The organism is Neobacillus sp. FW104-15D2, from assembly GCF_058790155.1.
In genome coordinates this window covers 1-107564 of sequence record NZ_JBYTCJ010000019.1, presented here as the reverse complement: position 1 = coordinate 107564, position 107564 = coordinate 1, and the positions used below count along the sequence as shown (strand labels likewise).

100 protein-coding genes, 3 pseudogenes, 1 riboswitch and 1 other annotated feature are annotated in these 107564 nt (G+C 38.1%); of the genes and pseudogenes, 31 read left to right on the top strand and 72 right to left on the bottom strand.

Features of this window, described 5'->3' with window-relative positions:
* Positions 1-914 (top strand): IS66 family transposase (gene tnpC / locus AC3WR0_RS15815; RefSeq protein ID WP_492553215.1); only part of this gene is annotated, 914 nt, incomplete at its 5' end.
* A gap of 376 nt (positions 915-1290) precedes the next feature.
* Here the strand turns inward: tnpC and AC3WR0_RS15810 are convergent.
* The 9 genes from AC3WR0_RS15810 to AC3WR0_RS15770 form a co-directional block, all read right to left on the bottom strand.
* Positions 1291-2895: a M20/M25/M40 family metallo-hydrolase gene (locus AC3WR0_RS15810; RefSeq protein WP_492553214.1), complete on the bottom strand. Its 1605-nt coding sequence runs from the start codon at positions 2893-2895 to the stop codon at positions 1291-1293.
* A gap of 87 nt (positions 2896-2982) precedes the next feature.
* Positions 2983-3636, bottom strand: coding sequence for an amino acid ABC transporter permease (locus AC3WR0_RS15805; RefSeq protein ID WP_492553218.1), 654 nt, complete (start codon positions 3634-3636; stop codon positions 2983-2985).
* A gap of 56 nt (positions 3637-3692) precedes the next feature.
* The gene (locus tag AC3WR0_RS15800; protein ID WP_492553213.1) at positions 3693-4484 is read right to left on the bottom strand and encodes a transporter substrate-binding domain-containing protein; all 792 of its coding nucleotides are present in this window, start codon (positions 4482-4484) and stop codon (positions 3693-3695) included.
* 18 nt (positions 4485-4502) lie between these two features.
* Complete coding sequence (locus tag AC3WR0_RS15795; RefSeq protein WP_492553212.1) at positions 4503-5225, bottom strand: amino acid ABC transporter ATP-binding protein; 723 nt, start codon at positions 5223-5225, stop codon at positions 4503-4505.
* Positions 5226-5402: 177 nt separating this feature from the next.
* The gene (locus AC3WR0_RS15790) at positions 5403-6323 is read right to left on the bottom strand and encodes a ketopantoate reductase family protein (protein ID WP_492553211.1); all 921 of its coding nucleotides are present in this window, start codon (positions 6321-6323) and stop codon (positions 5403-5405) included.
* A 51-nt stretch (positions 6324-6374) separates the two neighbouring features.
* Positions 6375-6797, bottom strand: coding sequence for a hypothetical protein (locus tag AC3WR0_RS15785; protein WP_492553210.1), 423 nt, complete (start codon positions 6795-6797; stop codon positions 6375-6377).
* 339 nt (positions 6798-7136) lie between these two features.
* Positions 7137-7658, bottom strand: coding sequence for a hypothetical protein (locus tag AC3WR0_RS15780; RefSeq protein ID WP_492553209.1), 522 nt, complete (start codon positions 7656-7658; stop codon positions 7137-7139).
* A gap of 212 nt (positions 7659-7870) precedes the next feature.
* Positions 7871-9316: a zf-HC2 domain-containing protein gene (locus AC3WR0_RS15775; RefSeq protein ID WP_492553208.1), complete on the bottom strand. Its 1446-nt coding sequence runs from the start codon at positions 9314-9316 to the stop codon at positions 7871-7873.
* Entirely contained in the window at positions 9313-9801 is a 489-nt protein-coding gene (locus tag AC3WR0_RS15770) for an RNA polymerase sigma factor (protein WP_492553207.1), read from the bottom strand. The genes AC3WR0_RS15775 and AC3WR0_RS15770 overlap by 4 nt, the downstream gene beginning before the upstream one ends.
* Positions 9802-10030: 229 nt before the next feature.
* On the opposite strand from AC3WR0_RS15770, the gene AC3WR0_RS15765 reads away from it, so the two are divergent.
* On the top strand, positions 10031-10741 hold the full coding sequence (locus AC3WR0_RS15765; RefSeq protein ID WP_492553206.1) for an SDR family NAD(P)-dependent oxidoreductase: 711 nt from the start codon (positions 10031-10033) through the stop codon (positions 10739-10741).
* Positions 10742-10870: 129 nt separating this feature from the next.
* Here the strand turns inward: AC3WR0_RS15765 and AC3WR0_RS15760 are convergent, their stop codons facing one another.
* A complete protein-coding gene (locus AC3WR0_RS15760; protein WP_492553205.1) occupies positions 10871-11443 on the bottom strand; it encodes a hypothetical protein in 573 nt (190 codons plus the stop codon).
* A 316-nt stretch (positions 11444-11759) separates the two neighbouring features.
* Here AC3WR0_RS15760 and AC3WR0_RS15755 point away from each other — a divergent pair, with 316 nt between their 5' ends.
* Together AC3WR0_RS15755 and AC3WR0_RS15750 are read left to right on the top strand one after the other, a co-directional pair.
* On the top strand, positions 11760-13004 hold the full coding sequence (locus AC3WR0_RS15755) for an ATP-binding protein (RefSeq protein ID WP_492553204.1): 1245 nt from the start codon (positions 11760-11762) through the stop codon (positions 13002-13004).
* Positions 13005-13857: 853 nt separating this feature from the next.
* Complete coding sequence (locus tag AC3WR0_RS15750) at positions 13858-15255, top strand: aldehyde dehydrogenase (protein WP_492553203.1); 1398 nt, start codon at positions 13858-13860, stop codon at positions 15253-15255.
* Positions 15256-15483: 228 nt separating this feature from the next.
* Here the strand turns inward: AC3WR0_RS15750 and AC3WR0_RS15745 are convergent, their stop codons facing one another.
* Positions 15484-16515: a HoxN/HupN/NixA family nickel/cobalt transporter gene (locus tag AC3WR0_RS15745; RefSeq protein ID WP_492553202.1), complete on the bottom strand. Its 1032-nt coding sequence runs from the start codon at positions 16513-16515 to the stop codon at positions 15484-15486.
* Positions 16516-16781: 266 nt separating this feature from the next.
* Between AC3WR0_RS15745 and AC3WR0_RS15740 the strand changes: the two genes are divergently transcribed.
* Entirely contained in the window at positions 16782-19700 is a 2919-nt protein-coding gene (locus AC3WR0_RS15740) for a glycosyl hydrolase family 18 protein (RefSeq protein ID WP_492553201.1), read from the top strand.
* 247 nt (positions 19701-19947) lie between these two features.
* Positions 19948-20352: a ribosomal maturation YjgA family protein gene (locus AC3WR0_RS15735; RefSeq protein ID WP_492553200.1), complete on the top strand. Its 405-nt coding sequence runs from the start codon at positions 19948-19950 to the stop codon at positions 20350-20352.
* 1 nt (position 20353) lies between these two features.
* Here AC3WR0_RS15735 and AC3WR0_RS15730 read toward each other — a convergent pair whose 3' ends face one another.
* From AC3WR0_RS15730 to AC3WR0_RS15705, 6 genes are all read right to left on the bottom strand, one after another.
* Positions 20354-20755, bottom strand: a complete 402-nt coding sequence (locus tag AC3WR0_RS15730; protein ID WP_492553199.1) for a GNAT family N-acetyltransferase — start codon at positions 20753-20755, stop codon at positions 20354-20356.
* A gap of 16 nt (positions 20756-20771) precedes the next feature.
* Positions 20772-21620: a nitroreductase family protein gene (locus AC3WR0_RS15725; protein WP_492553198.1), complete on the bottom strand. Its 849-nt coding sequence runs from the start codon at positions 21618-21620 to the stop codon at positions 20772-20774.
* Positions 21621-21790: 170 nt separating this feature from the next.
* Complete coding sequence (locus AC3WR0_RS15720) at positions 21791-22213, bottom strand: RDD family protein (protein ID WP_492553197.1); 423 nt, start codon at positions 22211-22213, stop codon at positions 21791-21793.
* Positions 22214-22231: 18 nt separating this feature from the next.
* Complete coding sequence (locus AC3WR0_RS15715) at positions 22232-22735, bottom strand: LURP-one-related family protein (RefSeq protein WP_492553196.1); 504 nt, start codon at positions 22733-22735, stop codon at positions 22232-22234.
* A 90-nt stretch (positions 22736-22825) separates the two neighbouring features.
* On the bottom strand, positions 22826-23377 hold the full coding sequence (locus tag AC3WR0_RS15710) for a GNAT family N-acetyltransferase (protein ID WP_492553195.1): 552 nt from the start codon (positions 23375-23377) through the stop codon (positions 22826-22828).
* An 80-nt stretch (positions 23378-23457) separates the two neighbouring features.
* On the bottom strand, positions 23458-23892 hold the full coding sequence (locus tag AC3WR0_RS15705; RefSeq protein WP_492553194.1) for a DMT family transporter: 435 nt from the start codon (positions 23890-23892) through the stop codon (positions 23458-23460).
* 321 nt (positions 23893-24213) lie between these two features.
* On the opposite strand from AC3WR0_RS15705, the gene AC3WR0_RS15700 reads away from it, so the two are divergent.
* Positions 24214-24576: a hypothetical protein gene (locus AC3WR0_RS15700; RefSeq protein WP_492553193.1), complete on the top strand. Its 363-nt coding sequence runs from the start codon at positions 24214-24216 to the stop codon at positions 24574-24576.
* Positions 24577-24752: 176 nt separating this feature from the next.
* On the opposite strand, the pseudogene AC3WR0_RS15695 reads toward AC3WR0_RS15700, so the two are convergent.
* The 3 genes and pseudogenes from AC3WR0_RS15695 to AC3WR0_RS15685 all read right to left on the bottom strand — a co-directional run.
* Positions 24753-24943 (bottom strand): annotated as a pseudogene (locus AC3WR0_RS15695) (VOC family protein); the annotation flags it as partial.
* A gap of 102 nt (positions 24944-25045) precedes the next feature.
* Complete coding sequence (locus AC3WR0_RS15690) at positions 25046-25495, bottom strand: DUF1569 domain-containing protein (protein WP_492553192.1); 450 nt, start codon at positions 25493-25495, stop codon at positions 25046-25048.
* A 689-nt stretch (positions 25496-26184) separates the two neighbouring features.
* Positions 26185-26595, bottom strand: a complete 411-nt coding sequence (locus AC3WR0_RS15685; RefSeq protein ID WP_492553191.1) for a VOC family protein — start codon at positions 26593-26595, stop codon at positions 26185-26187.
* A gap of 310 nt (positions 26596-26905) precedes the next feature.
* Between AC3WR0_RS15685 and AC3WR0_RS15680 the strand changes: the two genes are divergently transcribed.
* A complete protein-coding gene (locus AC3WR0_RS15680) occupies positions 26906-27301 on the top strand; it encodes a VOC family protein (protein WP_492553190.1) in 396 nt (131 codons plus the stop codon).
* A gap of 450 nt (positions 27302-27751) precedes the next feature.
* Here the strand turns inward: AC3WR0_RS15680 and AC3WR0_RS15675 are convergent, their stop codons facing one another.
* From AC3WR0_RS15675 to AC3WR0_RS15650, 6 genes are all read right to left on the bottom strand, one after another.
* A complete protein-coding gene (locus AC3WR0_RS15675) occupies positions 27752-29566 on the bottom strand; it encodes a S9 family peptidase (RefSeq protein WP_492553189.1) in 1815 nt (604 codons plus the stop codon).
* 285 nt (positions 29567-29851) lie between these two features.
* A complete protein-coding gene (locus AC3WR0_RS15670; protein ID WP_492553188.1) occupies positions 29852-30580 on the bottom strand; it encodes a DUF4386 domain-containing protein in 729 nt (242 codons plus the stop codon).
* A gap of 57 nt (positions 30581-30637) precedes the next feature.
* On the bottom strand, positions 30638-30865 hold the full coding sequence (locus AC3WR0_RS15665; protein WP_492553187.1) for a helix-turn-helix transcriptional regulator: 228 nt from the start codon (positions 30863-30865) through the stop codon (positions 30638-30640).
* Position 30866: 1 nt separating this feature from the next.
* The gene (locus AC3WR0_RS15660) at positions 30867-31310 is read right to left on the bottom strand and encodes a hypothetical protein (protein WP_492553186.1); all 444 of its coding nucleotides are present in this window, start codon (positions 31308-31310) and stop codon (positions 30867-30869) included.
* 421 nt (positions 31311-31731) lie between these two features.
* Complete coding sequence (locus tag AC3WR0_RS15655) at positions 31732-32766, bottom strand: alpha/beta fold hydrolase (RefSeq protein ID WP_492553185.1); 1035 nt, start codon at positions 32764-32766, stop codon at positions 31732-31734.
* Complete coding sequence (locus AC3WR0_RS15650; protein WP_492553184.1) at positions 32759-33310, bottom strand: hypothetical protein; 552 nt, start codon at positions 33308-33310, stop codon at positions 32759-32761. Before AC3WR0_RS15650 ends, AC3WR0_RS15655 begins: the two co-directional genes overlap by 8 nt.
* Positions 33311-33497: 187 nt before the next feature.
* Here AC3WR0_RS15650 and AC3WR0_RS15645 point away from each other — a divergent pair, with 187 nt between their 5' ends.
* Entirely contained in the window at positions 33498-33740 is a 243-nt protein-coding gene (locus AC3WR0_RS15645; protein ID WP_027321508.1) for a hypothetical protein, read from the top strand.
* A 296-nt stretch (positions 33741-34036) separates the two neighbouring features.
* Here AC3WR0_RS15645 and AC3WR0_RS15640 read toward each other — a convergent pair whose 3' ends face one another.
* The 8 genes from AC3WR0_RS15640 to AC3WR0_RS15605 all read right to left on the bottom strand — a co-directional run bounded on the left by AC3WR0_RS15640 (position 34037) and on the right by AC3WR0_RS15605 (position 43011).
* Positions 34037-34882, bottom strand: a complete 846-nt coding sequence (locus tag AC3WR0_RS15640) for a class I SAM-dependent methyltransferase (protein ID WP_492553183.1) — start codon at positions 34880-34882, stop codon at positions 34037-34039.
* A gap of 255 nt (positions 34883-35137) precedes the next feature.
* Positions 35138-36190 carry an alpha/beta hydrolase gene (locus tag AC3WR0_RS15635; RefSeq protein ID WP_492553182.1) on the bottom strand — a complete coding sequence of 351 codons (1053 nt, stop codon included), beginning with the start codon at positions 36188-36190 and terminating at the stop codon, positions 35138-35140.
* A gap of 211 nt (positions 36191-36401) precedes the next feature.
* Positions 36402-37595, bottom strand: a complete 1194-nt coding sequence (locus AC3WR0_RS15630; RefSeq protein ID WP_492553181.1) for an MFS transporter — start codon at positions 37593-37595, stop codon at positions 36402-36404.
* A gap of 216 nt (positions 37596-37811) precedes the next feature.
* Positions 37812-38303: a hypothetical protein gene (locus AC3WR0_RS15625; protein ID WP_492553180.1), complete on the bottom strand. Its 492-nt coding sequence runs from the start codon at positions 38301-38303 to the stop codon at positions 37812-37814.
* 1207 nt (positions 38304-39510) lie between these two features.
* The gene (locus AC3WR0_RS15620) at positions 39511-40320 is read right to left on the bottom strand and encodes a class I SAM-dependent methyltransferase (RefSeq protein WP_492553179.1); all 810 of its coding nucleotides are present in this window, start codon (positions 40318-40320) and stop codon (positions 39511-39513) included.
* A 483-nt stretch (positions 40321-40803) separates the two neighbouring features.
* Positions 40804-41244, bottom strand: coding sequence for a YybH family protein (locus tag AC3WR0_RS15615; protein ID WP_492553178.1), 441 nt, complete (start codon positions 41242-41244; stop codon positions 40804-40806).
* A 234-nt stretch (positions 41245-41478) separates the two neighbouring features.
* Positions 41479-42666: a cytochrome P450 family protein gene (locus tag AC3WR0_RS15610; protein ID WP_492553177.1), complete on the bottom strand. Its 1188-nt coding sequence runs from the start codon at positions 42664-42666 to the stop codon at positions 41479-41481.
* 69 nt (positions 42667-42735) lie between these two features.
* A complete protein-coding gene (locus AC3WR0_RS15605; protein ID WP_492553176.1) occupies positions 42736-43011 on the bottom strand; it encodes a hypothetical protein in 276 nt (91 codons plus the stop codon).
* Positions 43012-43158: 147 nt separating this feature from the next.
* Between AC3WR0_RS15605 and poxB the strand changes: the two genes are divergently transcribed.
* Positions 43159-44883: a ubiquinone-dependent pyruvate dehydrogenase gene (gene poxB / locus AC3WR0_RS15600; protein WP_492553175.1), complete on the top strand. Its 1725-nt coding sequence runs from the start codon at positions 43159-43161 to the stop codon at positions 44881-44883.
* A 31-nt stretch (positions 44884-44914) separates the two neighbouring features.
* Here poxB and AC3WR0_RS15595 read toward each other — a convergent pair whose 3' ends face one another.
* Entirely contained in the window at positions 44915-45103 is a 189-nt protein-coding gene (locus AC3WR0_RS15595) for a hypothetical protein (RefSeq protein WP_492553174.1), read from the bottom strand.
* A 41-nt stretch (positions 45104-45144) separates the two neighbouring features.
* Between AC3WR0_RS15595 and AC3WR0_RS15590 the strand changes: the two genes are divergently transcribed.
* Entirely contained in the window at positions 45145-46395 is a 1251-nt protein-coding gene (locus AC3WR0_RS15590; RefSeq protein WP_492553173.1) for an MFS transporter, read from the top strand.
* 143 nt (positions 46396-46538) lie between these two features.
* On the opposite strand, the gene AC3WR0_RS15585 is transcribed toward AC3WR0_RS15590, so the two are convergent.
* Positions 46539-47159 (bottom strand): YdhK family protein, encoded by a 621-nt coding sequence (locus tag AC3WR0_RS15585; protein WP_492553172.1) that lies wholly within the window; start codon positions 47157-47159, stop codon positions 46539-46541.
* A gap of 296 nt (positions 47160-47455) precedes the next feature.
* On the opposite strand from AC3WR0_RS15585, the gene AC3WR0_RS15580 reads away from it, so the two are divergent.
* On the top strand, positions 47456-48349 hold the full coding sequence (locus AC3WR0_RS15580; protein ID WP_492553171.1) for a DUF2935 domain-containing protein: 894 nt from the start codon (positions 47456-47458) through the stop codon (positions 48347-48349).
* Between the two features lie 314 nt (positions 48350-48663).
* On the opposite strand, the gene AC3WR0_RS15575 is transcribed toward AC3WR0_RS15580, so the two are convergent.
* Entirely contained in the window at positions 48664-49140 is a 477-nt protein-coding gene (locus AC3WR0_RS15575) for a GNAT family N-acetyltransferase (protein ID WP_492553170.1), read from the bottom strand.
* A gap of 364 nt (positions 49141-49504) precedes the next feature.
* Here AC3WR0_RS15575 and AC3WR0_RS15570 point away from each other — a divergent pair, with 364 nt between their 5' ends.
* Complete coding sequence (locus AC3WR0_RS15570; RefSeq protein ID WP_492553169.1) at positions 49505-50755, top strand: cation:dicarboxylate symporter family transporter; 1251 nt, start codon at positions 49505-49507, stop codon at positions 50753-50755.
* 120 nt (positions 50756-50875) lie between these two features.
* Here AC3WR0_RS15570 and AC3WR0_RS15565 read toward each other — a convergent pair whose 3' ends face one another.
* Positions 50876-51478: a trimeric intracellular cation channel family protein gene (locus tag AC3WR0_RS15565; RefSeq protein ID WP_492553168.1), complete on the bottom strand. Its 603-nt coding sequence runs from the start codon at positions 51476-51478 to the stop codon at positions 50876-50878.
* A 491-nt stretch (positions 51479-51969) separates the two neighbouring features.
* On the opposite strand from AC3WR0_RS15565, the gene AC3WR0_RS15560 reads away from it, so the two are divergent.
* Positions 51970-52119: a hypothetical protein gene (locus AC3WR0_RS15560; protein WP_492553167.1), complete on the top strand. Its 150-nt coding sequence runs from the start codon at positions 51970-51972 to the stop codon at positions 52117-52119.
* 105 nt (positions 52120-52224) lie between these two features.
* On the opposite strand, the gene AC3WR0_RS15555 is transcribed toward AC3WR0_RS15560, so the two are convergent.
* The 9 genes from AC3WR0_RS15555 to AC3WR0_RS15515 all read right to left on the bottom strand — a co-directional run bounded on the left by AC3WR0_RS15555 (position 52225) and on the right by AC3WR0_RS15515 (position 64333).
* Positions 52225-53841, bottom strand: a complete 1617-nt coding sequence (locus AC3WR0_RS15555) for a long-chain fatty acid--CoA ligase (protein WP_492553166.1) — start codon at positions 53839-53841, stop codon at positions 52225-52227.
* Positions 53842-53861: 20 nt separating this feature from the next.
* Positions 53862-55025 carry a CaiB/BaiF CoA transferase family protein gene (locus tag AC3WR0_RS15550; protein ID WP_492553165.1) on the bottom strand — a complete coding sequence of 388 codons (1164 nt, stop codon included), beginning with the start codon at positions 55023-55025 and terminating at the stop codon, positions 53862-53864.
* A gap of 1 nt (position 55026) precedes the next feature.
* Positions 55027-56601: a fatty acid--CoA ligase gene (locus tag AC3WR0_RS15545; protein WP_492553164.1), complete on the bottom strand. Its 1575-nt coding sequence runs from the start codon at positions 56599-56601 to the stop codon at positions 55027-55029.
* A gap of 302 nt (positions 56602-56903) precedes the next feature.
* Entirely contained in the window at positions 56904-58043 is a 1140-nt protein-coding gene (locus tag AC3WR0_RS15540; protein ID WP_492553163.1) for a thiolase family protein, read from the bottom strand.
* A 20-nt stretch (positions 58044-58063) separates the two neighbouring features.
* Entirely contained in the window at positions 58064-59209 is a 1146-nt protein-coding gene (locus AC3WR0_RS15535) for an acyl-CoA dehydrogenase family protein (protein WP_492553162.1), read from the bottom strand.
* A gap of 31 nt (positions 59210-59240) precedes the next feature.
* Entirely contained in the window at positions 59241-60764 is a 1524-nt protein-coding gene (locus AC3WR0_RS15530) for an acyl-CoA synthetase (RefSeq protein ID WP_492553161.1), read from the bottom strand.
* 157 nt (positions 60765-60921) lie between these two features.
* Positions 60922-62958 (bottom strand): sigma 54-interacting transcriptional regulator, encoded by a 2037-nt coding sequence (locus AC3WR0_RS15525; protein ID WP_492553160.1) that lies wholly within the window; start codon positions 62956-62958, stop codon positions 60922-60924.
* Between the two features lie 122 nt (positions 62959-63080).
* Entirely contained in the window at positions 63081-63380 is a 300-nt protein-coding gene (locus tag AC3WR0_RS15520; RefSeq protein ID WP_492553159.1) for a hypothetical protein, read from the bottom strand.
* A 734-nt stretch (positions 63381-64114) separates the two neighbouring features.
* Positions 64115-64333, bottom strand: coding sequence for a hypothetical protein (locus AC3WR0_RS15515; RefSeq protein WP_492553158.1), 219 nt, complete (start codon positions 64331-64333; stop codon positions 64115-64117).
* A gap of 144 nt (positions 64334-64477) precedes the next feature.
* On the opposite strand from AC3WR0_RS15515, the gene AC3WR0_RS15510 reads away from it, so the two are divergent.
* Positions 64478-64783, top strand: a complete 306-nt coding sequence (locus AC3WR0_RS15510; protein ID WP_492553157.1) for a TIGR04104 family putative zinc finger protein — start codon at positions 64478-64480, stop codon at positions 64781-64783.
* Between the two features lie 474 nt (positions 64784-65257).
* Here AC3WR0_RS15510 and AC3WR0_RS15505 read toward each other — a convergent pair.
* The 3 genes and pseudogenes from AC3WR0_RS15505 to AC3WR0_RS15495 form a co-directional block, all read right to left on the bottom strand.
* A pseudogene (locus AC3WR0_RS15505) lies at positions 65258-65896 on the bottom strand (class I SAM-dependent methyltransferase); the annotation flags it as partial.
* A 215-nt stretch (positions 65897-66111) separates the two neighbouring features.
* Complete coding sequence (locus AC3WR0_RS15500; protein ID WP_492553156.1) at positions 66112-66489, bottom strand: FixH family protein; 378 nt, start codon at positions 66487-66489, stop codon at positions 66112-66114.
* A gap of 505 nt (positions 66490-66994) precedes the next feature.
* Positions 66995-67678 carry an LbetaH domain-containing protein gene (locus AC3WR0_RS15495; RefSeq protein ID WP_492553155.1) on the bottom strand — a complete coding sequence of 228 codons (684 nt, stop codon included), beginning with the start codon at positions 67676-67678 and terminating at the stop codon, positions 66995-66997.
* Between the two features lie 763 nt (positions 67679-68441).
* Here AC3WR0_RS15495 and AC3WR0_RS15490 point away from each other — a divergent pair.
* A complete protein-coding gene (locus AC3WR0_RS15490; protein WP_492553154.1) occupies positions 68442-68774 on the top strand; it encodes a hypothetical protein in 333 nt (110 codons plus the stop codon).
* Positions 68775-69269: 495 nt separating this feature from the next.
* Here AC3WR0_RS15490 and AC3WR0_RS15485 read toward each other — a convergent pair whose 3' ends face one another.
* Together AC3WR0_RS15485 and AC3WR0_RS15480 are read right to left on the bottom strand one after the other, a co-directional pair.
* Positions 69270-69989: a DUF4386 domain-containing protein gene (locus AC3WR0_RS15485; protein WP_492553153.1), complete on the bottom strand. Its 720-nt coding sequence runs from the start codon at positions 69987-69989 to the stop codon at positions 69270-69272.
* 410 nt (positions 69990-70399) lie between these two features.
* Positions 70400-71401, bottom strand: a complete 1002-nt coding sequence (locus tag AC3WR0_RS15480; RefSeq protein ID WP_492553152.1) for a DUF3231 family protein — start codon at positions 71399-71401, stop codon at positions 70400-70402.
* Between the two features lie 126 nt (positions 71402-71527).
* On the opposite strand from AC3WR0_RS15480, the gene AC3WR0_RS15475 reads away from it, so the two are divergent.
* The 3 genes from AC3WR0_RS15475 to AC3WR0_RS15465 all read left to right on the top strand — a co-directional run bounded on the left by AC3WR0_RS15475 (position 71528) and on the right by AC3WR0_RS15465 (position 74033).
* A complete protein-coding gene (locus AC3WR0_RS15475; RefSeq protein WP_492553151.1) occupies positions 71528-71875 on the top strand; it encodes a hypothetical protein in 348 nt (115 codons plus the stop codon).
* Between the two features lie 506 nt (positions 71876-72381).
* Positions 72382-73125 (top strand): type I methionyl aminopeptidase, encoded by a 744-nt coding sequence (gene map / locus AC3WR0_RS15470; protein WP_492553150.1) that lies wholly within the window; start codon positions 72382-72384, stop codon positions 73123-73125.
* Between the two features lie 350 nt (positions 73126-73475).
* Complete coding sequence (locus AC3WR0_RS15465; RefSeq protein ID WP_492553149.1) at positions 73476-74033, top strand: isochorismatase family protein; 558 nt, start codon at positions 73476-73478, stop codon at positions 74031-74033.
* 85 nt (positions 74034-74118) lie between these two features.
* On the opposite strand, the gene AC3WR0_RS15460 is transcribed toward AC3WR0_RS15465, so the two are convergent.
* The 4 genes from AC3WR0_RS15460 to proB all read right to left on the bottom strand — a co-directional run bounded on the left by AC3WR0_RS15460 (position 74119) and on the right by proB (position 79296).
* Positions 74119-75741, bottom strand: a complete 1623-nt coding sequence (locus AC3WR0_RS15460) for an ATP-binding protein (RefSeq protein WP_492553148.1) — start codon at positions 75739-75741, stop codon at positions 74119-74121.
* Positions 75742-75899: 158 nt separating this feature from the next.
* On the bottom strand, positions 75900-76667 hold the full coding sequence (locus AC3WR0_RS15455) for a 3-hydroxyacyl-CoA dehydrogenase (protein WP_492553147.1): 768 nt from the start codon (positions 76665-76667) through the stop codon (positions 75900-75902).
* A gap of 266 nt (positions 76668-76933) precedes the next feature.
* Complete coding sequence (locus AC3WR0_RS15450; protein ID WP_492553146.1) at positions 76934-78175, bottom strand: glutamate-5-semialdehyde dehydrogenase; 1242 nt, start codon at positions 78173-78175, stop codon at positions 76934-76936.
* The gene (gene proB, locus AC3WR0_RS15445) at positions 78172-79296 is read right to left on the bottom strand and encodes a glutamate 5-kinase (protein ID WP_492553145.1); all 1125 of its coding nucleotides are present in this window, start codon (positions 79294-79296) and stop codon (positions 78172-78174) included. The genes AC3WR0_RS15450 and proB overlap by 4 nt, the downstream gene beginning before the upstream one ends.
* A gap of 52 nt (positions 79297-79348) precedes the next feature.
* Positions 79349-79560: a binding site (T-box leader), on the bottom strand.
* Positions 79561-79902: 342 nt separating this feature from the next.
* On the opposite strand from proB, the gene AC3WR0_RS15440 reads away from it, so the two are divergent.
* Positions 79903-81189 (top strand): uracil/xanthine transporter, encoded by a 1287-nt coding sequence (locus tag AC3WR0_RS15440; protein WP_492553144.1) that lies wholly within the window; start codon positions 79903-79905, stop codon positions 81187-81189.
* 893 nt (positions 81190-82082) lie between these two features.
* On the opposite strand, the gene paiA is transcribed toward AC3WR0_RS15440, so the two are convergent.
* From paiA to AC3WR0_RS15425, 3 genes are all read right to left on the bottom strand, one after another.
* Entirely contained in the window at positions 82083-82604 is a 522-nt protein-coding gene (paiA, locus tag AC3WR0_RS15435; RefSeq protein ID WP_492553143.1) for a spermidine/spermine N(1)-acetyltransferase, read from the bottom strand.
* Between the two features lie 26 nt (positions 82605-82630).
* Complete coding sequence (locus AC3WR0_RS15430; protein WP_492553217.1) at positions 82631-83083, bottom strand: MarR family winged helix-turn-helix transcriptional regulator; 453 nt, start codon at positions 83081-83083, stop codon at positions 82631-82633.
* Positions 83084-83887: 804 nt separating this feature from the next.
* Entirely contained in the window at positions 83888-84274 is a 387-nt protein-coding gene (locus AC3WR0_RS15425; RefSeq protein ID WP_492553142.1) for a hypothetical protein, read from the bottom strand.
* A gap of 288 nt (positions 84275-84562) precedes the next feature.
* Between AC3WR0_RS15425 and AC3WR0_RS15420 the strand changes: the two genes are divergently transcribed.
* Positions 84563-85048: a DinB family protein gene (locus tag AC3WR0_RS15420; RefSeq protein WP_492553141.1), complete on the top strand. Its 486-nt coding sequence runs from the start codon at positions 84563-84565 to the stop codon at positions 85046-85048.
* Positions 85049-85201: 153 nt separating this feature from the next.
* On the opposite strand, the gene AC3WR0_RS15415 is transcribed toward AC3WR0_RS15420, so the two are convergent.
* The gene (locus AC3WR0_RS15415; RefSeq protein ID WP_492553140.1) at positions 85202-85729 is read right to left on the bottom strand and encodes a YhfM domain-containing protein; all 528 of its coding nucleotides are present in this window, start codon (positions 85727-85729) and stop codon (positions 85202-85204) included.
* A 152-nt stretch (positions 85730-85881) separates the two neighbouring features.
* On the bottom strand, positions 85882-86346 hold the full coding sequence (locus AC3WR0_RS15410) for a DUF5662 family protein (protein WP_492553139.1): 465 nt from the start codon (positions 86344-86346) through the stop codon (positions 85882-85884).
* Between the two features lie 557 nt (positions 86347-86903).
* On the opposite strand from AC3WR0_RS15410, the gene AC3WR0_RS15405 reads away from it, so the two are divergent.
* Positions 86904-87062, top strand: coding sequence for a hypothetical protein (locus AC3WR0_RS15405; RefSeq protein ID WP_492553138.1), 159 nt, complete (start codon positions 86904-86906; stop codon positions 87060-87062).
* Positions 87063-87169: 107 nt separating this feature from the next.
* Here the strand turns inward: AC3WR0_RS15405 and AC3WR0_RS15400 are convergent, their stop codons facing one another.
* The gene (locus tag AC3WR0_RS15400) at positions 87170-87589 is read right to left on the bottom strand and encodes a VOC family protein (RefSeq protein ID WP_027321462.1); all 420 of its coding nucleotides are present in this window, start codon (positions 87587-87589) and stop codon (positions 87170-87172) included.
* A gap of 346 nt (positions 87590-87935) precedes the next feature.
* Between AC3WR0_RS15400 and AC3WR0_RS15395 the strand changes: the two genes are divergently transcribed.
* Positions 87936-88124 (top strand): hypothetical protein, encoded by a 189-nt coding sequence (locus tag AC3WR0_RS15395; RefSeq protein ID WP_027321461.1) that lies wholly within the window; start codon positions 87936-87938, stop codon positions 88122-88124.
* Between the two features lie 328 nt (positions 88125-88452).
* Here AC3WR0_RS15395 and AC3WR0_RS15390 read toward each other — a convergent pair whose 3' ends face one another.
* From AC3WR0_RS15390 to AC3WR0_RS15370, 5 genes are all read right to left on the bottom strand, one after another.
* Positions 88453-90237 (bottom strand): S9 family peptidase, encoded by a 1785-nt coding sequence (locus tag AC3WR0_RS15390; RefSeq protein ID WP_492553137.1) that lies wholly within the window; start codon positions 90235-90237, stop codon positions 88453-88455.
* A gap of 335 nt (positions 90238-90572) precedes the next feature.
* The gene (locus AC3WR0_RS15385) at positions 90573-90689 is read right to left on the bottom strand and encodes a BA3454 family stress response protein (protein ID WP_492553136.1); all 117 of its coding nucleotides are present in this window, start codon (positions 90687-90689) and stop codon (positions 90573-90575) included.
* Positions 90690-90731: 42 nt separating this feature from the next.
* Positions 90732-91574, bottom strand: a complete 843-nt coding sequence (locus AC3WR0_RS15380; RefSeq protein ID WP_492553135.1) for a DUF4405 domain-containing protein — start codon at positions 91572-91574, stop codon at positions 90732-90734.
* 236 nt (positions 91575-91810) lie between these two features.
* Entirely contained in the window at positions 91811-92218 is a 408-nt protein-coding gene (locus AC3WR0_RS15375; protein WP_492553134.1) for an FtsB family cell division protein, read from the bottom strand.
* A 233-nt stretch (positions 92219-92451) separates the two neighbouring features.
* Positions 92452-93993, bottom strand: a complete 1542-nt coding sequence (locus AC3WR0_RS15370; RefSeq protein ID WP_492553133.1) for a GNAT family N-acetyltransferase — start codon at positions 93991-93993, stop codon at positions 92452-92454.
* Between the two features lie 233 nt (positions 93994-94226).
* Here AC3WR0_RS15370 and AC3WR0_RS15365 point away from each other — a divergent pair, with 233 nt between their 5' ends.
* The gene (locus AC3WR0_RS15365; protein ID WP_492553132.1) at positions 94227-94862 is read left to right on the top strand and encodes a pentapeptide repeat-containing protein; all 636 of its coding nucleotides are present in this window, start codon (positions 94227-94229) and stop codon (positions 94860-94862) included.
* 55 nt (positions 94863-94917) lie between these two features.
* Here AC3WR0_RS15365 and AC3WR0_RS15360 read toward each other — a convergent pair whose 3' ends face one another.
* Positions 94918-95463: a glutathione peroxidase gene (locus AC3WR0_RS15360; protein WP_492553131.1), complete on the bottom strand. Its 546-nt coding sequence runs from the start codon at positions 95461-95463 to the stop codon at positions 94918-94920.
* A gap of 139 nt (positions 95464-95602) precedes the next feature.
* Positions 95603-96418: an alpha/beta fold hydrolase gene (locus AC3WR0_RS15355; protein WP_492553130.1), complete on the bottom strand. Its 816-nt coding sequence runs from the start codon at positions 96416-96418 to the stop codon at positions 95603-95605.
* Positions 96419-96841: 423 nt separating this feature from the next.
* On the opposite strand from AC3WR0_RS15355, the gene AC3WR0_RS15350 reads away from it, so the two are divergent.
* Positions 96842-98197, top strand: a complete 1356-nt coding sequence (locus tag AC3WR0_RS15350) for an MFS transporter (protein WP_492553129.1) — start codon at positions 96842-96844, stop codon at positions 98195-98197.
* A 50-nt stretch (positions 98198-98247) separates the two neighbouring features.
* Here AC3WR0_RS15350 and AC3WR0_RS15345 read toward each other — a convergent pair whose 3' ends face one another.
* Complete coding sequence (locus tag AC3WR0_RS15345) at positions 98248-98688, bottom strand: GNAT family N-acetyltransferase (RefSeq protein WP_492553128.1); 441 nt, start codon at positions 98686-98688, stop codon at positions 98248-98250.
* A 119-nt stretch (positions 98689-98807) separates the two neighbouring features.
* Here AC3WR0_RS15345 and pdxR point away from each other — a divergent pair, with 119 nt between their 5' ends.
* The gene (pdxR, locus tag AC3WR0_RS15340) at positions 98808-100196 is read left to right on the top strand and encodes a MocR-like pyridoxine biosynthesis transcription factor PdxR (RefSeq protein ID WP_492553127.1); all 1389 of its coding nucleotides are present in this window, start codon (positions 98808-98810) and stop codon (positions 100194-100196) included.
* A gap of 199 nt (positions 100197-100395) precedes the next feature.
* Positions 100396-100495: riboswitch (purine riboswitch) on the top strand.
* Between the two features lie 77 nt (positions 100496-100572).
* Positions 100573-101766 (top strand): MFS transporter, encoded by a 1194-nt coding sequence (locus AC3WR0_RS15335; RefSeq protein WP_492553126.1) that lies wholly within the window; start codon positions 100573-100575, stop codon positions 101764-101766.
* Positions 101767-101894: 128 nt separating this feature from the next.
* On the opposite strand, the gene AC3WR0_RS15330 is transcribed toward AC3WR0_RS15335, so the two are convergent.
* Complete coding sequence (locus tag AC3WR0_RS15330; protein WP_492553216.1) at positions 101895-102689, bottom strand: putative protein N(5)-glutamine methyltransferase; 795 nt, start codon at positions 102687-102689, stop codon at positions 101895-101897.
* 405 nt (positions 102690-103094) lie between these two features.
* Here AC3WR0_RS15330 and AC3WR0_RS15325 point away from each other — a divergent pair, with 405 nt between their 5' ends.
* Positions 103095-103661, top strand: coding sequence for an MEDS domain-containing protein (locus AC3WR0_RS15325; RefSeq protein ID WP_492553125.1), 567 nt, complete (start codon positions 103095-103097; stop codon positions 103659-103661).
* A gap of 509 nt (positions 103662-104170) precedes the next feature.
* Here AC3WR0_RS15325 and AC3WR0_RS15320 read toward each other — a convergent pair.
* A complete protein-coding gene (locus AC3WR0_RS15320; protein WP_492553124.1) occupies positions 104171-104638 on the bottom strand; it encodes a CBO0543 family protein in 468 nt (155 codons plus the stop codon).
* A 201-nt stretch (positions 104639-104839) separates the two neighbouring features.
* On the opposite strand from AC3WR0_RS15320, the gene AC3WR0_RS15315 reads away from it, so the two are divergent.
* The 3 genes and pseudogenes from AC3WR0_RS15315 to AC3WR0_RS15305 all read left to right on the top strand — a co-directional run bounded on the left by AC3WR0_RS15315 (position 104840) and on the right by AC3WR0_RS15305 (position 107422).
* Positions 104840-105895: a DUF3231 family protein gene (locus tag AC3WR0_RS15315; protein WP_492553123.1), complete on the top strand. Its 1056-nt coding sequence runs from the start codon at positions 104840-104842 to the stop codon at positions 105893-105895.
* Between the two features lie 177 nt (positions 105896-106072).
* A pseudogene (locus tag AC3WR0_RS15310) lies at positions 106073-106396 on the top strand (manganese catalase family protein); the annotation flags it as partial.
* Positions 106397-106528: 132 nt separating this feature from the next.
* The gene (locus tag AC3WR0_RS15305; protein WP_492553122.1) at positions 106529-107422 is read left to right on the top strand and encodes a diacylglycerol/lipid kinase family protein; all 894 of its coding nucleotides are present in this window, start codon (positions 106529-106531) and stop codon (positions 107420-107422) included.
* Positions 107423-107564 lie beyond the last annotated feature (142 nt).

Sequence of the window (107564 nt, the reverse complement as noted above, 5' to 3'; positions counted from 1 at the left end):
ATCTACATACATATCAACATCTTCCACTTGAACGAATCAGCCAATTATTTGAGGATCTGACTGGACACCGTCCAAGCGAAGCAACCCTCCTGTCCCATCTTGGTAGGCTGTCATCACAACTGGAACCGATCGAAAAAGTAATCAGGCACAATCTGCTTAAAAGCAAAGTGGTCCATGCCGATGAAACAGGCCTGAGAATTGAAGGACAGCTTCAATGGCTGCACGCCGTTTCCAATGAATATTGGACTTTATATAATGTTCATTCGAAACGCGGTAAGGAAGCGATCAACTCCATCGGAGTATTGCCTAGTTATAAAGGAACCGTTGTCCACGACTTCTGGAAATCCTATTTCAATGACAAATACCGTTTTACCCATGCTCTTTGCGGGGTACATCTCCTCCGGGAATGCCAGGGAATCATCGATTATGACAAGCACGAATGGGCCTCGAAGATGCAGTCCCTCTTAAGAGACGCATTAAAAGAGAAGAAAAAGTCCCTGGAATCGGATCATCCGGTTTCCTCAGAGATTATCTCAGGCCTGGAAGCCAGATACGATGAAATACTAAGCCAGGGAGCCAGAGAATGGCAGCCGCCACTCGGTTCTGATGAACCGGTAAAAAGAGGACGAAAAGCCAAGAGTAAAGCGGCAAACCTGGCAGAGAGATTCATCCTACACAAAGCCGATATCCTTCGGTTTCTTAGGGATGCCCGTGTGCCATTTGATAACAGCCAGGCGGAACGCGACATTCGGATGGTGAAAGTAAAAGAAAAAGTGTCGGGTACCTTTAGGACGCAAAATGGAGCTGAACAATTTGCGCGCATCCGCGGGTTTATTTCCACTGCACGAAAGCAAGGCAGGAGTCTGCTTGATTCCATTGTGTTAGTCTATCGAGGTCAGTTTTCTTTTAACTGACCTAAGTAGTTACGATTCGTTTATTGTTGTAATTAATTTCCTTCCATTGTCCCTTTATTCGGTAGTCTGACAGAGTATAAACATTCAGTATAAAAGATCTAATAATCCTACCTGGTCTAGGTACTATTTGTATTAATTCTATCTATATATGAGAATCAATTACTCTTTATAAGTTTCCTCATTACTTTCATCAATTCTTCCCCATGGTCATCTCATTTGAATTAATTTATCTTGTTTCCGCTAATCGGTAAATTATAATTCCCACCCATGTTCGTTTCAAAGATTAAATTCCATTACGAAATTTTTATGTTGCGGATATCCTTGGAAAGTAAAAAAAGGAGTGAGAATTTTTTCCCACGCCTTTAAAATAGTTCGGTTATCTTTCAAACACTTTGGTTACCATCCATTCGAGCAGTTTTTTTGTATGTTTAAAAGCATAGTGAAGATGAAGCCGTTCTGTCATTTTATGTGCATCCTTGCCGTATGGCCCGATATTGATTACAGGGATATGCATATCAGCAAGGATATCCATTGGAATATAATAGCCGTTGTTCCATAGTGGCATATTACTTGTTAATTCCTTGATGTCTTTTACCGACGAAGCCGTCACGTAGCTTAAATCACAAAGCCCCGGGAAAAAATTTTGATGTTTAAGATCTAGATTGTGATTTTCTTTTGCATATTGGATCAGCTCGGGAATCCACTCTTTTGTGTCTTCAGTGAAATTTACCGGCGGATAAAATGGCGGTGCTATGAATGGTACGATCATCGGAGCTAGTTCCTTACAATGAAGTGCTAATGCATCAATTAATGAAATCGTTTGATCTCGGTCATCTCCACGATTTGGATTACTTAATACTTCAGCATATAGCTCACTTATTTTTTCCTGTCCGAGTTTCTTCTTAGCATAATCTAATAAACTTTCAAAAGATAGGACGTGAATTTCCATCCCGTTAGTCTGTTTAGAAGTAAAAATTTCCCTTTGCCTCGCAACCTTCTTTTCGATTTGCCTTGCAGCTTTTTCTGCAATACCCATTAACTCATTCTGAACCTTTGAAAGTGACTTTTTAATAAGATACAAATTAAATAAGGTAACGGACCGATCGGGTATTTGGACAGAGTATTCTTTTTTCAAATCCTTCTGTATTAGATTAGTAGGTGGCGGAGTTCGTTCTCCATCTGCATTTTCACAAAAATCCGTGTTAAGCTCCATGTCACAGGTAATCATAGAGGCAAGGTAGTTGGAATTCAACCCCTCGAACGGTTCTCCTACATGAGTTTCCTTGCCCATACAGTAAAAGCCGGGCAGCAGCTTGCCCAATGAACCAGTATAAATATATTTATTTTCGTCACCAGGATAGTTAGAAAAGATGGGTTCAGAATTAAGGCATAAACGATAGTTTAGATTGTATTGTTTTGCCAGTTCTTTTACGACCGGAATGGCGGTTCTCATTCCAACAGAGTTTGCCTCTTCATCGCATACGGTTAATAGAAGAACATTCCCATTGAAGCAGCCTGCCGCCGCTTTTTCAATGAGGGACATATGAAGGGCCAGTCCACATTTCATATCCATAGTACCCCTGCCAAAAAGCCACTCTCCAGATTTCAAATCCTTCTGGACTTCCTCCGAGAATTGGCTGCTTTCTTCATAAAAGGAAGCCGTAAGTTCATCGGGATTAAAAGCAAGGTCCTTCCAAGAGGCATAATCTTCTACAGCCACTACGTCAAAATGACTTAGGAGGACGACCGTATCACTGCACTCTTCTTTTTTTACAAAAGCGCTTAAAAAATTCCTGTTATCATTCGTAGTATGCAGAGCTATTTGCTTCGGAAACTGCTGAAAATAGGGTAATTCTTTTAACATCTTAAATATTTCTTTCCCAAAACGGACCTCTGCTACCGATCCAGTAATACTGGGGATTTTTACTAAATCAACAAGAAGGTTCTTCAATTGTTGTGGAGTTTCCCATTTCCTGAACAAGGTTAAGTTCAGCTCCCTTAATCACTAAGTAATAGAAACCATTTTACTATAACTTTTTCGAAATTAGGGAATTTTGGAAAAATATTGTTATGAACGCCTGACAGAAACGTTAAGACGCTTTTCTAATAGACTTAATAAATAGGAAAAAATAATGACCATTGCTAAATAATAGAGCCCTATCACCATATATGTTTCTAGCTGTCTGTAATTAGACGCTGCCTCACTTAGAGCTGATCCCCACAAATCAGTCATTCCTACATAAGCGACCAGGGACGAGTCCTTTAAACCGATAATAAACTGGTTTCCTAACGGCGGGATCGCACGTTTGAATGCCTGCGGCAATATGATTCTCCTCATTGAAAGTGAATAAGACATACCGAGTGAACGTCCTGCTTCCATTTGGCCTTGATCGATTGATTGAATCGAACCTCTAAATATTTCCGCCAGGTAGGCGCCATTATGAATGGCTAGCGCAAGAGCTCCTGCCCAAAATTGAGAGAAAGTGATAATAGAAGCCATCCCGAAATATAGTATGGCGATCTGCACAATTAGCGGAGTGCCTCGTATTAATCCTATATAAGCCTTCGCTGCCCCATTTAAGAATTTATTCGAAGAAATACGAAAAAATGAAAAAACGAGGCCAATTACACTTCCAATAAGAAGAGAGGTTACAGTTAACTTTAAGGTCAATCCGGCTGCTTTTAAAAAAACACCATAAGTGGATAATAAAATATCTAAAATCGTCCTCACCCTTCCTATTAAAGTAACAGGGTGCCTAAACAGACACCCTTATTTTCTTATTTCTGTTCGAGGATATTTCTTCCGAACCACTTTTCGCTGATTTTGTCATATGTTCCATCTTTGATAATCTCATCAAGAGCTTTATTAATTTTCTCGAGAAGTGCCTTATCTTCCTTCCGAACTGCAATAGCCTGATTATCCTGAGAAAGTGGTGTCCCCAGGTCTTTGATATTTATGGCCTTTTCCTTTATAACTCTGAAACCCACCATCTGATCCGTAATGACGGCATCCAGCCTTCCAGTTGGAAGATCCATTAAAGCTGTTAAATCACTATCATACTCAACCACTTTATCCGAGTCGGTAAGAGTTCTGGCAGTATCCCCGTAAGGACTTTTCTTTACTACCCCAATCTTCTTGCCTTTTAAATCGGATACCGAGGTAAGTTTTTTGTTATCTGCCATAATAAATACCTGAGACCCTGAACGGTAATAAGGATTGCTAAAATTAACTGTCTTCAGCCTCTCCTCTGTAACAGTCATACTGCCAATAATGGCATCGTATTTTTTTGCCAGCATACCCTGAATCATTGTTTCCCAAGGGTTCGTAACCGGGACAGGCTTCATGCCTATTTTTTTAGCTATGGCTTGGCCCATTTCTACATCAAAACCAGTCAGTTTTCCTTTATCTTTAAAATTAAAAGGCTTGTACAATCCGCTCATACCGTACCGGAATTCCTTTTTATCGGATATTTTTGCACTCTTTCCATCTTGATTGGAACCACAGGCTGCCAGGAATATAGAAAACATTAGGACAAGTGCAAATAAACCGAATGAAAATTTTCTTTTCACATTAACTCCCCCTTTGTTTTAAAGAATGCAGCTTAAAAATTGTTTTGTTTTTTCATGCTTCGGGTTTTTAAAAAATTCAGCAGGTGGGCCTTCCTCAAGAATATTTCCGTCACACATGAAGACAACCCGGTCAGCTGCCTCCCGTGCAAAGCCCATTTCATGCGTAACAACCACCATCGTCATTCCCTCACTAGCCAATTGTTTCATTACTTGCAGAACTTCTCCAACAAGCTCCGGGTCAAGTGCGGAGGTTGGTTCATCAAACAGCATAATCCGCGGTTCCATTGCGAGTGCCCGTGCAATGGCTACCCTCTGTTTTTGCCCGCCAGAAAGCATATCTGGATAGACATCAGATTTTTCCTTCAAACCAACCTTTTCAAGTAACTCAAGTGATTTTCTCTTGGCCTCCTCCTTGTCCAATCCTTTGACATGAATCGGAGCTTCCATTACATTGCCAAGGACCGTTTTATGGGGAAATAAATTAAAATGCTGAAAAACCATTCCTACTTCTTCTCTTATTTGGTTAAGGTTGGTTTTAGCCGGCTCAATTTTTTGTCCCTTGAGGTGTATTACCCCGCGATCATATAACTCTAGAAAATTAATGCATCGAAGGAGAGTACTTTTTCCAGAACCACTGGCTCCAATAATGACGACCACTTCTTTTTCCTTAACGGTTAAATCAATACCTTTAAGGACTTTGTTAGAACCAAATGATTTATTTAGGTTTTTAATTTCAATCAACTCTATCCACCTCCGAGCTGGAAAAATAGTAAGATAACAAAAAGTCTCTTGCTTTATTTTATGGATTGATTTTCATATAATGACTATTTTTATAGGGATATAGAATTGCTCCTTAGTCTTTTGCAGGCAAAAAAGCACCGCAGGAATATCCCGGGTGCTCAAAAAAGACTCGTCTTATTAAGATTTTAATCCATTTTCATATATTTTCAGATTCGCGTGGATGGCGGTTAATACAGGTGGTTCTAAATCTTTGTCTTTCCCCTTTTCTAATAGGAACCCAAAAAAGTGGTCAGCTTCAATTGATATATTCTTTTCCATATCTCTTTGAAGAGAAGATTTCATTTCATAACCAAGTTCATTCATCCTGTTTAGTTGTACTGATTCAATTTCGTCAGCGATTGGTGCACCAACTGCTCGCATAATCTCAGCTGTTTCCTTTAAAACGTTTTTAATAGTTTCAACTCCAACTTTCTGATCCCTGATAGGACCGATTGGCGAGCGGAATAAAGAAGTAACTCCACTCATGGTGGCAATAAACAGGTACTTATGCCACATATCCTGTTCAATATTGTCCGACAGCCGGAAGTCCGCCTTGGTTCCGGAGAACGCCTCCTGCAGCTTAAGAATTCTGTCTGTTTTTTCGCCGGAAAGTTCACCAAAAACCAATTCATGAGAAGGACTAGTCTGAATAACTTTGCCTCCCTCATCAAGTGTGGTTTCGATAAAACACAAACCGCCGATAACTTGGTCCCCATCAAAAGCAGCCTTGAGCTTAGGCATATGAGCAATACCATTTAATAAAGGGAGAACTATTGTGTTCTCGCCAACATAGGGCCGCACACTTTCGATGGCACCTTCGAGCTGATAAGCCTTTGTTGTTAAAAGAACCACATCAAAATCCCCGGCCTTTTCCCCGCTTATTAAAGTCTTTGGTTTTAATTTGATGTCACCCTTAACACTTTCAACAATCAAACCATCACGATCAAGCTGCTTCATTCTTTTTTCCCTCACCAGAAATGTTACATCTTCCCCTTTTTCCATCAGACGGCCACCGAAATAGCCTCCAATTGCACCAGCACCGACAACTAAAATCTTCACTTAATTCCCTCCTTTTAAAATAAAAAATGATACTGACTTTTCAGGGCTCTGTTAACGATTGAGGATCGAAGAAAAGACACTAAAACTGTTTTCAACGTATTCTCTGATTTTTTTCCACTCATCTTTTTCTTTACGGAAGCTTTCTACAAAAAGTAATTTTACCTCTGTCATTTTCCCGTCTACCTCAAAACTTACCCAAAAGACAGCGACCCCTTCTTGCTGGTTATTGATTTCTATTAACACATCCTCGAAATGCCACTTTGGGCTTCTTCCATCATACATTTTGTAGGCCTGTTTCCAGCCTTCCACAGCTTCTTTATATCCCCACTCGGATGTGAGCGCTTCCGGGCCAGCCCACCTGACGCTTAAATCTTTTGAAGAATGAGTGGACATACGTATCGCATCTAAACTATTCCAGGAAGTTCTATATTCTAAGAGAAACTTTTTAAAGTCATCCAATAAAGATTGTGTCATTCCTTTACCTCACTTTTTTAACTTTATTAGATAACTAATTCCTCAAAAAATCTTAATGCCCTTCTTCTATTTTAAATTTTCAATCAAATAAACGATAAGGAAAACTCTCATGCTCCTATCGAGTTACTCTGTGCAGCTTGAGAGTTGAATTCAAAGCTATGAAAGAATAGTGTAATTTGGTTGTTATAATATATGTGAAAACCCTTTTTAGCATTTCGTTCAGGGTTTGCGTCATTCATAAAAGGTGGATGAAATTCATTATACTCAAATTAATCGTGTTCAAACCTTTCTTAAATTGATGGAACAAAAAAGAGTAGCATGGCTACTCTTTACCAGACATTATTTTTGATAGTATTCCGGAACAAGAATGTTATAGATTTTATCGACATTCTTATAAAAAACTTTTTTGTCATCCGTTAAGTTACTAATATTATTGGCCATCTCTTTTACCTCGTCAGCTGTTAGAGTGCCTGTTTTTTCCGTAGTGTCAGAAGCGTCTAGATCTTTTGCTGTTTTATCGATGATATCTACACCATTTAATACTTCATTTTTTAACCTTTTGGCATCATCGGAGATAACTTCATAATTGCTAATTCTTTCTCTTACCTTTTGACTTTTATCAATGAGGTCTTGCTTATAACAATTGTATTCTTTACTAGTTGTTTTGCTTGGATAAACACAGGCTTCAAACTCGTCCCTTAAAGGGAAATATGTTGTGTCTAACGTATCCCGAATAGCCCATATTTCTTCTTTTTGATTTTGTTCATCTTGTATATAAACAGAAACAGCTATAACAACCACTAATAGCACACCTATCGTACTAAAAATAAAAGGCTTCTTGGACCTTTTTTTCTCTTTCATTTTTCTTCCCCCAATTATGTACTTCTTTGATGAAAACCTACTTATTTTATCATATTGTGAGGAGAACCGACCTACTAAATTTGTACCTATATTGGTAAGTATTTCTCCCCTCTCTTTTTTGCAAAAAATTAAAAAGAGAACCCAATAAAGGATTCTCCCTTAGACATCCCACCCTGGCCGATTTTGACAGGGAAAGTAAATCCAAAATAGCTTTAATGCATCGGCGTATATGGCCTTTCCACTATTCCATTTTCTGCATTGATATAAACCCAGTTATCTTTACTTTCAAAAATATAGACAAGGACATAATCAGCAGATATCGTGGAGTAAATAATACCCTTCCTTATGGCATTGGCTTTTTTACCTGTAATCTCCGAAGCCTTTGCTGCTATGGATTGTTGGCTTAATGATTCCTTGTAGCTCTTTTGAAAAAGTGCTTTTGATTGCATGGCTGGTTTCGTGGTTAAATGGTAAAACTCCCCCGTTCCCGCATCAAATTCAATGGAAAAATTTAAACCCATGGGTTGTATCTGTCTATATTCTTTCAACAGTGGAACGTAACTGAATCTATAAATATTGGGTTCTGCATCTCGGTTATCTATTGTAATTTCAAAATGGGTTTGTTTACCGTACATCTCCTTCAGTATTTTATCCGCTTTTTTTCTGACAACATCAATATTAATGGGCTTTTTTTCATTTTGTCGATGTGAGATATTATCTGCAGAAATAATCAGACCCGTATACCCATCAATTTCTCCTTCAATTTGTGTATTATCCTTGTTTATTTCAAAATGATAAACACCGAAGTTTTCATATATTGGTTTTGTTTTTTCTAGGGTTATATCTTTGGTATGAAAGACTTTACTTATATTTTCTTTTATTGTACGTTCTTCCATTACCTTCATCTGAGAAGGCAGCTTTTGATATCGATTATAAAAATAGGTGAGTTCGTTTATTCTACGAATAGGTTCTGATATACCTTCTACATCCAGGATTTCAAAATAGGAACTATAACCATGGTGAAATGCATTATATTCCTTCTGGATTACATGAAAAAGAGTGTTCGCATGTTTTTGTAGCTGCTCAATTGCCAGATGGTCCGTTGCATCCTCAAGTCCCTGGCTTTTTCGTTCTCTAAGAATTGAAGACATTTCATCAAGATCTTGACTGTTAATGATAAGAGGACCTTTATGGCGGCGCTTTTCGATCCAGTTTAATTCTGAATCTAAATTCGTAATATCTTCGGCTGAGTATGACATAATTTCTCCGTTTTTATCCAGTTCATATGGATTTTTTACTATTTCATTTATAGATTCCCCGTAGAGATAAACACCGTCCAAGAGATCTGCAACTTTTTCACGGTTGTTTGCATATTGAGTGATGCCTGAAACAATCATAACAGTTGCCATGATAGCTGCTATCACTTTCATTCTTCTTAATTTGAAACGGAGGCGTATTCTATCGTCTGCCTCCTTTGATAAATTTTCTTCATTAATAGAAAAAGGCAGATCCGAAAAGCCTATTCCCTTTTGATATATTTCACTGCAGTGGCTGCATGTCTTTAAATGCTCTTCGACTGCATGGCGATTTTCCGACTTTAATTCATTCTCTTCATATAATGGATAGATATCTTCAACAAGGCTGCATTTCAGTTTCATTTTCCGTCCTCCTCTCCTTCAAGATAAAATTGTTTGAATTTCCTCTTTGCACGATGAATCCCAACTTTTACATTTCCTTCAGTTTGATCAAGGATATTTGCTATTTCGTTAAGTGAAAAGCCTTGCTCCCTCAGTGTTAAAAGCGACCTTTCTTTTTCTGTCAGTTTTTGGAGTGTTTGCCTTACTATCATTTTTGTTTCCAAATTCCTTGATAAGGCGGTTACCTTAAACTCAGGTTCAGCATAAGGGATTTCATTTTGTTGTGAAAATTTCCTGGCATTATTTAAATAAGTATTCCTCGCAATTTTAAAAAGCCATGTTTTAAGGGAAGACTCGCCCCGAAACTGTCCAAATCCCTTGAAGGCTTTAATAAACGTATCATGCGTCAATTCCTCCGCATCGGCCTGGCTGCGGCACATATTACGGAGGTAATGGAATACCGGATCTCTATATGCCTGATACATTTCTTCAAGTGGATCTGACATGTTTCTCTCCTCCCTCTGTTAAAGACAAATGAAAATGGAAAAGGTTACAATTGATTTTAAAAACCTTCTTCTATTATTTCGGCTGTTTTTCCATTTTTCTTGATGTGCACCTGATAACCCTTAATAAAAAGAAAATTAACCAGCATAATAAAACCGTTAACAGACAAAAAATTTGACCTTTAGTACGGTTGATTGTGTATCTTTACAATATAAGATAGGAGGAATTAACATGACAAAATATGCATTTGTAACAGGAGCGAATAAAGGAATCGGATATGAAATTGTCCATCAATTAGCTGAAAAAGGATATCAGGTATTTTTAGGAGCCAGGAATCAGGAACTTGGACAAAAAGCAGTACAAGCTTTAGGCTTTCAAAATGTTTCTTTTATTCAAATTGATCTTGCGGACACGCAATCTATTCAAAATTCATTAGAGGAAATACTCAAAGAAACGGACCACTTAGATTTACTGATAAATAACGCGGGCATCTCCCACAACCATCAGTCTCAACCTAGTGAATTAGATTTGAAAACACTGCGCCAAGTTTTTGAAGTGAACTTCTTTGGTACATTCCAAATCATTCAAACCTTTTTACCTCTGGTTAAAAAATCACAACGAGGAAAAATAGTAAACGTCACTACCGATATGGCCTCACAAACCATGTTTGATAATGGCCAGACAGCTCCTATCAATGCATTAGGCTACAATTCCTCAAAAACAGGTGTAAATTCTTTAACTCTGGCTTTTGGTAAGGAATTTGGTAACAAGGGACCTGAAATTTTTGGTGTTACCCCTGGATTTACAACTACTGATTTAAACGGGAATGCGCCAGGCGGTAAGACAACAGCCGAAGCAGCCCAAATAATCACGGAATATGCATTAAGCGAAACCAATTATAACGGGAAAATACTCGACAAGAACGGGATTATTCCTTGGTAATAAACATAAAGCTAAATTTATGTAAAAATAAAGACCAACTGTTGAGCTAAACATTTGGTCTTTTTATCGTGGAATTATGGGGCGGGAAAAGCATACGCGCTGTTCTAAATACAGGTGTGATATGGAAATTCACAAATGAATAATGGGCTTCATTTTTTTAAAAAAGAACAATCCAATCTCCACCCATAGCCAGCTATAAAAGAAAGAAAAAATGAAAATGCTGCCTGCTGTGATAAAGGAAAATGAATCAGAAGCAACCGGACCTAAGACAGGAAAGTGGAAAAGGTACAGAAGAATCATAATACCTAAGGTTAAGGCGGTTCCACCTGCTGCAATAATACTTAATCGCTTTTTGAAGAATAAAAAGGCTGCTCCTGCTCCAAATCCTAATAATCCTGTCGTAAGTGGAAATACAAGGAGTTCACTTGGCTGAAGGATGAACAGCAGCACATTTGTCAGTAAATAAGCCATTGCCCCAATAGGAAAGGACAACATGGAACAAATAAGAATGGGTGCAGTGGCCAGAGGACTAATGAGATAACCTATTCCGGGCAGAAAACCGCCAAATGACTGCAGAATTGCTGTTAAACAAGAAAAAATCGATCCTATAACAAGCCTCTTCGTTATAGAATATTTTTGAAAGGTAAATTGCGCTATCCGAACATCATCAGAAATGGATTTTAAAAAATACAATGTCACCATCTCCCAAAAGGTTTTAAAGATACAATTCAATATATTAAAAATGCCTTGCCCTCGGAACCTTTGTTGGAAAATAGCGATGAAATGATTAAATAGGTAAGAGCATAACCTTCTGTTGGATATGCTCTATTTTTTAATAGCGATTCCCAAGGTGTCCGTATGATTCCTATGCTCACAATAGAGGCTTCAAACAACGATCGCTAATAGATTAGCAGCAAAATAAAGTCTACCATTTTTCAATTTTCTAAAAAATAAGATTGTCGAATAGTTAGTAAAGTACTAAACTAATAGTAATTCATGATAGCGGACGGTGGAACTTGTGGACCTGATAAAAGATTTGTTTTTCAATCTTTCACTCATAATACTTCTAATGTTTATCTTTAATCTTTGGTCTGAGCGTTACCATAAGGAGCCCGCACCACGTTTTCTCGCGGCTTTTGGGCTTTTTTTGTCTGTCCTGGTCTGTCTTTCTTTTTCCACTGAAATAGCTGGAGTAATGGTAGATTTGAGACAAATTCCTATTATAATAGGTGGGCTTTATTATGGTTTTGGACCGTTTTTGACTCTTTCTTCTCTGCTCTTAAGAGGGCTTTTTTATGGATTTAACTCGGGTTTTTGGACCGTTCTTCCTATCTATAGTGCTTTAGCGATTTTTTTATGGCTTGCACATCCATGGTTTAAAAAACAAAAGGCAAGAAAACGTCTATATGTGTCTTTAACAACTGTTACTATAATAAGCGCAATAATTTTTATTAGTTTATTGAAAATGGGTCACTCATTGTCTGAGCTAAAAGTGGTTTTAATTACGGTATTCACCCAATATATTGGGGTTTGTATGATGTCTTATTTAATCGAAGAAATGAAAAAAAATGAGTTTTTTCGCGAACAGATGGTAAAAGCCCAGAAAATAGAATTAGCCAGTCATATGAGTGCTGCCATTTCTCATGAAGTAAGAAATCCATTAACTGCTGTTCAAGGGTTTTTACAGCTTGCATCCGAGGATCAAAGCATCCAGGATACAACAAGGAGGTACATTAACACAGCATTAACTGAACTCAAAGCTGCTGAGAATGTTATCAAAAATTACTTAACATTTGCCCGCCCCTCTCTGCACACCGCTGAAAAATTTAAAGTACGGGAAGAGCTTATCCTGGTCCTCGACTCACTACAGCCTCTGGCTAACATGAATTCAGTCGAAATCACCACTGAAATGAGTGATTTTGGTTTTGTATATGGAGATAAAAACCGGTTTCGCCAGTGTTTCCTAAATATCATGAAAAATTGTATCGAGGCTATGCCCCTTGGCGGGAACCTTAGGATTCAAACGCGTTTAATGAATAAACAAATTAAAATTAGTGTTTATGATACAGGAACAGGTATGACCTCAGATCAAGTAAAGCGTTTAGGCGAGCCATATTACTCAACAAAAGGTAAAAAAGGAACCGGTCTTGGACTCATGGTATCTTTTAGTATCTTAAGGGAATTAAATGGAAGTATAAAAATACATAGTGAAATGGGTAAAGGAACAGAGTTTTTAGTTACTTTCCCCGCATATGTGGAATAACAAGAGCAGTTAGTTGAGAAATTTTTAAAGTACATATTACGGAATGAAAAAGCTCAGAATGAATGAGCTTTTTTTAAACGCGGTTAATTCCTATTAAGATATAAAGATTCTTGTTATTTCTACTTCAGCAACTCTACTGTATATACTCCACCTCGATATATATTCCTCAACGTGTCCTTTAATTGTAGAAGGCATTTCTTAATTTATTGAATCTGCCCCAAAGTTTTCGCTTCAGGCTCTCTTTTTCCGCGTGTACACTGGAATCCCTATTGGCGATGTCAGCAAGGCTCTGCTTTTACTATAGATTCCCCGACGTCGTCTTCCACCAAAAAAGGATCATATTGTCTTAAACTTTGAAATTCCAGAAGTAATCTCAGGCATATATCTTATAAAGTGTGCATTTTGTACATAATGTTTGCATTCTTTTTAATTTTCGTGCATTCGTTCAAATGAAACATGCATTCTTTTGTAAAAATCGTGCATTTATCGTCCAGAATCGTGCATTCTTTTCAAAAAACCGTGCATTTATTACAAGAATTCTTGCATAGCTTCCTCAAGCGCTTCTTTAAAAACCTGATATAGGTAATTTAGGTACCAAAATAGATGCCATGAGTCTAATTTCCTGCCAAAAACAGAAATTTTTTTATAAAACTATCACTCTATTAGAAAAAATGCTAAAAATTGAAAGCTTTTTAATTTTGTTTCGTTCTGTTCAACAAATTTGCCCAGATCCTTCCCCACCTCAATGACAACCTATTTTTGGACAAGTGAACCCATTTCTTATTTTTCCTTAGATAGGGTATTATTCTCGGTATATAAGGGAATTTTTCAACTCATTTTTAGGAGGATTGCAATGTATAATATGGAATTAAAACCTGAAGAGGTTGTTACTATACTAAATGAGCATCAGGACTTTTTCAAAACGAAACAAACCTTAGAATTGAATTTTCGTTTAGAGCAATTAGAAAAGCTGAGAGCTGGTATTATTCAATACGAATCAAAAATTAATGAGGCGCTTCATCAAGATTTGGGAAAGCATCCATTTGAAACGTATACGTCCGAGGTGGGTTTTGTTCTCAACAGCATTGGCCATACCAAAAAACGGCTTAGAAAATGGGCAAAGCCTAAAAATGTAAAAACACCAATCGTGCTTTTTCCGTCCAAAAGCACCATTATGTATGAACCATATGGGACAGCATTAATAATTGGTCCCTTCAATTATCCCTTCCAGCTTTTAATTGAACCCTTAATTGGAGCTATTGCTGCGGGGAACTGCGTGGTTCTTAAACCGTCGGAGGTTGTGCCGAATGTCTCTGCTGTTATTACTGAAATGATAGAAGCTGTTTTTGATAAATCCTATATACGTTCGGTACAAGGCGGTGTTAAAACGACTACATCCTTAATAAATGCGCAATTTGACTATTTGTTTTTTACAGGCAGCGTACCTGTCGGAAAGATTGTTATGGAGGCAGCTGCTAAAAACCTTGTGCCGGTAACATTGGAATTAGGCGGCAAAAGCCCAGTAATCGTTGATCAAACTGCCAATATAAAGGTTGCTGCCAATCGGATTATCTGGGGTAAGACCCTCAACTCTGGCCAAACCTGTGTTGCTCCTGATTATTTGATGGTGCATGAGGATGTGAAAGAGAAACTGATCAATGAAATGAAGCAAACGATTAAACAATTTTATGGAGAAAACATTGAAAACAGCCGTGATTTTGGACGAATCGTTAGTGAAAAACATTTTAATCGTCTAAAAAGCATCCTTGAAAAAGACAAGGACCAGATTATTTTTGGGGGTTCTTTAAATCCCGAAACTCGTTATATCGAACCTGCATTAATTGAAGCATCCTGGGACTCAGCATCTATGGAGGACGAGATTTTTGGACCAATCCTTCCTATTCTCACCTATGGGAATTTGGATGAGGCCATTAGTTCAATTAACAAGCTTTCCAAACCGCTGGCTCTTTACCTGTTCACTTCTGATAAACGAGTAGAAGAAAAGGTCTTATCTGAAATTTCCTCGGGTGGTGTAAGCATTAATGACACGGTCACTCATTTAGCAAATCCGGAATTACCATTTGGAGGCGTTGGCTCCTCCGGTATGGGCGCTTATCATGGCCATTACAGTTTTACTACTTTTTCACATGAAAAAAGTATTCTAAAAAAAAGCAGCAGAATCAATTTGACTACATTATTCCCGCCTTACAGTGATAAAAAATTAAAGCTGATCAAGAGATTGCTGAAATAGAACATACACAGACATTCTCAAAAAGGAGCGGAATTCCGCTCCTTTTTGATTTTTATTTATCGGTTAATTTTATAAATTCGCTGATTTTTTTATTATGAAACATCAGCTTGAACCATTTCAGCAGTCTGTTAAAAATATTGTTTATATGACGTCTGTTTATTTTATTGTGTGACATGAAAAAAAGGAGTCCAATTCTTTTGTGAATTGACCCCTTTTTAATAGCTTATGTCACTTTATTGCATTCTGACTCCAGCGTTCTTCAATTTTAAATACCTTCCACACTACATAAGACAAGAGCCAGGAAAGTAAAAATAAAGCTACTAAAAAATAACCCATCCAGCTTATTTCAAGGTTTTGAATCCACTTCCATCCCCCACTGGTAAGATTCATCTTTTCAGAGAAAACCTGAGCTAGTTCGATCATGCCTATTAACAGAGCGGCCATTACAGATAAAGTGGTGACGGTTAAATTATAGTAAACCTTGCGCAATGGTGTTGAAAAAGCCCATTTATAAGCATTGGTCATAAACACACCATCAGCTGTATCCATTAAGCTCATTCCTGCCGCAAAAAGAATAGGCAAAGACAGAATACCAATTAGCGGTAAAGCATTCTTGGCTGCACCAGCGGATATTGCCAGTAATGCCACTTCGCTCGCTGTGTCAAACCCAAGACCAAATAAAAAGCCTAGTGGATAAACATGCCAGCTTTTATTGATAAACCGAAATAAAGGTCCGGCAAAACGGGCCACAAATCCTCTGTTTAATAAAAGCTCTTCTACTTCCTCTTCATTGTAGGTACCTTTACGCATTTTCAAAAAAACCTTTTGTAAATCCACTAATATAACAGCATTTAGGATTCCGATAAATACAAGGAAAAATCCTGAAACCATCGTTCCAACAACGCTGCCCATTTCCTGCCATTGTGGAAGCTCTTTTTGTGCCCAATGGACAGAAAAAGCAAGTACAACTGCCATGATAAAAACAACACTTGAATGACCTAATGAGAAAAAGAATCCAACACCAATCGGGTTTTTCTTTTGCTGAACGAGCTTTCTTACCGTATTATCAATAGCTGCAATGTGATCGGCATCAAAAGCATGCCTTAATCCCAGTGTATACGACAAGAATGCCATTCCAAGCAATAAAGGATGGTTTTTTGCTCCTATTAATAAAAATGAAATTCCAGCTATGTGTAAAATGAGAACAACTATGCCGTATGGTACCCAGTTTATCTTTAAGATCCTTCTAATCTTTTGCAAACAAATTCCTCCTGCTAGAATTTCGCTTTTATAATCATAACAATTTTATACTCCAAATAAAAACCTTTTTTACAAGTTAATAAACACCAAGAATGATCATCATTATAAGGTGTTGAAACCTTTTTTTTCATAAGGGCTAATTTCTCATTAGTGTTTCTGGAATCCCACTATCTACCGTATGTTATAACTATATTAATATAGTATAATATTTTTGTAATACATTTTTTTACAAATACAATTTAATAGTTTTTAGAGGAGATAGATGAATGGTCAATAAATTACGAAAGATGGTGTATCCTTTCTCGTTTGGATTCCTCTGCGCAGGCCTATATTCTGCCTTGTATTCACCTATTGCAGAAGCAGCGGACAATCCTCCATGGGTTAGCCCTATTGCTGTTTCCCCTTTGGCTAGTGATGGATCAACAGTTTCAAAAGATGTACAAATTTCCGTTACAGCTGGAGATGACACAGGTGTTTCAAAAGTTGAATTTTATAGCGCTAATGGCGGATATCTAATCGGAACAAGGACTTCATCACCATATACAATAAAATGGTCGACCGACCCATGGGTTCCTGACGGCGAACAGACGATAAGAGTCATTGCCTATGACAAGTCTGGGCAAAGAGCGGGAGCGTCTCGTAAAGTTTATATTCAAAATGACAAAACAGCACCTTCTGCTCCAGCTAATTTGCAGACAACGGGGAAAACTGAAAATAGTATTTCCTTAGATTGGACTGCTGCTAAGGATAATGTCGGTGTGGTGGCTTACGAAATTTATCAAGATCACGTTTTAGTCGGAAGCTCGACAGGTACAAGTTTTACTCTTAAGGATTTAAATCCTGGAACAACCTATCTTTTGTCGGTTAAGGCAAAGGACCGGGCCGGGAACCTTTCGGCTGAAAGCAATATCCTTAATGAGACGACTTCACCTACCGTGCAAGATTTGCCACCGACTGTGAGTCCTATTGAGGTTTCTCCACTGGATTATGATGGAGAATCAGTGGGTGGAAATGTAAAGCTTTCAGTGAATGCTACTGATGATTCAGGAATTTCAAAGGTCGAGTTCTATAGTGCCGATGGTGGCTATCTTATTGGAACAAAAACTTCAGAACCATTTGCAATCACCTGGTATACAGATCCATGGATTCCCGATGGTGAGCAAATTGTAAAAGCGATTGCTTATGATAAATGGGGGCAAAAAACAGAGTCGTCCCGTAAAGTATACGTTCAAAATGATAAAGTAGCACCTTCGACTCCTGCAAATTTACGCATGACAGGAAAAACCGATCAGACTATTTCCCTGGCATGGGATAATGCAAAAGATAACACAGGTGTTGCCGAGTATGAAATTTATAACGGCCTGGTACGTATTGGTACATCAGCAACCAATTCAGTAATTTTAAAAGATCTCAATCCTGGCAAAACTTTTAACTTAGCGGTAAAAGCAAGAGATCGCGGTTGGAATTTTTCAGGAGCAAGCAATTCAATAAAAGGAACGACTGATCCATCAAATGATACCATCGCTCCTTCTTCCCCAACCACACTAACTGTATCTGCCATTACAGATACAACTATGAAACTGGAATGGAATGCAGCAAAGGATAATTATGATAACATCAGCCCTAATATAACTTATCAGATTTATAATGGTGACACACTTTTAGCCAATACTTCAATGCTTCGGACTACTATTAATAAATTAAATCCGAACACAAACTATAACTTAAGTATTAAGGCAAAAGATGCTGCCGGGAACCTTTCCGAAGCTAGTCCAGCAGTAGCGGCTACGACTGGTGCACCGGATACTCAAGCACCCGAGGCACCCTCGATAAGCTCACCGGAAAACTCGGATAAAACCATTACGTTAAAATGGAGTGAACCTGCCGATAATTACGGCGTTACGAGCTATGAAATATACCAGGATAAGGTGAAAATTACTGAAACGACCAGCCCTAATTTTGTGGTTGGCGGACTTGAGCCGAATACTGACTATACCTTTTACGTTACGGCTAAGGATGGAAAAGGCAATGTTTCACCGGCAAGTAATGAACTTAAGGTTACTACCGGTTCCCTCCCATTGACGCCATCGAGTCATGTAGTCGCAGGTTATTATGCAGGCTGGTCAACTTATAGTGGCTCACAGGTTTCGGACATTGACGCGTCAAAGCTGACGCAAATTAACTATGCTTTTGCTAATATTGGCGATGACTTGAAGATGCAGGTGGGAGATCCTTATGCTGATATTCAAAAAGCATTCCCCGGTGATTCATCTTCGGATGCGTTTAAAGGTAATTTTAATCAATTAAAAAAGCTTAAACAAACATTTCCTCATCTTAAAACAGTTATTTCAGTTGGAGGCTGGGGATGGTCGGATAAGTTTTCCGACGCGGCTTTGACAGATACTTCACGCTCTGTATTTGCCGATAGTGTAGTAAGGTTCCTTGTAACCTATGGCTTTGACGGAGTTGACTTCGACTGGGAATATCCAGTTGGCGGTGGATTAAAAACAAATGTCAATCGTACGGTAGATGCTAAGAACTATGCTCTGCTGCTTCAAAAAGTGCGCGAAAAACTGAATGCGCAGCACGCTCTAGATGGAAAACAATATTCCATTTCGATTGCAGCAGGTGCTTCTACTGATTTTGCTGAAAATGCTCATTTAGATCAAATAAGTAAAAATGTTGATTATGTTCAGCTCATGACGTACGATATGCGAGGCCCTTGGGATAAAACAACCGGTTTTAACGCTCCATTAAACAAGAACACGGCTGAACCGGACAGTGCGCCAAACGTTTCGCAGTCTGTACAATTATTTTTAGACAATGGAGTCCCTGCTTCAAAGCTCGTTATGGGAGTCCCGTTTTACGGCTATGAATTTAAATCCGTCGAGGATGCCAACAATGGATTACACCAATCTTATTCAGGCGCCGTCTATTCAGACAGCTACGGTGATTTAGAAAGAGACTATATTAATAAAAATGGATATATACGCAGCTGGGATTCCGAATCCCAGGTTCCATATTTATGGAATGGTTCGAGGTTTATCACCTATGACGATGCTGAGTCGATGAAGCTAAAGTCAGATTTTATAAAATCAAACGGGTTAGCTGGAGCAATGATTTGGGAGATTAGCCAGGATCCTAATGAAACTTTGCTGAACCAGGTAGCAGCGGATTTAAAATAAGTAAATGAGGAGCCAAAATTGGCTCCTCTTTGTTTAGCTAATCAGAATTTATATCCCAAAATTCTGAACGCATAAGTAAAACTAGGACATCCGCCAAAGGGACTTGGCGGATGCCAAGTTTTTCTAATAATGAATTATGTGGAGCTTTTAAAAGTGTACGAACGTGCTTAACTTTGTTAAAATTGTCCGATAGACCGGTTAGATTTGATAACCATAAATCGAGTCTCAAACAAAAGAGTGATTTAAAATGACATTGAACCACTTTCGTTCTAAAAACTTACGGATACCCTACCTACTAGCTGCATTTATAAGCATTTTATTGGGACTTGCCTCCCGGAAATACAGCTATCTCATCCCTCTATTTCTCGCGAACAACGCTGGGGACACCATTTGGGCTATGATGGTCTATTTTGGATTCCGATTCCTCTTTGTAAAAAAGAGCCAAGGCTTGTCTGTCTTGCTCAGTTTTCTGTTCAGCTTTGGAATCGAATTCAGCCAGATGTATCAGGGAGAATTGATCAATCAAATCCGTGGTACATTGCTCGGAGCGTTGATTCTTGGCAAGGGATTTCTAACGGCAGATCTATTGCGATATTCAACTGGAATTATAATCGCTGCTGTTTTGGATAAGATGTACAAACGGTCTATTTAGCTTATAAAAGTCTTTCCATTCCTGGACCATCAGCAGGTCTCTCCTGAAAGCCGTGCTTTTTATAAAAATCTGCTTTTCCTTTTGCACTCGTAAGCTGAACCCACTTTATCCCGCTCGCTTTGCATTTCTCAATAAGAAGGTTCAGCACTTTGCTCCCTATCCCTCTTTTTTGATAATCCGGATGAATAATTAAGTCTCCAATAAAAGTTTGATAGACTCCATCTGATACAATACGTCCAAAACCAATTAGTTTTTCAGAATCATAAACAGAAATCAAGTACCAGCTGTTGCTAATTGCTAAAAACAAATCATCTTCTGTAAATTCATATCGGGCATTCCAGCCTGTAGTTTCATATAATCGATAAAACTCTTCTTTGGTTGGGATTATATTTTTATATTCCATTTGTAACTTTCCTCTCTTAGCTAGTTCTCCAGCTAACCATATATTCCGTTTGTTCATTAGGAAGATCTATTTCTGGGATTTCTATTATCCAATTACCAGTGATATTTAACTCTTTACATGCTGTATCAAATTGGCACATGGCAATCCCTATATCCAGAAGCTGCATGTCATAACCTAATTTAGAGCTATAGTTTGGTGTATGCTCTATGTAAAAATGGCAAGTTGTACGGTCTTTAGACAATACAAGCCTCCAAGGCTGCTTATTGGATGCAGAAGGCCCTAGCCTGACCATTTCTATAGGAACCTCTAGCTGACCAGCAGTTTCATTTTTTAAGTGTATTTTAAATTCATTATCAAAAAATAGCTTATCCCAGGACTTTTTATTATCTGCTTTTACAACAACACGGACAGCTTTATCAAATAGCCGTTGTTTTTCTTTTGGGTAGCCTATTGGTGTGATACATGGTATGAATTCTCCGGAGTTGATGGTTATTTCCTTTTCAAACGAATTTCGATCAAACGTGCCTCCCATCCAACAGGTTCCCATTCCTAAACCTGCAGTAAATAAAACTAATTTGTGGAAATTGTAAGCAAACTCCACCAAGGAATACTTATCATTTTCAGTAATGCCAACCAAATACGCCCTTGGATTTTTAATAAATCCATAGGTGCCTAATTTGATTCCTTTATCGGTTACATTCTTATTGACCTGCACAATTTCAACACGACCTTTTTTACCAAAAGGACCAATGAAATTCTTTTCTCTTTCTATGTAATCCTTTATTAATTGCATATGCGTTTCTGTAATATTTTGAGAATCAAATGTTCTTATCGATTGACGTCTTCTCATAATCTCGATGCTCACAGTAATCTTCCTATTCTATTTAGGTTCTATAAGTACGTGACTCCGCGGCTGTTCTTCAAAGTAAAGCCATGGCAGTGATTACTTTTTGTGAAAAAATTCTAGGTTGGTTTGTCTGGACCTTGTTTTAAATAACTTAAAAATCCAAAGATTTCTTCTAAAATTTAAGCCCTTTAACTTCGTTCATTGCTTACATAGGTTCCTCCTAATAGATCATGAATACCTCTTTTATCAGCCCTAAATAAAATCATAAAGATACTGACCAAACTTGAAATACCTACGGTTAAAAAAACCAGCAGAAACTTACCTACAACTTCTCTAAGTAACATATTTTTAAAAGTTAATTCCTTACCATCCATTCGTTTTATTTTTATTTTCATCATGCGTTTCCCTATAATATAACCGCTCCAAAGCAGCGGTACAAACGTTAAGTACAAGGTATAAATGAATTGCCAGGTCCACCCCTTTACCCACTCATAAAAGTCCTTTTCCCCGTTTATCAAGAAAAGCACTGCGGATATAGGAATGGTAAGAATAACCCAATCCAAAAGGTCGGCTAAAAAACGGAGACCAAACCCTGCTGGCTTTCTATCCATAAAATCATCTCCCTTATTCTATTGAGCCGCGTTATTTCGAGCAGCCTTTTGAATGGCACTTACTCCCATTATTATCGCTATTAACTCAAATATATTTAAACCTTCGTCCATGCTAGTTAATTGAAAGGCCGGTGAAGAAAAAAATCCACTAATTTTCTCAAACCGGCCAATTTCATTTTCGTTCTCATCAAATATGAAATATTGATTTGAAAAGGCTTCTGACTCGATTTGAAAAGTTCGATTATCATGGGTTTTATACTCATATTTTTTTGCAAAGAATGCTACTTTTCCTTTCAATCTCCCAATCTCTTCTCCAAAGGAATTTGAAATGATCCATTTACGGCTCATGAAAGCAAACTTTCCACTCACAATGGTTTTTCCGTTAAGATCAAGTACATCTAGCCCGGCTGTAAAAGCACTTTTAAGATCAATCTCTCCGACCTTTTCTTTTGCCTTATTATAAATAGTTGTTTTGCCAGCTGAAAAAAAGTTATCCGAAACATATAAAGTTTGTATTCCCATACTTCTCCCCCCTATAATAGATTTATTTCTGTTTTTCCATTAAAATCCCTTTTTTATTAAGCTATTATTAAATGAACTAGTAAACAGCTCTCATTCGTAATCCTTAAACCTCCCCATTATAATGGTATTATAATAATTTCCATCTGAAAGCAGTTTGTCTTTTTTTAAAATACCTTCTACTTCAAAACCAAGTTTTTCATATAAGTTTTTCGCTTTCTCATTGGTTTCAAGTACGTTAAGGGTTATTTTTTTAATATGATTGGAGTCTGCCCATTGAATCGACTCCTTTAAAAGGTTTTTGCCTATACCGTGTCCCCAGAATTCCTTTAAGACACATACACCAAACTCAACTTTATGAGCAAATCTCTTCAATTTGTTCCCTTCACATCTTGAAAAACCTATAATCCTATCATTTGCTTCTGCAACTAAAAAAAGATTCCTATCACTATCGGTATCCTCTTTAATTATCTGTTTAAAACCAGATTCATCTATGTATGCCTCGCCTTTTTCCCTGTCCAAATTTTCAGTTTCCCCGTCGATTTGTACTCGTATTTCAGACAGGCTTTTGGCGTCTTTCTCTTCGGCCGATCTGATCATATAACTAAGATTATTAATATTGAATTCTTTTGGAACTATTCTCATTTCCCATATCCCCCTTGTTGTCCAATTCTATAAAAAAGGAAACCTCCCCATAGTATTGGCGAGGTTTCCTTTCTATAAAATTACTTATGGTTAAACAAATAGAGCGAACAAAATAACAAGACAATAGCGATGATTTTTTTGATGTCTAGCGGAATAACCTGTCCGCCAAACCAGCCAAAATGATCAATTAATGCACCAAAAATTAATTGTCCTGCGATAACAGATACAAGAGCGGGTGCCACACCTATTTTTGGGACAGCCAAAATCATCACGCTCACATAAAAAGCACCAAGCAGCCCTCCAAACAGCTGCCATTTTGGGACGGAAAAAACAGAACCAAGATTTCCTTTGCCAAAAAACAATACCATAAAGAACAAGGCAAGTGTTCCAATAGCAAAGGAAATAAATGCTCCTTCTATCGCGCCTGCCTTTTTGCCCAGTCCCCCATTGATCTGTGCCTGACAGGCAACCGCCACCCCGCCTATAAAGGCAAGTAACGGGAATAACCATTTCATATTGATCTCTTCCTTTCGTCCTTAAAACAGAACCGTTTCCTCAAAATTCGATAATTCATTAAAAAATTCCTTTATATTTTATAAAAAACTGCAAATCATTTCTCAGTTTTAGCTGAACCATTCCTATGGATTTTTATTTTCACTGCAGGTTGATAATTCGACGTAATAGATAGGCCTTAGGAGGAGAAAACAGTCAGATTTAGTGCCTGTATGGAAATGATTTTTATTTCAATTAAAGGAAATAATATTTTAAGCAGATACACTCATATACAAACATCTTCATTTTAAAAGAAGCTTTTATACCAAAGGAGGAGTAACCATTTGAAGATTTCTTCTATATCGTTCAAAGAACCTCCAGTTTATCATGAAATCCCCCCCATTTATGAAGGTTTAGGCCTGCCTGATTTATCTTCGTTCATTGAACAACGCTTTGAATTCACTTATGCCATTGGCAAAGACGAAAGAACAGGATACGGCAGCATACGCTTTTATAAACAACTGGGGGAGTTCAGAGTAAATATTTCTGATAAATTACCAGGAGTGGGACCAAAAAAGCTTCAACAATTAAAAGGTTTATTACTGGAAGATGCCAAAAGAGCTTTAATCCAAAATATTGATTCCGAACTAGAAAAACGGAAGGTTTACTATGCCGACTTTCGTCAACGCAGGAAAGATGAAGAGTAACAAGGTATAAGCTTTACCCCTTTGATGGATATGGAGATTCGCTTTTAAATAGATTAAACCCCCAACCATAATAGTACTGTTAGGTAATCAGCTTTTTAATGTACGACAAAAAAGCCAACAACATGTGCTAGCTTCCTCAATCGGTTTATTGTGAGTTACTTAATGATTAAGATAAATTATTTTATTGCACTTTCATCCATGAAAAAAAGTTCCCATAGATGACCGTCAATACCTCAAAACTCCACCCATACATAAAACCATGGTCTTGTGGTTCCTTTGAAGGTTTTCCACCTGCTACTAAAGCCTTGTTTACAATCTCAATGACTTTTTCTTTACTATCAACAGATAGTGCCAAGATTGCTTCACTTACTTCTTGTAGTTTATTTTTCAATTCGCATAGCCCACCTCCCGCAAAAGAAATATTGATATAGAATTAAGATATTCTATGGCGGGGGTGACCCTTTCTGGACTATACACCAAATTGCTTTAAGTGATGGTCTAAATGCTTATAAGTTCCTTTTCCCCATTGCTCAGGCGTAAGCTTTCCAAAAAACGGATGTGGGTTAGCCGTACACATCTCCGGCCCGTTCGCTTGAAACGCTCTTATTTTTCGTTTCAATTCGCTTCTTTCGAATTCAAATTCTTTTTCATCTGTTATGCGTACCGCCGGAATTGTGGGTGAATTGGGTTGCATTGGCTTGTCGTTGTAAATAATCGGTTTTACCAATGGACCAATTAGCTTTCCTAACCAATGCCTTCCGGGAGCGGAAACGCCCATCGTGATATCTTGGAACGCCGAACAATGAGCAAGCATCTGAGCGATGTTCATTGTTCCCCATTGCGGTTTGGAAGTTGGAGTTAATTTGTCGATACGGGCTATGATTTCTTCCATATGTGATTCAATAAAAATATTATTCATATGAGAACCACCCCTCTTTGCTTTTTCATTTCGAACTGAACATTGTATTAATTCACATATGCTGCAGTCCGTTATTTTAGAAAGATCAGCCAGAGTAACGTACGCTGAACTTGATGTTAGCTGCCTGACGAGACCGTTGGAGGGCTCCTGAGAAGGCAGATGAGCGCTGACCACCCGCCATTTGCAAAACCGTCGCTGATTTCTTTGTCTGGCTCTTTTGAAATTGTCCATAATCGTTGCCCGCCCTCATGCTGCCGTATTTCGCATCTATCCTTGTATGGAAATTCCTGCAAACCCGCAAATCATCGCGGTAGCTTATGGTGCATGTATTGAGCACTCTTACCCGTTAGCGTAATCTGCTTTAGGAGACAAGGGTCATCTAACCGTCTGGTAAACGAGGACTATGGCTCCAGAATCAAATGTCTTGTTTTCGATAAGTTTAAGACTGATCTTCTTTCATTTGGTAGTTGCTTATTCTGATGATTAATCGTCATCATATAGGAGACACCTCTTCTGTATGGTTATGTGGATTCTCGACAATCAACTATACCAAACGATGGGGTGTTTTTTCATGTCTATTTATTTTGTAAATAACCATTTTTTATCGGCTACTAGCATTACAGACCGTTGAATGAACTACTTTTTTCTAAGCGCGAAAGTTGAGTGAGTTACTTAATGATTAGGATAAATTATTTTATTGCACTTTCATCCATGAAAAAAAGTTCCCATAGATGACCGTCAATATCCTCAAAACTCCACCCATACATAAAACCATGGTCTTGTGGTTCCTTTGAAGGTTTTCCACCTGCTTCTAAAGCCTTGTTTACAATCTCAATGACTTTTTCTTTACTATCAACTGATAGTGCCAAGATTGCTTCATTACTTCTTGTAGAATCGGCAATTTCTTTTTCCGTAAAACTCTTAAAATGTTCTTCAACTAACAACATAGCAAATATATTATCATTAATAATCATACTTGCTCCCAATTCATTGGTAAACTGAGCATTGAATTCAAACCCTAATTTAGAGAAAAATTCCTTAGTCTTATTTAAATCTTTAACTGCTAAATTTACGAATATCTTATCAGCCTGAAAACCCATGTTACTCACCTCTACTCTAGTATTGTCATTCACACTATAGTTCTCTGTTTCATAAATGAATTCCTTCAAGGAATAAGATTACATTACTGAGTCAGTTATGCGACAAAGAGGCTGGCCACACGTCGTTTTAATATTTTATAGAGTACATTAAGTAAATTTACGTTATCAGAATCGGGAGTTTTTACTATACTTTAATTTTGAAAAAATTGAATTTATTTCCACTGTCGTTATAATAGTAAATAGACATATGTATGGAAAGTACTGAATGAAGTTAAGGAAACGGTTAATTCTTGAAAAACAGGAGGAAATTATGGGACGGTTAGTTCATTTCGAAATTCACGTGAATGACATGGAACGGGCAAAGAAGTTTTATGGAGAGGTATTCGGATGGTCATTTCAAGATTGGAGTGATTATGCAGGAATGCCTTACTTTGGAGCAGTGACTGGCAATGAGAATGAGATGGGGATAAATGGCGCTTTGATGCAGAGGCAAAGTGCTCCCCCGGAAACAAACCAGCCTTTAAATGGATACGCTTGTACAATGGGCGTGGAAAATTACGATTTAACAGAAGCTAAAATTATTGAGAATGGCGGCAAGGTCTCAATGTCGAAATATGCCCTGCCTGGAATGGCATGGCAAGGTTACTATATTGATACTGAAGGCAATGTATTCGGAATTCATCAGCCCGATGAAAATGCAAAATAGAATTCATTATAGTTGATAAACTAAAACCCAAAAGACACATAAAAATTGGGCAATAACTGCATTTCGATGTCAGTTATGACGGTCATAATTACTCTAAAATAAAAGGTTAAGAAAGGTGAAATTCAACCTTTCTTTTTTTTCGTTCTTTTATCAGCTTTACTGATACTGGATTCATGCATCCTCTTTTTCTTATTCAACTAAAAAAATAGCTATTAATCCTTTTTATAAAAAAACTGAACGAATATATTCGCTCAGTTTCCTTTATTAATGGTTAAGAAAGCATAAAGTTTTACCTTTTATATTGTCTGGCTCCAGCGCCCAGCGCCTAGTGTCCATCCCACTTCTCCCTACGATAAGTCAACATCGAAATGCTTTGCATTTCGTGTATCCTTTATCTCAGTCGAAGTGGGCCCCAGTCCATACGTCGCTGAACGGGCGCTTGCGCTTTTCTTATTTAGCTAATACCTTGCCGGATTCCACTCCTACAAACTGGTCAAAGAATTCCAGGATGGTACGGTTAACAAGGATTTCATTTGTCTTCTTCGAGAATCCATGACCCTCATCTTCAAGGACAAGATATTTTACTTCTGCCCCTTTATCCTGCAGTGCTTTAACTATTTGATCTGATTCTGCCTTTACAACCCGAGGGTCATTTGCTCCCTGGATAACTAACATTGGTTTGGTCATATTATCTAAATATGTTATCGGTGAATACTCAGTTAGTTTATCGAAGTCTTTTACAGGATCACCAACCCATTGATTCATGATAGGCTTCCAATGACTTGGAACCGACTCAATAAAGGAGAAAAGATTACATGGCCCGAAAATATCAACAACTGCTTTGAAATATTCCGGATGGCGCCCATGAAGCAATAAAGCCATATAACCGCCGAAACTTCCGCCTAATAACAATGTTTTGTCTCTATCAGCCAAGCCATTTTCATAAAGGTATTCAAGGCCGGCAATATTATCAAGGCGCGGTCCTTCACCCCAGTTTCCTTCAACCATTTTTGTGAAAGCCAATCCATAACCTGTTGAACCACGGAAATTTGGTGCAAAAATGCTATATCCTCTGTTTACCAAGAACTGGAACATTGAGCGGAAGTTAGTACGTTCTGCGGCTTGAGGACCTCCATGCGGCCAAAGAATCACATGGCCGTTATTTACATCTTCATGTGGCTTAAAGAACAATGCTTCAATCGCTAATCCATCAAAGGAAGAGTATTGGAGAACTTCCGGTTTTACCAAATCCTCTGCCTTTACTCCAGGAACAGCAAGATTGGTTAGCGGGTTCCATTCATTACTTCCAGCTTTTTTCTTGAAAATGTTATAAGGTCTATCTGCCGTACCAGCTAAAAGGTAGACATTCCCGCTCTTAGCAACAGATATGCTTTGAACCACAGTTGCTGGTAATTCTACTTTTTCAAGGCTGCTAGTTTCCAAATCATATTGATACAAATAATCATTTACACCTTTTGATGTAACCAGATAAAGAGTTTTCGTGCTTTTATCAAAACGAACTGCAACGAATTCTTCTTTTTCTAAAGAAAGAACTTTTGTAAACTCATGCGTTTCTAAATTGAATTTCGCAAGATAGTAAAAGTCCTCGCCAAAAGTTGTAGTAAAGTAATAATCGCCCTCTACAAAAGCACCGTCTCCTACTGTAAATTGCTCCTTGGTTTCCGGTGTCAGTGAATAAGACTGTCCATCCTGATAAACAAAGCCTGGAGCATATGTATTGGCATATTGTTTAACATATACAAAACTTGTTTCATCATCGTTAAATGAAGTTAAAAAGCATGCTGCCCCTTCGCCTTCAACCACAACTGACTCCTCATTCTTTTCCAAATCATAACGGTAAATATTTAGATAGGTTTCGTTGTTTTTAGTAGAAGTATAGTACAGCCTTTTATCGTCTTTTGAGAATATAGGATTCATATGGCGATGGCCTTCTGCTGTACGAAGCGGTACGAGTTCGCCGCCTGCAGGAGGAAGTGCATATAGCTGATCATTTTCATCCCCATCATGATCAAATCCGACTACAAGAAAACGGCCATCATGAGTATACTTCAAGGAATGGCAATTTTGATCAACGAATGTAAGTGGATAAGGATATTGATTCGGCAGATCCATAACCCATAAGTTATATTTTCCTGTTAGATTCGTACTGAATACCAACTGTTTTTCATCAGGGCTTACTGAAAACATTTGGACATTAAAGGTACGGTAAAAATTTTCGATATCTGGTTTTTTAAAAGTTACCAAATGACCCACTTCCTTTTTATTAAAATTTTCTATCTATACTGAAAATTTATACAAATTCACTCAAAAAGTCTAGTATAAAGTTTCGTATGTCGAAATTTTGATTTCTCTGTAGAATGAATTGGGCTTCTTTACTAACAGCTATTTAAAAGTGATGTGAAAAATCGTTCTCTGTTTTGTGCACAAATATGCTCCCAATTTACCTCAATAAAAAAAGATGCTGCCGCAGCAACATCTTACATACCTCTTCCCATTTCACAAATTGCTTAATCTAAGAAATTGCGTTATTTAGGTATTAGCTAATTTCGCAGGTTTCATTTTTACAGACATGGAAGCAAGTACAGATTCATTAAATCCTTTAACGATCAGCCAGACGGCTAAAATCATTTCATTAGCTGCTACTGGCAGTGCCAAAATACCACCCCACGCAGAAGCCTGTTGGATGATTCCAAACATTTCAAGCAAGGCTGCAATAAAAACAAGCGTTGCCCCTGTTATACCCAAGAGTGGTATAAACCTGGGTACAAGCTTGGATTTATAGAATATATAACTGTACATCATTGTATTAATACCAAGCATGAAATTGGGACCCAGTAAAAATGTCCAGTCATGTATTGCTTTTAATACTGTACCTGAAGCTTGAAAGGAGGCGATGTCCACTCCTCCTGCTGCTTCTGCAAATTCCCTGCTTAAGGTCAATAGGGAAAGTACGCTGATTACACCTACAGTAATGATAACCGCTTCAAGAAATCTGAAGCAAACATGCCATAGAGCGATAGTTTCATTATATTTCCTTAAAATTGGAAACATTGTCGTTGAAGTACCAATCGCCGATGCGACAAGAATTAACTCCATAAGCGCTCCAAGTACCACCTGGTTAGCGTGTTCGGAACCTGTAATCAGATAATCAGGGCCTTTAAGGATAGGATTGTATAAAATAAGCCCAATTACCGCAGTAACGGCTGCAAGAATAAACAGAACGCCAACAATTTTTGCCGCTTTTTTGTTTGAATTCATTTGTATCTCCCCTTCTTGAATAAATTTACAAACGATAAAGCAGAAACTATCTAGTTCTTACAGATTTGTGTTGTCGTCCCCATAAAAGAAGATCTCTTCCAACGGTAATTGAAAGGCGTGAGCAATACGAAAAGCGAGTTCTAGAGATGGTGAGTAGTTTCCCTTTTCGAGAGCCACAATGGTTTGTCTTGTTACACCCACCTTGTCAGCCAATTGCTGCTGAGTCATTTCATCATAGTTGAATCGTAATTTTCGAATGTGATTGCCGACAAGCTTTTTCCCCATATTAGACTCCTTTCCGATAGTGATAAAGTTTCGTAATGGAGCCAGTCACATCGGAAATGAAGCCTGATGTGATTATGATAATGAACATTTTCTGTGATGGTTCATAAATGATCAGCGACCCCATTGCCAGAAGAAAGCCGACGATAAAGACGAAAAAAGAATTTCGGTTCGCTTTCAAGTCAATTAATTTATCAAGTTCATCTGCAAATTTTGGTTCTTTTTCTCTGGTGGTAATGCGAAAGACGATGTTAAAAATAATGCTGATAAGGATATGAGCGATTATTGAAAACAAAGTCAGGATGAGGACGAAGGAGCCCCAAAAGTGGAAGGTTTCTGACTCCAGACCTCCTTCTGGAAACCTCGGGTACATGTACAAGCAATAAGATACGAAAATGAGTATGGCGCTGATTAACGATACGATACTCTTCTTTTCTTGATAGGTCATGAATAATCCCCCCTTGTATGGTAACTTTTACTCCGTGTAAAGTATTATATGCATAATGTAATGTAAAGTATACATATAGTCAAGTTTTTATTACATTTAATTCGCTAAGTAGGCATTGTTCCAACCCTCTGCGCAACGGGTTGGCGATTTAAGAAACGAACGACCCTATGGCCGATTTTCTTAAGTTGCAGAGCGAAAAAAGAAAGCAGACCAAAGATGCATTATTTCACTCTTTGTCTGCTATTTTAAGTTTAGCTAAGTGCTTGAAAAGCTGCCTTTCTCTCATTACCCCCACTTTTTCTATAGATTTTCACCTTTTACACATTTTATAGAGAAAGGGTGACCCACTTTTGCAGGACACCCTTAGGGATGAGGCATTTCTTTGAGGGATTATTCCTTACGTTTTTTGACAATCCAAAATCTATTCCGACCTTTCCGGTAGCCAGTCTGCCAGAAAGGCTGGGAGCCCTTTGCCTTTAACAGCGAGCGTAGTGTGGCCGCCGGATACAAGTGTGTAGGTCTTATCTTTGCTGGAAACCACATTAATAAAATCTTTGCTTAAATTCTCCGGAACAAGCCGGTCCTGGCTGGCTGCTACTATTAGAAGATTAGCTTTAATATTTGAAGGGTCAGCCTTTTTGCCACGTATCACCAAACTTCGATTCATGAATTTATTATCCTTCCCCAGATCATTCAACAGCTGTTTAACAGCGGCTCCTGAAAAGCCAATATGGCCCTCTGTCCAATTATTGAACCGCCGCCATTTATCAACATAGTCTTTGTCGTAGCTCTTATTTAATAGGGACAGGTAGTGGCTAAAATAGATTGGTGCACTGACTGCGCGCATGCTGTATTTCATGAACTTTCCGGGAATAAATCCATATGCGTCTAAAAGCCTGTCCATGTTCAAATCACCATTTCTTATGGCTTCAATCCATTTATCGAAAATCGGAGGATCGGAGAAATTAAGCGGGGCCACACAAAGAATTAAATTTCGGATGGGTTCTGATGAAATGGCAGCATAAATAGCGGCCAAAGTTCCTCCAAGGCAGTAGCCGATGACGGTAATTTCCTTTGCCTTGGAATGGTGCAGAGCCATCCGGACGCCACGCTGAATATAATCGACCAGGTAATCATCGATCGTAATATCTTTATCCTCGTAGCCCGGGACACCGAAATCCAGCAAATAGACATCAAAACCATTCTCGACGAAAGCTTCAATCATGCTCGCCCCCGGAGCCATATCAAGGACAAATGCTTTGTTTACAAGGGAATACACAAGAAAGAGAGGGACAGAATATTTCTTTTTTGAAGTTGGATAGTGCCAGAGGGTCGCCTTATTCTTTTTCCAGACTGCCATTCTTGGGGTAAGTCCTACTTCAGGTTCGGGTGTGTTCCAAATGCTGAAGAGGCCTTTCCACCTCTTTACTTCCTTCTCTGGATCGAATTCAGACATGTCGATCACTATTTCTTACCGTTTGTTGTGGCTCGTTTTTACTTAAAGCAAAGGAAGAATCCATTAGGGAAGCAAAAGAAGGATCCAAAAGTGATTTAGATAATTCGTAGATTATTCTTTTCTTTTTTGATTTATTGCTATAGATGGTTTCCTCAACGGAACTTAATAGAGGGACACTTTGCTCTTGCGGAGAATTGGAAATCCCGTTTTTTGCTAAAAGGACTTTTAATTCTTCGATTGAGTCAGCCAATTGCATGATTTCGTCTGTTAATTTATCTACTTTTTCTTCGGTTTGAATGGTCAGCTTTCCTATATTCGCCACATCCTTCTTTGTTGGAATATTGAGTTGGATTGATGTAATTTCCTGGTACTGATGGAGCCGCTCAATCAGGTCCGCATGGTGATTGGCCAGAATAGCAGCCGCTCCAGCAACTTCTCTCCGGTTCAGATGGTTACGAATTTGTTCATTAAGCTGAGTCTCAAGTTTAAAGCCGGCATTTCTAAGAAATTCATAAATATCAGTTATTTTATGCTCTTTAGACATCGATAATCTCCTTCCTGTAAATTAGTTCATATTAGTATAAACAACCTTCTTTCTCTTTGTGCCAAAATTAGTAATCACGCCCGTGCCTTTAATTTTTAAAATATTTTCTTAACATGAGGCATGTACCGCTCCGGATTTAACCATAATGCATAACGTATGGAGTACTGATAGGACAAGGAGGGAAAAAATGACTGAAGAAGAGATGGAAGAGGCATTTGCCGTGAGTGGGCATTACCACTTGTTTAGGAAACTCAGATATCCGATATATATTTCAGGTGAGATGGATGAGGTAGACAGCAGTGTGCTTGAATCGTTTTTTTCATGGTATAGCTTTGATGAAGACCATCCAGTGTTCTTTGATGATTTTATCTATCACTTCAGGATTTTCAGGATGCTTGAAAAAAGAAATATATTACCTGAAGTTTTTTAAATGATACTGGTTCTTCATGATTTTGAAAAGATCTAAAAGACAGCGACCCCTAGGATCGCTGCCTTTTTTCTTTCTTTTACTACTTATAAAAAATGCAAAATGCACTCTATACTTCAACTCTTATACCTGTTCGTGCAACAAGAAATTCCCCTGAATTCATGCCTTTTACATCCCTTATATTAAGGTATCTATATAGTATTTGGATTACATAAACTAGTTACATAAAAAAATGCTCTTTGAAAGGCAGTAAAAACGAGCTCCTACCCTCTTAAAAAGATAAGTTCAATAACCTTTCGCTAGAATGCTATGAGACTATATGTAGAGAGGGGTTTAACTTCGCTTGTTTCAATAAACGAATCTAACATTGTGACCTCGGATTGAATGAGATCCTTTAATTTTACTGGCATATGGTTAATTTTCTGCAGTTCGTTGTGTATGTCACTTTTCACTTTATCTACTTCCCACTTCCCGTCCTGTAAATCAGGTGAATCGATTGTTATATCCTTTTTAATTTGCCATCCTGCTTGTTGAACAATCGCTCTTAAATCATGGGCAGTAAAAAGGGTTCTTACATTGGATTCACTATTTTGTTTAAAAGCTTCATATTGTGCCTGAATAAGAATGGATAATAAATGTGGATATTGCTCAATAGATTTTATATTTGTGTTCCATTCGGCAAGGCATAGTTGTTTTCCCCATTTTCTGACCTTTTTCATTATGTTAAGTAGTTCATTAGACGATTTTGTATACCAGGCACAATGGGAAAAAACAATATAATCATAGGATTTTTCCGGAAAATCCACCTCGGTTGATAAAATATCTAGATTGAAATCTATTTTTACCTGTTTACCTAATGGGGACTGCATTAAGTATTCAGCAGATTCACCGAGTGAAACAGGACTTCCATATGTAGGTGAGCCTACATCAATTCCGTGGACAAAGCCTGTTTCTCCTGCATAGTATGCAAGCACAGCTGTTGTATCACCCTGCCCGCAACCAATTTCAAGTATTCTACTTCCGGGCTTTATATCCCAGAAATTAACTAGTCTCATTCGGTGTTCTGTTTGAACCTTTTGAATATGATAAGCTATTTTACTACTAGCCATACATTCTACGATAGCCTTTACTTCACTTTCGTTCATAAAATCACTCTCCTCACTAATTGCAGTCTATAGTTTTTGTTCTATACAATAGGTGAATAATCCTTTTAAGTTAAACAAACAAACCTACTATAAAAAAAAGCCGCCGAAATGGCAGCCTTTGTTAGTTGAGTAAATTGTCTGTTTATAAGATAAATTCAAGACTTGTCGTAATGTTTTGAAGGGGAATATAATCTTTAAAGATTAGCTTATATTCCCTTAGGTAGGAAGGTATGGAAGTGATTTTGCCGATAAAATTTATATTTCAGTATAAAAACTCTTTAATTTAGAATAAAATATATCCGGCACTTCTAAATGAGCAGAATGCCCAGCATTTTCGACAATGAATTCTTCGTACCTTCCCCCATTTGATGCATATTGATCCAGTACATAACGAGTTTGGGACACCATAGGCTGTGGCGGAAAAATTCCTTCTCCAGGCCATCCTTCTACATATCCAAGCTTACCTAAATTCCCAAAATCCAAGAAAGATTGATCAGACACAATAAGATCAGCTTCTCCGCGAACCCATAATACAGGAATTTTATTAGGAATATTTTTGAAAGCCGATAAATCAAGAAATTTAGGGGACATCGCATTGTTAATCCCATCTTCTTTAGGGGACACACCAGGCCATTCTGAACACGTTTCAAATCCGCCTGGATAAAAGCCTTCTCCAATTCGTGTTGTCAGCATAGAAGTAACAAATAATTCTTCCAAATCCTTTGGTGCTTTATATGGAGGTTTAAAATAAAACTGATTCATCACATTACGAGGACTGTTTGCACTTTCTTCACTACGATTTTGTTGTTTGATCAGATCGGCGAACTCTGGATTCGCCGTACCGCCTCCAGAACCTGCAAAATTATCATAACAAGGAGTTCCCTTCTCATCCTTAGTTCCGCCAAAGCCAAAAGGTGATATTGGACTAATCAGTGTAATCGACTTTAAATTTTCTGCATGATCGATTGCATATTGCATAGCCACACCGCCGCCTAATGACCAACCAACAATATGTGCTGGCTGTGAAATTTTTAAGCTTTGGAAAAAGGATTGTAAATCATCAGACCAATCCCTTACCCCTCTCGATCCATCAATTGGCAGCGCTTCTGTTTCTCCATAACCTCTTAAATCAGGAGCTAAAACCCAAAAATCTTTTGATAGAGTTTCTAACGCTTCCGTCCAAAAAAAATTTGATGATACATTACCATGGATAAGGACCAAATGTTGTTTTTCCGGATTTCCTTGCGTTAAATAGGAAATCTTCAAACGATCTGTTTGTATTACCTCTCTTCGCATCTCAGTAGTCATTCTTTCCTCCTCCTTTATATTTATATATAATCTCAATAGTTGAAAATAATCTCTTTTCATTCTAAATCAGTTGCAAATTTCAAAGAAAATTTATTAACTTAATAGGTTTATAGTCCCCTTTATCCTTATTTAACTGACTTGTTCTGATAGGAAAAAAGCCGCCTTTATGGGCAGTTGGATGTTGTATGTTTTTTCTTTTTAAAACCTGACTTTATCCCAATTTGCTCATATTTTGTTGGTGGGACTCTTTTAAGAGTGTCATACACAAGCAGCAAAATACTAACATACCAATTGTCACTGTTCCCAACATCATTCTTGATCCATAAGCATCAAAAATTCCCCCTAGGATATAGGGTCCTAATCCGCTCCCAAGGAATAGTGAAAACGCAAAAACTGATACTGCAGTAGCACGTCCACTCGGCAACAAATCCGTAGCAAAAGTTTGTAATGTTGAATGGCAGTAACTAAATCCAAAGCCAAGAATGATAAAACCGGCAGTTAACGAAATCACACTTTGCCATCCCCAGATTACGGCGAATCCAAGTACCATTAAGGATGAACCAAGCAACGGCATTTTCTTTAGTCCGACATAGGTTATCACACTGGTAATGGTCTTGCTTCCGAAAAACGCACCTACACTATAAGTTGCAGTCAACAACCCGATCGCTAAATAAGATAAGTGCAGGTTGGAAACACCATATACCCCTAGGAATGTAAAGCCACCGTAAAACACTAATCCTTCACAGAAAACTAACCCATAAATTTGCCAGGAACGCTTGCTCATAAAAAGTAAAACATATCGCTGGAACATCGGTGTTGATTCTTTTTTTATTGGTATCGAATCATAGGCACGCTCTCGGAAAATGGCAAGAATCGTAGGAATGCATGCTAAACCAAGTAAAAAAAATAGAATTCGATACGAAAAAAACTGTGCGACTAATCCACCGATAACAATGCCCATTGCTTGGCCAATTGTCGAGAACGACATAAAAAGGGCAATCGCGCGCGGCCTTTCCGAAAGTTCAAACCAATCCCCAATTTGAGCAAGTATTGTCGGTATAATACCTGCAGCAAAAATGCCTGTAACAATGCGCAAAACCAATAGCCAAGAGAAAACATGAACCACCCCGCAAAATACAGTTCCGAGTGCAAATAAACACAAAGAAAGAAGGATGGTATTGATTTTTCCAATTTTTTCCGCAATAGGGCCATAAACCAATTGAAACAACCCATAAGGAATCGAATAAGCCGTTACAAGTAAAGCAGCTGAAGATGGCGTTGTATGCAGACTGGCTGCCATTGCCGGTAACATAGGCGCAATGGCACGATTATCTGCATTCACCATAAAACCGCCCAATCCCAGCGCCCACAACATATATTTATTATTCGAAGTATCTCTCTCCATACAGCCCTTCTCCTCCTATTCCTTCACAACTAAAATTTTAGTCTCTTCCCGTTTTCTTATACAACTAACTTGCTCCTATAGTAGAGCAAAAGAAAAGGATTGCCGGCAGCAATCCCTGTCAATCTCCATTCATTAAGTTTCCAAAACCACCAAATGTTCCAATTTAAGATGAAATAACCGTAATACTTACTAAATGAATTTCTCAATTACTATTGTCTACTGTTCAATTCTTGGGTCTTGGCTGTCTTCTGCGTATTTTTTAAAGGAGTAGGAAAATAGTTTACGTTCGACTCTTCCTTTATCACCAACAAGGTTGAACCACTTTTGTCCAATATAAAAAGGGTTCGATAATATTTTATCAATGATAAAAGATACCTGGTTATTTTCGTCACCATGTTCAAATTTTCTTTTAGAAGAAAGGGAAAGTATAAAGAAATTTTTAAATTTATCTAATTCTAGTAGTTTAAGATGATACACTTGTTGCTGCTTTTGATTGAAGTCCTCAAGAACTGTTATAATACTTTTTTCTACATCTATTGCAAATTTATTTGCATCACCCAAGGAGGACAAACGTGAATCATAAATAGACATAGTCAGGATATAATGTTCAGCATAATTTTTCGGATCGAATACTTCTTTACCAACCTGTTTTTCTTCCTCCGGTACGACTATAAAGTTTTTATAGTCAGCAAAAAAATCTTCGTTCATATTATTACCTTCTTTCATAACTTGAATGAATGGATAAAATAATTCTCTTGTCCTTTAGCTTTTGCTTCTATCTGTATCAAGGAAGGTCAGAATAATCTCTTTTTTCTAAACGTTCTTCTAGTAATCTGTCAAAATTACACAAATGTTCAAGTGCATTTTTTTATTTTATAAATATTCCATTATTAAAATCAAAAATCCTGCTAGTTTCTCCATCTATCTACATTTATCCACTTTTTTAGATAAAAATCTCTTTGGATTCCTATAGAAAATGACTTTAAAACACTACTGAAAAAACCTAGAAAGCTTGATGGTACCTGCTTCACTTCGTTAAAGGTTAGTATTTTGGACAAGGATAACCCAACTTTCCTATTACCCAAATTTATAGTTTAATTAAGCTGTTACATAGAAAAATAAAAAAAGGAATCCTTATAAGGTTTCCAAAGACTTCAGAGGAGGCATGTTGATTTCCGTTCCCAGGCACTCGCTTTCCGCGGGGCGGGCGGTGAGCCTCCTCGGCGCACACGCCTGTGGGGTCTCACCTGTCCCGCTAATCCCGCAGGACTTTGAATAAGCCTCTTTGAATCAACACCGCACGAAGTAAATGCGGAGGCATTTTCGAGGAGTCTCGTGCCCTCCACTCCAATCAACTGGGTTGAGAAAAGTCTTTTTATATATTTTTTATCATTCTTCTTTGTTCAATGCTCCCATTAGGCGAAAAAAAGGTTGCTTTAGGTTCTTTAAATAGATTGATGCTTTTACCACGAGGATCATGAGTAACGGTTAGGAGAGCAACTTGGGACATCTTCCACCTCGTTTATCAATTTTTATTATGATTAAATTCTATATAAGATTGTCTTCTCCCTTTATTTTTACTTGAACCAAAATACCCAATTATTTTAAAACAAAAAAGCCGCCGTATTGGCAGCATTCTTTTTCTTTTTAAAAAGTTAGTTTAATAAGTTAGTATGGTCACCTGTATAAAAAATAACTTCTTTTATATCTGATTTGGGAAGATTGAATCCCCAAACGGATAAGTGAGTCTGCTTATACACCCAAAAGAAATTAAAATTAATGAAGCAACTGAAAAAATTATCGCATTTGTTTATTGCTCACTTTAACACTCCTTGAATTTGAAGAATTGAACAAATGTTCTTTAAGCTTTTACTATAGAACTAGTCGCAAAGATTGCCCGTGAAGACAGATGTGTTTATTTTTTTCTGCCTATATAAAGTAAATGAGATGATATTCCAAGAAGGTGAGGGTTTGATGCTTGTTCTTTAATTAGATTTATAATTTTATTCACCTCATCCTCACCTTTATCTCTCCAGTAAGCCCAATTGTCCTTATTCAAAATAGCCCCTACATTTGATCCTATCAATTTCATAGTTTCGAATCCTAGTGACTCCATAAAAGGATTGATATCTTCAATATTAAAGTAATATGCTCCAGTAAATCGTCCCTTATCTGTGTGATTAAAGCATCCTGTATGAGAAAAATCAATAATGGTCTCCATATTATCGTTTGGTTTCCAATGGTCAGGGTACAAAAGGGATGTTAGGATATGCCGAACTCTTGGCATAAAGGCAACAAATACAAGTCCGTTCTTTTGGGTCACTCTTTTCAGTTCTTCAATAGCTTTAATTCGGTCATTTTCTTCCTGCAAATGATACATTGGCCCAAGCATCAAAGATGCTGAAAATTGGTCATCTTCAAGCATACTTAGATCCCTTGCATCTGCTACATAAAAACCATCAAAATTCTTTTGCAAGCCCATTTCTATTGCTTTATTTTTTGCGATTTCAACTAATCGGGGAGTTAAATCTGTTAGTGTTACCTTATAACCATCTTTCGCAAGTTCTAAAGAATATTTTCCTGGTCCGGCCCCATTATCAAGTAGTGATCCCATTTCTGGTATGTATTTTTTTATATAATGCCAGTTAACTTGGAACTCTATTGGTTCCCGTTCAAGTCTTCCCCACTCATCAAATTGGTTATAGTAGTTTAATATACCACTCATTTTTATCACCTTATATATCCATTTTTTACTGTTTTGTACAAATTCAATAAAAGATCTAAAAATCCTTCTTAGCCTAACCTGCCCTTTAGTGGAATAACGGTTACCCATTTATCATAAAAGCTCTGTTAAGCTTGATTGGCTGATTTTCGTTCTTAGACACTCGCTTTCCGCTGGCGGTTCCGGAGCCTCCTGCTACCTTCGTGCCTGCCAGGTCTCCCCAGAGCTACTTTTCCCTCTGGAGTCTCGTGTCCTTCTGCTACAATCAACATACATAAAAATCAACAATGTTCTTAAACATTTCCATCATAAAAAGAAAAAAGCCACCTTTTATGGTAGCCTGCTGTATGATTTCAAATTTTAATATCCTTTTTCTGAACATACATTTTAATATTCAATATTTTTTGTGATTTATTTCTTAAATTACTTTCCGAAAAGTTAAAATTCACTTCTTTAATTTCATCAAGTATATATAAGGTGACAATCTTATTTTAAGTTAAAGAGACCTTTCCCCGTTTCTATATTTATTGGCAAAGATGAATGTTCATGTGCGATGGTCCATGATTCATTTTCTTTTCTTAAACCAAATGTGAATCTATTTGTCATCTGACGGAGAATTTCTCCAGAATTCTGGTGCTGAGCTGCAAACGTAACAGCACAATATACAAAGGCGATATTCGAATTCTCTTCAATTACTAAATCATTAAAATCTACTTTTAGCAAAACCCCTTCTTCACTTAAACCATTGAACCACTCTATTACTGTTTCCCTCCATTGGGAAATTCCGCTGCTCTCCCAGCTTCCCCAGCAATCAAAGATATGTATATCAGAAGCGTATGTGGATAGGAATCTTTCAACATCTTTCGCATAAACAGCAGATTTATAATTTTCCAAAACGTCGAGAACCTTTATAAAACCAAAGGCCATGGATTTATCTCCTTTAAATTTTGTAGGAATATAAGATTATTTATTGTTATTACATTCTCTTCCCGGAACTTTTTTTCCTTCAACTATTTCCGGGTTAGCATTCATTTTGTCCGTTAATGAATTGGGAATTCAATTATCAGAGGATCCAAAGGTCAAGGATGCTTGTAAAACTATTTTTTGTAAATAATTCTTCTAGTAACAAAAAGGACCTGGGTAAGGTCCTGTCATTATTTTTTATATCATCTTTAATAAAAGGGGTATTTCCTTAACTCCTCTAACGATCATTCCCGGTCTCCACTCAAGTGCATCTTTACTGATGTCGAGCTTCATTCCTGGAAATCTTTCTATTAGGCTCTTAATGGCAATCTCGCCTTCTAGCCTTGCGAGCGGGGCTCCAAGACAAAGGTGTATCCCTTTCCCGAAAGCCAGGTGCGGGCTTTTCTCCCTGGTAATGTCAAAGATTTCGGGGTCATTAAATTGATCAGGATCATGGTTTGCCGAATTTAATGCAATGACCAATAACTCTCCCCTGCGAATTAATTTTCCTTTAAACTCCATATCTTCACTTGCCCAGCGTGAAGTGCTGAACTCAACTGGCCCATTAAATCTCAGTGATTCTTCAATAACACTATGAATCAATTCAGGCTGACTTTTTAGCAGATTGAGCTGGTCCGGGTGCTCCAATAGAGCAAGAATGCTATTGCCTATTAAATTAACAGTTGTTTCATGTCCGGCAATAATTAATAAAGAAACTACTCCATATATTTCCCGTTCTGTTAGCTGGTCTCCTCCCTCTTCAGCCATGATTAGCTGACTGATCAGGTCGTTGCCCGGATTATTCCGTACTTTTTCGAACCATTCACGAAGATATTGAATGAATTCATTCATGTGCTGGAACATTTCCGCTGCATGTTCACCATTCGTTCCTTCAATCAGTGAATTGGACCAAACACGAAATTTGTCCCGGTCGGCGGAGGGCACTCCAAGAATTTCACATATAACGATAATTGGAAGAGGAAAGGCAAAGTCATTAATCAGGTTCATTTTTGTTTTGTTTGTCGCCTCATCTAACAATTCATTGGTAATTTCCTGAATTCGGTCTCGCATGCCACTAATCATTTGTGGGGTAAAAGCCTTTTGCACAAGCCCGCGCAGCCTTTTATGATCAGGCGGATCTGAAAACAGCATATTATGCATGAACACACTTCCAAGCTCCATGCTGCCCCCATAGAGCTTTGAAAAATCTTTTATAACCCGTGGATCTTTTAAAATTTCGATGGCATCTTCATATCTGGTGATGAGCCAGCCCTGGCCATCAGGAAACATCATTTTATAAACAGGATCATTTTCTCTTATCTTTGCGTAAGTCGGATATGGATTTTGAGTAAAATTTTTGGAAAACAACTCTGTTTTTGGGTCCACCTTCAATCTCCTCTCTTTTGAATACTTATAAAAATAACCCAACTGTTAAGTGGATAAACCAGGAAACTACTATTTAGAAGCAACTGCCATTATAAATTGTATGAATTGATGAACAAGCGTTGAAAGGAAAATAAGTAAGGTGATGAATGTAAAAACTCTTAGAGGATTTTTAAACCATTTTGGGGTTTGTTCTAATTTTTTTGGAATTTGAAATCCATTAACAATGTCTCCATGCTTTATTACATCATTAAATGGTGCTCTATCTTCTGACGGATCAAGCTGGGGAAAATTGACCGTCTGTTGAATACTTTTATCTTCAAAAGGGTTATTTGTAGAATTGTTCATTTTAAACCTCCTCCTAGGGTTAATGATCTTTCCTATACTGATTTTATTTTACCATAAAAATCCAAGTGTTATAAACCAGCTTCTGCATACTCCTCTTCACTATGGTAAAAAATAAGCAAAATTCTATGTATGATGAGGAGAAAAATAATGAAGCAAACGGTTGCTGATTTACTAGTTGATTCTTTATTACATGCAGATGTTAAACGGATTTATGGAATTGTAGGAGATTCTTTGAATGCTGTGTTGGATTCGATACGACGTTCTGGAAAAATTGAGTGGATTGGAGTTCGCCATGAAGAAGTGGCAGCTTTTGCGGCAGGCTCGGACGCTATACTCAACAACAGCATTGCGGTTTGTGCTGGAAGCAGCGGTCCGGGAAATCTCCATCTTATCAATGGACTGTATGATTGTCACCGAAGCCGAATTCCGGTATTGGCAATCGCTGCCCATATTCCCAGTGATGAAATCGGTAGCGAATACTTTCAGCAGACCCATCCTGAACATCTATTTAAAGAGTGCAGCCATTTTTGTGAGGTTGTAACGAGAACGGAACAAATGCCCCGTATGGTTACGATGGCCCTGCAGCATGCCATTTCAAAAAAAGGGGTTGCCGTTATTGTTCTCCCTGGAGACGTGGCAGCATTAAATGACTCGGAAACCGTCCCGGAACAGGTTTATCATGTTACCAATCCGATTGTCCGTCCATCTGATGAAGAACTGAAAAACCTTGCTGAATATCTTAACAAAGGGAAAAAAATCACTTTATTATGCGGAGCAGGCTGTGAAGGAGCACACCAACAATTGAAGGCCTTGTGCGATAAGCTGAAGTCTCCTATGGTCATCGCTCTTAGAGGAAAGGAACATCTGGAATACGACAACCCGTATTCTGTTGGTCTAACAGGACTTATCGGTTATTCTTCCGGCTATCATGCCATGATGGATGCGGATGTACTGCTGATGCTGGGAACTGACTTTCCTTATCGGCAGTTTTTCCCGAAGAAGGCCGCCATACTGCAGGTGGACATTCGGCCTGAACATTTAGGACGAAGAGCAAATGTAAATTTAGGTCTTTGCGGAGACATTAAGAACACTATTGAGGCATTAATGCCTTTTCTAACAGAAGAACATGACTCTCATCACCTTGATAAACATGTGGATGATTATAAGGATGTCCGAAACGGCCTTGACAATCTTGCTGTTGGAAAACCAGGAAAAATGCCGATTCATCCTCAATATTTAACAAAAGTAGTTAGTGATCTTGCCAGTGAAGACGCTGTATTTACTTGCGATGTGGGTACTCCTACTTTATGGGCAGCCCGGTATGTTGAAATGAATGGGAAAAGACGACTCCTCGGTTCGTTTAATCATGGCACAATGGCAAATGCGATGCCCCAGGCGATAGGGGCCCAATGTGCCGATCCAAAAAGACAGGTCATTGCTCTTTCCGGTGATGGAGGTCTCGCGATGCTAATGGGTGACCTTTTAACCATTCAGCAGCACAAGCTGCCTGTAAAAGTGGTTGTATATAATAACAGTGCCTTAAGCTTTGTTGAATTGGAAATGAAGGCTGCAGGATATTTGGAAACCGGAACCGGGCTTCAAAATCCAAACTTAGCAACCGTTGCAGAGGGAATGGGAATCATGGGCATCAGGGTTGAAGATCCTGGGGATCTGGAAAATGCGGTGAAACAAGCTTTTGAACATGATGGTCCCGTACTGTTAGATGTCCTGGTCAATCGCCAGGAGCTCTCCCTTCCTCCACGAATCAATTTTGAACAGGCCCATGGATTTACTTTATGGATGATGAAAGCAGTCCTTAATGGTGATGGGGACAAATTGATTGAACTTGCGAAAACGAATTTGTTTAGATAATTTTAAAAAAAGAACATACATTCTTGCTATCCTAATAACCACATGGTAAAATCAGGATACTAATAAACGGAAGGGTGACCAAAGGGCGATGATTTATTAATCCTATTTTTGAAAAAATCGTATCACATTCAATATGATTATTTTCTGGATAGGATTTGTATGGCCTTTTGGAGATTTGACCACGATATACCACCGGTATGTCTGTCTTTTCATCACCCAAAAGATCCTCCTCCTGTCCAGAATTCAACAGGAGGTTTTTTTATGAAAGAAAGTACAGTCAATGCAAATTCAGGGATGGGGACCCTCTTTAAAAACCGGTTCTTTCAAACAATTATTATGTCTGTCCTTTTTCTGCAGATTGGAATTTGGGTAAGAAACTATTCTATCTTGCTCTATGTCATTGAAAAAACACACGAAAATCCCGTGGCTGTTTCGATGATTTCGGTTGCAGAGTTTGTTCCTATTTTTCTGTTTTCATTTATTGGGGGGACGTTTGCCGATAGGTGGCGCCCAAAACGGACAATGGTCTGGTGTGATTTATTAAGTGCCGTTTCTATTTTTGTCGTTCTTCTCACCCTGATGATGGGCAGCTGGAAAGTCATTTTCTTTGCAACCCTGGTCTCGTCCATTTTATCGCAGTTTTCACAGCCCTCAGGTATGAAACTGTTTAAGCTCCATGTGCCGGAAGAGTTAACTCAAATGGGTATGTCTGTGTATCAGACGATTTTTGCCCTCTTTATGATTTTAGGCCCAATCATTGGTACTTTTGTCTATCAGCGTTTTGGTATTATGACAGCAATTGCAGTTATGGGTGTTGCCTTTCTTTGCTCCGCAGCAAGTCTTCTTCTTCTTCCGCCAGACAGACTATTAGCAGAACAAGAAAAGAAAACGACGTTAATGGGAGAAATGAAAGATGGCTTCAGCTATGTGTGGAGCAGTAAAATATTAACACTTTTAGGTGCTTCCTTTTTGGCTGCTGGTTTGTCCATTGGCCTTACTCAGCCTCTAGGCGTCTTTTTGATTACTGAGCGTCTTGGACTGCCAAAGGAATATCTGCAATGGCTGATGGCTGCATTCGGAATTGGTATGATCCTTGGCGGTGTGGTGACAATGGGAGTCGCCAGGAAAGCTCTTCCTCAAGTGCTGCTTGCCATAGGGATGAGTGCAAGTGCGATTAGCTTTATCGTCATGGGTTTATCGACTGAATTGTGGCTCACACTTACAGCACAATTTTTAGCCGGTTTATTCATGCCATGTATTCAAATCGGAATCAACACAATGATTTTACAAAATACAGAAGAAGCCTTTATTGGGCGAGTAAACGGCATATTGAATCCCCTGTTTATGGGCGCCATGGTAGTAACCATGTCCATTTCAGGCTGGATGAAGGCTAACTTATCGATTGTTATTATGTATCAAATATCCGCATTCCTTCTCATGTTCGGTATTCTTGCTTTAATTCCAATTATGAAGCCTATTTATATGAAAAAGGAAACGTCTGAAGAAATATAAAAGCCAAAAGAGCGCTGGGGTTTGTTTGAATGAATAGAAAAAGAAACCTAAGATTGTCTGATATCTCTGCTCTTTCAGCTATAAGAAGCTAAAATAACTTAATGTATAAAAGAGGCTACCCGAATACGGATAGCCTCTTTACTTTATTTGGCCGAAAGCTCACTCTCGGTTACCCATTGATGGTTTGTTACTTTTTCTCCCCCTGTGGCAGGAGTGTAATCCACCATATAAACTGTTGTATGTTCTGCTGTATCGATAACAGCTTTTGCCCCGTTCATACCTTTCATATGGTCAGCGTTTATCACAATTTCATCTCCTGGCTTATATGGCTGCTCTCCAGCACCTTTTATCTCTTCCTGAACAATCCATTTATGATTTGTTACCTTTTTTCCACCCGTAGTTGGAGTATAGGAAATGGCATAAACAGTTGTATCATATGCACCAGCAATATTCGCTTCAGCTCCGTCCATACCTTCCATATGATCAGCGTGCATGACGGCTTTACTTCCAACCGGGAACGTTGGGTTCTTTGCTTCTTTAATTCCTTTAGGGAGTTCCCCTGTACCGGACATATCCATGGCTGAATGATCCATTTTCATTCCGTCATGATTTGATTTTTTGCTTTTGTCCATGCTCATTCCTTCATGGCCAGACTTTTTGCTATGGTCCATACTTGCATCCTTTGATTGACCACCAGAGCAAGCTGCCAAAATCAATGAAATAATCATAAAAAAAGTGACAAGCGTAAACTGCTTTTTCTTCATGTAAATCCTCCTATTTTTTAATATAAAATCTATATTAAAATAAAAATGTGCAGAATTTGTGCAGAATGCTCGTTTACTCCCATACTTTCGAAACAATATTAAAACCCTCTCTAAATGAGCCGGTTTAATTGAATATAAATAATAGAAAAAACCATACCAAGAATTGATATTTACCCACCAATGATAAGTATGGTTGTTGATATAGATTAAAAATTCTTACGGCAATCTTGTCCGATGACATATAGTAAAATCCTTCAAATAAATATTAAGGAAAGGTTATAAAAGGAGGCAATAAGATGGTTGATCAGGGATCACCAGGGATTTATGACAGTAATAATCAAATGCTAGTTTCTCCTGAGTCCTTCGCAGCACCCCCAGAATCATTGACGGAACAAATTTTTATTGAAAGATCTTTAACAGAAAATAAATTTTGGCTGAGAATTATGAAGGAACATTCGTATTTTTTAAGTGAAGGCTTTGATCGGCATGATAAGCATCTTATTCAACAAACCGATCGTTTTTATTATTATTTTCAGGAGCAGGAAAAGCGAGCATACCAAACCCCCAATAATGTAACAGCTGTTCGAAAGTTAAATGAGGATTCTATTCAATTGGTTTTAGGATTAAGAAATTTCAAACGTAATCTTCTTATACTTATTATTAATTGCAAAGTAAAGGGATTTAATTTCCCTTTGCTTGTGGATCATATTGCCCGCGAAGCCGAGTATTTCATGAGAACATTAAAAAAGTTTAACGAAGGAATTATGGACCCAATCCAGGATGCTATTATAAAAGAAAATGTTTTTTGGCTAAAAATTATGATGGAGCATTCTCGATTTATTGTCTCCCTATTGGATCAATCAGAACGGAATTTAGTGAAAACCGCAAGTAAATTCGGAGACGACTTCGAAGTTCTTCTAAATCAAGCTAGAGATGTTGAATCCATGCTATATAAGAGAAGTCCTACTTACCCTATAATTGGAAAGCTTAATAAAGATAGTGAAAATGCCACACATGAACTTAGAAACTTTAAACAAGCAGGTTTAGACTTAATTAAATCCTGCCAAATCCGTAGTGTGATCGATCCATTATTAGCAGATCATGTAGTCAGAGAAGCAGATCATTTCCTTTATATGATTTCAGTCCTGGAGCAAAGATTAAAAGCAAAACAACAAGAGGTACAGAGTTAAAAACATTTTTATTTTTGAATATCAGATAAACCGCATTTCGAAAATAAATGCGGTTTATTATTATTTCTTTTTAATAGCGCGTGATGAAGATTCCGCTTTCAAATACAGAATGCTCTTTAATTAAATGGACTTTTTCATTTTTAAAAAACGACTGTTTGTTAACCATTTTAAGTCCTCTTTTTCTTTTAAATGAAATGAAACATTATTTAAGGTTATTTGGTGCACTTTTTTCATAAAGCCTCCGTAAATTAATGGATCTTTATCAAACTTCCTTTTTAAAGATTAATCTCTTCGCTATTACTTATTAACTCGTATTACACATTCTTCTTCATTAGTGTAAATACAATAGGATGACCAAAAAAATCACCGTTTAGTTCTTTTTCGATTGCAAAACCCTCTTTTTTATAAAAAGAAATGCTGGGATTCCCTTTATATACTGTTAGCGAAATAGTTTCAGATTCTTTGAATCTTTCAAGTCCATTATGGAAAAGATGTTTTCCTAAACTTTTCCTTTGATGCTTTGGATGCACGTATAGGGACTCCAGGAACACATTTTTACCTGAGTCTTTACTATAGAAAAAAGCATATCCAAGTATCTCATCATTATTTTCAACCACCAACATTATAGATGACTTAAATCTCTCATCCATCGCCTCATCGGAATATGCTTCTCCAAGAACTTTATCTTGTATAGCTTCTGGAATGAAAGAGCTATATGTATCTCTCCAAGTATCAAAAGCAATATTTCTAACCTTTTGTATGTCTGATATATTCATCTCTCTAATGATCATTATTTCCCCCTAAGAAGGTTTAACTATCTAGTGATTAATGAATTAATATTCAACCAAAAAACTCATAATCCTTCTTCCTTTTTGGTCCCCACCATCGGGTATGTTAACACTCTGACTTCCTGTACCCCTCTCCTCCCCAAATTCGGTTTATTCCTCTCTTGTTGGTTTTCTCTTACGTAATTCTTTTAATGAATCGCATTTTTTAAATTTGCCCATCGCATTCATCTTGTTTTGATATGAATTAGACAAAAATAATATATTGTTTAGATATATCGTTATCTACTAAAATAATCTTAAGATAATATTTTATAAAGGTAATATAAATCTTACTTTTCTAATTCTTTAATCACTAGGAGGCGTAAATATGAAAAAAATTAGTTTGGCTTGGCAAATTTTTATTGGTTTGGCTTTGGGAATTATCGTCGGGGCGATTTTTTATGGAAATCCTCATCTTGAAGAATTTCTTCAGCCCATAGGGACTATATTTATTCGTTTAATTAAGATGATCGTTATTCCAATAGTAATTTCAAGCTTAATTATTGGAGTTGCTGGAGCAGGAGATATGAAGTCGCTTGGTAAACTTGGCGGTAAAACCCTGCTTTATTTTGAAATCATTACGACCATTGCGATCATTGTAGGACTTTTCTTTGCTAATGTATTTCAGCCTGGTAATGGTGTTGATCGTTCCCATTTAACAAAAACCGATATTAATGCATATGTATCAACTGCTAAAACGACTGAGTCACATTCAATGGCTGACACTTTTGTTAATATCGTTCCGGCAAATATAGTTCAGTCATTAGCCAATGGGGAAATGCTTGCGATCATTTTCTTCTCCGTCATGTTCGGATTAGGTATAGCAGCAATTGGAGAAAAAGGAACTCCTGTCCTTAAATTTTTTAGAGGAACTGCTGATGCGATGTTTTATGTAACCAATCAGATAATGAAGGCTGCTCCTATAGGGGTGTTTGCTTTAATTGGTGTTACGGTATCAAAATTTGGGTTATCCTCTTTAATACCCCTTGGAAAACTGGTTCTTGTTGTTTACGGAGCAATGTTCTTCTTTATTCTTGTAGTCCTTGGCTTAACAGCAAAAATGGTTGGGTTCAACATTTTTAAATTGATGAAAATCTTAAAAGACGAATTATTGCTGGGTTATTCAACTGCAAGTTCTGAAACCGTACTTCCAAAAATCATGGAAAAGATGGAGAAGCTTGGCTGTCCAAAAGCGATCACTTCTTTTGTCATACCAACCGGATATTCTTTTAATCTTGATGGATCAACTTTATACCAGGCGATTGCTGCATTATTCATTGCCCAAATGTATGGAATTCACATGAGTATAGGGCATCAAATTACATTAGTACTGGTATTAATGCTAACATCTAAAGGAATTGCAGGAGTTCCTGGTGTTTCATTTGTTGTACTTCTCGCTACTTTGGGAAGTGTTGGCATCCCTGTTGAAGGACTGGCGTTTATTGCCGGAATTGACCGCATCCTAGATATGGCACGGACCGCAGTTAACATCGTTGGAAATTCACTTGCTGCCATAGTTATTACAAAATGGGAAGGTCATAAGCTTTTAGATGAAAATGTTGACCAGAAAGTGGCATAATAAGACAATATTAAACCCGAAAAACACGCTGAATCAAATCAGCGTGTTTTTTGGATTGCTTTTACTATAAGGATCCTTTTTTGTAAAAAGAGTTTCGCTTAATGGAGAAACAAAACAAGATTATTTATTGGGCATCACTTTTCTCTTTCGGTTGAAAGGAAGAGGAAACTGCCAATTATAACGAATCGCCGACATACGAATGGCAACTACTGCCACGACAACAAGGGTGAGCTGAATGGGGTCTGTCCAATTTAACCAGATACAAATGGCACAGAGTATGGTTAAAACAGCGTGTATTTCTTCTCTTAATGCCAATGGTTTTCGACCAACCAATAAATCACGTATCATTCCGCCGCCTACTCCTGTAAACATGGATGCTAAAACAGTAATTCCTAAACTATCATATTCTTTTGTTGCTGCTAATGCCCCCTGAATGGCAAACGAGGCAAGTCCAATTGAATCAAAAAACAAACCCCAACGCTTACGTTGTTTAATCCATTTAATCGGTAGAAATACGATAATCGTTAATGTTATTAAAACCGTAAATATCGTAAAGCGATCCCATAAACGGGAAAGTGGGATTCCGATGATTAAATTGCGGATGACTGCTCCTCCATATGAAGTCGTTAATCCCAGCACATAAACTCCTATAAATGAATATCTTGCTGCGAGCGCCACAAAAGCTCCGCTTGCGGCATAGGCTATTATCCCGATGACATGCAAAACCTGCCAGGACAGATTGAAAACCTCCTATTGAATACAAGTTAAACTGTAAGGAATTAATAATTAGGATTTTCCATGATTACCTTTGTTATTCTAAGATTAAGCGTTAATCACGACCCTCTCTCCCTTTATTTCAATGTAAACCTAGCCAAAAAATGCATCACTCCACTTGAATCAATGCATGAATTAGTTTAAATAATATATCTTACTATCCTCTCAACTTTACTTATAGATCTGAATTGTTAACAAGAAGTTGAGCTTTTTACTTGGGGCATTCATCATTTGATGTGATTAAAGACGTGCCTCCCTTCCCTCTTGAGGGATAATCACACTAATGTTGCTAATAATAGCTTGCAGCTTTTCATCCTCGGTTTTTTCAAATTTCTCTGGTTTTGTTTCACCATGTTTGAATTTAATAATATAGTGATATGGTTAATTAAAATATTTCGGAATTCTTAGGGCATACTGTTGTAAAAAAAGGAGTGAATATATTGCCTAAAGAAAACTTTTATAACCGACAAGAAAGTCCAGATAAATTACCCGGAAATGGAATGGATACTCCTACTGAATTAGAGCAAAAAGAGGGATTTCACGACATTGTTGATGAGATCATTAAAGCATGGAATGAAACAAATATATAGAAACTCAAAAAACCCCTCCGTCACTTATGAAAATCTTTCATTCAAAGCAATTAAAAAAATGAAAAGACCGCCTTTTTCAGACGGTCTCATTTCTATTCTCTTTATTTAGTTATTAACAAGATGGTCCTTCAATTGCTCCCTCAACGCACGTTTGAGAAATTTGCCGACTGATGTTTTAGGGATCTCCTCCATGAAAACAATGTCATCCGGGAGCCACCATTTGGCAAATTGGGGTGCAAGGAATTCAAGGAGATCCTCTTTGCTGACTTTTCCCTGGAAGGCAGGCTTCAGAACAACACATGCAAGAGGCCGCTCCTGCCATTGTGCATGAGGTACAGCAATGACACTCGCTTCGAAAACTCCCTCATGAGACATCAAGGCATTTTCCAGATCTACAGAAGAAATCCATTCTCCGCCGCTCTTAATCAAATCCTTTGTCCGGTCAACCAGCTTTACGACTCCCTCTTCATCAACGGTTGCAACATCTCCTGTGTACAGCCAGCCATCCCTGAACGCATCGGATGAACGTTCATCCAAATAATATTCATCTGCAATCCACGGTCCCCGCAAGAGTAATTCGCCCATCTCATGGCCATCCCAGGCTACCTCACCATTTGCACCAATAACCTTCATTTCCAGACCGGGAACTAGAAGGCCCTGCTTTGACCTGACGTCTAGCATATCCTCGTCATCAAGATCATTCTGATAGCTTTTCAGGCGCGATATAGTGGCAATTGGAGCGGTCTCCGTCATGCCGTATGCATGTAAAAAGGGTATGCCGAATTTTGTTTCAAAAGCCTTTATGATTCCGCGCGGAGCCGCAGAGCCACCGCAAAGTATAGCCCTGAGTGAAGAGGTATCGTATGAACCGTTCTCCAGCTCATTCAGCAGACCAAGCCAAATGGTTGGTACACCTGCCGTCAAAGTAACATTTTCCGATGAGATTAGTTCGGCTAAAAGCTTCGGGGTAAATTGAGGTCCAGGCAAAACCTGCGTCGAACCAAACCAGGTTGCCGCAAATGGCAGTCCCCAGGCATTCGCATGGAACATAGGTACAACCGGCATGCAAACATCATATTCAGAAATGGCTGCTGTATCAGCTAGCCCAAGTGCAAAGCTGTGGAGGACAAGGCCTCGATGAGAATAGACGACACCCTTTGGGTTTCCCGTCGTTGCGGAAGTATAGCACATTCCTGCAGGTTCATTTTCGTCCAGGTCCTTAATAAATTCAAATTGGCCATCACTTTCGCTAAGCAGCTTTTCATAGGAGAACACTGGGTCTAGGGTAGTGGAAGGAAGTACCTCTCTGTCTGTCATAATAATGTAAGCCGATACCGTCTTCAGCTGATCCTGAACACGTTCGATAAGCGGCACTAAATCTTCATCGATCAGCAGGACCTTGTCCTCTGAATGATTGATGATGTAGGCAATATGCTCAGCAGAAAGCCTGATATTAATGGTGTGCAGGACCGCCCCCATGCCTGGTGCTGCAAAATAAGACTCAAGGTGGCGATGGTGATTCCAGGCAAAAGTCCCCACCTTATCTCCCCGTCCGACTCCCAGTCTTTCCAGAGCAGCTGCCAGCTTCCGTGTTCGAGAGCCGATTTCTTTATAGGTAAACCGGTGGACACCTGACAATGTTCTTGATATTACCTCTTTCTTTGGAAAAAATTTCTCTGCCCTTTCCATCATGGAACCGACAGTCAAAGGAACATTCATCATTATACATAACCCCTTCCCATTTAGATGATGCCTGCATTTCTCCATGCCAATAGTTCGCTATCGGATGCTTTCAGCAGATCCTTGAGAACTTTCTCGGTGTGCTCTCCCTTTTCTGGCGCAGCTGTCCATTCTTCAGCCAAAATTCCGCTATGCATCCTTACCTGCCCTCCGCTTAAGACCGAACCTTTTTCTAAAAAATAGGGATGCTTAGCAAGCCCCCCTGTTTCCAGGACAGGAGCCAGGCAGCAGTCTGTTTTCATACCAAACTCAATCCATTCTTCTAAATTCCTACTTTTAAAAAGTTCGGTCATTTCCCTGTAGACGGAATTATCCATTGATTTGGCAGAAAACTGGGCAGGAATCCAGTCTGGACGTCCGACACCCTGGCAAAAATGGTTCCAGAACTTTGGTTCCAAAGCTCCAAGGCTGACAAACCGGCCATCCTTTGTCTCGTATAAGGAGTACGAAACCACAGATCCGCCCAGTACATTAATGCCATTTCCCGCTCCGGTTTCTTTTTCAACCAAAATATGGTTGACCATAAAAGAGGCCATCACTTCTGTAATGGAAATCGAATGATAGCTGCCTTGGCCAGTCAGGCCCCGGGAAACAAGGCCAGCCAAAATTCGTTCGTTGGCAGCCATTCCTCCGATAAAATCGGCAAACGTATTGGAGGGATGAACCGGCTTGCCATTCTCATCCTTAAGCTGCGCGAGCGTTCCACTTAAAGCCATATAATTAATGTCATGGCTTCCAAGTCCGCTTAGCATGCCATCCTGTCCGTAGCCAGAAATGGAGCAGTAAATCAGTTTGGGATTTACAGTTGCGACCTCCTCATATCCCAGGTCGAGTTTTTTCATTACACCAGGCCGAAAGCTTTCGATCAAAACATCCGCTTCCTGTATAAGGCCAAGGGCAATTTCCCTTCCTGTTTCATGCTTGAGGTTTAACGTTACGCTCTTTTTTCGCAGGTTATTCGCCTCAAAGACGATTCCACTCCCATTCATTTGCGGACCTGTTGACCGGGCCGGGTCGCCGGAAGGAGGCTCCACCTTGATTACCTCAGCACCCATTTCAGATAGCCTAAGTGTTGCGAATGGGCCTGGGAGATAATGGCTGAAATCTAGGACGGTCAATCCTTGAAGTAAGCCACTTTGAAGCCTCTCTATTTTTCCCTCCAGCATCCTACTTTGCCCCCTTGTCTGGAAGAAACAACTCCTCCAATTCCTTGCGTAGAATGAACTTTTGGATTTTGCCGCTTGCATTCCTTGGAAGGGTATCAAGGAAAAAATATTTGCGAGGTCGCTTATAATTGGCGAGCTGATCACTGTTCTTGCAATATTCGTCGAGCTCTTCCTCCGTTACGGAAGGATCCTTTTTTACAACAAAAGCCGTTACGGTTTCTCCCCAGCGGTCATCTGGCTGCCCGACAACCGCAGCATCTAGGACGCCACTATGGGAATGCAGGATATCTTCGACTTCCCTCGGGTAAATATTTTCTCCGCCAGAGATGATCATATCGTCCACCCGGTCCTTGACCCACAAATAGCCTTCTTCATCAAGGTAGCCAATATCTCCGGAATGGTACCAGCCCATGTATAACGATTTTTCGTTAGCCTCTCCCCTTTGGAAATATCCCGCCATCATACATGGACCTTTTACAATGATTTCGCCCGTTTCTCCAGGAGGCATGATATCGTCAGGATCAGATGGGCCGTCCTCATTTGGGCGAACAATCCGGATTTCATGGTTGAGGCAAGCCTGACCAGCAGATCCAGCCTTTGTTAACTGATCTTTTTCACCAAGGAAAGTAATTGCTGGCCCCATTTCGGTCATTCCATAGGCTTGAACAAGAGAGATTCCCAATTTGTCGTGACAGGCATGGACAAGCGCAGGAGCCATTGGTGCTGCACCATATAACCCTAGCTTCAGGCTGCTAATGTTGTACTCCTGTAAATCCTCCTGGAGGAGCATATTCCACATCGTTGGCGCTGCAAAAAGCTTCGTGATTTCCTCTTCTTCAATAAGGTTGAGCACCTTTTTCGGTTCAAATTGATGAAGAATAACATTACTGGCTCCGACATGGACTCTTGGCAAAAAGGCACAGTGCAGTTCGGCACAGTGGAACATTGGTGCAGTAACAAGACCAACATCATAGGAATCCAGCCGCGTTGCCCCAATGACAACCAAGCTTTGCTCAACCATGTCCCTATGTGAATGGAGGACACCCTTTGGCCTTCCGGTTGTCCCGCTCGTGTACATGATGGCATATAAGTCCTTTTCATCCACATCTGCTTCCGGTGCCATTTCCGGTGCAGCAGCCACCTTTTCCTGATAGCTCGCAGCGTAATCGGGTGTCTCCTTGTCGATATACCAGAAAGCGATTTCAGGAAACCGTTTTTCAATGGCCGCAACAACCGGCTCAAGCACTTTTTCAAAAAGTACAACCTTTGGAGCTGCATCCTGCAGAATAAACGCAATCTCTTCGGGCGTCAGGCGGAAGTTAATCGGGTTAAAGACAGCCCCCATTTTAGTACAGGCAAAATACGAAGTCGCAAGCTCTTCCGTATTGAATAAAAAGGTGGAAACGCGGTCTCCCTTTCTGACACCCTCGGCAAGCAAAGCGTTAGCCAGTTTATTCACCTGCTCGTTCCATTCTTTATATGTCCAGCGAACGTTTTTCCGCACATCATAAATGGCCTCTTTATTTGGATATTTCTGTACCGTTAAATCAAAGATCCTGCCAATCGTCGTACCCATTATTTTCCCTCCAATGTCATTAGGCTTGGTAATGTCGTAACATCAAATGGTTTAAAAAAAGATAGAAAGTGATGTTAATAGTTCCTCTTATCATTAAAAAGAACTGATAAAAGCTGGCAGTACACCCTTTTAACATCAAATTTCCCCCAAAAAATAGTTAAAGTGATGTTAAAAGGCATCCCTAACATCAGATTGGACCTAAAGAAAGTGATATTAAGGATGCCTCATATTCTTAAAATGAACCTGAAAAAGGTAGAATTTGATCTTAGTAGGACCAAGTAACATCATGGTTTAGGGTTGCTTTAATCCAGTCGTTCAATGATGGTGGCATTGGCCATTCCGTGGCCTTCACACATCGTTTGCAGTCCATATCTTCCGCCGCTGCGTTCCAGCTCGTGCATCATGGTAACCATCAGGCGGGCGCCGCTTCCACCAAGCGGGTGGCCTAGCGCGATGGCGCCTCCATTTGGATTCAGTTTCTCTGGAGCTGCTCCAGTCTCCTTGAGCCATGCCATAGGAACAGGCGCAAACGCCTCGTTAACTTCAAAAATATCGATCTCATCTATTGAAAGACCTGATTTTTCAAGTGCTTTAAAGGTAGCTGGAATCGGTCCAGTCAGCATTAAGGTCGGATCAGAGCCGACAACCACACGGGTATGAACTTTGAAACGAGGCTTCAGCCCAAGCTCCTCCGCCTTTTCACGGCTCATCAAAAGCAATACAGCAGCCCCATCACTAATCTGGCTGGAGTTCCCTGCATGAATAACGCCATTTTCGCTAAAGGCAGGCTTCAGGCCTCCCAATACCTCAAGCGATGTTCCTTCACGCGGCCCGGAATCCTTAGAAAACACACTTCCTTCATCAAGCTCCACCGGCACTATCTCCCGTTCAAAATATCCTTCTGCCTGTGCACGCAATGCTTTTTGATGGCTTTCGAGAGAGAACTGGTCAAGCTCAGCCCTCGTAAATCCATAGTTTTCCGCAATTCGCTCAGCAGATAACCCCTGATGAATCATTTCATAACGATCTTTCAGCTGCTGACTGAATCCGGCTCCCTGATAATTCGAACCCATTGGTACACGCGACATGCTCTCCACTCCGCCGGCGATAACCACATCCATATCTCCGGAAAGAATGGCCTGTGCGGCAAAGTGGACTGCCTGCTGGCTTGAACCGCACTGGCGGTCAATTGTGGTACCTGGCACCTCAATCGGGAAACCGGCAATCAGTGCGGATACCCTTGCAATATCTCCTGCCTGTTCGCCAGCCTGGGTAACACAGCCTAAGATAACATCCTCAACCAGCTTGGGATCAATCCCTGCCCGCTTCACCAATTCCTTTAATGCGATAGCTGCCAGGTCATCCGGACGGATATCCTTTAATGCCCCGTTTCTTCTCCCAACTGCTGTTCTTACACCTTCAACAATCACAACTTCTCTCATTTATTTCTCCTCGCTTTCTTTTACAGTCCTAGATTTTTCGCAATAATAACTTTCATAATTTCGTTGGTCCCTGCATAAATGCTTGCTACCGGAATATCTCTGTACCTTCTGGCAATCTCGTATTCTTCCATATAGCCATAACCACCGTGCAGCTGCATGCACTCTGTCGTTATTTTTCTTGCAGCATCGGTTAGTTTCCACTTCGCCATCGATACTTTTGTTACAATATTTTCTCCTGCCAAGTGCTCCGCGATCAGCGTGTCAAGGAAAGCTCTGCCCATTTCTATATCAGTAGCCATCTCGGCCATTTTGAACTGGGTGTTCTGGAACTGCCCGACAGGACGGCCGAAAGCCTCCCTGCTCTTTACATATTCGAGCGTCATCCTGAACATTTCTTCTGCTGCAGCCTGGGCGGCAATCGCGACAACAAGGCGTTCCTGCTGAAGCTTTTCCATCAGATAAGAAAAGCCCTTCCCTTCTTCTCCAAGTAGATTTTCTTTCGGAACAATGCAGTCCTCGAAAATTAACTCAGCGGTATCCTGGCAATGAAGACCTATTTTGTTCAGTTTCCTTCCCCTTGAAAAACCTGGTGCGTCTCTTTCCACCACAATAAGACTGACTCCCTTGTGTTTTGGATTAGCATTTGGATCTGTTTTACATGCTACGACCACCAAATCTGACTGGATTCCATTTGTAATGAATGTCTTTTGTCCATTGAGTACATAATGATCTCCTTCAAGCCTCGCCGTTGTTTTGATATTCGCAAGGTCAGAACCAGTTCCTGGCTCTGTCATGGCAATGGCAGTAATGATTTCTCCTGTCACACAGCTTGGAAGCCAGCGCTGTTTTTGCTCCTCGGTTCCATAGGAAACAAGATAAGGTACTACAATATCACTATGAAGGCCGACGCCGACTAACCCAGAGCCAACCCGCTCAAGCTCCTCGTTTATAACGGCAGAAAATCCCCAATCCACTCCGCTTCCTCCATACTTTTCATCCAAATCTGGGCAAAGAAAGCCTTGTTCACCCATCTTCCTCCAAAAAGAACGAGGAATCAGCCTGTCTTCTTCCCACTTTTCATAAAAAGGAGCAGCTTCTTTTTCTAAAAATTTTCTTAATGATTTGCGAAAAATCTCATGGTCGTCCGTTAAAAATAGATGCTTCACGTATTCGTACCTCTTTTCAATTTTTTATATATCACACAGTAAGTCCGCTCATTTTTTTGCGGAGCTGATATTTCAGAATTTTGCCTGAGGCGTTCCTTGGCAGTTCTTTTTCGATGAAAATATGCCGAGGTACCTTATAGCCAGCCAGCCTTTGCCGGCAGAAGCTTCTCAGTTCCTGCTCTTCAACCTCAGCGCCTTCCTTTAAAACAATGACGGCTGAGACAGCTTCTCCCCATACCTCATCCGGAACACCAATAATGGCAGCTTCTAAAATCGCAGGGTGTTCATATAGGACCACTTCCACTTCCGCCGAATAGACATTTTCCCCACCTGAGATGATCATGTCTTTTTTTCGGTCGACAAGGGTCATATAACCCTCCTCGTCAATCGTCGCCAGGTCACCGGTGTATAGCCATCCATCCTTGAAGGTGGCCTTTGTCTCTTCAGGCTTTTTATAATATTCCTTCATAATGGTTTCACCGCGGAGGATAAACTCCCCGACAGAGCCTGGTTTAATATCTTCACCGTTTTCATGAACAACACGGGCTTCAGTCAAAAACATAGCCTTGCCACCTTTCCCGAGGTGACGTTTGTGGCTTTCCGGATCGAGCACAATTCCACCCGGACCGGCCTCTGTCAGGCCGCATAAATTGTAAAAACGGTCAGTCCTGAAGGCAGCGATGCTCTTTCTTACAAGCTCAGGAGGCATTGGTGCAGCACCGTACCCGCATCTTCTAACAGAGGAAAGGTCATAATCAGCCACATTCGGAACCTGAAGCATAAAATTGTACATGGCAGGCACAGCAAAAAAGTGGGTAACTTTATGTTCCTGTATGGCCTGCAAAGCCTTCACCGGATGGAAATCCCGGTGAACATAATGCCCTCCGCCAAGAATCACACCTGAAATCATGAACAAATTCAGCTCGGCTGAGTGGAAGAGTGGTGCAAGGTGCAGGAAAATCTCGTCCTGTTTCAGTTCCATATTAACAAGCATCACAAGGCTGACATTAAAAATCCTTTGATGGTCAAAGAGTGCTCCTTTCGGCCTTCCTGTCGTACCCGATGTATAAAGAATTTCCAAATCATCTGATGCCAAAATTTCAATTTCAGGTTCGTTCACATGATCTGAAAGGATGTTTTCATATTTCAGGATTCCTTCTCCGACTGCATCTCCGACAGAAATAACAGTTCGAATATTAGTCCCGTCTTTCGCTTTCCTTACGGATTCCTCAAACTCGCTGTCACAAATGACGAGAATAGTGTCGGATTGGCTGAAAATATACTGGACTTCGTTCGTTGCCAGCCTAAAATTAACTGGGACGACAACAGCACCAATTTTGGCAGCGGCAAAAAAGGAAATCATGAAATGGTCGGAGTTCTTCATAAAAAGGGCAACCTTTTCTCCTTTTTTAACGCCAAGGCTGATTAAACCATGTGCAAGCCGGTTTACGGATGTGTTGAATTCTCCATATGTATAAGTCCGACCTTCACACTCCACTGCAAATCTTTCAGGAAACTTCCGTGCGTTTTGGGCCAGAAAGCCGCCGATATGCATATGCCTTCTCCTCCTTAATGTTCATTCTCATCTATTCATGCAAGTATTGTGCCAATTTTCTAAAAATGAATACTATCCGTTTCCTGCATCTTTAATGGTGATTTCCTGTTTTCATGTCTGACAGAAAAAGAAAAAAGTGTCCGATTAATGGACACTGTTATTGAAGCTGGTACTTTTTAATTTTTTCATATAAACCGGAACGGCTGATTCCTAGCATCTTTGCCGCCTTCGCTTTGTTTCCCTTCATCTCATCTAGCGCCTTTCTGATTGCTTCAAGCTCTGCATTTTCAACAAGCGAAATGGCCAGAGCAGGCTTCTTTTCAGGCATTGTTTTCAGCAAATAATCCGGCAAGTCCTCCATCTGGATTTTTCCATGCTCTGCGAACGTCATCCCCCGTTCAAGTACATTCTTTAGCTCCCGGACATTTCCCGGCCAACAATATTGGAGCAGTGAACTCTTCGCTTCGTCTTCTATTCCAGTTATGGCTGTTCCGAGCATTTTATTTAGCTCTTCTATCAGCTTTTGTATTAAAAATGGAATATCTTCACGTCTTTCCCTTAGAGGAGGAACATTTAGAGAAATAACGTTCAACCGGTAATAAAGGTCTTCCCTAAACGTACCGTTTGCCACCATCTTTTCCAGGTCACAATTCGTTGCGGCGACAATCCTTACATCCACATGGATTTCCTTCGTTCCTCCGACCCGGTAAAACTCACGCTCCTGAAGAACTCTCAGCAGCTTTGCCTGAAGCGTTACTGACATATCGCCAATTTCATCCAGAAACAGCGTTCCCCCGTTGGCGAGATCAAACTTCCCCAGCTTGCCCTTTTGCCTCGCCCCTGTAAAAGCACCTTCTTCATAGCCGAAGAACTCTGATTCTAACAATTCCTCCGGTATCGCTGCACAATTGACGATCACAAATTTCCCACTGGACCTCGCACTGCTATTGTGTATCGCATGAGCAAACAGTTCCTTGCCAGTTCCGCTTTCACCCCTAATGAGAACAGTTGAGCGGCCCTTTGCTGCCTTGGCGGCACTGCTTTTCAGTTTCTCCATGTACGGATTAACGCTCCATATTTCATCCCATGTATACTTCGCCGTTTCCGCCTTGCTGTACTGCTGCTGGTAAAAATTCGCTTTATTTTCGGCAAGCTGCAGTCTTTTGAACATTTCACTGACTTCATTCAGCTGCCTGAACATGACTTTTCCTAATGCCCCAATAACCTTTCCTCCCTCCAAAATCGGAATCCGGTGGACAATGTATTTAATGCCGTTGATCTCCTTGAAATCACTGACCTCTGCAATCTCGCATTTGTATACCCGGCCAAGCTGAAGCTCCGGAAGCACTTTATCCACTGGCTTATTTAATACATTTGCTTCCTGAAGGCTGAATAAGTCCATAAGTGGAGGGCTTACCATCTTAATCCGTCCATTTTCATCTGCCATTAATATCCCGTCATAAGCATTTTCAAGAGCGGTTTCAAGCGATTTTTTTAATCCTTTCACGGTTTGAAGCTCGGATGCCATTCTTTCAATTTCCGATGTATCTCGAAAAAGAATAATATATCCGGCTTCATAGGAAGAAAGAGTGGCAACGGTATTAACTCCCTCCACATTGCAGGAAATGAAGGATTCTTCACCTGAGAAAATGGGTCTTAACTCAGGGAAGACCATGTCGGCTCTTCCGCCAAGAAGCTGTTTTCCGCTCATTTCAAAAAGCTTCGGATTAATAAAAGAGATGGTTCGATTCTCATCGGTCATAAGGACACCCATATTGGAATGTTCCAAAATCGTTTCTAACTGATTTTTTAAAGTACTTACCGATTCAAGCAACGACATAACCATATCTGTTTTGGTCAGAATGCCAGATATTGTCCCATCTTCATTCAAAACAACCCCATTGCCGACCTTACTAGACCTTACTATTTCTTCTATCTGTTCAGTAGGTGTAGAGATGTTGATCGTTTCGACTTCACGCTTTATGTATTTTTCAATGGAATCTTTTAACTGACAGCCATCCTTAATCATCCGGTTCATGCTGCTTCGTGTAAACACCCCGGTTGGCTGCTTTTTTGAATTCATTACGGGAAGCAGGTTAACCTTTTTTTCATCCATCAGCTCGATGGCTTCATGCAGAGTCATTTCCTCTGTTACTTTAAAATCAATCTCCGTCATGATCTCTCTTAGCTCCATGTGTTACGCACCCCCTATCACTAATTCTATTTTACCATTTTTTGAATTTTTTAAAAATTATAGTTGGTTTGTCATCAAAATAAAAAAACACTCGCCGTATAACCAGCGAGTGGACTAAAATTTTAAACCAATACTTTATTTTTCTTTTTAATTTCTTTATTTACATATTTCCTGTTTTTATAGAGGAAGTTAACTAGTTCTTCCTTTACGAATTCCTTTTCACTTAGGTCGCAATAGTCAAGTCCTTTGCCGTGAATCGTCCATTGGTCTTCTGTATCGTAAAACATCAAAGTCCAATCGCCATTCCTTGTTACATCCTCAAATACGAAGTAATACTTTTTACCTTCATAATCATAATCAGCAACATCCTTGAAATGGCTTAGAAAGTTCTCGACATCTTTTTTGTTAACAATCGATTTCATCTTCTCTCACCTTTCCTATTAACTCTTTCTAGCATTATACCAAATATGAAATCTAATTCCATTTAATAACTACTATGAATATGGCGCTGTTAAACATTACTGTTGATTTTCGCTCATGCTGGGTCTTCCTTGACCAACCTTAATAGTTAGGATAATCATTTCTAATTCTGTTCCTAAACTATCAATATAAGGTTTAACTTTGAAAAATCTCATCTTTAATTTACAATAACTTCTTATTTTTTGGATCATATTTTTCCAATTTTAATAGATTCTCAAAAATGCATTGAGCTTTTTGTGTTTCATTTGCTAAAAGGTAAATTTTTAGAGCAGTGATTAAATTGGAATGATATTTTATTCGTTCGTTAAAATCCAAAAACGCCTGGTCCAGATAATGAATGGCTTTTTCATATTCTTTCAAAGTTCCATATAGGAGCCCAAGTTCAAGCATTATGCCTTTCTTTTCAAAATCTAAAAAATGATGATTTGCTTCTAAAGCTTCTTTTAAAATTTTAATAGATTTCTTTTTATTAAAAGGATTTACTCTAGAATCCCCGTATAATTTTAAATAGTCGTTATATGTAACAGGAGGTTTGTTTAGGCTCTTATACTTTACTAGTCGAAAACTAATTATAATAAAAAATAATAAAGAGTATAAAGGCCATGTTGTTCACCCCGTTTTATAAGAAAAATTAAAATCCCACTGCCACCTAAAAGCATATTGCAAAAAATATTTTTTATCTTTTTTGATTTAATATCTTCATTATTCTCTTAAACTCTTTTATAATGCTTCCCACCATCACGAAAGAAAAAATAATGAAAAGAGCACCTTTCAATTTATAGGCAAGTTCTGAATAAAAAAACATAGCGCTGCCAACGCTCAAAGAAAAAAGCAGAAGGACTGTATCCCTTAAAAAGTCTGATTCTATTTTCAAGAAAGCTTTTATTTTTTTCATGTATTTACCCCTTGACTAATTTATCCTATATTAACAAAAAAGAGGAAATAAGAAAACCTGATCTTGCTAAAAATAAACGGTCGTATATCACTGTAAAAGATTAAATTTTAATGGTAAAATTAACCTTATAGGAGGTAAAATTCAATGAGTCTACCAAAATGTTCAAATTGCAATCATCAATTTAAGTGGATTTCCATTTTTAAAAGACTATGGAAATTTAACCAAGTCATAGGGTGTCCAAATTGTAAAACCAAGTTGTATCCAAGTTCAAAATTTCGAAATAAAGTTAGTTACCTTTCTCTCCTTTGCCTCTTCGTATCATTTGGATTACAGATATTTAATATCCCAAATTTTGCATTAAACTCACTCATAGTAATTCTTTGGGTTTGTTTGATTCTAACAATGCCTTATATTTATTCGTTTGATAGTAAAGAAAGATCGCTTTGGTAAATGGGAACGGAGAAGTATCGTTCCTTTTAGACATAAAATATCCCTGCCTTGATAGAGCCCTTGATTTCATGAATCGAATTCCCTTTACATTCCTCCTTAAGAACATACGACTGCACTTTTAGTAGTCAAATGTTCTTAATAAGTCTTATTGAGGACAAACTCATCCTTTTCTGGATGCAGAAAGTTCTTCATGAACCTTTTTTTGAAAAAATCTTTGATTTGAATGACTTAATTCCCTTTATATTCCTTGTTGAGAACATACGACTGCACTTTTAGGAGTCATAAGTTCTTAATAAGTCTTATTGAGGACAAACTCTTCCTATTAAGGATGCCAAATGTTCTTAATATATACTCCCCCCAGAATTTTTAACAATCCGATTATAGTCCATAAGAAATTTCAACAAAAAAATGCATTAATCCTTCTTGGACCAATGCACCAGGTACTTGAGCTAATATATATTGAGCAGTTATTATTAAACCTTTTACCCCAAATACGTCACTTGGTGGGTTTACTTCTTTCATTTTTTAAATTTGATTTTCCGAAAATCTTTAAAGATCGAAACTAATTTTTCCTCTGAATAACCCAATCCTCCTTTTAAGCTGAGCAATCTATATACTTCCCAATCTTGAGATCTCCGCTCCCCCTTAACTCTCCATTCGGAACAAAACAAGTTAGTGCAAAGAAACCATTTGGTTTTAACGCTTTATTCACTAAATTTAAATACTTATTCTTATGTGGGGTGCTATATGGTGAAAGCAGCCGAAATCATAAACAATATCATAAACTTCTTCATCGATTTCTAAGTCAAATATGTTTGCTTCAATAAAATTTACATTCACATCCCTTTCGATTGCACGCTCCCTAGCCCATTTAATGGTTTCTCGAGATAAGTCAACTGCATCAACTGTACATCCTTTTTTTGCTAAGAAAATTACATTCCGTCCAGGACCACAACCTAATTCAAGGACTTTTCCTGATTTGAGTAAATTATTTTTAAAGTAACCTACAAAATTTTCATCAGGAGAGTTCACAAAAAAAGGAATACCCTTTTTTCGGTCTAAATAAAATTTATTCCAAAAATGGGTTGGTTCCCGCATAAATGAATCCAACATTTTCAAAACATAATGAATTGTAAACCGAAATTTAATATACTTCTTTGAAATATTCCTCGAAAGACGGATAAAAAAGTAACTTACAAAATCAACTAAAAAAAGGATGTCTTTGTAAGTGCTTTTATTTTGCCTATAAAAATCATTTCCACCATCCAATACAAAAATACCCCCAAGGTGCAATTCACGATCATGGTATTATTTAAATTCATAGCAAGTTAGGGTTTCCTTATGATAGAAAATCGCTTTTCTTGTTCAAATTTATCCCCATTTTGTTCGACTTTAATCACCGCGGTATAATCCCCTTCCATTTGCAAATTGGCGTTGCCAATGTACAATCCATTTCCGCTTTCCTTAGGTGCCATCGAAACATTTCCATGTTTCATACTCATCCCTTGCATGTTAAAAATAACACTAATTTTAGCACCTGTTATTGGTTTGCCTTTATTGTTAAATACTTTAACTTTTACCTGCGACACTTCTCCAGGGGTATATGTTTTTGGTGTAAAAAGGCTCACCTTTATTTGATCTCGACCGCATGCGGTTATAAAGATAAGCAATATACTAACAAAGAAGACAGCTAACCTTTTCATCATATCTTACCTTTCATACCTTATTCATTTGCAAACATTAGAGAGTTTACCAAATTCTATACTACATACATTACCGTTTTTGAGAAAGATATTCCGCTCACCATATTCAGTTCATCTATGTACTGGGATATAAAATAACTTTCCCCTTGAAAAACAAGAGAAATTTTTTATTAATACAATAACTTTCTTTTTGATTTTATGGAACTATGTGTCTCTTGTGTCTGCGGAATTTTTTTGAACAGAGAGGTTAATTACGGAATAATGATTTCAACAACTAGAAAGGCATTGCTCCCTGTTGGATCAACACCCTATTCATCCAAAAAGAAATCCTAAAGTTCAAAATTGCCTTTCAAATATCTGGTATGATACCTCTCCTATATATTGCTAGATAAGGGTTATTTTTACCAAGTTTGAATATACTTTTCCACTTTATTGTTCCGTTGAAACAAAAGAAAAGCTGTCACTTTGACAGCTTTAAATTCGAATTAAAAATGCCTCTTAAAAAATTTTAATGTTGGTCATAGGCAAGTCCACAAGAACAACGATGCTTCCCAAATAATATCTGATAAGATGCAGGGAACTCCTGATTTACTCTTTGAACTTCATGTGCGAATTCCTTAAAATCATTTGGGACTGGCCCAAGTGCATCAGCTTTTTGCTGAGAGTCAATATTGGCACCGGGTGGCACGAATCTATTTGGTGCAATTTGTACTCCATTTGTCACTACTGCATTATAAGAGATAAATACACCATTTCCTACAATTGCATTATAAACAATTGATTTAAATCCAACAAATACGTTGTCACCAATATAACATGGACCATGAATAAGAGCTCCATGAGCAATGCTCACCGTATTTCCAATAAATATGGAATATCTTTTTTCTCCTACCAAAACCCTTTGGTTTAATAAACCATGTAATATTACTCCATCCTGGATATTTGTATTAGAACCTATATAAAAAGGGGTTCCTTCATCTGCACGTATACTTACATTAGGTGCTACATAAACATTTTTTCTAATCCTAACATCTCCAATAACACTAGAGAACTGACTAATAAATGCTTTTTTACTAATTTTAGGAAAACGGGAAACTGGATTGAATGTAGTAATAGGGTTGGGACTAATAAATGGTTCAAAGCAACAGTGTGAATGGCTTTTTGAGGACTTCGCTCTTTTTTTTCCTCCCATTAAAATCACCTCGTATAAAATTTAATATCGTAAAATTATATTATGCAAGATGATTGAGTTTGGAATGGACAATCGTTATAACTTGTTTTTTTTTTCGAAACTGACCCGTAAGCTCAATAAAAAATAGAGCTGCTTCTGCAACTCCTTCACTTTAAATAAGCACAAATTAGCTTATTAAGAATTCCTTAATTGTTGATAATTAGAGAAACCTGGAATGTATGCAAGCTTATCTCTTTTCTCTTTTTCATCCATCAAAGCCGAAACCCTAAATAAAAATGAATTATATTTCTTGATGATTTGATCTTCAATTTGCTTTTTCCATTAATGTATAAAGAAATCTACAAACATTTCGGCAAACAGAAGCAATATTATTGTCCTATCATCCTCCAAATTAAAAGTTTACGAGAAGGCAGCTACTACTTTGATGAACATTGTAAGCTTCTTTTTTAAAGTCGTCTTCTTATTCAGGAGGTACTTGAAACATTCAAAAAGTATCTTTAAAAACAGAAAAAGGACGACTTTACTATAAACCCTGCCACGTTATCTAAAAATCAAAGATGAGCTGCTGCAGCAACCCCTATACAATTAAAAAAAGATCAAAACATTTAACGCGTAGAAATAACATTGATTTTGCCTCAGTAGGTTATATAAGGAAATCCTATATAAAGGGGTGTAAAAATATTGCGATGGGGCAAATTATGTTGTGGGAATGATACAAACAAGGCTTCACATCTTCCCCATTACAATCAAAGGAGTGAACTAGATGACTCAAAATAACGAACGCAATCAATACGGTGGAAATGAAAATCAAGGTGACAACCAAGCTACTAACCAAGGTGACAACCAAGCTACTAACCAAGGTGGTAACCAAGCTACTAACCAAGGCAGCGGTGGCGCTGGTGAAGCGGTTGGAACTGTTGGCGGCGGTGCTGCGGGCGCTATGGTAGGTTCTATTTTTGGACCGCTTGGTACTGTTGCAGGAGGTCTTGCAGGCGGTGCGCTTGGTAACCAAGTTGGCGAAGAAGCTGGCGGGGATAACAATGCTGCGGCTAAGAACCGTAATGCGGGCAATCAAAGCGATTCTATGAACGAGTAGTTAAGTATCAGGGCAGGGAGGAATCTCCGCCCTCCTTTTATGTTTACGCTTTGTTAAAGAACATTTGCAGATTTTTAACTAAAGTAAAAAGACAGATTAATTATTGGTCCCTTTGTATGTCTAATTAAACTCAAGCCACCGTAACTTTAATTTTTAATAAGAATTGGTGTGTTAAATTAAAAAATGCCAATCAAAATATATCGATTAGCACTGTAATTGAGCATTAAATATCAAGTTTACGTTTAGCGATCAATGTTACTATTTTAAGATCGTTATGTGAAAAGTAAGCGCTCTGTTTCGTATCTATAATAGAAATGATCTCCATATCCTCTTCAGCTCAAGTCAAAAAACAGTCTCATTCTACCAAATATTTCAAACTCTATTTTCACATAGTACAGGAATGAGGCACTTTTAGTCAATAAGAAAAGGAATTGCCGACTGCAATCCCGTGTAGGAAAGATTCCTTTACATAATTTAAGAAACTTACAAATTGGTTTAATGATTAAAATTTTTTTTATGAAGTTGCCTATTTTGTATGAGAGCAAATCCCAGTATGATCATCCAAAAAAGCCAAAGTGTGCTGCCGATTGGAGCCGCCCACCCGATAACAAGGAAACTGGGGATGACAGTGGCAAATAGTTCTGTTTGTCCGAAAAGATAAATAGCGGAGGCAATAATTCCGAACCCATTGATGACTGGATGCATTGTTTTGGATTTGATGAAATGGAAACAAACAGTCAAAGTCCATATAATCGTGAACAATTGTCCCAAATGCTCTCCAAGAATGACTCCACCATATTGATGAACCACAAGGAATAAAAGGGAAATGGTTTCCTTGGATATATGGGAATGATTAGCGTAATAATCAGCCATAATTGGAATGACAAATACCCACCTTAATAATCCTATGATCTGTGTTATTCCTCCAATGATCATAAAATATGTTGCAACTCTTACATTTTGATATTCCTCACCGATGATTCTTCTTAAATAAATGACAGCCCCAAAAATGGGAAGTCCAGCAAGTGAAAACACCCACCAAACGAAGATCAATAGTGTTCCTCCATTATGAAAACTGGTTAATATATTATCTACCGGCTTTCTTAAAATAGCGGGGTAATCAAATATAAATGTAAGGGTAATGTAAGGAATAAAGAGCAACAAAGATCCAAGAATAAATAACAGACCGGCTTGACGGTGTAAATTTTGGTTCATTGAATAACTTCCTTCCCAGATGTTTATCCAACAAATAGCTCACTCAATATTTTAAGACTACTAATCGAGTTGTATTGGCTAAAGACTAAAATCACATTCAGAATTGACTCAATTATCCATTCATTAAGCACCCATTGATTATTGTTAGTTCTTCTGCTTTAAGGGAAGTAATAAAATTAATTTATGGATTTCTTTCAAACAATTTATTAAATGTTTAATTGCTTTATTACAGAAAATGAACATTTCTATCTAGTTCTATGTCATTTTAGAAATTTTATTATTGAGTTTACCTGCCCCGTGCCCAAAAAGAAAAAAAGAGCTGCTGCCGCAACTCCTTTATTTGACATATTTTTTTCAACAACAAAGTTAAACTAAAAAGCGTAATGACAGTCTTCCCTTTGAATTTATATTTACTGTCTATTTTTTAATGCATCCCTATCAACGTTTTGTGGGGGTTGTTCAATCCACCCTTTTTCAATCATAAATTTTATTCCATCGTTTGAATATTGCAGGATTTCAGCCATCAACCTGGTATAATGACCTCCTAAATCCATTCTCATACTTCCTGCAATTGAGGCCCCATATGCAGTAACACTAATCATATTCAACTGAATGGTGTGATACATCATTAGTTTGTCAGAAAAAGGAGAGTCAGTGGATTTAGAAACGGTGGAATCCCAGGTGCTAGGTAAAGGCATTCCATCATTTAACAAAATTTCTCTAAATACGGTTTCCTGCTTTTCAGCTATCTGTGAGCCCCTATCCATGTAATCTCTTACTTCTGGTAATTGTGCGATCTGGGCAAACCCTATAAGGAATGTTCTACCAATAGAATTTGTTTCTGAATTTTTACAAATATGGGAAAGTTCTATTGCCGTTAAGGGACGATGTTTACCCAATAAACCAGATAAGAATGATTCATTCTGCAGATATTCTGTTTTCTCCATTGGAGGCATAGTTGGAGAACGAATGTACGCCCCCTTTTTCAAAAGAAGTTCCGTGGCATCATTATAAAGATCTAAAAATTTCTGTGTAACCTCGGTAAAATATTGTCTTACATCTTCCCTCGCCAAAAGTTCCAGCATAGCTGCAGCAGAAGATACTCCAAAAGCAGCCATATATTTAATATACCTTAGAGTGAACAGGTCTGAATAAATCCGGGAAACTTTCAGATTTATGTCTTCATCTGTAAAGCCAACAGGAATAGCGTGGTGGTCATTTTCAAATATCGTCCTTGCCCCGCTAACAACAAACTCGCAAGTGTTAAGAGTGTTTTGTATTAGTTGAAAATTATCCTCATCTTCGTTAACGGCAGCAAAATGCTTAATAATACTGTTTGCCATTGTGTTTTGCATATATGCGTTCCACAAAGCAGCTACTTCGGATGCTGTCATGGCGGGATGATGGTTCATTGGTTCTCACACCTTTGTTTTTTATCTTTATTATTAGTAAAGAGTGAAGTTATATTCCTGAAAAATATGTCTGCAATCCGTAATTGAGAATAAAATGTATTAGTACATGGCTCTAATAGTTCCTAATTGATCGTTTTGAACCAAGAGATAGTATTTAATGGTAAACCAATTAAAGCTGTTTTTGCTGCATCTGACGGCATATGGTCGTTATCTTTTGCAGTTAAAAATAGAAAAAGATATGTAGGTTCTATTAGAAACCTTTATTTGACTGTACCTACAAACATAGGAATAAACCGTTTTTATTTTTTTTCAATGAATAATGATGGTGTAGGAGATATATGGACAAATGGTACGATTTATTTTTTCTTAAAGCATATTTTCAAACAAGGCGGAATTAGAGATGAGTGGGTATCTGAAGAAAAAATAAGACCACTTGCAAAGCTATCAGTTACTCCAAATATGTTTCCTTTTTAAATAAGGTCAGCATCCATAGTGAGAAAGAGCCGATGGCAAAAACAATTCTAAAAGCTCTATTTATTAAAAGTAAACATCGGTTATTCCACTTTACAGGGCTTTAATACATCATACCTAAATGATGTAGTAATCCTCTTACTTCCTTATCTATTTGGACTACTTTTGGTTTCCCCATCCTCTCAAAATTCCGTATCCGATTTTTGAATAACCGTATCAGTTCCGATTGCAAAAGTCTTTGCGGAATGGATATCAGAAGTGAACCAAAACCCAATCGTTTTGATATATTGTCACTTAAGTTTTGTACGACGATATATTTATTAAACTCATCAAATTTCCTTATTGAACCATGATAAACGAATATGCATACCCTCCTTTTTTAGGTTTCCCATTTTCTTTGGATTCATTTATCGAAGAATGTTTCTAGGAAAGTGTAAAAATTGGATTTTCATTCTAAAAAGGGATAATCTAATAAAATAAATTCAAATGATATTGGAAGGGAATTAATCATGATAGCTAAGACAGAAGAAGATTTTAACGGATTAAAAGAAATTGGAAGAATTGTTTCCTTGATTCGCGAGGAATTAAAACAAAGGACAGTTCCCGGTATTACAACAAAGGAACTGGATGAAATAGCCGGTAAGCTTTTTGAACAGCATGGTGCGATTTCTGCCCCGATGGGAGAATACAATTTCCCTGGATACACCTGTATTAGTGTCAATGAAGAAGTGGCACACGGTATTCCAGGCAGCCGTGTGATAAATGAAGGCGATATAGTAAATGTGGATGTTTCAGGCTCCAAAAATGGTTATTTTGCCGACACTGGCATTTCTTTTGTGGTTGGTAAAGGAGATCCCATTTTAACAAAAGTTTGCGAGACTGCTGTTGAAGCCTTTGAAGCAGGTTTAAAAAAAGCGAAGCCCGGTTCTAAGAAAAGCGGACTTGGCAAAGCAGTGGTTGCTACTGCAAGGAAAAATGGGCTAACTGTTATCATGAATCTTACTGGGCATGGAATTGGACGGACCATACATGAGGCACCTGATCATATCTATAATTTTAATGAAACTTGGGATGACGAGCTCCTAAAAGAAGGAATGGTTATCGCTTTTGAACCATTCATATCAACCCGTGAAGAGGAAGTTTTTCAATACGAAGATGATGAATGGACTTACGTTACTGAAAACAGCTTTGTAGCCCAATGTGAACACACCATAATCCTTACAAAAAATGGTCCGATTATTATTACTTTATAGTTTTTAAAAGGCCCCTTTTTATTGACTATAATACACAATAAAGATGCTGCTTCGGCAGCGTCTTTTTAATTTCTTTTTTTTCTGCCCGCTCTCTTCTCTGTAAGTTAGATCCCGTTTAAAATTTCCATTTTTAAATATAGCTGTTGATCCTGTTCTGGAATGGTAATATTTACTCTCGCTGATGCTAATACAATTTCAGGGTAGAGCAAAAAAACTGGATTGCCCGCAGGACTTTGTGATTTAATTGCGAATACCTTTTATTAGAACATTTAAAGGGGGCGGTTTTTATGAAAATTACTTTACCTAAGCGGTGGCCAGGTTCTTCATTCTAAAGTAAAGGAGTTTTTTTATTGAACCAAGCGTTATTAATTATTGATGCTCAACAAGAATTGATTGAAGGTAATAAGACTGAGCAAAGTGTATTCAAAAAAGATGAACTTCTTAACAATATTAATACTGTTTTAGGAAAAGCTATAGAGTTGGGTCACTTGGTAGTATTCGTACGCGACCTGGATGTTGCGGTGGGCAAAGGCATGGGATTTGAAATTCATCAAGAGATCAAAGTTCCCTCTTCTGCTAAAATATTTGATAAAAAAGCCACGAATTCCTTCTATGGGACACCATTATTAGAGGAACTTAAAAAGAACCAAGTTGAACATCTAGTTATAATGGGTTGCAAAACAGAGCACTGCATTGATACGGCTGTAAGGGCTGCGACCGTAAGTGGATTTGATGTTACACTTGTGGAAGACGGACATTCAACAACTAGTACCACCATACTATCAGATGAACAAATTATTGGTCACCATAACAAAGTCCTTCATGGCCATTACAATGTCGACCATTTTTCAATGGTGAGAAAGACCGAAGAGGACTTATTCCAGCCTCTTCATGACAATTATAGATAACATTAAAATTGGCATAGTGTAATACAAAAAAGACCAGGGGAATATAATTTTCCTGGTCTTTTTGTTGTATGAATGAAGTAAATTCTTAATGCACTAATGGAAAGGTAATCTCCACGAGTGTCCCTTCATTCAGCTTACTTTGATAATGTATCTTCCCTTTGTGTTGTTTAATAATTTTATGGCAGATCATTAATCCCAGCCCAGTTCCCTTTTCCTTCAAGGTATAAAAAGGTTCCCCCAAGCGAGGCAGTAACTCTTCCGGGATGCCGCACCCCTCGTCCTGGATACGAAGGACACAGTGACCTTCTGACTCTTTTCTTAATTGAATTTGAATTTTCCCGCCATCCTTCATTGCCTCCATGGCATTCTTGATAATATTAAGGAAAACCTGTCTTATTTGATTTTTTTCACAATTAATAAAAAAATGGTTTTTTTCATAATTCGTTACGAATTGAATATCGTTCAAACGGGCTTGAGGAAATAGTAATTCGACGGTACTTTCAATTAATTCCCGTAAATTTCCACGGCTCATTTTTATAGCCTGCGGTTTTCCTAAGGAAAGCATTTCACTTGTAATCGTTTCAATTCGTTCCAGCTCACTAAGGATTAAATCACTAAATTGAAATGAACTATTTTCATCTTTATATATTTGAACAAATCCTTTTATTGTCGTAAGAGGGTTTCGTATTTCATGTGCAATTCCTGCAGCGAGCTCTCCAACAATGGATAGTTTCTCAGATTGCAAGAGTATTTCTTCTGACTTTTTTCGTTCAGATATATCCCTGCTAATGATAACGATATGCTCTATGGAATTGTCTAAACCCGTTACGGGCATGCAGCGTGATTCAAACTCCAGCCAATACCCCGCTTTGTGCTGAAAACGAAATTCCATCGAAAGTGACTCATTATTATCAAATATCTGTTGAATGGTATTACGAAAGATTTCGACATCATCAGGATGGATTAACCGGCATAACTCTACGCCTTTAATTTCAGATCCTTTATATCCTAATACCGCCTCATGAGATGGAGAATAATAACTTATGGACTTCTCCTTATCCATAACCATTATAAGATCAGATGTATTCTCCGCTATAAGCCTGTACTTTGATTCACTGTCTGCCAATGTCTTCTCCATTTTCTTTTTCAAAACGATTGTTCTATGCAGCTTTGCATAGGACTCAATGAGTAATCCGCCAGTAATTACCCCCAGCATAATAAACAATAGATATTTCAGGTGAAAGATAGGATTATCCCTAAAAACGTGGAAAATGATAGGGACGGTAATAACATAAATAAATATATAGGAAACTAAAAATATGATACTTTTTCTTAGTGGTCTATAGTTTGATATATATTTATTGATTAATGTAAAAGAGATCATGATAATAATCCATCCCACAATAGCCGGCAGCCAATTTTCACTTTCCATCAATCTTGTTATCAGGGCGATACTGCCGGTAATTAGCCCTGCAGATGGCCCAAGGAAAGCAAAAACTAAAATAAGAATGGCGTAGCGTATATCATATGAATAACCTTCCTCCTGAATGGATAATCGTACAAGAATAGCGGAGACAATTCCAGCATATAACCCGGCCCAAAGACGCCAATGTTTTATCGGATTATAATGAAGGTACGAACGAATCACTAATGGTGTACTAACCATCAAGGAGAAAATAGAGAGATTAAAAATGTAGTCTAAAAGCATCGGTTTACTCCTAGTTGAAATGATAGTTTTCAAAATATGATAGTTTTAGAATATATCACTATTATCATCTTTACTATATAAATTTAATTTTTAAAATAATATTTTCTCACTATATAAAAAGAAAATGACGTGCTGTAAACACGTCATTTTTCTAATCATTATTTAGGTTGCATTCTGATGGCTCCATCCAGGCGGATGGTTTCTCCGTTCAGCATCGGATTTTCTACAATGGATTGAACAAGCTGAGCGTACTCTTCTGGAAAACCAAGCCGTGATGGGAATGGAACCATTTTACCGAGTGCCGCTCTCGCCTCCTCCGGTAAAGATTCAAACATGGGTGTATGGAAAAGGCCGGGCGCGATCGTCATGACCCGTACTCCATACCTTGCAAATTCACGTGCAAGCGGCATCGTTAACCCAACAACACCACCTTTAGAGGCACTGTATGCTGCCTGGCCAATCTGTCCTTCAAATGCCGCAACTGAAGCCGTATTAATTATGACTCCTCTTTCACCTGTAGGATTTTCGATGTTCTCAATCATTTTTTCAGCTGCAAGACGGCAGACATTAAAGGTACCAATCAGGTTAACGGAAATGACCTTAGTGAAAAGGTTGAGGCTGTGAGGCCCTTTTTTTCCAAGAACCTTTTCAGCAATACCGATACCGGCACAGTTCACAACTGTATTAATCGCACCCAGCCTGCTCACTGCTGCTTCAAGTGCTGCCACAACATCATCTTCCTTCGTTACGTCTGTCTTAACAAAGGAAACAGCAGCGCCAAGTTCCTCGACAAGCGCACCACCGAGCTCCTCTGAAAGATCTAAAATAACTGCCTGTCCTCCATTTTTTACAATCCTTCTTACAGTTGCTCCCCCTAGACCAGAAGCTCCGCCTGTGACAATCGCTTTACATTCTTGAACATTCATCTATTTATCCCTCCCACCCATATGTCTGCAATTTTTATGCCAAGGAAATTACAGAGTGCCGGGACTCTAGGATGTATGCTGGCTGGACAGTTTGTATAAAACGCGGCCAGAAAATGAACATTTTATTACCAGGTGAGCATTTATCATTATTTTAATTCGAGCATCCCATAGCTTAAGGAAAAATGATTGGCCATTTAACCAAATCCAATGATTCGTCTTTGGCTCAAAGATCACTGCATGTGTCTTACCCACCATAAATCCCATTTTTAAGAGCGTATTTGTCCTGTTCCGCGCACAACCGCTTTTGTGGTAGTGATTGCCCGAACGCCCATTGGTCCGCGTGCATGCAGCTTTTGCGTACTGATCCCGATTTCTGCCCCATATCCGAATTGCTCTCCGTCTGTGAAACGAGTTGAGGCATTATGGTACACCACTGCTGCATCAACAGCCTGCAAAAATAAATCGACATTTTGACCGGTTTCACTTATGATAGCCTCTGAATGTTTTGTGCCGTATTTGTCAATATGTTCAATCGCTTCTTTCACGCCGTTTACAAGTTTAACAGCTAAAATGGTCGTCAAATACTCCATATGCCAATCTTCCTCTGTGGCTTGTTTTACAAATGAATAAGTGGAAGATAATGTTTCGTCGCCGCGTAACTCAACCCCTTTTTCTGAAAGAGCATGCAATAGTTTTGAAGCATAAGGCCAGTTCTTATTTATAAGGAGCGTCTCAGCCGCATTACAAACTGAGGGACGATGTGTTTTGGCGTTGATCACAATATCAATGGCCATTTTCTCCAATGCGGTTTCATCAACATATACATGGCAATTACCAACTCCTGTTTCAAGGACCGGCACAGTTGCATTTTGAATAATTGTTTGAATTAAGCCTGCCCCGCCACGCGGAATAAGCACATCAATATATCCATTTAGTTTAAACATTTCTGAAGCTGTTTCTCGGCTCGTATCTTCTAAGAGTTGAATGGCATCAGACGGGATGGCAGTTCCCTTAAGCGCTTCGCCCATTACCTGGACAAGTGCCTTATTGGAATGAAGTGCAGAGGCGCTTCCTCTTAAAAGAACCGAATTGCCTGCCTTCAAACATAGACTTGCCGCATCTACCGTTACATTGGGACGTGCTTCATAGACCATTCCAATTACACCGAGAGGGACTCTTATGGTTTGGATGTGCAAACCATTCGGTCTTTCCCACGCTTCAATTGTTTCACCAATCGGATCCTCCAATGTGACTACCTGGTGAAGACCATCCACTATTTGCCCAATTCTTTCTTCTGTTAAGAGTAATCGATCCAAAAAGGCAGGAGACAAGCCGTTTTCTTTTCCTAATTGAATGTCTATGGCATTCTCTCTTAAAATAAAGTCTTTTTTAGTTAGAATATGATCAGCCATTTTAGCTAAAGCTTTATTCTTTTCCTCTGTTGTCAGCATTCCTAATGTTTTAACTGTATGCTTTAATTTCTTTGCTTTTATAAGTAACTCATTCATATTAAAGTCCTCTCCTTTGACATTGTTACCCAGTTGTCTCGATGGATAACTTCTGCTCTTCGATTAATGGAATAAGTTTGGGCTTGATCGCTAGGAAGACCTTTTACTTTTTGCAAATCCTCAGAGGAATAATAAATTTGCCCCCTGCCGACAATCTTCCCTTTTTGATTGTGGACCACTACCACATCCAGGGCCTTAAACACACCAGTTACTTTGGTAATTCCAACAGGAAGAAGACTTTTGCCTTTTTGAACAACGGCTTTTTCCGCTCCTTCGTCAATCTCAATGATGCCAGAAACATGAGAGTGATGGGCAATCCATTGCTTTTTCATTTGCATTTGAGTTTGGAAGGATCCGCCGATGTAAGTTCCATCACCTTTACCCTTTAAAATGTCAACTAGCTTCTCCTTGCCTTCTCCCTTGCCAACAAAAACTTTAACTCCGAGGGATAGTGCTCTTTTTGCAGCCAACAGCTTTGACTTCATCCCGCCCGTTCCGACTGAAGAACCGCTTTCGCCTGCAACACCTAAAAGTTCATCTGTAATGTCAGAAATAAAATGAAACTTTTTAGCTTCTTTCAATACTTTCGGATTGCCATCATAGAGTCCATTTATATCAGTGAGAATAATGAGCGCGTTCGCATGCAAAAACCCGCTGACGAGGGCGGAAAGCATGTCATTGTCCCCAAAGGTTAACTCCTCGATTGAAACGGAGTCATTTTCATTAATTATCGGCAAGACTCCCCTCTCAAGCAGCTCTGTCATGGCAGAATAAAGGTTGCGAAACCGTTCTTCGCTGTAAAAGTCTTCACGTGTTAACAGCATTTGCGCAGGTACAATACGAAAGTCTTTAAAAAGGGAAATATAAGCTTGCATTAAAAGGCCTTGACCAACTGCTGCTGCTGCCTGTTTTCCAGCTACTGTTTGCGGACGGGCCGGGTAACCAAGCGATCCAAATCCGGCTGCTACAGCCCCGGAAGAAATGAGAATCAATTCATGTCCCTGCTGCTTTAAAAAGGCAATAGCTTCAATATGCTCGCGCATTTTTTTCTCAGATAAGGTCCCTGAATCAGTGGTAAGGGAACTGCTTCCTATTTTCACAACAATTCGCTGTTTTTTCATCTCGTTCGTACCTTTCTATATAAAATAAAAAACGACTCTTCTGTCCTTAACTAAAAAGGACGGAAAAATCGTTCCGCGGTACCACCTTCATTGATGCCAAAGCATCCACTCTACTCCCGTAACGAGGGAAAACGGTTTATGTTTGCATAAACAGCTTAATAGGGCAGGTTCAATCTTCTTCGCATGAGGAACCTTCCAGCCCGTGGGTTCCACTCTCTATCATGTTCCCTAGATTTACTAATCCCTTACCATTATCAATTTTATCATTTCTGAAATTATGATTCGAAAAAGGCATCTTGTCAAGATGAAGATTTCCCTAGAAAGATATCTTCTTTCCTCTTTTCCTACATCATTATATGAATAATAGATGATGGTCTAATACCAAATAACAGATATTTCTCTTATTGAGAACCTTCCCCATATGCAAAAAAAGCCAGAAACAATGAAATCTGGAATTAAAAATTATTTATGGCACTAAACAAGTGTGTTGGATTCGGATTCTCTTGTTTTTCTTAAGGATGTATATTTTGTATACTGATAATAATAAAGTGTTGAAGATATACAAGCCTTTGTTAAGTTTGCAGTTAGAAAAGGGAGTTTATGGTCATGAAACAAAATGTTTTCGTTTTATTAGGGGGATTTCAGTGGCTTTTCTTTATGTTTGCCAATACTGTTGTCATCCCTATATCTATAGGAACTGCCTTCAATCTGGATGGTTCGGAAATTGTTACCGCCCTTCAACAATCCTTTATTTTGACTGGAGTGGCTTGCGTTTTACAAGGCTGGATTGGACATCGGCTTTCCATTATGGAAGGTCAATCGGGATTGTGGTGGGGAGTCATCCTAAATATAGCAGCCATGGCTGATACGTTACATTTAAATGTGGCGGTCATAGGGGGAAGTATAGCGGTTGGTTCCATTCTATCAGGTCTCTTAGTATCTCTGTTAGGCCTATTTGGTCTGGCTGGTTTATTGAAAAAGTGGTTCACACCTATTGTTATGTTTGTTTTCTTGTTGCTTCTAGCCAATCAGTTAATTTTCACATTCCTAAAAGGGATGTTAGGGTTAAATACTGGAAATCATATCAATTTAGGCATTGCATGTTTTTCCATTCTCCTTGCAGCTTTTACGATTATCGTAAATATAAAAGGAAAGGGAATCCTAAGCAATTTAGCCCTATTAATAGGAATGACTATTGGCTGGCTTGCCTCAACATGGTTGTTTCCAGCAGAATTGACGGCTACCTTTACACCACACGCGCATCTTACCTGGTTTCCTTTGGGAGCTCCGACTTTTATAGGGGGAATTGTATTTACGGTGGTTATTACAGGATTATTAAATACCTCCAATACTATTGCAACCTTGAAGGGCGTAGAAAACATTTATCAAAAGGAAACTTCAACTAAACAGTATAAGTTCTCCCTCATTCTATCTGGAGCACTCACATCTATCTCAGGCTTTTTTGGACTTGTTCCTTATGCGCCATATGCTTCATCATTAGGTTTCTTACAATCTACGGGGATTCGAGAACGATTACCGTTTTTCCTTGGTTCGGTTATGTTCATTGTTTTAGGGATAGTTCCTCAGTTTATCTCATTTTTTTCAACCATACCCCAACAAGTTGGGAACACTATCTTATTTGTTGCCTATTGCCAATTGTTTCTTTCTGCTTTAAGAAATATTGAAGGCTTGCGTTTTACACCAAAAACTGGATACCGAATCGCTATTCCGTCTTTACTTGGCATGGCGATTATGAATATGCCTAAAGAAGCGTTCGCTACCATTCCCGCACTGATCCAACCACTTTTGTCCAATGGTTTGTTAGTAGGTATTTTGGTCGCCCTGCTTATGGAACTTATGTCTTGGTCAAGTAAAAGATTTTCGAACAACTAATTCTAGCTTTTAAAGAGAGTTACAGTAGGGAATGGAATGTGTGTATCAGTCCAAAGACATACTAACAAGGATTATTTATACACTAAGTGAGGAAAGTTCCCAGATCATGAATTGATGAACTGGGCGTTCTTCCCTTTTTTAAAAACATTTCATGGTATTTGAAAAAGATAATTCTCTAAGTTAGGAATCTATCAGGTTAACTACTTTTAATAAACTCTTCTAACGTCTGAGTGTATATCTCTGGTTGTTGGGAATGAACTAAATGAGCAGCGAACGGAATCACGGAGATATGTATTTGCCTATTTAATTCTGAGGATAAAACAGCTCTTTTGCTTCGATTTTATTTCCTTCGCTTACCATAATAAGTGTCAGCAATTCCATCTAATCTGCACCGTTAGTCTAACAAGGAAAAGGGCTGCCGTAGCAACCCAATCTTGTAACCCTGTCTTCATTACTTTAGAAAAATCAGATTACATTATATACCCACATTAACCAAATAAGAGAATAAACCTATTAAACAAATAACAATTCCGATGGATAATAGGGAAATCATATATTTATTTTTATAGAGATAAAATACCGTAAATATAACACTAAGAAATAAAAGTATCGAGGTCGATAATATATCTTTAGCCAAATAAATGTAATTTAGAACACCCAATACAACTAAAAGTAAAGGCCAAAAATTAATGAAAAGTTCCAATTTGTATCCCTCCCTATTATTTCCCTGATAATAACATTTTTATCCAACTTTGGTTTATAATTACTCCTCCAAACTGTCACGTTAGTGGAACAACAAAAAAAGCTTTACTCCTTATTGGTGTAAAGCACCCGATACTTTAGTCAATCTTAAAAGAACTGTGAATATACAGTTCCCTCCTTTAATTTTTGTATCAGTGAGCGAGTGTTTTAGTCATTATCAAGTCTATCTGTTCTTCATCCCCCATATAAAAAGAGTGGGCACCTGTTTGAACAAACCCCAATTTATGATAAAAGGCAATCGCATTTTCATTTTTTTCCCATACGCCGAGCCAGATTTTCTTTTTATTACGTACCTTTGCAATTTCCATCGCTTTTTTTAACAGATATTTACCAAGCCCAAGTTTTTGAAATTTGTTTTTTATATAAATCCTTTCGATTTCAAGGGATTCATCACTCATATCTTCAGACTGTGCATCATTGGTATTGACCTTTAAATAACCAGCAACTTCATTATTAAAATAAACAAAAAAGAATTCCGAAGAAATATTGGATAATTCTTTTTCTAATTGTTTTAAGTTAAATGCTCTATCCAAATAGGCGTTCATATTTTCGGGTGAGTTTTGATTCTTAAATGTGTCATTAAATGTCTCATAACTTATTTCTTGTAGTGTATGTAAATCTTCACTTGTGCACCTTTTTATATTTATAGTCATTTTTATATGTCTCTCCCTATATAAAATCAATAATTCCTCTTGTTTCCCTTTTTGACAAATTCCCAGTCTATCTCGATATTTTTTCTAACTCTTTGGAGAAAATTAAAAAGGGTTTCTACTTCTGTTTCGGAAAATCCAGCTAATGCAACTACGTTGGAATGTTCATTTTCTTGTTTTATAAAAGGATAAATCTTTTTCCCTTTCTCTGTTGGAAAGAGCTTTTTTATTTTTTTGTTTTGTTGATCTTCTTTCCTTTCAATAAAACCATTCATTACAAGTTTTTTTATGGCACGAGCTGCCGTTGTTCGGTCTACTTTTATCATTTCAGCTAACTTTTCCTGAATAATTCCATGGTTTTCACATATTCGCACAACGTACAAATATTGTCCTTTTGTAAGGTCATATTCTTTAAATTCTATATTGCTTATAGAATCTAATGCCCTGGAAATCATTCCAATTTCACGTAGAATTTCGTTCATCAATGCAACTCCATCATTTTGTTGGGATTTAAAATAATAAATATATATTATAATAATTTTGTTGTATTTGCAACAAAACAAAGAGAAATGTTTTTCTTTCCAATCCCCTTTATTACGGTAATTACAATCGTTCAAAAGCTATAATGCTAACAAAGCCATCCTTTTCATAACTGGACTAATGGACCAACTTAGAAAACCAACCACCATTGAAAATATGAAACAGCGATTTCTTTATATTTAATCGAGTCCTGATTGTCATACTATATTTGCCCTTTTTGATGGAAAAGTGCCAAGATGGATAGGCTTAGTTAAGGGGTTTTATTAAACTGTCCCGGTAGCTCAAGATGAAAAAAGATGCTGCTGTCATAGCAACATCTTGTTCATCTCCTCTACTATGTCTCCCAATAAAAAACAGATTGATGGTTCTACCTATAACCCTTTAAACAAGCCATACAGAATGGCTGATATTCCAAAACAGAAATAGTAGATCATTGATTTCCTGGATCTTTTATAATAATCCTCTTCTTTCACCCAGGCTTCTTTCCTTTTATGATAATAAAGTGCTAATTTTATAAGTTCAAAAGCTGTCAAGATAGTGAAAATGATAAAGAGTACAAGGCTGAGGATTCTCAATATTGGTATTAAATTTAAATTTAAAATTAAATTTTCCATTTTATCCTGATCTCCCAATCTAAAAACTTATAAAAAAGTAGTTCACTTTTATTCTATTAAATTCCTTCTTCACCTTTTGCTCGCATTAGTTGACAAATTTTTTTCTCGGAAAAGAATTGGTCATTTATCATTTTATTCTCTGTATCCAAATCCAATTAAACGATGTGATGCTATATCTGCATAAACTGCAACCCCGCCTAATGATGGATTATCGTTCGAAGGAAAATCCACAAGATAAACTTCTTTTCCTATATATGTTTTGTCTTTAATGTTTCCCATTGTCTTCCTAAGTGTTATTTTCTGAACACTTGCATCCTTCCAAGTTCCTACTATATGCTCTTTTTCCTTTTTTGTAAGTTGGATCCAAACAGCCTCCCTGACTTCTAATGACTGTGTTTCATTACTATTTGCTTTCTTTACATTTTGCTCTTTTCTTGCGTTTGACGCTTGCTGTTGGCACCCATTTAGCACAAAAGATAGAAGAATGGACGATAAAATAATTAGAGTAAACTTTTTCACACGATTTTCACCTCAATTTTTGTATTTTTTCAGTCCCGCATGTAAAAATTCTTTTTTATGATTGCTCATTATGTATCCCCTATAAGTAATCAAGATTCCATCCTATTCTATATCTATTAATGCGATTCCTCTCCCCGACATCTGCCCCATTAGCTCTACAAAAAAGTGGGGTAATCCTTCTTGAATCAACGCAATGTATAACTTAATATGAAGCCTACAATTTAAAGGATTATTTACAAATGATAAGAATATAAGTAATAAAAGTCAGAAAAATGGGAGAGTGATAACTTGATTCATGATATAAAGGAATATGTAAGATATTTAGATGGTATTCATAAACGAACGATGCAATATGTGAAAGCAATACCTAATGAACTCTTAGATTGGAAGCCTTCTGAAGATAAATTTTCTACAGGAGATTTATTGAGACATATAGCATCCTCTCGATTGATGTTTCTTGGTGTATTTGAAAATGGAACGTGGACATACACAGGACATGACACTGGTAAGGGTGCTTCACTTGAGGATATTTCTAATTATATAGAGGCATGTCAGATTAAACTAACAGAGGGTCTTTTAAAAATTGGCAATGATGTATTAACAAAAAAGGTTTTAACCCTTCATGGTCATGAAGTTAGTGTGTGGAGAATACTAATGGCAATTCCAGAACATGAAATCCATCATCGCGGACAAATCTCTACATATTTACAAATGAATGAAATTAATCCACCTCAAATTTTTGGATTAAAAATTGAGCAAGTTAAAAAGTTATAATGTTATGAAAGAGCTTTGGAAGGCAGAGGATCTCTAAAGCTTTAATTTTCTGCTTCTTCTACTAAACAGACCCATTAGAAAAGCTGCATGAATGACAGCTCCACTCTTAATCACTTGCCCCCTCCATTAATTTAAGTGAATCATTTTATGTTATTATTTTTTAATAAGCGTTTTTTGGGGGTTAAAAATAAAATAATAAAGTATAAAGCAAAATAATAATAAACCTAAACCAACATACATCATTTTTTCCTGAAGGTGTCCTTCTGAATTCCCTTTTGTTAAAATTTGAAGTAATATCGCTGATTGTTTTTTTGTTAATTGAGCATATTGATTCTCACCTCGAACAATCACCAATCTGTTTTTATCAGGAGTAATCCAAACTCGGTGTAATACTGCATCTGCTTGAATTCTAGGGTCTTTAGATTGGAAACTAAAACGATAGTCAGGCGGTTGAAGGGTATCTCTTTTTGCGTATACCCATTTCGTTTCGTTTAAAATTTCTCTAACATTAAGAACTTCTTTTCTATCTGTAATTTTTCTAACTTCTTCAAAATTACTTTCCTTACCTACACGCTTTTGAACTTCAATGTATTGGTCATCGGGATTTACTCCGTTTGAACATCCTGTTAGGATTAGTAAGAGAACAGAAAAAAAACCAACTAATAATTTTCGTATCTGCAACCTATTCCCCTCTTTTGTCAATTTGACATTTGTTCTTTCTGATCTTCCTATATAAGAAAAAAGCCCCCGTTATTGGCAGTAGGTTCAGTTGTTCTTGCCACCATTAGCTTAAAATACTAAAAAGCATGACTCTCTCTATTTAATAAAGGATGTCAGCTAATCTTATCTTCTAGTCTTTTCTTCTCTAAGATAATCTCAAGTTCCTTTTTCGTATCAGGATGTAAGATAATCTTATCACTCAGGTCCAGCGTTGAAGGTTTGCCCTTCTTTCCCCACTTTCTTGAAAAAGAACGCCAATCACAAACCATTTCAAGTAAATATTTTCTTGGCATTGGTAAGGCTTTCTTATTATTTGGATCAATAACCCAATATTCCCAATGGTGTTTATTTTTATGTTGATGATGAAGCCAGGCATACTTCCATCTTAATTCATCATCTTCACTTTGTTGTTTACCTGAAAAAAATTTCTTAGCGTAAGGGAAAAATTCTTTAGGAGAAAACTTTGATAAATCGTGGATAATCCCTTGAATGTATAAACCTTCTTGCCAGCATTCAACAAGAACATTCATTTTATGATTAATTATGTAGAGTATATTCCTCCAACAAGCCTTCAACATAATATCCCACATCCAATTCAATAATTTTAATTCATATTCTCCTTGGATGCTTAAAATCCCTTGTTGTTAATAAAAAGGACATTTTATCTGATCGTTTTTGGCTAAAGGCTTTATAGCTAGGTAGCATAGCGCTCTTCAACCTGCTTCTTTATTTTAATAAGAAAAATTTTATCTTTCTTGTGTATTTTAATAGCTCATTTCCTTATTCACCTCTTACGCTCGTTAATGAACAATATTTTCGCGGAAAAATTAAGTATTTTATCATTTTTTCTCTTTACCTAAATCCATCAAACCCGCCCAATAAACATTCCCACTAGAAATGTTATAAATCCACAATATTGATGCACTCAAAATAGAAAATAACTTAAAAATCTTGGAAACCATTAGATCGAGCCTCTCAAAAAAGGGATTTCCGTTTTACTCTTATTCCTTTGAAATAAGAAAATTCCTTTGTCTCCTTTAGTTTAAAAATATCGATGCGGTGTAAAATTTTGCAACAAATCATTTATGGATAATGGGTTAAAATAAGAAAAAAGAGAACTAGGAAGGTGCAGCCCATGAGTAAACAAGAGTTTTTAAAAAAAGCAGTGAGAAATATGGATAGGGATGTAGAATACGATCCTAATTCTGACAAGGATGCTAAAAAATCTGATGGGGTTAAAGAAACTGGTCCTACTAATTTTAACAATGTCGATACTGAAGGAAGGTTTAATTAACATCCTTTAGAACCGAAACTGACTTGTTAGTGGAAAAAGAAACAAGGGGTGCGGCAGCAACCCCTTGTTCAACTCAAGCACATTAGTTAAGAAATGGTGAATCGATTTTATCCCCGCGGCATTTTGCTTATATCCATATACAACGCGTTCCACCGATGACCGTCCGGATCGGCAAAACCGCAGCCATACATCCAGCCACCCTTTTCGCCCGGCTTGCTGAATACAGTGCCCCCGGCACGTTCCACTTTCATGGCAAGCTCATCAACTTCTTCTCTGGAGTTCGCACCCAGAGAGAATAACACTTCAGTACCCTGCCAAGAATCCGCAACCGCATTACCAGCAAAACCGCGGAACGATGATACCGGGAATAGCATCAAAACAACCTGATTGTCGCCGACAATAAAACTTAATGAACCGTCTTGGCTCGCATACTTCTCATTCAACCGAAAACCGGGCAGCTGCGTATAAAACGCCTTTGCCCGTTCTGGTTCTTGAACTGGAAGGTTCAACCATAAGTCTCTCGACATACCTAATAACCTCCTGATATTGAGATGCTTTGAAAACTAATCCTTACATATATTCAATTGTTATGCTTATCTTTCCTTCTTGTTTGGTAATCTTCAACCATGCTGTCCTGTTCGTGCTAATTCCCCATTCCCCCAACTAAAACAAATGGCAATTTTTGCAGCTAAATTATATTTTGCACGCAAAAAATACCGAACCCACATTTATATAAAAGGAAAATCAACTCCTTAATGAATTCTTTCTCTCCAAAAGCAAATAACCATTCAACAGAATTTAAAAGTCAGAACATAAATATCTCCCTTTAAGCGAAATATAGTGAGAAGGCATTTTGTTTTTTGGGGGTGCAGCATGAAAAAAGTCATTTGCAAGAATAATGAAGATATTGAATTCGAATTCAACGTTGGTGAGGAATACGAGGTCGAGAGAGAATTGGATACCACCTACATTGTCCTAAATAAACAAGGAAATAAGCATACTGTTTTTAAAACTCATTTTGAGCCTGTTGAGGAAACTGAGAATAACGGTCTAAATAGTTAAACCACTAAAAGGAACTTTATAAAACCTGTTTGGACCGGGCTGTAAAACTTCCAATTGGGCCCGGTTTTCCCACCCAAGCTTTTTTTTATAACCTCCTCAATAAAAGAACAATAGATGCGGCCGCAATAACCTCTTAACTATTAACCCTCATGCTCTACCTATCAGCGTCGCCACCAAGAGTGAACCCCTATTACCTAATAGTGTACTTACGCCATATGACAAATGCTCTAATAAACGAACTTGCTAAGTAAACAAAAAATAGGACTTTCCATTCTGAAAGTCCCCTTTGATATGATTGCTTTTCTGTGTGAAAGGACATCATAACGAGTCACTTACCTATATACTTTTTGAGGAATAGTACCATTTCTGTGTTGGCTGTAACCTTATTATTAAGCTTTTCGAAATTATGGCCCTCGTCCTCGAAGCGAATAAATTCAACCGGGTGATTTCGTTTCCTTAATTTATTGACCAGTTGCTCAGCTTCTTTTATAGGAACGCGCGGGTCGTTTTCCCCATGGAGAACCAATAGTGGAGAAGTGATTTTATCTGTATTATTCAATGGATCAATTCTATCAAAAAATTCTCCGTCTCTTTCTATTGTGCCATATTCAGCTTCCCTGTGTTTCTGACGCCAAGGACTTGTTGTTTTGAGGAATGTTCTAATGCTCGAAATGCCAACAATATCAATGGCGGCTGACCAATACTTTGGATAATGGGAAATGGCAGCAAGAACCATAAACCCTCCATAGCTGCCTCCTATAATCGAAACTTTTTCGAAATCGATATTCCGATTCACCTTTAGCCATTCAACTAAATAAACCAAATCCTTTACAGCGTCCATTCTTTTTCGGCCATCATCAAGATGGGAGTACGTTTTTCCGTAACCTGTACTGCCCCGAAAGTTTGGAGTACAAACTGCATAACCTATGTTTAATAAGTATTGCAGGAATGGGTGATAAATAGCACGGCTTTGGCTCTCAGGTCCACCGTGAATATAAAGGACAACAGGCAGTTTCTTTGTGGGGTTTTTTGGCTGATAGTAAAAAGCAGGAATAGGGAGTTTGTCGAAAGAAGGAAAGGTGATTCGTTCCGGCTCAATCAATTTCTCCTTTAAAGCTGGAGAACGGGATACATAAGTAAGCCTCTCTGCCTGAATAGTTTCAAGATCAAGTTCCCATATATCAGGTGGAAAAGCTGGCCCATTAAATACATAGGCTAGTGTTTGATTATCAAGTGAAAATTTCAGTTCGGATATGACCCCTAATGGTGTCTTCCAGGTATAAAGGTAACTTGTCTTTAAGTCTAAGATTACCCCCTTGGAAACTCCTCCCTCATTGATCGTAAAACCCAGCTTAGTTTTATCCTTATTCATTTCCAGCCCTTCAAAATCCCACTCTCCGCGTTCCAGCCAAACGAAATGTTTAGTCTGTAAGTTAATAAGACCAAGCCCAAAGAATTCTCTGTCTTTATTGGATAATAAATAAATATGATCTCCATCCTTATTAAAATGGGCACTTTTAAAACTTGCTTCACCAGCATGTTCGGTGATCCAATTCAGAACTCCTGTTGAAAGATCCAGCATACCTAAATTATTATCCAGAGCTGTATTTGTTTTTTGAATCAACAGGGACTTTCCGTCGGGAGACCATCTAACTACTGAAAGCATCCCATGATCACTGTACACAAGATGAATTTCCTTCGTCTCGAGATTTTGGATATAGATATCTAAATATGCTGGATTCTGGCGATTGCTGGACCAGGCAATCCACTTTCCATCCGGTGAGCTCCCGCCGTAAAGATGAACATGTTCTGGTGACTTCGTTAAATCGATTAGCGTACTGTCTCCCTTTAGTAAATATAATTGCTGCTTTTCATTTCCTCCTGCATCCTTCCCGATAATGAGGTTAGAGGTACCGCTGATATATTTAGCCATGTTGATTTTATCCTTTGTAAAAGATAATTGGGCGGGCCAATCATCCCCTCGGTCGAGTTCCCATACCTGTGGTAAACCAGTATAGTCGGCAATAAAGCTCAGCTTGTTACTAACCGGACAATATTCTGGACTTTTTACAGTACGCACATGTAAATAAGGTTCCAAACTAATTGTAGCCATACAATCCCCCTTCAGTGAGAAGTAACAATGGTTTTCTACGAATGAGAACCAATTGAAAGGTCAAATGAAATAAGACGAGATAAAACTCTCCCATCCATTTTATTTAACAGTAGTGGAATTATGACAAAGTTAAAAAGGCGATGCTTTAATGAAAGCATCACCCCTAAAAATTTTTTATTTTCTTTGAACGTTCTTGTTGTTAACTTCTAGGATCCGCTCCCTTTCCGCGGAAAACTGACAAGCATCCTCGTTCCTCACTGCGAAGTCATAACATCCAGTTTTTTGCAAAGGTAATTTAATTTTTAAGTGAATCTTAGATTAATTTTGCCATTGTTTCAAAACCTGGTCTTTGGCATAAGATAAATTTCATCTTCAGTTTGGTTTTTGTCAGCTATTACGTTGGTTTGATAGATTTTACCCTGATGGGTTACATAGATGGTATACTTGTACAATTTTCTCTTTCTCCTTTCAAACTTTCACGATTAGTTTTTACTCTATAAGTTATATGTTACTTTTAGTTGTACTCCTTTAGATTTTCGCTTTTTCTTTAAAAGACGTTTTTCCAGGAAAAAAGCAGGGATTATAATTGCGGCCCATATGGCAAAATAGTTCAGGACTACAAGAAATGGATTACTGCTGCCCCCATGCCCGTCTTTGCCGTGAAATTTACCATCACGCATATCTCCATTTGGAGGTCCTTGTTGTGCATTCGTTGAATTCCCTGTATTTCCTGTGGTTGCAATATTATTAGCCTGCCCGCTTTGCTGCATTTGCTTAGGCATGAAATCAGCCATGTTAGTGGAAGAAGATGAGGCAAACCATTGAATACCGCCCCCCAAAATAGCGAGTGACAGGACAACTGAGGCAATAACACCGTTCCTAAGTTTTCCTTCCTTCGTTTTAAACGCTTTTTTGCAAATACTCAAAATCCATTGCCAATGTGCTGCAATATGAAGACCCACTAACCCGAGTGTGGCATCTGCGGAGAAACCATGGATACCGCGAATTGAGTGACCGCCTTGAATGGCGAGACTTGGTAAAACGACCCTTGAAATTAAAATGCCCGTTATAATAACACTTGCCATTGAACCTAAAAGCAGTAAATTTAACGAAAAATTAAATCGAGTTTTTTTAGGAAGGTTAGGATCCATGATCTTTTTGGCTGTATTGATTACCCAGCGGAAGTTTAATCCTATGTGTGTTAGAATAGCGACTCCTATTACCAGTCCAGCAATTTCATGAAACGGCAGACCGTTTAATACCCTTGGTTCCATAAGCAAAACAAATGTGACTGCCATCATCATATCCAGTACGATTTTTGTATAATTCTTTTTCAAATTAATTCCCCCAATTAAATGTTAACCTTAACTGTTTCCCGGTTTATTGGAGGAATCTTAAGATAACCTTAACTTGTAAAAATTAATTTTTGGGTTTTTTACCTTTTCTCTTGTTTAAATGATGTAAAGTCCTTCAAAGACTCCTGAAACTAAAAAACAATTCGAATATGGATGTTAAAAGGGCAGCTAATTAGCTGCCCTTGTTGTCCTTTACCCATTTGGTTTCGTTCTTTTTATTATGGAATTTTCGTCTTCTTTTCGGTATCAAGATGAAATAGAATTTCTCCTTTTTTGGACAAAAAATAGTCCCTTCTTGCAATTTGAGCTATGTAGTTGGGGTTCTTTAATCGTGTAATTTCAAGACGAAGCCCTCTCCCGTCTTTTTTCATAGATGCTAACTTATGTTCCAAACGATCCCTCTCTGCCTTTTTTTTCTCTAGGATGGATTGTACAGAAAACTCTTGGTACAGCATCCAACTAAATGTGATGACAGCAATCAAGCCAAATAAAGTCAATCTTCTGCGAAGCTGCCGTTTTCTAATCGGAAGGTTTTTTTTCATCGGAGTCTCTGTTATTAACGAGGGATGTACTGCTTGATTGTTGAATTGTCTTTGTTGGGCAAGTCTAGTCCTTTCTGATAGCATGTTGTTCTCCTTTTTAATGTTTGATTAGAAACTCTTTTGCTATCGATAGATACCCTTTCTGCAGACACCTGAATCATATTTTTGATAAAAAGTCTGAAGAACTTCATAATGGACTGATACAGTCTGTTCGAAAATCTTGGTCTGGGCATCATAATTAAAAACCTGCCAGTGAATGGAAACATAAAAAGAGACACCGTCATTCTCACGGTGTCTCTTATTTATAGTAAAAGGGATTAACTTAAGTTTTTCCATTCAACTCTGTACAAATCATGTCGCCGATCGCGCAGTTGGCTCATTGAACCGGAATTTCTTGAACGTCTTAGCTGCTCGAGGTCAACGTCTCCGACAACAACTGTATCTATATTGGCATCACATTCACCGACAATTCCATCTCGTGCGAATTCAAAATCAGAAGGTGAGAAAATGCCCGATTGAGCATATTGAATGTCCATATTTTCTACATGTGTTAAGTTGCCAACGGTTCCGGCAATGCAGGTATATACTTGGTTTTCAATGGCTCGTGCCTGTGCACAGTAGCGTACCCGAAGATACGCTTGGCGATCCTCCGCACTAAAAGGAACAAAAATGATATTGGCTCCCTTATCTGCGGCAATCCTAGCGAGTTCAGGAAACTCGATATCGTAAGAAAGCTGGATGGCTATTTTTCCAGAATCTGTGTTAAACACATGTATTTCATTTCCTTCAGAAATTCCCCACCACTTTTTCTCGTTAGGTGTCACATGAATTTTAGACTGCTTTTCAATGGTCCCATCCCTGCGGAAGAGAAAACCGACATTAAACACATCCCCGTTTTCTTCTACGAAGTGAGACCCTCCAACTATATTGATGTTATATCTTACGGCTAGCTGCGTGAACAGTTCCATGTATTGGTCGGTAAAGGTGGCTAAGCGCCTTACTGCCCGGTCCGGCCGTTTTTCTTCGAGAAATGACATCAATTGGGTTGTAAATATCTCTGGAAAGACAGCAAAATCCGATCCGAAATCCGCAGCAACATCTACATAGTACTCAACCTGGCGGCAGAAATCCTCAAAGGACTCAATTTTTTTCATCATGTACTGGACCGCACAAATTCTAACCGGCAGCGCTGTACGATAAATTCGCTTAGACTTGGGACGGTAATCAACGTTATTCCACTCCATCAAGGTCGCCATTGATTCAGAGGCCTTGTCATCTGGGAGGTATTTTGTATTAAGCCGTTTAATGGCAAATCCTTGCAGGAGCTGGAAGGACAGCACAGGGTCATAAATGCTGTGCTTCTCAACAGCTGAGACATACTCACGAGCCGTCATTTCATCTTTATATTTGTGGTAATTCGGAATCCGTCCGCCAATGAGGATGCTTTTAAGATTTAATCGAACCGCGAGATCCTTGCGTGCCTCGTAAAGACGGTGCCCTAATTTCATGCGTCGGTATTCTGGGTCCACCATTACCTCAATCCCGTATAAATTGAATCCTTCAGGGTCATGATTGGTGATATACCCATTGGCAGTTATATCGTCCCAGGTGTGCTGGTCATCATATTCGACAAAATTAACGATTAAGCTGGAACAGGAACCTACAATTTTGTCCTCATATTCTACACAGAACTGACCCTCAGGGAAAGTTCGTATGTGACTGAGCAATTGCTCACGCTTCCATGGGTCCATGTTAGGAAAGCAAACTCTGCCTAATTCCATAATGGCATCAATATCTTCTACGCGTATGTTGCGGATAATTATTTTCTTCTCATATTTCGACATATCTGTATCTGACACAAACCACACATCCTTGCTTTAATTGTACGACAAATCATTTACCTAAAAATGGTATAGTTAGAAAGGTCATTTTTCCTATATAATTCCCTCTCTAATTAAAATTAAGCATACTCCTCCCCTAATTTTTATTCAATTATTCTATTTATTATTGGAATTTACGGGTTGCACCGCCCCTTGCCCTTTATGGTATATTACTCTTGTTGAAAAAATAGTTTGATAAGTGAGGCATCGGCATGAAAATTGATTTACCTAAAATCTCAAGAGAGCTACCAATAAGAAGCTTCCAGGAAATTTTTTATGAAGAAGACCCTGAATTAGATATGTGTAAAGTTAAGGACTCTGTTTTTGAAAATGAAGTGGTTGACAGAGTACGTTTATCGAATATGATCGTTGAACGAAGCAGATTTACGAATTCAGATTTAAAGAATATTGATATGACAGATGTAATCCTTGAAAATTGTGATTTATCCAATGCTAATTTGAGCAAGTCGTCGATTCACAGGGTGATTTTTAAAAATTGTAAATTACTCGGTGTGGATTTTACTGAATCCCGTTTTGGAAATGTTCAATTTGACAATTGTGTATTAAACCTTACTACCTTTGCAGACTCGAAGCTTGAAAAAGTAAGCTTTCAAGAAGCCTCCCTAAAAAGCACGGATTTCTACAACTGTAAGCTAAAACAAGTTGAATTCCCACTCTGCAACCTGGACGCTGCAAATTTTGATCAAACCTCACTAAAAGGAATCGATATTAGTTCTTCTACCTTTGAAACGCTTACCATATTGATGGAAGATTTAAAAGGGTGCAAGGTTTCTTCCCACCAAGCCATCCAATTTGCGGCTCTAATGGGACTAATTATTAAAGACTAGTAATTGAAAGCAAAAAGAAGGCGCTGTGATAAGCTCCTTCTTTTTAATACGGCCATTATAGTATTGCTTGAATACTAGACTCCATTTCAAATGGCTCTGTGGTGGATTCGAAACGGTTCACAACATTACCTTCCCTATCGACAAGAAACTTAGTAAAATTCCATTTAATAGAGTCCCCAACCAAGTAATGAGGGTACCTTTCAATAAGGGGAGACGTGAGCAGCTTGGAAGTGGGATGGTGCCTGTTAAACCCTTCAAATGGTTTTTTGCTAGTTAAATAGGTGAAAAGCGGATGAGCCTCATCATCGCGAACATCGATTTTTTTAAAAATAGGAAAGTTAACTCCATGATTTAAAGCACAGAATTCAGTAATTTCTCCATCCTGTAAAGGCTCCTGCTCCGCAAACTGATTAGAAGGAAATGCCAGAATTTGCAGGCCCTTTTCCCCATAGAGCTCCTGCAGCTTTTGAAGGTCAGTTAATTGTGGGGTAAAACCACACTTGGTAGCAGTATTCACAATTAACAAGACCTTTCCTTTATACTTTTCTAAACTTGTGGTTAAACCACTTGATGTTTTTACTTTGTAATCAAAAACAGACATTGCTTTTCCGCCTTCCTTAACATGCTGGTGTATTGAATAAGCTTATTATATAGGTATATAATCCTACTGTAACTTTTGGATGTGCTGTTCTTTTTTTAAAAGGAAAGAGAAAATTTAATTGAAGATATGCTGGTTTAGGCTAGCGTACACCTTGGGAAACGCGGTCAAGCCATTCACCCATTAAGAGGTTAAAAAGAGTATCCTGCTCAATTTGCAAGTTATGTGAGGCCTTATCAAGTACTGCAAAACTAGCCCTAGGATACCGTTCGATGATGTTAAAAGCATCTTTATAGCCAGTTACAGCATCCTGCCTTCCTACAAGAAATAGGCTTGGACCTTCAAAAAAGTCATCTAAGTCAAATGTAAATCCATAATTCTTCTTAATCTTCTCTAAAAATTCTTCATCAGCGATTTGGCTTCCGCTTAAAACTTCATTTTTGTATCGCGTACAGACATACTCATCAAGAACAACACTCAGTGAACGAAAACCCTCCTGATCTTCTTGGCTTAAGGTCTTCATAAACTCACTATCTTCATATATGACCATATGCTCAGGCAGGGACCTTTTTTCCATTTCGGGAATAATGACGGGACAGATGAAAGCTGCCCCTTCCACTTTTTCTTTCATTTTTGTGATAACTCCCCGTGCTAAATAACCGCCATAGGATTCTCCAGCCAGCAGGAATGATTCTCCCGGAATGATCGTTTCAATAAACTGGAGAACGACATCCAGCATATCATCTGTATTATTTATATTTCCGGATCCCTTTGTTTTCCCCATTCCGGGCAGGTCAAGATAAATCCTTCTATATCCCTCTTTGTCTTTAAAAAGTGGTTCCATGCAGCCGATCATTACTCTTGAATCTGGTGCAAAACCATGAATGCATATCACCGGTTTTCCTTCTCCGTATTCTTGATAATGAATCTCTACATCTCTAATTAGACACTTTGCCATCTTCTCTTAACCTCACTTTGTTATAAAGATATTTAACGCTTCTTCCCAACCGTTCCAATCTACATAAATCTGGTTTTTCATTTTTCGTCCCCTTTTAAAAAATATTAGTTTACCAAGCAACCAAGCAGGGAATTGATTATAGGTAATATATTCTAAATTTTTTTGTAACCCCCTTTTTTATTTTAAAAATAAGTTAGTACTTTAGTTGATTAATCTGTTAATCTATCAAAATATTTCAGATTTTTCGACAAAAGGCGTATACTTATTTAGGAGGCAGAAATTATGCTGAAATAAGTTATCGGCGAAGCGGACTTTTCGTACACAGCGTTAAAACTAAGGACACAGTATTTACTCTAAAGGCTTTTGACTGCATTTTTACATAATTTTCGTCATCTTTTTTTACGAGAAAAAGAAAGGGTTTTCATGCATTTACTTAGGAGGGGATGGGTTTTGAAACAATCAGATCAACGCGCACTGAATCGGCGCATCACAAGCAATATCTTCAAGGGGTCACTGGGAAATCTAATTGAATGGTATGACTGGTATGTGTATTCAGCTTTTGCAGTATACTTTTCAGCAGAATTTTTCCCGGCAGGAAATACAACTCTCCAATTGCTTAACACCGCGGGAGTTTTTGCGATTGGATTCTTAATGCGACCAATTGGAAGTATCATAATGGGACGTTATGCTGACAGGCATGGACGCCGAGCAGGACTCACCCTTTCGGTAGCCATCATGGCTTTAGGGTCTCTTGTTATTGCGTTTACTCCGGGTTACAGCAGTATTGGGGTTCTTTCACCTATCATTCTGGTAATTGCCCGTTTGATACAAGGGATATCGCTTGGCGGTGAATATGGAACTTCTGCTACCTACTTATCAGAAGTTGCCAGCAGCGGACGCAGAGGATATTATTCCAGTTTCCAATACGTAACGCTTGTTGGCGGACAGCTGGTAGCTCTCGGTGTTCAAATCATACTCCAGCAAATCCTGAACGATGACCAAATGGTTTCATGGGGATGGCGCATTCCATTCGTAATTGGTGCTCTCGGTGCATTACTTGTACTTTGGCTGCGACGTTCGATGGATGAATCAGAGCAATTTGAGAAAAGTAACAAAAATAGTGTTAATGCCGGAACCATTAAAGCTTTAATGAAATATCCCAAAGCGGTTATGACAGTGATCGGCCTTACGCTTGGTGGAACAGTTGCATTCTACACGTATACTACTTACTTGCAAAAGTACATGATCAACACCGTTGGCCTTGATAAACAATCGGTTAGCTGGATTAACTTTATTGCATTACTGATTTTCGTTGTTCTTCAGCCGCTTGCAGGTTCTCTGTCTGATAAAATTGGACGGCGTAAACTATTACTGTGCTTTGGTATTTTTGGTACATTGCTCACTGCTCCGCTGTTTTTCTTAATGAGAGATACAAACAGTCCTTTTGTCGCATTCCTGCTCATGATGGTGGGACTAATCATTGTAACTGGATACACCTCAATCAATGCGATAGTTAAAGCGGAACTGTTCCCAACAGAAATTCGGGCGCTTGGTGTAGGCTTCCCTTATTCTCTCACCGTTGCCATTTTTGGGGGAACAGCGGAATTCATCGCTTTATGGCTTAAAAACATCGGATTCGAGTCTCTATTCTTCTTCTATGTAGCAATTTGTATCTTAATCAGCCTTATCGCCTACTGGCGTATGGGAGAGTCCTCTAAAAACTCTCAAATTGAAGCGGATTTCAACAGGAAAACTCCGCCTAACCAAAAAGCTCAATAAATCAGAAAAACGCTGTTCGGCACTTCGCCGGCAGCGTTTTTTTAAAAGATTCAAAAGTATTTTATATAACTATCATACTCGTTATCAATCCGCATTCCCATTTCTTCATATAATGCTTTTGCTGTTTGGTTGTCAGGGGCAGTTTGCAGCGAAACATATCTCGCCTTTTCTTTTTCACAGAAACAGAAGGCTTCCTGCATTAATGCTTTTCCTACTCCCTTTTTCCGGAAGTCTGGATCGACAAATAAATCATTTAAAATAAATGCCCTCTTCATACCGACGGATGTGAAGGTGGGATATAATTGTACAAATCCGGCTGCCTTTTCCGCGTGGTAAGCCATAAAAATTTTTGACTCTTGATTTTCAATCCTTGCCTGGATAAATTCTTTTGCCCCTTCTAAATCACTAGTCTGCCTGTAAAACATGCGATATTGATTGAAAAGTGAGCCTATCTCATTTAAATTCGTCATACTGCCTTCAACTATTTTCATCTTTTACCTAACCCTCCCCTAAAATTTCTCTTGATTCTTTGTTCTGATTATTTCACAATTATTGACATAAATTAAAGTAACAGTTTCAATCATTTCAACATGTCAGAAGGTGAAAAAATTTGAAAGAGTTATTGATTCTTATAAATGAATTCAGTCCAAAATATAAGCAGGTGTATCAGTCCATTCGCTCTCTTATTGAAAAAGGAGATTTAAAAAAGGATGCAAAGCTCCCTTCTATCCGCCGGCTTGCGGATACCTTGCAGGTTAGCAGAAATACGACTCTAATAGCCTACGAACAATTGCTCGCAGAAGGTTATATTCGCAGCGAGCAAAAAAAAGGATATTTTGTGGAATCTATATCACCTTTTGATTTACATAGTGTACACGTAACAGAAATAAAAGAACGAGAGAAAGGACATGACATAGTCATTGACTTTAGAGCAGGAACAGTTGATCAGCACGCCTTCCCCCTAAAAGCCTGGAGGCAATGTTCGAATGAAGGACTAAAGGAAGAAATATCGTTTACTTATGGTGACAGGCAGGGTGATCCACTTCTTCGTGAAAAAATAGCAAACTATTTACTTCAATCAAGGGGCATTCGGACAAGTCCGAATTCTATTGTCATTGGCAGCAGCACACAGCAGCTCTTAATGCATTTATCTCTCTTATTAAAAAGTGACCATACATCGATTGCGGTTGAAAATCCCGGGTATGATGGAGCCCGAATTATTTTTAAAATGAACGGGTATAAATTGGAGCCAGTTCAAGTCACGGAAAAGGGCTTATCTTTAAATCAGTTAAATCAAGTTGATTCGAAGCTCGTCTACATCACTCCATCCCATCAATTTCCTACTGGTGTAACACTCCCAATCTCGGAGCGTCAGCAATTGCTTCAGTGGGCGGAACAACAGAATGGCTATATCATTGAGGATGATTATGATAGTGAGTTTCGTTATAAGCAAAATCCGATACCGGCTCTTGCCTCCCTGCAGCAGGAAGCGCGAGTCATATATCTTGGCACCTTCTCGAAAGCATTTTTGCCATCCATACGATTGAGTTATATGGTGCTTCCAACAATTTTGCTATCACAATATAAGCATCTGTTTCAAGATGTTGAACAAACAGCATCGGGACTCCATCAGCGGACCCTTGCCCGTTTTATGGAGCTCGGCCATTGGGATTCACATATACGAAAAATGCGGGCCATTTATAAACGGAAAATGCAGTATCTCGTCCAAACACTGCAAAAAACCTTTGATGATCGGATTGAAATCATGGGTTCTCAATCGGGACTCTATTTATTAATTCAGGTAAAGTCCCCTTCCATTGAAGCCAATCTAATCCAACAAGCACAAGAACTGGGAGTCAAAGTCTATCCTACCTCTCATTACTTTGCTGGCAAATACCCTGATGAACCGATCTTCCAATTAGGATTCAGCAATTTATCAATGGATCAGATCAGTTTAGGTGTACAGTTATTAGCACAAGCATGGGATTTAGAAAAATAAATCTGTCTTTTCTCTTATTTTCAAAATAAAGTTAGATCATAACCTAGATGTTGATGAGGCGGAATGAACGCCACATTTAGAAGTAAAAAATAAACTTGCGAATCAGTATCGTGAGTTTTTCAGTGATAAAATTAAGTAAAGTACCAGAATTTGATACTTGAAAAAATAGAGGAAAACTACTATACTTTTCAAAGTGCATTTTAAAAAATTAAATATCAACTGTATAACCTCAAGAATATGGCTTGAGGGTCTCTACCAGGAACCATAAAATCCTGATTACAGAAAATGATTGAATCATTTTTTGTAATCAGGATTTTTTTATTTTCCAAAGATACATTTTATTTATATTTATTCATTGAAAGGACGTAAATAGATTATGAACTTAAAGATTATTATTCTTGCATTATCAACTGTCGCCGCTGGACTGGTTGAATTAATAGTAGGTGGAATCCTGCCAACAATCGCAAACGACTTTAACATCTCAATAAGCTCGGCTGGACAACTAATCACAGTGTTCGCGCTTATTTATGCTGTTGCCGGTCCTGTGTTACTTGTCTTAACCTCAAAAATGGAGCGGAAAAAATTATATCTTGCTTCCTTGTTTGTTTTCTTCATCGGCAATATTATGACCTATTTCAGTCCAAGTTTTAGCTTTATGATGGTTGCCAGAATTTTGACTGCAATGAGTACAGCACTTATCGTTATACTGTCCTTAACCTTATCTGCAAAAATCGTTTCTCCAGCACACCGAGCAAAGGCTTTGGGACTCATATATATGGGCATTAGTTCATCACTTGTATTGGGCGTCCCGCTGGGAATTCTTATTTCTAATACATTCGGCTGGCGTGTCATTTTCCTAGGTATTGCTATTTTATCCATAGGCTCCATTGTACTTATTTCAATCTTTTTGGAACGAATTCCTGGGGAAAACACGGTTCCACTTTCACAACAATTACGGGCAGTGGGCAGTATAAAAATAGGAAGTGCACATCTTGCAACCATGTTTATGCTTGCAGGACATTATACCCTTTATGCGTACTTCACTCCATTTTTAGAAATGGAACTTCATCTGAATTCCAATTGGATCAGTATTTGTTATTTATTATTTGGTATTGCTGCGGTATGTGGCGGAGCTTTCGGAGGAATTCTTTCGGATTCGATTGGGTCTCATAAAAGCATCATTTTAGTAATCAGTGCATTTGCCGCTGCACTATTCTTATTACCATTAACGACTTTTTCACTTATTATATTTGTACCAATTATGATGATTTGGGCAGCATTAAGCTGGAGCCTTGCTCCGCCGCAACAAAGTTACTTGATTGAAACGGACCCTGCTTCATCTGACATTCAGCAAAGCTTTAATAATTCAGCCTTGCAAATCGGCATTTCACTTGGTTCTGCCTTTGGCGGCATCGTTTTAGAGCAAACCGGAACAGTTTCCAAAACAGCATGGTTTGGAGGCGCCATTGTCATGATCTCTCTCCTTTTTGCGGTCATTTCTTTAACAAGAAAAACGATAAAAAGAGAAAATAGGATGATCGTTTCATCTGTACAAAAATCTAATACATGATTGAGTTTTAAATTTCGGGAAAATGAGTACCTGTCATCAGTCATGGCAAAAAAATAGAAAGTCACTGGGATACTATTCCCAGTGACTTTTATTTTTATATTGAAATCCTCTAATCTCGTTTAACCAATTTAGTAGCCATAATTTGTTCCAATAACAACTGTGGCATCCAGTTCATCATCTTTGGCAATTTTGGTAGCTAGTCCGGTATTTTCAAAGATTGCAAAGGTTTGAGCCGCCTGCCTTTCGCTCGTCTCTACCAATAAATGCCCTCCGGGAGCAAGCCAGTGTGATGCCTGTTCGGCAACCTTACGCTGAAGGTCTAGTCCGTCCTTTCCACCATCCAATGTCTGTTTTGGTTCATATAAACGTGCCTCCTGGGGAAGTAACTTTATTGCATCAGTAGGAACGTAAGGTGCGTTGGCAACTATAATGTTCACGCGGCCTTTCAACGAATGGGGCAATGCTTCATACAGGTCACCTATATAAACATGGCCACCAATGTTAGATATGTTACATGAGGCACATTGTACAGCTATTGGGTCAATGTCAACGGAATGTAATGAAATATTATGAAAGTTTGTTGTTATTACAGCACCCACAGCTCCGGACCCGCAACATAAATCAACCACAATTTCATTATTTCTGGTCAATGCAACTGTCTGCTGTACCAGAAACTTCGTACGTTGACGGGGTACAAAAACTCCCTTTTTAACTTCTATTCGAGCCCCGCAAAAATTTGCAAATCCAAGTACGTATTCAAGTGGCAAGCCACTGGCTCTTTTTTCTACCATTTTCATTAAATCCTCTATACTGCCAGCCTCTGATATTAGTAAACGTGCTTCTTCTTCAGCAAAAATACAACCCTCGCTCCGTAGTCTATCAGTTATACTTTTTTCCACTTTGTTATTTACAGAGAAGGTCATTTTCTGTTCTATTTCACTCACCACTTTAGAAAGGATATAGTTTTTTATCATCTTTATTCAGGTACTGAAAGAAATATCCTTCTTAAACACAACTACCCTATAGCACAATAAAAAAACAGCGAGTATCCTTTTAGTGGAAAAACCGCTTTCCGAACCAGGTCGAAACATTTATTCCAGCTCCAAAAAAAAGAAGTCGAAGTCTTTCAGGAAATGAATACTCTCGATGAAAATTTCCATAATTTTTTAGAATCTGTGTTATACTTGCAAGAAGCAAAAAATGCAAGGGTAATCATGGTGAACTGTATAAGAACGCTAGCATTTCATCTGCACAAAATAACTGGAGAACACGTTTTTATCGTTTTTCAGAATGAAGCAGTCTGTTTGCATATGAATGGAGGTTCTATTTTGGGACAAAAGCATTATAAAGAAATAAATCACCTTAAAAACCTTAGCGAGGGACATATATTATATTTTTCCGAGAACGTGGAAGAGTATATTAATAATGTCGTTGATTTTGTTATGTCCGGATTGGAACAAAATCAATATTCCGTAATAATAGAAAATGACCGAATAAGTCCATTGGTGAAAAAAAGACTTACATCGATGTTAAAAGAAAGCGATTTAAATAAGGTTAAGTTTATCAATAATTATTACTTTTATTATGTCAAAGGAGATTTTCAATGTAATTCCATTTTCGATTTTCTTCCCAAGTTAATTGAAAACTATACAGAACAAGAATTTTCTGTCCGCAGCTGGGCACACGTAGAATGGGGAAATGAACAGGAAGTTCATAATAAATTAGTAGCTTCTGAAAAAGAAGCTGATGTAATTGTAAGTGAAAAAAGACTTCTCTCTGTTTGTGCCTACGATTCAGATAGGGTAAGCGAAGAGCTTAGGAGAAACCTTCTTCTTCGCCACAATTATCTTATGAATGATCAGGGCGATAGGCAAGAAAAAGTTAATATTTCGTAGACTTGGACAGCAATAAACAGTGTCAGGTTATGATAGTCAGTGTCTTATTGAATTAAACTGTGCCTTTGGACAATATGGCAAACTAGCTATTTCGTAGCCGGATTTTGAACTCTAGCCCCCTCAGTTTAACATGGGGTATTAACTTGGTTTAAGAACTGAACTTAAATTTACCCACTCCAAAAGTGATAATTTAATTATAGGATGTTCTTTTAATAAGTTTTGCCCCACAAGAATCTTGATTTATTTTCTTTCCCCCTTCAAATACTTTTTTTGGTTCCATCCTTCCTATAGTGACAATTTCTCCACTATTTTTTTCCTAAAGTTTAAGTATCGCAGTGCTTTAATGTTAATGAGATAATTTAACACATTAGCGTTAAAATCTTCTTCTATGACCACACCATTTGGTTTAATAAATAGCTTTTACTTTCTAGCAAATCTACCTGGTGCAATGTAAAAAAAGTCAACAGAGTCTGTTGACTTTTCTCCTTTTATTCTCCGGATTTGTATGATTAAAAACTTCGTTTCATCATTTTTTTGAAAAACTCATAATGGAAAACTAGGATGTAAATTAGAAATGGATAGCATAAGGCTGAATACCAAATTTTCCACTTATAGTAGTTGATAAAATGAAATTTAAAACAAATAAACTCAAATAAAACAGTAAGTAAACTTATCATCAGTATGTATCCTGCTTTCCATTTTATCGGTTTATCAAAAGGATAAAAATTTAACAGGATTATGCTGGTAGTAGAATATAAAATCACTTGCCCGATTAAGGGCGGTATTTGTATTCCAGCCTTATCTAGTACATAGAGTTTATATTTTACAGCTAATATGGTATCCACAAGTAGTCCAAATAGTGCAGCAAACAAAGAGGTTACATAGATTTCATATAGTTTCAATTTTTTAGGTATTTTATATGCAATGAAACTAAATATGAAGCTTGCTAAATAAACAAATATCGTTTGTAGTTCCATTTCTATACCCTCACCTATTGAAACTATTTCTCTTTAGTATTGATTGTTTGTTCTAACTTTATTTGTTATTCAAAATTGCCGTTTATGACGGTATGTTATATGGAGAAAAAGGCTAACTATACAAGTTGTGCATAAAAAATACTAATATTTTTCATCAATATATAGATAATATAATTATTAAAACAAAAATGGAGGAACAAAATGGATAAAAATTCTTTCATTAATAAAGAGATCGATGAGCATCAGCAAAATAAACAGTTAACCTCAGCGGAATTAGCTGACTTGTTTAATAATTTTATGGGAGATTCCTTATTTTGTTGTGTGTTTGAGCATTATCTTCAAGTGGTTAAGGATGATGAGGTTAAAGATTTTGTGGAATTTGCATTAGCACTTTCCAGAAGACATCTAGAAGATATTAAAAATATTTTGATGATGGAAAAAATACCTGTTCCTGTTGGATTTGGAGAACAGGATATTCGAAAAGATGCTCCCCGACTATTCAGTGATATGTTCATGGTGTTTTATATTACGAATATGTCGAGTGCCTCGCTAATGATTTACGGAAATGCTTTTTCAAATGCCTCGCGTCAAGATATTATGAATTATTTTAGAAGCTCTTTAAACGATTCCGCGGAAACATATGAAAGAGGAATACATTTATTACTCTCAAAAGGAATGGATATTAGTTCTCCAACGATACCTTATGCTAAAAAGGTTGATTTCGTAGAAAAAAAATCCTTTATTTCCATTATTACAGGTAGGGACCGCCCACTTACAGCGAATGAAATTAAGCATCTGCACTATAACATCAATACCAATATTTTAGGTAAATCCTTAATGATAGGATTCAGTCAGGTTGCATCTTCAGAGAAGCTAAAAAAATACTTCAGGGAAGGAGCAGAACTTTCTGATAACCAAATTATGAGTTTTGCTATTCATTTAACAAAACAGGACTTACCCTCTCCTAAGTTGACTGATGAACATATAACTGACTCAACCTCTTCTCCTTTTTCAGATAAACTTATGCTGTATCATGCGTCGTTAGCCGGGACCGTTGCTCTTACTAACATAGGTACTGCTCTTTCACAAATGATGAGACATGACTTAGCGGCAGAGTTAATGAAGTTCATTCCTCTCATTGGGAAGTACAATAATGACGGATTAAATATGATGATAGAACATGGTTGGCTTGAAGAACCCTTTACTGCTGCCGACAGAGTAGAAATTTCAAAATCTTCATCAGGGAATCAGGCATAAAACTTTTTATTTTAAAGCCATTTAGCTATTTTCCCTTCATTAAAAAGCAGGCAGGTAGAAATGTGAATAAGAATGCAATAGAAAAATTACTTTGGTCTCTTGCCTTACTTGTTTTGGTCGCTCATTAAATCGGTAATATAGAAAAGGTCAATTTTTATAACCTATTTTATATGACAGATAGTACGTGATAATGCCCATCAAAATGCATTCGCTAAGGCATTGGAAACATTAGGAGTAGATTGGGGCAAATTATTCCCAATCCCAAATTATGATATAAACAAATATCCTGAATGTAAAAAGTATGTAGATATGGGCTTTCATAATGCTCAGTTCAACTTTAGGCTAGATGAAACACTGATAGGACAAATTTTTTCAGGACAAACTCCGAGCAGGAATGGTCAAGAACTTCAAGTTACTAACCCTCCAGATGGCTACCCTGTTCCGGAAATGCCAGAAATGCCGAATGAACATGCGCCAGGAATCAGTGATTTACAAAATTAATCTTCCCTTAAACACTTAGCTAAAGATGCTAAGTGTTTTTCGTTTTTTTAAATGGTTTAGATAAAAGAACGGACAGGTATGTAAAGAGTAATGGTCCCAATGATGGGAGCTTAATAATAGCTGGAGGACATCATGAAAAAAGCAATGATTATAGCCAATCCCACTTCAGGGAAAGAACAGGCAGAAGATTATATAAGGAAAACAGAAGAAGTGATCACAAACCTGTTTGATACGGTGGAGGTCCGCAAAACGGGAAAAGCAGGTGATGCTGCTGAGTTTGCATTAATGGCCTGCGAGGAAAAGTTCGACTCGGTCTATTGCCTGGGTGGAGACGGCACTGTCAATGAGGTCGTCAATGGTCTTGCCGGGCAGGTCCACCGCCCGAGGCTTGGGATTGTTCCCTTAGGTACAGTGAACGACTTTGCCAGGGCACTAGATATTCCCCTCGATCCCTTTAAAGCGATTGACATTTTCGGCACACCGTCTGTTCGTGCAGTTGATATTGGCAAAATCAACAAGGATTATTTTGCTAACGTACTCGCTGCCGGTGATGTCGCTGAGGCTACCTTCCAGGTTTCAATAGAGCAAAAAACAAAGCTCGGAAGTCTTGCTTATTTTCTTGAAGGGATAAAGGCATTCCTGCGCAAAGAACCGCTTCAATTGACTGTTCAGCATGATGAAGGGTTGTGGAAAGGTGAAGCCTTCCTTTTGATTGCTGCCTTAACCAATTCCGTTGGCGGGTTTGAATCTCTTGCCCCGGATGCAGCGGTAAATGACGGGAAGTTCCATGTGTTTATTGTAAAGGACCTGTCCATTACTAAAACAGCATTAATGTTACCGAAATTGATTTCGGGTGATTTGAAGGAAAGCAGTGAGGTTGACTACTTCAGAACAAGAACTCTTTCTGTTTATGCAGAAGGTGAGCATGCCGTTAACATTGACGGAGAAGAAGGCAAAACCCTTCCTTTCGAGGCATTGGTTCTTCCAGCTCATCTTCATGTCTATGTTCCTGCTGCAAAGGATTAAAAGTGGCTCCCGCTGGGGAGCAATTTGTTGAAAGCAAGCTTTCCATGTTGGTTTTTAATATTATATGACAAATTGTATTATTAAGTGCGACATCTAGAAAATACAAAAAAACCCACACTCGCTTCGTGTAAAATAGAAGTTA

What these genes read in the sequence shown, in the direction of transcription:
- AC3WR0_RS15655 (WP_492553185.1), bottom strand. Translation starts at nt 32,766, where the DNA reads ATGTCTGAATTCGATCCAGAGAAGGAAGTAAAGAGGTGGAAAGGCCTC.
- AC3WR0_RS15410 (WP_492553139.1), bottom strand. Translation starts at nt 86,346, where the DNA reads ATGTTGAAGGCTTGTTGGAGGAATATACTCTACATAATTAATCATAAA.
- AC3WR0_RS15735 (WP_492553200.1), top strand. Translation starts at nt 19,948, where the DNA reads ATGACATTGAACCACTTTCGTTCTAAAAACTTACGGATACCCTACCTA.
- AC3WR0_RS15480 (WP_492553152.1), bottom strand. Translation starts at nt 71,401, where the DNA reads ATGAACCATCATCCCGCCATGACAGCATCCGAAGTAGCTGCTTTGTGG.
- AC3WR0_RS15355 (WP_492553130.1), bottom strand. Translation starts at nt 96,418, where the DNA reads ATGGCAAAGTGTCTAATTAGAGATGTAGAGATTCATTATCAAGAATAC.
- AC3WR0_RS15510 (WP_492553157.1), top strand. Translation starts at nt 64,478, where the DNA reads ATGAGTCTACCAAAATGTTCAAATTGCAATCATCAATTTAAGTGGATT.
- AC3WR0_RS15710 (WP_492553195.1), bottom strand. Translation starts at nt 23,377, where the DNA reads ATGAGAATAGTTCCAAAAGAATTCAATATTAATAATCTTAGTTATATG.
- AC3WR0_RS15555 (WP_492553166.1), bottom strand. Translation starts at nt 53,841, where the DNA reads ATGATGAATGTTCCTTTGACTGTCGGTTCCATGATGGAAAGGGCAGAG.
- AC3WR0_RS15515 (WP_492553158.1), bottom strand. Translation starts at nt 64,333, where the DNA reads ATGAAAAAAATAAAAGCTTTCTTGAAAATAGAATCAGACTTTTTAAGG.
- AC3WR0_RS15375 (WP_492553134.1), bottom strand. Translation starts at nt 92,218, where the DNA reads ATGCTATCAGAAAGGACTAGACTTGCCCAACAAAGACAATTCAACAAT.
- AC3WR0_RS15320 (WP_492553124.1), bottom strand. Translation starts at nt 104,638, where the DNA reads ATGGAACTACAAACGATATTTGTTTATTTAGCAAGCTTCATATTTAGT.
- AC3WR0_RS15485 (WP_492553153.1), bottom strand. Translation starts at nt 69,989, where the DNA reads ATGAACCAAAATTTACACCGTCAAGCCGGTCTGTTATTTATTCTTGGA.
- AC3WR0_RS15665 (WP_492553187.1), bottom strand. Translation starts at nt 30,865, where the DNA reads ATGGGGAAAAAGCTTGTCGGCAATCACATTCGAAAATTACGATTCAAC.
- AC3WR0_RS15740 (WP_492553201.1), top strand. Translation starts at nt 16,782, where the DNA reads ATGGTCAATAAATTACGAAAGATGGTGTATCCTTTCTCGTTTGGATTC.
- AC3WR0_RS15625 (WP_492553180.1), bottom strand. Translation starts at nt 38,303, where the DNA reads ATGAACGAAGATTTTTTTGCTGACTATAAAAACTTTATAGTCGTACCG.
- AC3WR0_RS15460 (WP_492553148.1), bottom strand. Translation starts at nt 75,741, where the DNA reads ATGCTTTTAGACTACATTTTTAATCTCTCTATTTTCTCCTTGATGGTT.
- AC3WR0_RS15305 (WP_492553122.1), top strand. Translation starts at nt 106,529, where the DNA reads ATGAAAAAAGCAATGATTATAGCCAATCCCACTTCAGGGAAAGAACAG.
- AC3WR0_RS15540 (WP_492553163.1), bottom strand. Translation starts at nt 58,043, where the DNA reads ATGAGAGAAGTTGTGATTGTTGAAGGTGTAAGAACAGCAGTTGGGAGA.
- AC3WR0_RS15640 (WP_492553183.1), bottom strand. Translation starts at nt 34,882, where the DNA reads ATGAACGAAAGTGAAGTAAAGGCTATCGTAGAATGTATGGCTAGTAGT.
- AC3WR0_RS15690 (WP_492553192.1), bottom strand. Translation starts at nt 25,495, where the DNA reads ATGAATAATATTTTTATTGAATCACATATGGAAGAAATCATAGCCCGT.
- AC3WR0_RS15590 (WP_492553173.1), top strand. Translation starts at nt 45,145, where the DNA reads ATGAAAGAAAGTACAGTCAATGCAAATTCAGGGATGGGGACCCTCTTT.
- poxB (WP_492553175.1), top strand. Translation starts at nt 43,159, where the DNA reads ATGAAGCAAACGGTTGCTGATTTACTAGTTGATTCTTTATTACATGCA.
- AC3WR0_RS15530 (WP_492553161.1), bottom strand. Translation starts at nt 60,764, where the DNA reads ATGCATATCGGCGGCTTTCTGGCCCAAAACGCACGGAAGTTTCCTGAA.
- AC3WR0_RS15365 (WP_492553132.1), top strand. Translation starts at nt 94,227, where the DNA reads ATGAAAATTGATTTACCTAAAATCTCAAGAGAGCTACCAATAAGAAGC.
- AC3WR0_RS15525 (WP_492553160.1), bottom strand. Translation starts at nt 62,958, where the DNA reads ATGGAGCTAAGAGAGATCATGACGGAGATTGATTTTAAAGTAACAGAG.
- AC3WR0_RS15685 (WP_492553191.1), bottom strand. Translation starts at nt 26,595, where the DNA reads ATGGGTTTTCAGGCTGATAAGATATTCGTAAATTTAGCAGTTAAAGAT.
- AC3WR0_RS15455 (WP_492553147.1), bottom strand. Translation starts at nt 76,667, where the DNA reads ATGAATGTTCAAGAATGTAAAGCGATTGTCACAGGCGGAGCTTCTGGT.
- AC3WR0_RS15440 (WP_492553144.1), top strand. Translation starts at nt 79,903, where the DNA reads ATGAAACAAAATGTTTTCGTTTTATTAGGGGGATTTCAGTGGCTTTTC.
- AC3WR0_RS15760 (WP_492553205.1), bottom strand. Translation starts at nt 11,443, where the DNA reads ATGGTGACATTGTATTTTTTAAAATCCATTTCTGATGATGTTCGGATA.
- AC3WR0_RS15660 (WP_492553186.1), bottom strand. Translation starts at nt 31,310, where the DNA reads ATGACCTATCAAGAAAAGAAGAGTATCGTATCGTTAATCAGCGCCATA.
- AC3WR0_RS15400 (WP_027321462.1), bottom strand. Translation starts at nt 87,589, where the DNA reads ATGTCGAGAGACTTATGGTTGAACCTTCCAGTTCAAGAACCAGAACGG.
- AC3WR0_RS15575 (WP_492553170.1), bottom strand. Translation starts at nt 49,140, where the DNA reads ATGATCATTAGAGAGATGAATATATCAGACATACAAAAGGTTAGAAAT.
- AC3WR0_RS15550 (WP_492553165.1), bottom strand. Translation starts at nt 55,025, where the DNA reads ATGCTGGAGGGAAAAATAGAGAGGCTTCAAAGTGGCTTACTTCAAGGA.
- AC3WR0_RS15345 (WP_492553128.1), bottom strand. Translation starts at nt 98,688, where the DNA reads ATGAAAATAGTTGAAGGCAGTATGACGAATTTAAATGAGATAGGCTCA.
- AC3WR0_RS15605 (WP_492553176.1), bottom strand. Translation starts at nt 43,011, where the DNA reads ATGAACAATTCTACAAATAACCCTTTTGAAGATAAAAGTATTCAACAG.
- AC3WR0_RS15580 (WP_492553171.1), top strand. Translation starts at nt 47,456, where the DNA reads ATGGTTGATCAGGGATCACCAGGGATTTATGACAGTAATAATCAAATG.
- AC3WR0_RS15390 (WP_492553137.1), bottom strand. Translation starts at nt 90,237, where the DNA reads ATGGCTACAATTAGTTTGGAACCTTATTTACATGTGCGTACTGTAAAA.
- AC3WR0_RS15585 (WP_492553172.1), bottom strand. Translation starts at nt 47,159, where the DNA reads ATGAAGAAAAAGCAGTTTACGCTTGTCACTTTTTTTATGATTATTTCA.
- AC3WR0_RS15775 (WP_492553208.1), bottom strand. Translation starts at nt 9,316, where the DNA reads ATGAAACTGAAATGCAGCCTTGTTGAAGATATCTATCCATTATATGAA.
- AC3WR0_RS15315 (WP_492553123.1), top strand. Translation starts at nt 104,840, where the DNA reads ATGGATAAAAATTCTTTCATTAATAAAGAGATCGATGAGCATCAGCAA.
- AC3WR0_RS15450 (WP_492553146.1), bottom strand. Translation starts at nt 78,175, where the DNA reads ATGAATGAGTTACTTATAAAAGCAAAGAAATTAAAGCATACAGTTAAA.
- paiA (WP_492553143.1), bottom strand. Translation starts at nt 82,604, where the DNA reads ATGACTATAAATATAAAAAGGTGCACAAGTGAAGATTTACATACACTA.
- AC3WR0_RS15670 (WP_492553188.1), bottom strand. Translation starts at nt 30,580, where the DNA reads ATGAATTCAAACAAAAAAGCGGCAAAAATTGTTGGCGTTCTGTTTATT.
- AC3WR0_RS15330 (WP_492553216.1), bottom strand. Translation starts at nt 102,689, where the DNA reads ATGACCTTCTCTGTAAATAACAAAGTGGAAAAAAGTATAACTGATAGA.
- AC3WR0_RS15785 (WP_492553210.1), bottom strand. Translation starts at nt 6,797, where the DNA reads ATGACACAATCTTTATTGGATGACTTTAAAAAGTTTCTCTTAGAATAT.
- AC3WR0_RS15615 (WP_492553178.1), bottom strand. Translation starts at nt 41,244, where the DNA reads ATGGCCTTTGGTTTTATAAAGGTTCTCGACGTTTTGGAAAATTATAAA.
- AC3WR0_RS15395 (WP_027321461.1), top strand. Translation starts at nt 87,936, where the DNA reads ATGAAAAAAGTCATTTGCAAGAATAATGAAGATATTGAATTCGAATTC.
- AC3WR0_RS15350 (WP_492553129.1), top strand. Translation starts at nt 96,842, where the DNA reads ATGCATTTACTTAGGAGGGGATGGGTTTTGAAACAATCAGATCAACGC.
- AC3WR0_RS15490 (WP_492553154.1), top strand. Translation starts at nt 68,442, where the DNA reads ATGACTCAAAATAACGAACGCAATCAATACGGTGGAAATGAAAATCAA.
- AC3WR0_RS15430 (WP_492553217.1), bottom strand. Translation starts at nt 83,083, where the DNA reads ATGAACGAAATTCTACGTGAAATTGGAATGATTTCCAGGGCATTAGAT.
- AC3WR0_RS15765 (WP_492553206.1), top strand. Translation starts at nt 10,031, where the DNA reads ATGACAAAATATGCATTTGTAACAGGAGCGAATAAAGGAATCGGATAT.
- AC3WR0_RS15335 (WP_492553126.1), top strand. Translation starts at nt 100,573, where the DNA reads ATGAACTTAAAGATTATTATTCTTGCATTATCAACTGTCGCCGCTGGA.
- AC3WR0_RS15730 (WP_492553199.1), bottom strand. Translation starts at nt 20,755, where the DNA reads ATGGAATATAAAAATATAATCCCAACCAAAGAAGAGTTTTATCGATTA.
- AC3WR0_RS15520 (WP_492553159.1), bottom strand. Translation starts at nt 63,380, where the DNA reads ATGAAATCGATTGTTAACAAAAAAGATGTCGAGAACTTTCTAAGCCAT.
- AC3WR0_RS15360 (WP_492553131.1), bottom strand. Translation starts at nt 95,463, where the DNA reads ATGTCTGTTTTTGATTACAAAGTAAAAACATCAAGTGGTTTAACCACA.
- map (WP_492553150.1), top strand. Translation starts at nt 72,382, where the DNA reads ATGATAGCTAAGACAGAAGAAGATTTTAACGGATTAAAAGAAATTGGA.
- AC3WR0_RS15495 (WP_492553155.1), bottom strand. Translation starts at nt 67,678, where the DNA reads ATGGGAGGAAAAAAAAGAGCGAAGTCCTCAAAAAGCCATTCACACTGT.
- AC3WR0_RS15780 (WP_492553209.1), bottom strand. Translation starts at nt 7,658, where the DNA reads ATGAAAGAGAAAAAAAGGTCCAAGAAGCCTTTTATTTTTAGTACGATA.
- AC3WR0_RS15750 (WP_492553203.1), top strand. Translation starts at nt 13,858, where the DNA reads ATGTATAATATGGAATTAAAACCTGAAGAGGTTGTTACTATACTAAAT.
- AC3WR0_RS15545 (WP_492553164.1), bottom strand. Translation starts at nt 56,601, where the DNA reads ATGGGTACGACGATTGGCAGGATCTTTGATTTAACGGTACAGAAATAT.
- AC3WR0_RS15645 (WP_027321508.1), top strand. Translation starts at nt 33,498, where the DNA reads ATGACTGAAGAAGAGATGGAAGAGGCATTTGCCGTGAGTGGGCATTAC.
- AC3WR0_RS15635 (WP_492553182.1), bottom strand. Translation starts at nt 36,190, where the DNA reads ATGACTACTGAGATGCGAAGAGAGGTAATACAAACAGATCGTTTGAAG.
- proB (WP_492553145.1), bottom strand. Translation starts at nt 79,296, where the DNA reads ATGAAAAAACAGCGAATTGTTGTGAAAATAGGAAGCAGTTCCCTTACC.
- AC3WR0_RS15650 (WP_492553184.1), bottom strand. Translation starts at nt 33,310, where the DNA reads ATGTCTAAAGAGCATAAAATAACTGATATTTATGAATTTCTTAGAAAT.
- AC3WR0_RS15620 (WP_492553179.1), bottom strand. Translation starts at nt 40,320, where the DNA reads ATGAGTGGTATATTAAACTACTATAACCAATTTGATGAGTGGGGAAGA.
- AC3WR0_RS15705 (WP_492553194.1), bottom strand. Translation starts at nt 23,892, where the DNA reads ATGAAATGGTTATTCCCGTTACTTGCCTTTATAGGCGGGGTGGCGGTT.
- AC3WR0_RS15715 (WP_492553196.1), bottom strand. Translation starts at nt 22,735, where the DNA reads ATGGGAATACAAACTTTATATGTTTCGGATAACTTTTTTTCAGCTGGC.
- AC3WR0_RS15720 (WP_492553197.1), bottom strand. Translation starts at nt 22,213, where the DNA reads ATGGATAGAAAGCCAGCAGGGTTTGGTCTCCGTTTTTTAGCCGACCTT.
- AC3WR0_RS15770 (WP_492553207.1), bottom strand. Translation starts at nt 9,801, where the DNA reads ATGTCAGATCCACTTGAAGAAATGTATCAGGCATATAGAGATCCGGTA.
- AC3WR0_RS15630 (WP_492553181.1), bottom strand. Translation starts at nt 37,595, where the DNA reads ATGGAGAGAGATACTTCGAATAATAAATATATGTTGTGGGCGCTGGGA.
- AC3WR0_RS15500 (WP_492553156.1), bottom strand. Translation starts at nt 66,489, where the DNA reads ATGATGAAAAGGTTAGCTGTCTTCTTTGTTAGTATATTGCTTATCTTT.
- AC3WR0_RS15680 (WP_492553190.1), top strand. Translation starts at nt 26,906, where the DNA reads ATGGGACGGTTAGTTCATTTCGAAATTCACGTGAATGACATGGAACGG.
- AC3WR0_RS15570 (WP_492553169.1), top strand. Translation starts at nt 49,505, where the DNA reads ATGAAAAAAATTAGTTTGGCTTGGCAAATTTTTATTGGTTTGGCTTTG.
- AC3WR0_RS15405 (WP_492553138.1), top strand. Translation starts at nt 86,904, where the DNA reads ATGAGTAAACAAGAGTTTTTAAAAAAAGCAGTGAGAAATATGGATAGG.